This is a genomic window from Halorubrum sp. SD690R (genome assembly GCF_005435035.1).
Taxonomy (GTDB): domain Archaea; phylum Halobacteriota; class Halobacteria; order Halobacteriales; family Haloferacaceae; genus Halorubrum; species Halorubrum ezzemoulense.
Window position 1 is genome coordinate 57,672 of sequence record NZ_SGTV01000007.1, and the last position, 98,894, is coordinate 156,565.

General features: G+C 57.0%; 77 protein-coding genes and 4 pseudogenes (1 of these 81 only partly in view). 46 read left to right on the plus strand and 35 right to left on the minus strand.

What is annotated here, in order from left to right; genetic code table 11:
* A protein-coding gene (locus EXE41_RS06140) for a restriction endonuclease (protein ID WP_137690597.1) crosses the window boundary here: on the minus strand, positions 1-729 show its 5' portion. 636 nt of this gene lie to the left of the window's left edge; only the first 729 of its 1,365 coding nucleotides appear in the window; its start codon is at positions 727-729; the stop codon falls past the left edge of the window.
* 116 nt (positions 730-845) lie between these two features.
* Here EXE41_RS06140 and EXE41_RS19875 point away from each other — a divergent pair, with 116 nt between their 5' ends.
* Both EXE41_RS19875 and EXE41_RS06145 read left to right on the plus strand, forming a co-directional pair.
* Positions 846-971, plus strand: coding sequence for a hypothetical protein (locus EXE41_RS19875; protein WP_255509803.1), 126 nt, complete (start codon positions 846-848; stop codon positions 969-971).
* Between the two features lie 172 nt (positions 972-1,143).
* Positions 1,144-1,572, plus strand: a complete 429-nt coding sequence (locus EXE41_RS06145; RefSeq protein ID WP_137690535.1) for a desampylase — start codon at positions 1,144-1,146, stop codon at positions 1,570-1,572.
* Positions 1,573-1,716: 144 nt separating this feature from the next.
* On the opposite strand, the gene EXE41_RS06150 is transcribed toward EXE41_RS06145, so the two are convergent.
* The 3 genes and pseudogenes from EXE41_RS06150 to EXE41_RS06160 form a co-directional block, all read right to left on the minus strand.
* The gene (locus EXE41_RS06150; RefSeq protein WP_241987197.1) at positions 1,717-1,938 is read right to left on the minus strand and encodes a hypothetical protein; all 222 of its coding nucleotides are present in this window, start codon (positions 1,936-1,938) and stop codon (positions 1,717-1,719) included.
* Positions 1,939-1,957: 19 nt separating this feature from the next.
* Positions 1,958-2,499: pseudogene (locus tag EXE41_RS06155) on the minus strand (zinc ribbon domain-containing protein); the annotation flags it as partial.
* Positions 2,445-3,422 carry an IS1595 family transposase gene (locus EXE41_RS06160; RefSeq protein ID WP_137690536.1) on the minus strand — a complete coding sequence of 326 codons (978 nt, stop codon included), beginning with the start codon at positions 3,420-3,422 and terminating at the stop codon, positions 2,445-2,447. The gene EXE41_RS06160 and the pseudogene EXE41_RS06155, both read right to left, overlap by 55 nt.
* A 569-nt stretch (positions 3,423-3,991) precedes the next feature.
* Here EXE41_RS06160 and EXE41_RS06165 point away from each other — a divergent pair.
* Genes EXE41_RS06165 through EXE41_RS06185 form a run of 5 tightly spaced genes read left to right on the plus strand, consistent with a single transcriptional unit; the run spans position 3,992 to position 9,751 of the window.
* Positions 3,992-5,695: an ABC transporter substrate-binding protein gene (locus EXE41_RS06165; protein WP_137690537.1), complete on the plus strand. Its 1,704-nt coding sequence runs from the start codon at positions 3,992-3,994 to the stop codon at positions 5,693-5,695.
* Positions 5,696-5,718: 23 nt separating this feature from the next.
* The gene (locus tag EXE41_RS06170) at positions 5,719-6,705 is read left to right on the plus strand and encodes an ABC transporter permease (protein ID WP_094495144.1); all 987 of its coding nucleotides are present in this window, start codon (positions 5,719-5,721) and stop codon (positions 6,703-6,705) included.
* A gap of 34 nt (positions 6,706-6,739) precedes the next feature.
* Entirely contained in the window at positions 6,740-7,648 is a 909-nt protein-coding gene (locus tag EXE41_RS06175) for an ABC transporter permease (RefSeq protein ID WP_094495143.1), read from the plus strand.
* A gap of 46 nt (positions 7,649-7,694) precedes the next feature.
* Positions 7,695-8,708: an ABC transporter ATP-binding protein gene (locus tag EXE41_RS06180; RefSeq protein WP_094495142.1), complete on the plus strand. Its 1,014-nt coding sequence runs from the start codon at positions 7,695-7,697 to the stop codon at positions 8,706-8,708.
* Positions 8,705-9,751 carry an ABC transporter ATP-binding protein gene (locus EXE41_RS06185; protein ID WP_094553235.1) on the plus strand — a complete coding sequence of 349 codons (1,047 nt, stop codon included), beginning with the start codon at positions 8,705-8,707 and terminating at the stop codon, positions 9,749-9,751. Before EXE41_RS06180 ends, EXE41_RS06185 begins: the two co-directional genes overlap by 4 nt.
* Before the next feature lie 54 nt (positions 9,752-9,805).
* Here the strand turns inward: EXE41_RS06185 and EXE41_RS06190 are convergent, their stop codons facing one another.
* The 6 genes from EXE41_RS06190 to EXE41_RS06215 form a co-directional block, all read right to left on the minus strand.
* Positions 9,806-11,749, minus strand: a complete 1,944-nt coding sequence (locus tag EXE41_RS06190; protein WP_137690538.1) for a CocE/NonD family hydrolase — start codon at positions 11,747-11,749, stop codon at positions 9,806-9,808.
* Positions 11,746-12,531 carry a creatininase family protein gene (locus tag EXE41_RS06195; protein WP_094495139.1) on the minus strand — a complete coding sequence of 262 codons (786 nt, stop codon included), beginning with the start codon at positions 12,529-12,531 and terminating at the stop codon, positions 11,746-11,748. The genes EXE41_RS06190 and EXE41_RS06195 overlap by 4 nt, the downstream gene beginning before the upstream one ends.
* Positions 12,528-14,162, minus strand: a complete 1,635-nt coding sequence (locus EXE41_RS06200) for a hydantoinase B/oxoprolinase family protein (protein WP_094553233.1) — start codon at positions 14,160-14,162, stop codon at positions 12,528-12,530. Before EXE41_RS06200 ends, EXE41_RS06195 begins: the two co-directional genes overlap by 4 nt.
* The gene (locus tag EXE41_RS06205; protein ID WP_137690539.1) at positions 14,159-16,150 is read right to left on the minus strand and encodes a hydantoinase/oxoprolinase family protein; all 1,992 of its coding nucleotides are present in this window, start codon (positions 16,148-16,150) and stop codon (positions 14,159-14,161) included. The genes EXE41_RS06200 and EXE41_RS06205 overlap by 4 nt, the downstream gene beginning before the upstream one ends.
* A 157-nt stretch (positions 16,151-16,307) precedes the next feature.
* The gene (locus EXE41_RS06210) at positions 16,308-16,850 is read right to left on the minus strand and encodes a ribbon-helix-helix protein, CopG family (protein ID WP_094495136.1); all 543 of its coding nucleotides are present in this window, start codon (positions 16,848-16,850) and stop codon (positions 16,308-16,310) included.
* A gap of 436 nt (positions 16,851-17,286) precedes the next feature.
* Positions 17,287-18,729 carry a carotenoid oxygenase family protein gene (locus EXE41_RS06215; protein ID WP_137690540.1) on the minus strand — a complete coding sequence of 481 codons (1,443 nt, stop codon included), beginning with the start codon at positions 18,727-18,729 and terminating at the stop codon, positions 17,287-17,289.
* Positions 18,730-19,464: 735 nt separating this feature from the next.
* On the opposite strand from EXE41_RS06215, the gene EXE41_RS06220 reads away from it, so the two are divergent.
* Together EXE41_RS06220 and EXE41_RS06225 are read left to right on the plus strand one after the other, a co-directional pair.
* Positions 19,465-19,887, plus strand: a complete 423-nt coding sequence (locus tag EXE41_RS06220; protein ID WP_094583224.1) for an NUDIX domain-containing protein — start codon at positions 19,465-19,467, stop codon at positions 19,885-19,887.
* A 96-nt stretch (positions 19,888-19,983) separates the two neighbouring features.
* Positions 19,984-20,916, plus strand: a complete 933-nt coding sequence (locus EXE41_RS06225) for an NAD-dependent epimerase/dehydratase family protein (RefSeq protein WP_137690541.1) — start codon at positions 19,984-19,986, stop codon at positions 20,914-20,916.
* Between the two features lie 345 nt (positions 20,917-21,261).
* Here the strand turns inward: EXE41_RS06225 and EXE41_RS06230 are convergent, their stop codons facing one another.
* The 3 genes from EXE41_RS06230 to EXE41_RS06240 all read right to left on the minus strand — a co-directional run bounded on the left by EXE41_RS06230 (position 21,262) and on the right by EXE41_RS06240 (position 25,027).
* Positions 21,262-22,029, minus strand: a complete 768-nt coding sequence (locus EXE41_RS06230) for a hypothetical protein (RefSeq protein WP_137690542.1) — start codon at positions 22,027-22,029, stop codon at positions 21,262-21,264.
* Between the two features lie 452 nt (positions 22,030-22,481).
* The gene (locus tag EXE41_RS06235; protein WP_094583222.1) at positions 22,482-23,828 is read right to left on the minus strand and encodes an alkaline phosphatase family protein; all 1,347 of its coding nucleotides are present in this window, start codon (positions 23,826-23,828) and stop codon (positions 22,482-22,484) included.
* A gap of 77 nt (positions 23,829-23,905) precedes the next feature.
* Positions 23,906-25,027: an inorganic phosphate transporter gene (locus EXE41_RS06240; RefSeq protein ID WP_137690543.1), complete on the minus strand. Its 1,122-nt coding sequence runs from the start codon at positions 25,025-25,027 to the stop codon at positions 23,906-23,908.
* A 98-nt stretch (positions 25,028-25,125) separates the two neighbouring features.
* On the opposite strand from EXE41_RS06240, the gene EXE41_RS06245 reads away from it, so the two are divergent.
* The 3 genes from EXE41_RS06245 to EXE41_RS06255 all read left to right on the plus strand — a co-directional run bounded on the left by EXE41_RS06245 (position 25,126) and on the right by EXE41_RS06255 (position 29,293).
* Complete coding sequence (locus tag EXE41_RS06245) at positions 25,126-26,097, plus strand: phosphoadenosine phosphosulfate reductase family protein (protein ID WP_137690544.1); 972 nt, start codon at positions 25,126-25,128, stop codon at positions 26,095-26,097.
* A 579-nt stretch (positions 26,098-26,676) separates the two neighbouring features.
* Entirely contained in the window at positions 26,677-27,600 is a 924-nt protein-coding gene (locus EXE41_RS06250; protein ID WP_137690545.1) for an NAD-dependent epimerase/dehydratase family protein, read from the plus strand.
* 466 nt (positions 27,601-28,066) lie between these two features.
* On the plus strand, positions 28,067-29,293 hold the full coding sequence (locus EXE41_RS06255; RefSeq protein ID WP_275938158.1) for a glycosyltransferase family 2 protein: 1,227 nt from the start codon (positions 28,067-28,069) through the stop codon (positions 29,291-29,293).
* An 86-nt stretch (positions 29,294-29,379) separates the two neighbouring features.
* Here the strand turns inward: EXE41_RS06255 and EXE41_RS06260 are convergent, their stop codons facing one another.
* Positions 29,380-30,405 (minus strand): HAMP domain-containing sensor histidine kinase, encoded by a 1,026-nt coding sequence (locus EXE41_RS06260; RefSeq protein WP_137690546.1) that lies wholly within the window; start codon positions 30,403-30,405, stop codon positions 29,380-29,382.
* Between the two features lie 94 nt (positions 30,406-30,499).
* Positions 30,500-32,278: an ABC transporter ATP-binding protein gene (locus tag EXE41_RS06265; RefSeq protein WP_137690547.1), complete on the minus strand. Its 1,779-nt coding sequence runs from the start codon at positions 32,276-32,278 to the stop codon at positions 30,500-30,502.
* Between the two features lie 249 nt (positions 32,279-32,527).
* Here EXE41_RS06265 and EXE41_RS06270 point away from each other — a divergent pair, with 249 nt between their 5' ends.
* The 4 genes from EXE41_RS06270 (at position 32,528) to asnB (ending at position 36,496) form a co-directional block, all read left to right on the plus strand.
* A complete protein-coding gene (locus tag EXE41_RS06270) occupies positions 32,528-33,694 on the plus strand; it encodes a nucleotidyltransferase family protein (RefSeq protein ID WP_158294394.1) in 1,167 nt (388 codons plus the stop codon).
* A 174-nt stretch (positions 33,695-33,868) separates the two neighbouring features.
* A complete protein-coding gene (locus EXE41_RS06275) occupies positions 33,869-34,162 on the plus strand; it encodes a PqqD family protein (RefSeq protein ID WP_137690549.1) in 294 nt (97 codons plus the stop codon).
* Positions 34,163-34,169: 7 nt separating this feature from the next.
* Positions 34,170-34,625, plus strand: coding sequence for a lasso peptide biosynthesis B2 protein (locus tag EXE41_RS06280; RefSeq protein WP_137690550.1), 456 nt, complete (start codon positions 34,170-34,172; stop codon positions 34,623-34,625).
* Positions 34,622-36,496 (plus strand): asparagine synthase (glutamine-hydrolyzing), encoded by a 1,875-nt coding sequence (gene asnB, locus EXE41_RS06285; RefSeq protein ID WP_137690551.1) that lies wholly within the window; start codon positions 34,622-34,624, stop codon positions 36,494-36,496. The genes EXE41_RS06280 and asnB overlap by 4 nt, the downstream gene beginning before the upstream one ends.
* A 512-nt stretch (positions 36,497-37,008) precedes the next feature.
* On the opposite strand, the gene EXE41_RS06290 is transcribed toward asnB, so the two are convergent.
* Entirely contained in the window at positions 37,009-37,920 is a 912-nt protein-coding gene (locus EXE41_RS06290; protein WP_137690552.1) for a hypothetical protein, read from the minus strand.
* Between the two features lie 380 nt (positions 37,921-38,300).
* Between EXE41_RS06290 and EXE41_RS06295 the strand changes: the two genes are divergently transcribed.
* The 3 genes from EXE41_RS06295 to EXE41_RS06305 all read left to right on the plus strand — a co-directional run bounded on the left by EXE41_RS06295 (position 38,301) and on the right by EXE41_RS06305 (position 41,184).
* The gene (locus EXE41_RS06295; protein ID WP_137690553.1) at positions 38,301-38,879 is read left to right on the plus strand and encodes a DUF192 domain-containing protein; all 579 of its coding nucleotides are present in this window, start codon (positions 38,301-38,303) and stop codon (positions 38,877-38,879) included.
* 98 nt (positions 38,880-38,977) lie between these two features.
* On the plus strand, positions 38,978-39,316 hold the full coding sequence (locus EXE41_RS06300; RefSeq protein WP_137690554.1) for a hypothetical protein: 339 nt from the start codon (positions 38,978-38,980) through the stop codon (positions 39,314-39,316).
* A 227-nt stretch (positions 39,317-39,543) separates the two neighbouring features.
* Positions 39,544-41,184 (plus strand): MinD/ParA family protein, encoded by a 1,641-nt coding sequence (locus tag EXE41_RS06305; RefSeq protein ID WP_137690555.1) that lies wholly within the window; start codon positions 39,544-39,546, stop codon positions 41,182-41,184.
* 216 nt (positions 41,185-41,400) lie between these two features.
* Here EXE41_RS06305 and aglM read toward each other — a convergent pair whose 3' ends face one another.
* Positions 41,401-42,705: a UDP-glucose 6-dehydrogenase AglM gene (gene aglM, locus EXE41_RS06310; RefSeq protein ID WP_137690556.1), complete on the minus strand. Its 1,305-nt coding sequence runs from the start codon at positions 42,703-42,705 to the stop codon at positions 41,401-41,403.
* An 88-nt stretch (positions 42,706-42,793) separates the two neighbouring features.
* Here aglM and EXE41_RS06315 point away from each other — a divergent pair.
* A pseudogene (locus EXE41_RS06315) lies at positions 42,794-42,910 on the plus strand (sugar phosphate nucleotidyltransferase); the annotation flags it as partial.
* A gap of 412 nt (positions 42,911-43,322) precedes the next feature.
* Positions 43,323-44,516, plus strand: coding sequence for a Cdc6/Cdc18 family protein (locus EXE41_RS06320; RefSeq protein ID WP_137690557.1), 1,194 nt, complete (start codon positions 43,323-43,325; stop codon positions 44,514-44,516).
* 166 nt (positions 44,517-44,682) lie between these two features.
* Here the strand turns inward: EXE41_RS06320 and EXE41_RS06325 are convergent.
* Positions 44,683-45,449, minus strand: a pseudogene (locus EXE41_RS06325) (UDP binding domain-containing protein).
* A gap of 88 nt (positions 45,450-45,537) precedes the next feature.
* Between EXE41_RS06325 and aglF the strand changes: the two are divergent.
* Complete coding sequence (aglF, locus tag EXE41_RS06330; protein ID WP_137690558.1) at positions 45,538-46,272, plus strand: UTP--glucose-1-phosphate uridylyltransferase AglF; 735 nt, start codon at positions 45,538-45,540, stop codon at positions 46,270-46,272.
* Between the two features lie 82 nt (positions 46,273-46,354).
* Positions 46,355-47,851, plus strand: a complete 1,497-nt coding sequence (locus EXE41_RS06335) for a lipopolysaccharide biosynthesis protein (RefSeq protein WP_137690559.1) — start codon at positions 46,355-46,357, stop codon at positions 47,849-47,851.
* An 8-nt stretch (positions 47,852-47,859) separates the two neighbouring features.
* Here EXE41_RS06335 and EXE41_RS06340 read toward each other — a convergent pair whose 3' ends face one another.
* The gene (locus tag EXE41_RS06340; RefSeq protein WP_137690560.1) at positions 47,860-48,765 is read right to left on the minus strand and encodes a glycosyltransferase family 2 protein; all 906 of its coding nucleotides are present in this window, start codon (positions 48,763-48,765) and stop codon (positions 47,860-47,862) included.
* 116 nt (positions 48,766-48,881) lie between these two features.
* On the opposite strand from EXE41_RS06340, the gene EXE41_RS06345 reads away from it, so the two are divergent.
* On the plus strand, positions 48,882-50,408 hold the full coding sequence (locus EXE41_RS06345) for a hypothetical protein (protein ID WP_137690561.1): 1,527 nt from the start codon (positions 48,882-48,884) through the stop codon (positions 50,406-50,408).
* A gap of 389 nt (positions 50,409-50,797) precedes the next feature.
* Here EXE41_RS06345 and EXE41_RS06350 read toward each other — a convergent pair whose 3' ends face one another.
* Positions 50,798-51,964, minus strand: a complete 1,167-nt coding sequence (locus EXE41_RS06350; RefSeq protein ID WP_137690562.1) for an ISH3-like element ISH3B family transposase — start codon at positions 51,962-51,964, stop codon at positions 50,798-50,800.
* A gap of 314 nt (positions 51,965-52,278) precedes the next feature.
* Between EXE41_RS06350 and EXE41_RS06355 the strand changes: the two genes are divergently transcribed.
* Entirely contained in the window at positions 52,279-53,316 is a 1,038-nt protein-coding gene (locus tag EXE41_RS06355) for a glycosyltransferase family 4 protein (protein WP_137690563.1), read from the plus strand.
* Positions 53,317-53,378: 62 nt separating this feature from the next.
* On the opposite strand, the gene EXE41_RS06360 is transcribed toward EXE41_RS06355, so the two are convergent.
* Both EXE41_RS06360 and EXE41_RS06370 read right to left on the minus strand, forming a co-directional pair.
* Complete coding sequence (locus EXE41_RS06360) at positions 53,379-54,506, minus strand: glycosyltransferase (RefSeq protein WP_158294395.1); 1,128 nt, start codon at positions 54,504-54,506, stop codon at positions 53,379-53,381.
* 256 nt (positions 54,507-54,762) lie between these two features.
* A complete protein-coding gene (locus EXE41_RS06370) occupies positions 54,763-55,908 on the minus strand; it encodes an ISH3 family transposase (protein ID WP_137690565.1) in 1,146 nt (381 codons plus the stop codon).
* 160 nt (positions 55,909-56,068) lie between these two features.
* Here EXE41_RS06370 and EXE41_RS06375 point away from each other — a divergent pair, with 160 nt between their 5' ends.
* Together EXE41_RS06375 and EXE41_RS06380 are read left to right on the plus strand one after the other, a co-directional pair.
* Entirely contained in the window at positions 56,069-57,205 is a 1,137-nt protein-coding gene (locus EXE41_RS06375; protein ID WP_137690566.1) for a glycosyltransferase family 4 protein, read from the plus strand.
* A 98-nt stretch (positions 57,206-57,303) separates the two neighbouring features.
* Positions 57,304-59,469, plus strand: a complete 2,166-nt coding sequence (locus tag EXE41_RS06380) for a DUF2206 domain-containing protein (RefSeq protein ID WP_158294396.1) — start codon at positions 57,304-57,306, stop codon at positions 59,467-59,469.
* Between the two features lie 21 nt (positions 59,470-59,490).
* Here the strand turns inward: EXE41_RS06380 and EXE41_RS06385 are convergent, their stop codons facing one another.
* The 4 genes from EXE41_RS06385 to EXE41_RS06400 all read right to left on the minus strand — a co-directional run bounded on the left by EXE41_RS06385 (position 59,491) and on the right by EXE41_RS06400 (position 63,535).
* On the minus strand, positions 59,491-60,657 hold the full coding sequence (locus tag EXE41_RS06385; RefSeq protein WP_241987198.1) for a glycosyltransferase family 4 protein: 1,167 nt from the start codon (positions 60,655-60,657) through the stop codon (positions 59,491-59,493).
* The gene (locus EXE41_RS06390; protein WP_241987199.1) at positions 60,654-61,955 is read right to left on the minus strand and encodes a sulfatase-like hydrolase/transferase; all 1,302 of its coding nucleotides are present in this window, start codon (positions 61,953-61,955) and stop codon (positions 60,654-60,656) included. Before EXE41_RS06390 ends, EXE41_RS06385 begins: the two co-directional genes overlap by 4 nt.
* A 2-nt stretch (positions 61,956-61,957) precedes the next feature.
* Positions 61,958-62,170, minus strand: coding sequence for a hypothetical protein (locus EXE41_RS06395; RefSeq protein ID WP_137690569.1), 213 nt, complete (start codon positions 62,168-62,170; stop codon positions 61,958-61,960).
* Positions 62,171-62,248: 78 nt separating this feature from the next.
* Positions 62,249-63,535 carry a sulfatase gene (locus EXE41_RS06400; RefSeq protein ID WP_137690570.1) on the minus strand — a complete coding sequence of 429 codons (1,287 nt, stop codon included), beginning with the start codon at positions 63,533-63,535 and terminating at the stop codon, positions 62,249-62,251.
* Positions 63,536-64,014: 479 nt separating this feature from the next.
* Here EXE41_RS06400 and EXE41_RS06405 point away from each other — a divergent pair, with 479 nt between their 5' ends.
* Positions 64,015-65,193 carry a glycosyltransferase family 4 protein gene (locus tag EXE41_RS06405; RefSeq protein WP_137690571.1) on the plus strand — a complete coding sequence of 393 codons (1,179 nt, stop codon included), beginning with the start codon at positions 64,015-64,017 and terminating at the stop codon, positions 65,191-65,193.
* Positions 65,194-65,212: 19 nt separating this feature from the next.
* On the opposite strand, the gene EXE41_RS06410 is transcribed toward EXE41_RS06405, so the two are convergent.
* Positions 65,213-66,169 (minus strand): hypothetical protein, encoded by a 957-nt coding sequence (locus EXE41_RS06410; protein ID WP_137690572.1) that lies wholly within the window; start codon positions 66,167-66,169, stop codon positions 65,213-65,215.
* A 186-nt stretch (positions 66,170-66,355) separates the two neighbouring features.
* Here EXE41_RS06410 and EXE41_RS06415 point away from each other — a divergent pair, with 186 nt between their 5' ends.
* From EXE41_RS06415 to EXE41_RS06435, 5 genes are all read left to right on the plus strand, one after another.
* A complete protein-coding gene (locus EXE41_RS06415; protein ID WP_137690573.1) occupies positions 66,356-68,671 on the plus strand; it encodes a PGF-pre-PGF domain-containing protein in 2,316 nt (771 codons plus the stop codon).
* A gap of 61 nt (positions 68,672-68,732) precedes the next feature.
* Positions 68,733-69,467, plus strand: a complete 735-nt coding sequence (locus tag EXE41_RS06420) for an ABC transporter ATP-binding protein (protein ID WP_137690574.1) — start codon at positions 68,733-68,735, stop codon at positions 69,465-69,467.
* Positions 69,460-70,695: an ABC transporter permease gene (locus tag EXE41_RS06425; protein WP_137690575.1), complete on the plus strand. Its 1,236-nt coding sequence runs from the start codon at positions 69,460-69,462 to the stop codon at positions 70,693-70,695. Before EXE41_RS06420 ends, EXE41_RS06425 begins: the two co-directional genes overlap by 8 nt.
* Before the next feature lie 22 nt (positions 70,696-70,717).
* Entirely contained in the window at positions 70,718-71,920 is a 1,203-nt protein-coding gene (locus tag EXE41_RS06430; RefSeq protein WP_158294397.1) for an ABC transporter permease, read from the plus strand.
* A gap of 278 nt (positions 71,921-72,198) precedes the next feature.
* Positions 72,199-73,353, plus strand: coding sequence for a winged helix-turn-helix transcriptional regulator (locus EXE41_RS06435; RefSeq protein ID WP_199240858.1), 1,155 nt, complete (start codon positions 72,199-72,201; stop codon positions 73,351-73,353).
* Between the two features lie 54 nt (positions 73,354-73,407).
* Here the strand turns inward: EXE41_RS06435 and EXE41_RS06440 are convergent, their stop codons facing one another.
* On the minus strand, positions 73,408-74,355 hold the full coding sequence (locus EXE41_RS06440; protein ID WP_137690577.1) for a MerC domain-containing protein: 948 nt from the start codon (positions 74,353-74,355) through the stop codon (positions 73,408-73,410).
* 659 nt (positions 74,356-75,014) lie between these two features.
* Between EXE41_RS06440 and EXE41_RS06445 the strand changes: the two genes are divergently transcribed.
* Both EXE41_RS06445 and EXE41_RS06450 read left to right on the plus strand, forming a co-directional pair.
* The gene (locus EXE41_RS06445) at positions 75,015-76,619 is read left to right on the plus strand and encodes an Ig-like domain-containing protein (protein WP_137690578.1); all 1,605 of its coding nucleotides are present in this window, start codon (positions 75,015-75,017) and stop codon (positions 76,617-76,619) included.
* The gene (locus EXE41_RS06450; protein WP_137690579.1) at positions 76,612-77,709 is read left to right on the plus strand and encodes a DUF1616 domain-containing protein; all 1,098 of its coding nucleotides are present in this window, start codon (positions 76,612-76,614) and stop codon (positions 77,707-77,709) included. The genes EXE41_RS06445 and EXE41_RS06450 overlap by 8 nt, the downstream gene beginning before the upstream one ends.
* A 24-nt stretch (positions 77,710-77,733) precedes the next feature.
* Here the strand turns inward: EXE41_RS06450 and EXE41_RS06455 are convergent, their stop codons facing one another.
* Together EXE41_RS06455 and EXE41_RS06465 are read right to left on the minus strand one after the other, a co-directional pair.
* Positions 77,734-78,789, minus strand: coding sequence for a DUF4350 domain-containing protein (locus tag EXE41_RS06455; protein ID WP_137690580.1), 1,056 nt, complete (start codon positions 78,787-78,789; stop codon positions 77,734-77,736).
* A 445-nt stretch (positions 78,790-79,234) separates the two neighbouring features.
* Complete coding sequence (locus EXE41_RS06465) at positions 79,235-79,747, minus strand: metal-dependent hydrolase (RefSeq protein ID WP_137690582.1); 513 nt, start codon at positions 79,745-79,747, stop codon at positions 79,235-79,237.
* Positions 79,748-79,947: 200 nt separating this feature from the next.
* Here EXE41_RS06465 and EXE41_RS06470 point away from each other — a divergent pair, with 200 nt between their 5' ends.
* From EXE41_RS06470 to EXE41_RS06485, 4 genes are all read left to right on the plus strand, one after another.
* A complete protein-coding gene (locus tag EXE41_RS06470; RefSeq protein WP_137690583.1) occupies positions 79,948-80,925 on the plus strand; it encodes a DUF368 domain-containing protein in 978 nt (325 codons plus the stop codon).
* Between the two features lie 289 nt (positions 80,926-81,214).
* A complete protein-coding gene (locus tag EXE41_RS06475; RefSeq protein ID WP_137690584.1) occupies positions 81,215-83,155 on the plus strand; it encodes an archaea-specific SMC-related protein in 1,941 nt (646 codons plus the stop codon).
* Between the two features lie 96 nt (positions 83,156-83,251).
* Positions 83,252-83,860 (plus strand): rod-determining factor RdfA, encoded by a 609-nt coding sequence (rdfA, locus tag EXE41_RS06480; protein ID WP_137690585.1) that lies wholly within the window; start codon positions 83,252-83,254, stop codon positions 83,858-83,860.
* A 305-nt stretch (positions 83,861-84,165) separates the two neighbouring features.
* A complete protein-coding gene (locus EXE41_RS06485) occupies positions 84,166-84,543 on the plus strand; it encodes a cyclic nucleotide-binding/CBS domain-containing protein (RefSeq protein WP_241987201.1) in 378 nt (125 codons plus the stop codon).
* A 204-nt stretch (positions 84,544-84,747) separates the two neighbouring features.
* Here EXE41_RS06485 and EXE41_RS06490 read toward each other — a convergent pair whose 3' ends face one another.
* The 3 genes from EXE41_RS06490 to EXE41_RS19460 all read right to left on the minus strand — a co-directional run bounded on the left by EXE41_RS06490 (position 84,748) and on the right by EXE41_RS19460 (position 89,040).
* The gene (locus EXE41_RS06490; RefSeq protein WP_137690587.1) at positions 84,748-86,430 is read right to left on the minus strand and encodes an NAD+ synthase; all 1,683 of its coding nucleotides are present in this window, start codon (positions 86,428-86,430) and stop codon (positions 84,748-84,750) included.
* 708 nt (positions 86,431-87,138) lie between these two features.
* Complete coding sequence (gene sufB, locus EXE41_RS06500) at positions 87,139-88,569, minus strand: Fe-S cluster assembly protein SufB (RefSeq protein WP_137690589.1); 1,431 nt, start codon at positions 88,567-88,569, stop codon at positions 87,139-87,141.
* 174 nt (positions 88,570-88,743) lie between these two features.
* Entirely contained in the window at positions 88,744-89,040 is a 297-nt protein-coding gene (locus EXE41_RS19460; RefSeq protein WP_080508740.1) for a hypothetical protein, read from the minus strand.
* A 307-nt stretch (positions 89,041-89,347) separates the two neighbouring features.
* Here EXE41_RS19460 and nrdR point away from each other — a divergent pair, with 307 nt between their 5' ends.
* The 3 genes from nrdR (at position 89,348) to EXE41_RS06520 (ending at position 92,677) form a co-directional block, all read left to right on the plus strand.
* On the plus strand, positions 89,348-89,836 hold the full coding sequence (gene nrdR / locus EXE41_RS06510) for a transcriptional regulator NrdR (RefSeq protein WP_137690590.1): 489 nt from the start codon (positions 89,348-89,350) through the stop codon (positions 89,834-89,836).
* 133 nt (positions 89,837-89,969) lie between these two features.
* The gene (locus tag EXE41_RS06515; protein WP_137690591.1) at positions 89,970-90,980 is read left to right on the plus strand and encodes a ribonucleotide-diphosphate reductase subunit beta; all 1,011 of its coding nucleotides are present in this window, start codon (positions 89,970-89,972) and stop codon (positions 90,978-90,980) included.
* Positions 90,981-90,982: 2 nt separating this feature from the next.
* The gene (locus EXE41_RS06520) at positions 90,983-92,677 is read left to right on the plus strand and encodes a ribonucleoside-diphosphate reductase subunit alpha (protein WP_137690592.1); all 1,695 of its coding nucleotides are present in this window, start codon (positions 90,983-90,985) and stop codon (positions 92,675-92,677) included.
* Positions 92,678-92,809: 132 nt separating this feature from the next.
* Here EXE41_RS06520 and EXE41_RS06525 read toward each other — a convergent pair whose 3' ends face one another.
* Positions 92,810-93,820, minus strand: a complete 1,011-nt coding sequence (locus EXE41_RS06525) for a PQQ-binding-like beta-propeller repeat protein (RefSeq protein WP_158294398.1) — start codon at positions 93,818-93,820, stop codon at positions 92,810-92,812.
* A gap of 961 nt (positions 93,821-94,781) precedes the next feature.
* On the opposite strand from EXE41_RS06525, the gene EXE41_RS06535 reads away from it, so the two are divergent.
* Positions 94,782-95,582 carry a sulfite exporter TauE/SafE family protein gene (locus tag EXE41_RS06535; protein WP_049933407.1) on the plus strand — a complete coding sequence of 267 codons (801 nt, stop codon included), beginning with the start codon at positions 94,782-94,784 and terminating at the stop codon, positions 95,580-95,582.
* A gap of 120 nt (positions 95,583-95,702) precedes the next feature.
* Here EXE41_RS06535 and EXE41_RS06540 read toward each other — a convergent pair.
* A pseudogene (locus EXE41_RS06540) lies at positions 95,703-96,765 on the minus strand (RNA-guided endonuclease TnpB family protein); the annotation flags it as partial.
* Positions 96,766-97,210: 445 nt separating this feature from the next.
* Between EXE41_RS06540 and EXE41_RS06545 the strand changes: the two are divergent.
* The 3 genes from EXE41_RS06545 to EXE41_RS06555 all read left to right on the plus strand — a co-directional run bounded on the left by EXE41_RS06545 (position 97,211) and on the right by EXE41_RS06555 (position 98,656).
* Entirely contained in the window at positions 97,211-97,579 is a 369-nt protein-coding gene (locus EXE41_RS06545) for a helix-turn-helix domain-containing protein (protein ID WP_049933409.1), read from the plus strand.
* Entirely contained in the window at positions 97,579-97,929 is a 351-nt protein-coding gene (locus tag EXE41_RS06550; RefSeq protein WP_099289180.1) for a type II toxin-antitoxin system PemK/MazF family toxin, read from the plus strand. The genes EXE41_RS06545 and EXE41_RS06550 overlap by 1 nt, the downstream gene beginning before the upstream one ends.
* Before the next feature lie 232 nt (positions 97,930-98,161).
* Positions 98,162-98,656 (plus strand): hypothetical protein, encoded by a 495-nt coding sequence (locus EXE41_RS06555; RefSeq protein ID WP_137690595.1) that lies wholly within the window; start codon positions 98,162-98,164, stop codon positions 98,654-98,656.
* Positions 98,657-98,894 lie beyond the last annotated feature (238 nt).

Genomic DNA, 98,894 nt, shown 5'->3' on the forward strand with positions numbered 1-98,894 from the left:
GGGGACCGCCGCGTGGAAGTTCTCGATGACTAGCGTCGCGACATCGTCGTCGGCCACCTTCGGATGTCCACGGTCAGCGTGGACGACGAACTGTGTGCGATCGTTGATCCGGTGGATGACGCCTACCGATGTCTCGAAGACAGCGTTCGTGTCCGCGGTGACCGCAACCACCGGGCGGAACGTCACCGTCGAATGTGGCTCCGGAGGGTCGGCGGCCTCGATGTTCTCGATGTCACGGAACCTCTCCTTGACGGGGGCGTCGACATCTGTTGCCGGATCGTAGGGACGTAGCGTCTCGTCACAGAGAATCTCAATGCGACCGTTATAGAGATCAAGCCCGATCTCGTCGGCGATCTCCCGGAGAGCCTCGCCGTCGAGCAACTCGATTGGGTGGGGGTCGTCGTTCTGTTGGAGTCGGTTTGTGTACTCCTGCGCAGGGTCCGTGAACCGGCCAGTCGTGACGACCATTCCGCGTTTGGGGCCGTCAAAGTCGAACGTCGCGATCGCCGAGTGGAGCTTCTGGACGACTGGCCGCCCGACCGTCCCCGTGTGCTTACACTCGACGACGATTGCTCTCCGTGTTCCGTCGATGACTTCCTCCATCAGGACATCTCGGCCCTCGTCAGCTGTCTTCTCAGCTTGGCGGACGTTCTCGTAGCCGAGGTTGCGGAAGACATCTTCTATCAGGTCCTCGAACTCGAACCCCGAGAGGTCGTCCAGTATAGCCATCCGACTGTGATTAGACAGTATCTTGTTATAACGCCTCTGTACGCGCACAGTCAGCAGAATCTCACCGTGATCCAAGCCGCACTCGCCTACGACGAGGCCAGCCACCAGCTCGCGGTATGAACAGGGACGACGGTGCCGGCGAGTTCGATCCGATCTGTCTCCCGGCGCTTCAGTGTATTCGTGACTGCTGGCTCGAACCCGAATCGCTCGTCGGCGACGACTACGAGATTATCACGTTCTAAACGGTTCGGCGCGCTCACCCGACACAACGCTGACTCGGAGACGACGTCAACTCCGCGAACAGCACCCCTATTTTTGCGTACGTCACGTCCTCAATGACCGCCGGTTCTCCTGACTCGCCTCCCCTCTTGCCGGTCGGAACGGACTTATCCGGACATCAGGCTATCTCAGGGTATGATCGAACTCACGCGGGCAGCGTACGATGACATCGTGTATCGGGCGTACAAAGGCAGCGAGGCAGAGATCTGTGGCGTGCTCGCTGGTGAACACGGCACTGACGGTGACAAGAGCGTCGTCACAGGGACGTACGCCGCTGAGAACGTCGCGGAAACACCAGAGATCCGCTACCTGATCGACCCCGAAGAGCAGCTTGAGCTGATTGAGACCGTTGAGGAGGCGGGTCTTGACGTGGTCGGGTTCTACCACTCGCACCCGACCGGACCGGCGCACCCGAGCGAGACGGACGCCGCACAGGCCACGTGGCCGGACCACTCGTATGTCATTTGCGCACTTGACGGCTACCCCTTCGTCGGCTCGTGGCGGTGGCGCGACAACGAAGAGGCGTTCGAACAGGAGACCGTCTCGATCCGAACCGAGCGCTGAACGAACCCCGCAGACGGCGAGTATTCTCACAGCACTCGGCACGCGGTCGCTCAACGGGAAACGGCGAGACCGGCGCTACGAACCATCCGCGTCTCGGAAACTCCCCGGTTCGCGTCGCCCCAAACCGGGTCGGAGGGAAGCCTCTTACTCGATCGCTTCGATCTCCGGTTCGGCGTCGCCACCAGCGTCGATCGCGCAGGATGCCGTGTACTCCACGTCGCGGACGGACTCGATGGCCGGGTCATCGCCGCAGACCGGGCAGTCGTCCTGCTTGGGGATCTCGACCTTGTCGAACTCCATGTCGAGGGCGTCGGAGAACAGCATCGACCCGTCGAGGGTCTCGCCTTTGCCGATAAGGTGTGTCAACTACCCCACCCTACTTCGCTCACTCTGAGGGGTTCGCTCGTGGAGAGTGGGGCTTGTCCATGAACTCGGCCTCGAACCCATCCGGGTAGGCGGTGAATCCGCCACTCGGCGTCACTGTTCCAGACTTTAGGGCATGCTGACTATTGCCCGTCCAGCGAGACGACTGTTGGCCCCGACGGACATACCACATCCAGGTGTTCTTCGCCGCGTTGTAGTCCGCGTTCGCTTCCGACTCGCACTTCACGCACCGGAAATCGGTGCGGGTCGCGCGATTCTCCTCAGCTGTGAAGCCACACTCGGCGCACCGCTGTGACGTGTACGGTGGCCCGACTTGCTTCACTGAGATACCTTTCGCTTCGGATTTATACGCCACTTTCTCGTACAGCGCTCGGAACGCCCGCTTGTGACCCCACACGCACCTGTGCGATCGCGGATGTGGGTTAGGTTCTCGAAGGCTATCACGTCGGACTCATATCGGAGGGCTTCGTCCACGATAGCGTTCGCTCTTATGTAGAACTTCGGAAAGCCCCCATAACAAGGCAGTCGATAGTGATATCGACGGATGCGCCTGTGAGATTCAGCGATCTAATGATCCCGAATGTATGAGCGGCCTGTTCCAAGCCTTGCTTGGACAGGCCGCGGAACTTCCGCAGCCACGGTTGAACAAGCGAAAACAGACATTCTGCCTGATTAACATGGACTCCGTCAGGCGATACGTACCTCTCTTTGTGGACGACCGTTCGGTGATCCCGATCCATCTCGCGGTACGCTTGGAGTCCATCTGTCCAGACCTCTCCCAGCGGCTGGGAGAGGTCTTCAGCTTCCTGAATCACTGGCTCAAGATCGCCTTCGTAGTCGATCCCACGCTGTCCGCGAATCACACGAAGCGAGTCGCGGCACGCCGCGACGAGCGTCAGTTGGTCACCGTGACGCCCTCGCCAGCGTGATCGGCCAGTGCGCGACGAGCCGCCGCGAGAACGGCTGTTTCGCGGCGGCTCTTGACCTTTGTAGCCAGAACAGACTTTGCCAGATTCGTCGACCTGTGTCGGTCCATCGATGGTCTGGTTAAACAGTTCCCAGGTGAGGGGGAAGCCGCGCTGAACCGCGGCTTCCGCCTCCCGAATCGCCGTGTGAACGGTTTTGTAAGCGCGACCGAGCAGCGGCGCAATTTGGTTGATACTCAGCAGCGTATCTGCGTAGAGAGTGAAAGCGAGAAGCACCTCACCACAGGAGAGGTGCTTCTCGTGAAATGGCGTTCCATGGGTGTATACTGGCTTAAATTCGCAATTACGACACCGAACTCGGTCGTGATTCTCCCACGTCATAATGCTCTGGTGACCGCAGCGAGGACAGGATGTATTCTCCCAGAACTGCTTGAGCCGCCGCTCGATGCGCGCATCGAGCGGCTCGGTGTTGATCTCGATAACTCCGAGCTCGATTAGCTGCCGAAACATCCCGCCGAACGCTGACTCAGTGGAAGACATATCGCCAGATTAGAACTGTCTGAGTGTAATTATACGGGCTTTCCGTGTTTCTACATAAGAGCGAATTTCTCCACTACTTGCGAATGCCGGCAACTCCGGTACCCGTGTCTCCGCGAGTGCTTGCCGAATTTGCGACCGATCCTAGCCAAGCGGTGCTAGCACATTTTCGACAGCGCGGACAAGTTGCGTCTCCTAATCGACGGCGCGGCGCTCTCAGACTTCCGGAAAAGACTGTGCTCGTAGCCCACTCGAACTCAGTCACCAGATAGGTAGTAGTGGTCAGCTGGTTCCAAGGCCGCTTCCAGAGTGGGTATGACATTTCGTTATCAAATAAATCAAGAATCTGTTGTTTTTCCTTGTCTGCTGGTCCAACCTGATCTCACCAGTATGGATCTATCGATGTGAACTCTTCATACGACAGCAGGCACAGTACTCAGAGGTATTCAGCATTCACAACTACCTTTAACAGGTATGCTATACATCGCTCTATTGAGTGACAGTGTGTAACAACCAGGCCAAATTCACTCAAAACACGACCAACGTTACCACTCCAAAACACAACTAATACTATGAAAAATGACATAAACGAAAAGATAAGTCTTGATCGCCGTCGCTTCTTGCAAGCGACGAGTGCGAGTACCGTCACGGCGATGCTGGCCGGCTGTTCCGGTAGCCCAAGCGGCGATGGTACAGGGACAAACAACGGCACGACTGAGAGCGACGGGAGTGACGGAAGTGATGGGAGCAGCACCACCGATGACGAGCTTTCTGTCATCTGGCCTGGCGGAGTAAACAACATCAACCCACTCGGATGGCTCACCATTCCGGACTACGACGCCGCTCGGATGATGTACGAGCCGTTAACAAGTGTTGATGGCGAGGGACAGGCCATTGGTCATGTCGCAAAAAGCTGGGAAACATCTGAAGATGGTGCCAGTTACACGTGGACAATTCAGGAAGGGATTACATGGCACGATGGTGAGCCTCTGACCGCAGAGGATGTCGCCTTCACTTTCCGCTCGATCAAAGAGTACGACTGGCCCTACCTCGGCTCTCTGTCGAGTGTGATAGCAGATCCCGATCAAATCACCGTTGAAGACGAATACACGGTTACAACCCCATTGACCCAGCCGTATGCGGCGTTACCACTGGTGCTCGCCGATCTGGGGCTGGTTATTCCGAAGCACATTTGGTCGGAGTTCGACAATCCCACCGAGGCTTCGAATACAGAAGATCCAATCGGAAGCGGGCCATTCGTCTTTGAAAACCGCGAGCAGGATCAGTTCATCAACTTCTCAGTTGACGACGAGTACTGGGGCGAGGTGCCTGACTACGATAGCGTCAGAATAGAGATTATTGCCTCGACAGACTCGCAGGTGCTGACGATGAAGGAGGGGAGTGGTGACATGTTGCGCCTCCAGCCTGGACAGTATGTCGAGGAAATAGAGAGCGCGAACAATCTGGAGGTAGTCGAAGGCGGATCAACGTACGTCACGTACCTCGGAATCAACACCAACCGTGAGCCACTCTCGGACGAAGCGCTCCGAAAGGCAATGGCATACGCGGTTGACCGCGACACTGTCGCTGAGCTCGTCAACGCGGGCTATGCTACGCCGGGTTACTCGCCGGTCCCACCGGGACTGGAGTTTTACCACAACTCGGAGACAAGCAGCTACGCCCACAATCAAGAACAGGCCCGCAGTATCCTGTCGGAGAACGGGTACGAGCAACAGGGTAACAGCCGAGTGATGCCGAGCGGTGACCCGCTGGAACTTGTCCTCTCAATCCAGAACACGGGGAACTGGCCTCGGATCGCAGAAGTGCTCTCCCGTCAACTTGGTGAGGTTGGCATCTCTGTTGAGGTTAATTCAATGGAGTCCAACTCCCACACCCAGAAGGTCTCGGTCGAACAGGACTACGATCTCACGCTCAACACTTGGCGTGTCTGGTTCGACCCCGACCCGTTCCTCTCGCCGGTGTTCGAGGAGGAAGGGACGCTCAATACTAGTCAGTACCACAATGAACAGTTCGACGAACTGATGAGACAGCAACGCCGGGCAACTGACCCTGAGAAGCGTCAAGAGTACCTTTATGATGCACAGGAGATCCTCGTCGACGAACTCCCGTGGGTCGTACTCTACTATCCACAACTGCTCCACGGTATTCGATCCAGTGCTTGGGAGAGTACTAATCCGATTCCCCGCTACGGAATGCAGAGCCCCTACGGGCATGAACCCGGGAGCGGCCCGATGGTCCAGCTCGATCCCAAGTAGCTCATAATCTCCTTTTTCAACGAATGGCAAACACATCTTCGAAGAAAGCGTACATCGCCACACGGGTCCGTAATTATCTCGCGGCGTTCGCCGCTATCCTTACAGTGAATTTCGCGATCCCACGAGTGATGCCTGGCGACCCGACGACACGGTTTGTCGGTCCCGGGTTCACTGAGGCGGCACGTCAACAACTGTTACAGGAGTTCGGGCTGAACAAGCCTGTCTGGGAGCAGTTTCTGCTCTACTTGTCAAACACCTTCACCGGCGACTTCGGCGTCTCGTTCGCCCGTTACCCGACTCCCGTCATAGATCTCATTATTGAGCGATTGCCACGGACGCTGTACCTGATGGGTGCGAGTGTTACTATCAGCGTCGTTGTGGGGATTCCGCTCGGTGCGTTCGCAGCTTGGAACTTTGGCGAGCGCGAAGATCTATTTGTCACCCAGTCTTCGCTATTCTTCCGGTCGATTCCGACGTTCTGGCTCGCAATTCTCCTTGTATTCGTCTTCGGGTACGTTATCCCGTGGTTCCCAATTTCGGGTGCGACAAGTAGCGCCACTCACCCCTCGTTTTTCGCGTATTTCGTTGACCTATCATACCACACAGTGCTCCCCGTGGTGACCATGTCTGCGTACTTCCTCGCAGGATACACCTTCCTGATGCGCGGGAGTTTACTCGATATCCTCCCGGAGAACTACATCAAGATTGCCGAGAGCAAGGGTCTCTCTGAGCGACAGGTGCTGTTCGGCCATGCTGTCCCGCCAGCATTCCCTCCAGTATTAACTCAACTCGGTTTTCAGATCGGTCGGCTTGCCGGAGGTGCGGTGCTAGTCGAAACTGTGTTCAGCTACCCCGGCATGGGGCAGCTAATGTTTGAGGCGGTGTTAGCCCGCGACTACCCAGTTATCCAAGCAACGTTCTTTTTCCTTGCCGTCATGGTACTCGGGTCGATGTTCCTCGCGGAGATTTTGTACACGATCATCGACCCTCGGATCGGAGGTGGCGAATGAACCAACAACACAGCTTCCACATTGAGGTGTACAGATGAGTACGGCTGAGGAGACTGCCGGCGGAAACCAAAACAGACGTGTGGACCGGTTCCGGCAGTTCACACGTGCGTTCCTGACGAACCGGAAGGGCCTCCTCGGAACGGTGTTGCTGGGAACCATCGTGTTCATCAGCATCACGGCTCCCCTGATCGCGCCGTACGATCCGGAGGCCTACGGGGTCGGACCGGCGCTAGCAGCCCCATCAGTCGAACACTTGTTCGGCACCGACGACTTAGGACGGGATGTTCTTTCCCGCTTCCTCTACGGTGGCCGAATATCATTGCTGGTGGGCGTCACTAGTGGTGTTGTCGCAACGCTTGTCGCGACGCTGATTGGTGTCCCAGCCGGCTATTACCGCGGTCGCATCGGTCGCTGGATCACGACGGCCATCGACATGAGCCTCGTGTTTCCACCATTCGTGCTGGTCGTCGTCTTCGCCGCGTACGCAGGTAGCAGCGTTTGGAACATCATCCTGATCCTATCGTTGCTCTCGTGGCCGATCCCAGCCCGGACAATCAAAGCAAAGACGCTCAGTGTCCGTGAGAACGACTTCGTTGAGTCGACTGAGGCGCTTGGTGCGTCTGATCTCCGCATTATGCGGCAGGAGGTCCTTCCGAACATATTACCGGTTGTGTTCGCGAACGGTATTCTTCAGATGGTGTACACTATTCTGATGGAGGCTGCGATTGGTTTCCTCGGACTGGGTGACACCGCTCGTATCTCTTGGGGTACGATGCTCTACTTCGCACAGAAACAGGCCGCTCTGAGCAGTGGTGCTTGGTGGTGGATGATTCTCCCCGGGTTTGGTATCGTGCTGGCAGCGTTTAGCTTCATCCTCGTCGGGAGCGCACTCGATGAGGTACTCAATCCGCGTCTCCAGCGGCGGACCTGGGGTGACGATTGATGGCCCGAGATGAACTGCTAACAAACGAATCACACACCCGATACTTATGAGCAAACAGAGACAGGAGCGATCAACTGGGACTGACAACACACTACTGTCGGTTCGGAACCTCTCGACGTACTACAGTGAAGACGAGGCCGACACCCCCGTACGGGCCGTCGACGGTGTCGACTTTGAGATCGCTCGCGGGGAGACGTATGGACTAGTGGGTGAATCCGGGTGCGGAAAGTCGACGCTGGGATTGAGTCTTGTTCGGGCGCTTCCGCCGCAGGGAGACATCGTTGATGGAGAAATTCTGTTTGAGGGCCGAGAGATCGGACAACTACCCAAATCAGAAGTAAAGGACATTCAATGGGCCGATATCTCAATGATTTATCAGGGCGCCCAGAATGCGTTCAACCCTGTCAAAACTGTTGGTGACCAGATTAGAGAGCCACTTCGCGTCCACGATATCGTTCCGAAAACTGAGCGAGAGAGCCGTGTCCGCGAATTGTTGGAGAAAGTCAATCTCCAAGCTGATGTGGCAGAGCAGTATCCCTACGAACTCTCTGGTGGAATGAAACAACGGGCCGCCATCGCGATGGCGATCGCCTGTGAACCGGACCTACTGATCGCTGACGAGCCGACGACGGCACTTGACGTGATTGTACAGGCAGAGGTACTCAATATGCTCCAGCGGCTACAAGAGGAGTTGAACTTCGGGATGCTCGTCATCTCGCATAACCTTGCGGCCATTATGAAGCTCTCGGACCGGATTGGGGTGATGTACGGGGGCAAGATCGTTGAGAACGCACCTGCCGAAGCGCTGTACGACGCGCCGAAGCATCCTTACACCGCGCTGTTGCTACAGAGTCTCATCGACCCTCGACGGCCGCCGGATCAAGTTGAGACAATCGATGGCACCCCACCTGACCTCCGGGACCCACCAAGTGGCTGCCGGTTTGCTGAACGGTGTGAACTGGCCACCCGACAATGTGAGACTGACGAGCCGCCGATGGAACCGGTGGGAGATGGACATAAGGCAGCTTGCTTCCACCATGAAGAGGTGTCTGATTTATGAGCTCTGAGTTCACTACAGCGCAGAAGGACACGAGTGAAGATCCGGTACTCGAAGTGCGGAACCTGGAAAAACACTACGTCAAAAGCGCAGGTTGGATCGAGTCGCTGTTCACAGACGACGAGCGGGTCCGCGCCGTGGATGGTGTGAGTATCTCGATCGACAAGGGAGAGATCTTCTCTGTCGTCGGTGAGTCCGGATGTGGAAAAACCACTCTCGGCAAAACCTTACTTCGTGTGATCGAACCGACTGCCGGCGAAATTCGGTTTAACGGGACAGACCTCGCCTCGCTGTCAGACAGTGAGATGCAGACTATGCGTCAGCATCTTCAGATCGTGTATCAAGACCCGTTCGAGGCGCTCAATCCTAAGCGGACTGTCTGGGGACTGTTGTGTCAACCCATGGAGATCCACGGGATTACCGACTATCAAGAGCAGCGCGACCGGATCCACCGGGCACTTACCGACGTAAATCTCCTTCCTGTCACCGACTTCCTTGATCGCTACCCGGAGGAGCTCAGTGGCGGGCAACTCCAGCGTGTGCTGTTTGCGCGAGCGCTGGTGCTTGATCCTGAGTTCATTGTTGCTGATGAGCCTTCGAGCATGCTCGACGCAAGTGTTCGTGCACGTGTGCTGGATCTTATTGATGAACTTCGCGACGAGCGGAACATCTCGTTTTTTATCATCACTCACGACATCGGCGCAGCTAGGTACCTGAGCGATCGTATTGGCGTGATGTACCTCGGTCGGATTGTCGAGATGGGTGATGCCAATGCGATTGTTGATGATCCGAAACACCCCTACTCGAAGGCGCTCGTTGAGAGTATTCCTTCGCCGGACCCGCGGGAGCCGTTAGAGAGTTCGAAAATTGGCTCCGAGGTACCTGAGCCGATCGATCTTCCCAGTGGCTGCCGCTTTCATCCACGCTGTCCGATCGCAACTGAACACTGCCGCCAAGTCGATCCTGAGTGGCGTGAAGTGCCTACAGAGGAAGACGACGAACGCATGACCGAGTGTCACGAGGTCGAACCAAAACAGACCCGATGAACGACCACAAGTCCGACGACCTGTGACGTCCGGTTTCTTCCACTGTGTGCCGGATCAGCGGTTGACAGCAGTCCGCTTTCGTTCACGATAGAATACTGTTCCGTCGCGCTCAGCGGTGTACTGTACCGTCGCGAACGATCGACTTACTGAGCTATCCACCCGTGAGGTAATGGTTTCAGTTGGGAATGAAAGCGTCGTCGTTGTCTGACGGTCGATTGTCTCTGTGCTCAGCGTCTCGCGCTCAACGCTTGCTGTCGTCTCAGTCTTGTAGTCCAATGTGGCCTCTGAGAGTTGCTGTGAGTAGGCCCGCGACAGTGACACGGTAACGGTGTCGTCTGTATGCGAAACGGCCGTCTGCCAACTTGGTGACTCCGGCTCACTGTAGATGTCTTGTGGTGGGTCAAACGAGTATCTATCCTCAAACGTCGGACTCTCACTATGGAACCGACCAGGAAGCCGACATTCGCAGCCCGCAGTCCGAAGGGAAAACCCGGCACTACCGTCTGGAGGTGACACGTAAGGAAAGAAGGCGCCGCTGACGGCAACCCGGAGTGTGTGACCTGGCTCAAACACGTGGGACGTCGGCCGTAGCGACACGCCAACATCATGTGGTTCCCCGGGAGTCAACGGTTCCGTCGCTGCACCCGGCGTTCCTAACGGGTCGATTTTGCCGGCGAGTTCACAGCGACGCACACCGTGAGTGACGAGCTGACCGGTGCCATCCGGACCTACATCAACGATCCGAACCGCGACGAGCTGTGCGGGCCCGTCTGGGATGAGCTCAAGATGTACTTCTCCGCTGCCCGTTAGTTCGAACGCACCGTCAAGCGGCCCCGTTTCGTAGGTCAGCGACCGGTCATCGTCGGGGGTCGTGTCTAGATCCGTCCCACCGGGAATTTCGAATCCGATCGAGGCGGTTCCAACACTGTAGTCGACATGCCAACGATCTGTTGTACTGTCTGGCGTGGACACGTCGGTAGAGAGTCCGTCCGGCCCAAAATCAAAATCTACAGTGTGATCCTCGGCAACCGGCCACGACTCGAGAGTCCGCCACTCACCAGAGTGATAGTTCTCCTCATCAGGGCGTTCAGTCCAGTAGCGGATTTCTGGGTTGGGCTCTCGCTCGTCACCCTCGCGGAGGTGATGATCAAACCATGACTCAACCTCCCCGAGGAAATCGATGCGAGCGGCCTCTCCCTGCTCGGGCATCGTGTGGCGCCACGGGCCCAATATCACTTCTGTGGGAGCATCGATACGGTCCGAGTAGTCAACTGTCCCCCCACCGAACGCGTCGCGGTAGCCACCGACACCAAGTGTTGGGACTGAAATCTTCTCTACGGCTACGTCTTTCTCAGCCCAGTACTCGTCTTTTTCAAGATGAGCAAGATATTGGAAGAGGAACGGCTCACGATATTTAAGTGAATCAAGACGGTCGGCCCATCGTTCTGCCCACCCTGATACGTCGCGATTGACTGGCGGCTGGAGGGGGAGGTATTCGAAGTTTGGTGCCCACTGACCACACGTTCGGAGCGAGGCCAGTGCGCCGCCATCGAAGTAGGCGTCATAGATGGCTGCGGGTGCGTGAATAGGCACGATCGCCGCTAGCCCATCTGGATTCTGAGCTGCAATCTCGAGGGCCGTGGTTCCAGGATAGGATTTCCCAATCACGCCGACGCGGCCGTTTGACCACGGCCGATTAGCAAGCCACTCGACGACAGCACTCCCGTGAAGTCCTTCGGCTTCGGTAAATGGCTGTTCCACAAGGCCGTCAGATGCCCCGGTCCCTACGGCGTCTGCGATAACCACCTCGAAGCCCGCACGGACGAGGTAGCTAACCATCGGGTCTGACCGTGTATCTGATAGATCATCTTTGTGATACGGGGTGTAGATCAGTACGACTGGTTGAGGACTCTCGTCCGTGGGCTCGTGCCGTGTCGCACGGACGGCACCATTTTTGACCGGTATCTCGATGTCATCGTGTACGGTATGGTCGTTCATTGCCTTCCTCCGTGTATAGCTTCCACAAACTCAGCGGCGTTCGCCACGAGTTCTGCCCAGAGCTCTTCTCCCTTCGTCGCAGTAGCTAACGTCGGGTCACCGACGTGACCAGGGTCGCCGTCTGTAGGCGAATGTGCTGTGCTCGGGGTAATCACTCGATCGTCGTTCCCGATGAGATTTAGCGTTGAATGTGGGCCGGGATCGGCACTTGCCTTCTCGAATGCCGACGTATCAACGAGCTCCGGATAGCGAGCTAGCATAAACGATGTTTCAAACTCCCCACCATGCATCCCGTCTTCGGGGTCACCCTCTCGGAGTTGCTCATGGATAGATACTCCAAACCGAAGTGGGTCGATCGCCGCAAATGACGTATCTGAACATTGTGCGGCGGCTTGCTGCATCGCCGTCCTGATTGCTGGGAGATTTGCGATCCGATGGCCATTAACCGTAATGATGTTCTCAAACCCATGGCCTGCGAGACTTGCGTACACGTCGGTGAGCACCGACACAACCGTCTCTGTAGACAGCGAGATCGTCCCCGGGAAGCCAAGATGATGGTTCGCATCACCGTACGGGATAAGTGGTGCGGTCAACACATCGGCTGCTACGGCGATCTCAGTGGCTAACTCTCTCGCCTGGTATGCGTCGACGGCCAACGGCAGGTGTGGACCATGTTGTTCCGTCGAGCCGATGGGAACGATCACCGTTGGCGATTCGCGGTCGGTGATGTATTGCTCGACCGCGGGCCAGGACAGTTCCTCGAGTTTGTGTGTGTCAGTCATTGATCCTCGTGGTCGTCGCTCACTTTCTTGTCGAGGCGGTCCGCTTTGCGGTCGTCGGCTGTCCGTTTGCTAGGATTACCGTATCCGCCGCCGCCAGGAGTCCGGACTGTGATGGTTGTACCTGCCTCTACCTCTTGAGTAGTTTTGGCGGGTAACGGCTCACCATTAGCGAGGTTCTCACCCGCTGCCCCGGGCTCGCCGCCCGCAGCGCCCTGTGGACGACGACGCCGGCGCTCAGTCAGCAATGAGACTACTGCCTCGGTCTCGATGGTTACTGACCGAACCAGTCCCAAGCCACCGCGGTACTGCCCGTCGCCGCCACTACCCTCACGGAACCCATATTGTTCGACTGTGAAGGGATACTCAGCTTCTAGTACCTCAATTGGTGTGTTTAGCGTGTTAGTCATCCCAACTTGGACGCCGTCCATCCCGTCTTTGTCGGGTCGTGCGCCGAATCCACCGCCGATAGTCTCGTAGTATGTGAACCCTCCACGATCGCGGTTCCCAATAATAACGTTGTTCATGGTCCCCTGCGATGCTGCTGGCACACGTTCAGGGGCAGCCTCGGCGAACGCCGCGAACACCACGTCGGTGAGTCGTTGGCTGGTTTCAACATTGCCCCCAACGACCGACGCCGGTGGTGTCGGATTCACGACCGTTCCCTGTGGAGCGGTAACAGTGATGTCGGCGTAACTCCCATAATTCGGGGGAATCTCGGGGTCAGTGATACACCGAACTACAAAGTACACCGCGCTCTTCGCCACCGACAGCGGTGCGTTCATGTTGCCGGCACACTGGTCGGCGGTCCCTGTGAAGTCAACTTCGACTGTGGCCCCATCGACGGTGATGGACACCCTAATCGGTATCTCTGCGTCGCTCACGCCGTCGCCCTCAAGCACATCATGGGCCTCGTAAGTTCCATCGGGAAAAGCAGTCAACTCATCTGTCATCCGGGCCTGAGAGTAGTTGATAACCGCGCCGAATGCTTGGTTGACTTGGTCGCGTCCGTGCTCGTCGATAAGCGAGCGCAATCGGTCTTCAGCACGATCGTGGGCCGCAAGCTGTGCGCGAAGGTCTGCTCGCCGTTCGGTCCTGTTACGTACGTTCGCTAAAATCATCGCCAGCAGATCCTCGTTCAGCTCGCCTCCGGAGCGGAGCTTGACCGCGGGGAGGCGTAACCCCTCTTGGTAAATATCAGTAGCGCCGGCGGGCATGCTCCCGGGAGTCATCCCACCCATGTCCGCGTGATGCGCCCGTGTTACGGCGTAGCCGATGACATCTGATTCTGTTGCGATTGGTGAAACAATCGTCACGTCCGGGAGATGGGTCCCTCCCTCGAACGGGTCGTTCAGGATGTACGCATCACCCGGCTCGGGATCCTTTGCGGTCACGGCGGCAACGGCGTCCGGCATCGCGCCGAGATGAACCGGAATGTGCTCTGCTTGTGCGACCATCCGGCCGTCAGCATCGAACAGCGCAGTAGAGCAATCTTGCCGTTCCTTGATGTTCGGCGAGTAGGCACTTCGTATAAGTACCTTCCCCATCTCCTCAGCAATGCTCTCAAGTTTATTTCGAAACACCTCAAGAGTCACTGAGTCGATACTTTCGGCTGTCGAGTCGTCAACCGTCATCGTTGTACCTCCGTGAGTGCGAGCGAGCCGTTCTTTTGTACAGTTGCCTCCCACTCGGGAGGAACAACAGTCGTGCTTTCGTCTTGTTCGAGCACGGCTGGGCCGTCGATTGTGGTCCCGCTCGTCGTTGGTCGACGGTAGACAGGAGTTGTGTACTCCGTACCGTTGAACACGGCAGTATGCTCTGCCACTTTCTCGAAGGTTTCTTCTGTGAGCTCAGTCGCAGAAGCGCTCCGTGGGATCGTCGCGGTGACTCGGAGATTTACCACTTCAACTGGTTCCTCGGCCGTATAGCCGTACACTCTCTTGTGGGCCGTCTCAAATGCGGTCCGAAGTACGTCAGTCTCGATAGGCTGCTCCACGTCAACCTCAAGTTCGAAGCTTTGCCCCCGGTAGCGGAGGTCAGCTGAACACTGAAGCGATATGTCACCTGCGCTGCGGTCGGACGGTAGTTCGGCCGTAAGTTGCTCGTACACCGTCTTAAGTTCTGTTCCCGTTGTTTCCGACAGAGGCGTTTGATACGTTCGGACAGCGTCGTACGTCTCGTCGGCGTCGAGCAGACCGTACGCCGATAGCACGCCGCAAACGTGAGGAACAACGACGGTTCCGATGTCAAGATCATTCGCGAGCGCCGCGGCGTGTACAGGACCTGCACCGCCGAATGCGGCGAGACCGAACTCGCGGGGATCGTGTCCTCGTTCTACAGTGACTGAGCGGATCGCTCGAGTCATATTGGTGTTCGCAACGCGGAACACGCCTTCTGCGGCCTCTCGTGCGGAGTCGAGATCAGCTTCGTCCGCCAGCCGTTCAAGCGAATCAATAGCGGCATCCACGTCGAGCTTGAGTTCCCCGCCTAGTTGCGTCTCCTCGCTGAGATAGCCCAGCACGAGGTTTGCGTCCGTCACCGTTGGCTCTTTGCCCCCATGACCGTAGCAGGCGGGCCCTGGCTTCGAGCCTGCTGACCGAGGTCCTACACGGAGTGCGCCACCAGCGTCGACCCACGCGATGCTCCCACCGCCAGCTCCAACAGTCGTCACATCAACCATCGGAACGCGGATTGGGTGGCCATCGACCTCACTTTCTGTGGTCCGCTCCACGCTGCCATCTCGAATGAGGCTCACGTCGCTCGACGTACCGCCCATATCGAATGTAACGAATCCCTCAAATTCGGCTTCTCCTACCGTTGTCCCATTTGCTCCAACGACGCCCGCCGCGGGACCAGATAGTACAGTTTGAACGGCGTGGGTACGAATCTCACTTGCCTCGGCGATTCCACCGTTGGACTGCATGATTCGGGGCTGAGGCAGCCCCAGATCGCTAGCACGCTCCGCTAACTGTCCGATGTAGGAGTCGATCACCGGCGTAACGTACGCGTCAACGGCTGCTGTTGATGTCCGCTCGTACTCGCGGAACTCGTTGAGAACCTCATGAGAGGCCGACACCGAGACATCGAGTGCCTCCCGAAGCCGCTTGGCTACGAGCTGTTCGTTGCTCGGATCAACGTATGCGTGAAGGAAAGAGACAACGATGCTCTCGACATTCCGCTCGCGTATTTGCTCTATAAGATCATCGATCACGTCCGCGTCGGGAACCGTTCGATCGCCCTCTATCGTTGTCCGCTCTGGAAGCTCGAACCGGTTCCGACGCTGTATCAGTGGTGTCGGCTTCTCAGCGTCAAGATCGTAGAGATCTGGACGCGTCTGCCGACCCACTTCCAGTACGTCACGGAAACCGTCCGTGGTCACGAGTGCCGTTTCGGCGCCGTCAGCTTCGAGCAGGGCATTGGTCGATACCGTCATCGCATGTGAGAACTCGGTGATCTCGGACGGGTCAATTCCTGCGTCCTTACAGGCCTGCTGGATCCCACGGATGACACCCTCGCTCTGGTCTGTCGTCGAGGGAACCTTTGTCGTTGTGAGCGTGCCCTCTGCGATGAGTACCACGTCGGTAAACGTACCGCCGACATCAACGCCGACGGCCGTCGTCATTGTTCCTCGCTCGACCGAGCACCGCCCCATCGATTTATGCCAACCATTGAGCGTCTGTCGGCTCGTGTGCCGTGCTTCATTGATATGTTGTACCAAGGATCTCTCCTAGAAAAGAGTAATTAAGATGGGAGCATACTCTGTATGACTCTGAATGAAACTAAACCTCTGTTATAAGGACCTTTGAGATACCTTCTGAGACTTCTACCTCGAAGTCCAACTTCTCAGTACTGCGCTTAATGAAACGAGTCATGAACCACTTAATCTTCTCTGTTGGGAAGACAACATGGTACGTGTCGTTATTCGCTCTTCTTGCGGTCAAGAAACCACAGAATGACAGCCAATCGAGAATGTCTGCGAGGCAGGTAAACCGCGTGCCATACTCATCGGCGTGGAACTCAGCAACTTGGTCGATTACCTGCTGAAATTCAGGTTTGGGTTCACCGCTGTCAAGTTCAACACTGTCGAGTAAGCCATGTAAGAAGTCGATGTCGAGCAGGACGTGCTCACCACCTGACAGCATCCTGTGGTACTGCTCTAAGTCGACGTTTGTCTTCGAATTCGCTACTTGGAAGTTTGCCGCGTAGAAGACAATAGCTCGCCGCACGGTCTCGCTTTGTCCTTCTCCAGTCTGCTCAACAAGTTCATCGAGATCTTCTCTCGACTGTTCGTCCAGAGAAATGGTGAGTCTATCTCCAGCCATACCCGATGTCTTACGTCCGCAGTCAAATATGCGCCGGTGGGGTCCAAAGTGGCATACTGCTGAAAATAAGAGTGAATTGCCGAACACAGAGGCTACAGTCAGACAGGTCGTGATTCACTCATCCTATCTGTGGTTCAACCGAACTGCCGTGTGTACTCACCCGGAGACGGACCGGTATCCAGTAGTGGATAGTTTTGCTCGCCAGTTCACGTAGTGATTCTCGCCCCACTCGTCGTGTGGTCGTCGGAACAGTGATGTGGCGATGGCTGGTTTCTCCTACGTCACATCCGAGGCAGGGAGCAATTGTAGGTCTCGTTTCGGCACTCGTGATACTTCTCATTGTCCTGCTGCTGTTCAGCCTCCTTCACCTCGCTTGGGATTTCATCGGTGCTGGGTGGTGGGCTCCCGAGAGCTATCTCATTTTTGATCCGACACCTCACGCCATACTCCGTCCGGGAGCCACGGGGCCGTAGAATTGCCCGTGGAATCCGAACGGGAGACGATGCGGGAGCTCGGCTCGGCCGAGTTCCTCGAGCGTCTCGGCGTTGAGACAGACCAACCGGGAGCGGTCTGCCTCGGGATCTAATACGACCGAGAGCAGCACCCCGTCGTCCTCGTTTTCTGCCTCAGGCGCGGGGACGAACAGCGGTTCGCCTGGATGAGTACCTGACTCGCGCCAGCGGTGGGCCGTGCCGGTGTCGACGTCCACCTTCGTGATATCTGTCGGTAGACTTGACGCTCCGTCAGTTTCGGCGAGGTAGACGTATCGGTGGGATGTACCGTTAACCGCTCGGTAGTTGATCACTGGGAATTCAACTGGACCACGGTGGAGTGGCTCTCGAGTTGCCTCACCGCCGGACAACGGTACCGTGTACCGACACAGGTCGCCTCGTGGAAGGTCCGGATCGTCGCTCCGGAGGTTTGACAATGCGAGTCCGGTCACTGCTCGATCATCGTCGAACGCAACTACATCGACGACGAGCTCGCCATCATGCTCGAACGCGTTCGCGTGGTGATAGATGAACGCCGGTGACGCCGACGCGGTTGCCACGTGTTCACCGGTCGAGCGATCGAGGATGACGAAGCGGAGGGGCGTCGACAGTGGGTAAAACGCGTCAAGGAACGTCTCCTTCGTTACGGTACCTTTGAGGAGCTGCGTGGTATCCAGCCCGTACGCGTTTACCGTCACGACGACGTGCTGGTCGGTCACAGCGAAGGAATGAATGTACGGTGCCTCGTCGAACTGAAGCCGACTCAGCGGGGTCGGCGTCCCACCGTCTCTCGGCCGCTTGAACACCGTATACACCGTGTTGCGACCATACGACACCCCCAGATTGATGAACTCTTCCGCGACAGGGTCGTAGTGAACATGAGCGAGAGTCAAATCGCAGTCCAATCCAGCCGTGAGATCGATTCGTCCCGTCGTTTCGAGCGTGTCAGGGTCGAACGTCAGTGCTGTCGGTGACTCAGTAACCGCCGCGAATTCGTCGCCGAACCGCTGGATACCGATGACTGGGTTGTCCGGAAATGTCCCATCGAGAACTTGACGCAGTCGTGTCCAGACCGATCGATCGGGAGGTGTTCCTGGGAACGGGGTTCGGACGCCGCCATGATCCTGTGCGAATGCGTAATCCCGGCTCTGGACAAATTTGTTCGCGTACCTAACCTCACCGTTGTCAATCCGAAAGCGCCGGAGCATGGCGAACGGGTCGAACCAGTGTCGCAGCCCTGTGTCGCCGGCCTCGAACTGTCCCGGCCCGTTCCCGATGAGATCCCCAGAGAGCCAGTCTGGAAACTCCCCAGTAGTGGGTAACTGTTTGTCCTCGATCTCTTCACGCTGCGTGCGGAAACCGGCGCGATAATCTCTGTGTTCGCTCACACGACCCATTGGAACTGATGTGGCCTATTATCATCGGTAGTTGTGTAGCTCAACCGTGGCGCTGCGAGCAGCATCTCATATCTAATGCGAACCTAATAACTGCCTAAATTTAAACGAACCCTCATAACAAACAGAACCACGATATGCTAGCTTCGGGTTGGTTGAAATCAAGCTAGATATCTCTCACTTATGCCAATAGATAGCCAACGTATACTTGACAGTCTACATACTATATGTCGTTTGTTCGCATGTAGGCCTCAGGAGTCAACACTGTACACACAACACATAAGATATACTATCAATCTTTATTAGTATAATTATATTATATGTATTCGGGCAACTAGGCCGACAATATATGGCCTGTTAAATAAGAATTTCCAATAAAAATAATTTTATTTGTAGAATTTACAATACAGAACTAAAATAAGTATTTGAACTACAAGTATATCTAAGTAGCACAGCGCGCTGTTAAGAAAATGATGCTCAAGGGGTTCTAACAAATATTTGCTCGGTTATTGGCCTGTGACGATAGGCTATAGCGCACAACTAAGATAAAAATAATATATTAAGAATTTACACTACTCACTAATACAGTCCCGATTACAGTTCTGATCTTCGGCTTGATCTAATATATAAATAATAGTATATTACTTGGTAGTATCAGAACTCATTGTCAACACGCAGTTACTCATACAAAACAAATTTTTATTATTGCTCATCTCTCATAGAAACTCTATGACTGAACAGCTTCTCAGGCCTAGTGTGAGTGTCCGTAGTGTGATTTTTGATCCTTCTGGTAGTATACTCATACTACAACGCGACTCAGATCATGATTGGGAACTTCCTGGCGGTCGACTAAGTTCCTACGAAGGGGTTTCAGAAGGTCTCCGTCGAGAGATTCGCGAAGAAACCTCTCTTTCAATTAACATCAAAGATATCTTACTCGCTAACTCATGGATCAACGACCAGAATAACGACCGACTCGGGGTATATTATGTCTCCAATGCTGAACGGAAACGAGTCCGACTGAGTCAAGAGCATACTGACTTTATGTGGGTAACCCCAACTGAAGCTACGCACAAACTTTCCGCAGCACAAGCTAAAGCCATTCAATTATCCTGTGACAAACATGTGAGTAAGCCTGTTCTAGATATCTGACCCATTCTACTCCTAGTAGCTGTCATTCATCAATACGTTCCTCCACTCCTCCAGTATATACCAAATTTATTTACCATTATGTGCTCATTCGGTCGTATGGAATTAGCAGACGCTAATGTCCTCGTAACAGGTGGTGCGGGACTTATCGGGAGTCACCTATCAGCCAAACTTGCTGAGAACGGGGCGTCAGTACGGGTCGTTGACGATCTCTCGAAGGGAACTCAAGCGAGGGTGCCCAACGACGCAGAGTTCATCCACGCGGATCTCACGGATCCGCAAGGCGTCGCAGAGGTTCTTACTGAAGAAATTGACATCGTGTTTCACCTCGCAGCATTCACGGACACGAATTATGACAACGACCGGAAGTTGTTCGAAGAGAACACCGCGATGACATACAATATCCTTGAACGTATGGAAAACGTCGGTGTTTCTAACATCGCGTTTACCTCTTCTTCAACGGTTTACGGTGAGGCCCCACGCCCAACGCCTGAGGACTTTGCGCCGATGGAGCCAATCTCTATCTACGGGTCATCAAAACTGGCCGACGAAGCACTCCTCTCGACGTACGCCCATTCGTATGATTTCACGGTCTGGGTCTTCCGGTTCGCGAACATCGTTGGCCCTCACCAGCGGGGGACGGTGATTCCGGACTTCATTCAGAAGCTCGCCGACGATCCGTCCGAACTCACCATTTTGGGCAACGGTCGGCAAGAGAAATCCTATCTTCACGTCACTGAGTGTGTTGACGCGATTCAACACGTTATCGAAACCACAGCCGACGATCTCAACACGTACAACCTCGGCACCCGCACGACCACTTCGGTAACAGAGATTGCAGATATTGTGAGCGACGAGCTAGAACTTGACCCAACGTACTCATTCACTGGTGGCGACCGCGGGTGGACAGGCGATGTTCCGAAAATGCGACTCTCAATCGAGAAACTCTCAGCGCTTGGCTGGGAACCAACACTTTCGAGTCATGAAGCAGTTCGACGTGCTACCCAAGAGCTCGCTTCTGAAATGATCTAATACGCCGCTTAGGGCATTTTCGGAACACGGCATCCTGTTTGCCACTGCCGAGCGCTCGTTCACCGATAGACGGTTATAATGAGACACAAACTAATCGTCACATCTGTTTGTGTGTTGATTACCCCTATCGCGATAGCTGTAAGAGTTATACTGATCAGTAGTAGAAATATCGGTCTGAACAGTTTACTGGGCATGTGCTATACTGTACTCTGTACTACTAGAACGCTCTGTTTTTAATGGCACAAACAATCATTTTTTGATAAATTACCCTTTGATTGTGGTATTCTTTTCATCGCAGAACGTGCCGCACATGCCCCGTGAGTAGCGATGCGGTTTCAACTCGCCTCACGATGATTCGTCGTCTGCGCTCGCAGAACTATCCACCTGTCTTGGTCGGCGACCTTCTTCACTATTCATAAGCTCAAGTTCAGCTGCGCGGATTGTTTCGAGTAACCGATCGGGCCGTGGCTCTGGCTCATGAATCCCGTGCTTAATCATATACTTACGAACCGTTTGCGCTGTCACCTCAACATCAAGCGCTTGCCGCATCTCTTCGAACGTTGTGTCTTCATCATACACTGCTGCTAGTTGCTCTGGATCTTGGTACTTCGGAATCTCTCCTTGAGATTCTGTACTACTCGATGTCTGATCATCCGACTCGGTAGTCGGTTCAGAGGTTGCGTCCCCAACTGGCGCTGTTTCAGTCTCGCCGCTCTGCTTCTCTTCGCTACGGCTCTCTGTTCTCTGTGCTGGTTGCTGTAATTGAGGGTCCGACTGATCTCTAATTTCTTCACTGTTGTCACGAGTGTCTTCTGGTTGACTTTGTTTCGGCGTAGACTGTGCTGTCTCAACACTAGGTCGATCACGACTGCTAATCTCCATCACCAGCTCGAGCCGTAACTCGTTGTCAACAAACTCGGCACGATCTGATTTCATCCGAGCTCGGTCCAGTCCGTTCACACGGTTGAGCGGAATTGCGACTTGTACCCGTGCTTCGTACAACTCACTACCAGATTGAATCTCAACACTTCTAATCTTCGTCGATGTGGCCTCGATGGCTGCGGTAATTGAAGCTAGGTTGCCGAGCCGCCTTTCACCGGCACTGTCTCTCATCTGATTATACACTCTCGCGACAACATAAGTACAGTTTGCTTCTTGAGCTTTTGATCGGGCCGATGCGGCCTTTCTCTACTCAATAAGAGTGGTGGTTCGGTTGGGCGAGACTCTTGATCTGAGGCTACTGGTGATTGGGGAGCGAATTTATTGGCTTCAGCCGACGAGTGAGGCATTCGTTACTATGTCGCCTTCTTTTTTGAGCGGCATTCGGCACAGAGACTCCGTGCTGAGATCCCCCGGCCTAGTATTTTGCCGCACTTACAGCGCGGGGCGTCTGTTTTTTCGGCCATGTTCTTCATATCTCCCATGCTGCTGTATAATATTTTTGCTTGGGTTAACTCCTCTAACGGCATTTTTGTGACGAGTGGCCGATCGCACGTCATCTCTACGTGGATTATATTCTGTGTTTTTCAGGTGTGGCTGAGCAATGTGGGCCGCTGCTCAGGGCGTCACGCGACCAACGATGTTCCGTCTAATCGTTCGCCGTCGACATCGACATTCATCAACTCAAGAATTGTCGGGACGATATCGAGCAAATCAACGTCCGTTAACGCTAGGTCTGGGTCCGTCGAAAACAGACACGCGTTCTCAAATTTGTGCATCCCGTTTCTTGGTCCCGTCCCAAACACTTCGTCCTTATCCGTGAATCCGGCTTTCAGATCGTATCCGTCGGCCGGAATGATGACCAGATCCGGCGCAATCTCTGTGTCGCCGCCACTGAACGCATCCTCTCCGCGAACAATCCGGCGACAGACGTTCCGTCCATCTGGCCCAGTTAATTCTTCGAGGTCCGCAATTAGATCATCACGAACAGACTCATACTCGGCGTCTGGGACTGCTCCATCTGGTTCTCGACCAGCTAGGTTGAGGAACACACGACCAGGAATCAACGAATACGCCCGCGTCGTGCTGTTAATATCTCCCAACTCGTCGTGATCCTCGGTCGCGTACTCAAGCCATCCCTCCTCTTCGAGCCATTTGTTGAGATACACCTCATGCGTTAGGTGAGTAAACCCGTGGTCGGACGCGACGATCAGCGTTGTCTCCGAATCGATTAACTGTCGAACCTCTCCGATATACGCATCAAGTGTTTGGTAGAAATCGAGGAACTCGTCAGCATACTCTCCGTCGGTTGCGTAATCACCAAACAGGAAATGATTCACCCGGTCGGTCGTCATGTAGACCCCGAAAAAGAGGTCCCAATCATCTTTCTGAAGATAATGTCGGAACGTTTTGTGGCGTGCTGAAATCGTCTTTTCGGCATCACGGATGAACTCAGATTTATCATTGTCATGGCCTAATTTTGCGTTCACATCGATTTGGTACCCGAACCCCTCCACAACTTGCTGAACATCTCCATCGCCGGTAGCCTTCTCGATTGAGGGAGACAAGAAACCCGACACGTGTCGTTGGATCCGTGTCGACGGCGGAAACGTCACGGGGACGTTGAACACAGACGCGTCCCGGCCCTCATCTGTCACCATGTCCCATACACGTGGGGCGCTCACGTGACTTCCCATCGGCACATACGTCTCATAGCTCCCTGGGTCACGGTCTTGAAACCCGTATACGCCAGTTTTTCCGGGGTTTGTTCCCGTAGTTAACGCTGGCCAGCAGGCGCTTGACTCGGGCGGGACAATGCTGGACATCTGCCCACCGCTCCCAGACTCAGCAATCTCAGTGAGGTTTGGGAAGACCTCAGGATGTTCGTCAATAAGCTCATACGGCACTCCATCAATCCCGAGGAAGACGACACGACCGCTCGAGTCGCCCCCGAGTTTATCGAAAAGTCCCATACCGGAAGCCACAGACGCAGTAATAAATAGCCTTGTATACGTGTAATTTGAGCTAGTTGTTTACCATATCGACGCTTTCACAACAGTGAGATTGTCACAGCAAGCGCAGCCCCTCCAGCAGCGAGTGGAGCAATCATCCAGACAGCGAGTACTCGGGCAACCATCGACCCTTGGAAAAGCGTCACTGCCGAGGGGTGAACAGCGTAGGACGGTGTTTTTTCACACCGAACCGTCTCTTCACGAGTCGCCGGTGGCGAGGGCGCAACGCGAGACTTGCCCCGCTGTGCTCGGCCCCATCCCAATCCGATGATTGCTGTGACAGTCGAGAGCGCGAGACTGGCCGGAATTCCAAGGTATGATAGTCCAGTCGTGATTGTTGCGCCGATCGTCGCCACGACGACAGCCGCTGTCATTGGTAACGCTGTTAGATCGCTTCCGACTGTCGCCATGGTTCGACGGGCAATTGTGAAGGCACCGAACGATATCGCGCCAACTGCGACGAGGATAGCGGCATCAAGCGAGACCATTCCGCTCCCAACGAGCGGTGCCACAGCGTTTGCGACGTTGCTGGCTCCCGCAGAGAACCCCATATAACACGCAATCACCAGGAGCAGCACGGTTGACCAGATATCAGAACTCGATGCGTCCTCAGCGATCTCCAGCTCCGGCCGTCCCGCTGTCCAACGCAGTGTCACTGGACTCGTCGTTGGCTCCGAAATCCCTCCGAAGGCCGCAATTTCGTCGTACTTCCACCGGCCTATCGCCGCGGCAATCCCGAACGCGAGCAATGGTGCGACGACCCACCACCGTGCGATTCTGACAAGCACTCCCCACTCAACACCCGCGTTGCCAATTCCCATTCCAACCATGGCACCAACCGCGACCATCGATGTTGACGTGGGAATGCCCAGAACGTTTGCCACGAGCAACGTCAGGCCGATACACGCTAAGACGATGAAGCCCGCTGAGAGGCTAAAAACAGGGGTTGCGACGATATCGTTCCCGACTGTCGTTACCACGTTGCGACCGATGGTCCACCCACCGATAATCGCACTGATACTCATCAACACGCCGGCACCAACCTGTGTGATTGCGTTTGCTCCGATCGCCGGCCCGAACGCGACACCGGTCGACGACCCGCCAATGTTTATGCCAACAAATGCGGCGAGAAACACTCCAGCAATCAGCAAATCTTCCATTTAGTCTCATATATTTTCCGAGACTGTGTAAAAACTGGGGTATTAGCGACTGTCCAAACACGGAAAGACTCTTTTTATTCGGTGAAAGCACTAGTCGTATGGCAGCCGACACCTCAGTCGATGTCGATGTATCGTATACCGACGGCGAAGGCGAGGGCCCGGCCGATTACCCGTCGCTCCAGCACAAAATCGAGAAGGCGATCGACGTCACCAAAACCGGGCTCGAGGAGTACGACAACCCCGCGGTGATGTGGACCGGGGGGAAAGACTCCACGCTGACGCTGTACTTCATCAACCAGGTCGCAGAAAAGTACGGCTACGAGAAGCCCACCGCCGTCTTCATCGACCACTACCAGCACTTCGACGAGATCATCGACTTCGTTGAACACTGGGCCGACGAGTGGGGCGTCGAAATCGTGTTCGCGCGCAACGAGGACGTGGGCGCCTACGCCGAAGCGCAGGGGCTCACGCCCGGCGACGAGATCCCCGTCTCGGCGCTTTCGGACCACAACAAACACCACGTTCGGGACATCCTCGAGTACGAGGAGGACACCTTCCCGTTCCTGCTCGACACCTACGTCGGCAACCACCTGCTGAAGACCGTCGCGTTGAACGACGCCTTAGAAGAGTACGACATCGACGGGGTTATCTCGGGGATCCGGTGGGACGAACAGGACGCCCGCGCCGACGAGACGTTCTTCTCTCCGCGCCACGACCCGGAGATCTACCCGCCGCACGACCGGATCCAGCCGATCCTCCAGTTCGACGAAGCCGACGTCTGGGACGTGTTCTGGAGCTACGTCGTCCCCGACACGGTGACGGCGTTCCCGGACGACGGCTACGTCCCTGACACCGACGACGACCTCCCCGACGGCGTCAGTCAGGACGAGATTCCCATCTCGCCTAAATACTTCGCCGGGTTCCGTTCGCTCGGCAGCGAAGTCAGTACGGAAAAGACGGAGAGCGTCCCGGCGTGGAAACAGGACCTCCAGAACACGACCGAACGGGCCGGTCGCGCGCAGGACAAGGAGGACCTGATGGAGCGGTTGCGTGACCTCGGCTACATGTAGCGCGGTCCGTGCCGGTGTTTTCTGTTTTCCCCGACTCTGCTCCTCGGGAACCCCAGTCTCGCTCTGCCGCCGGTGCGGACGCCCGGTCCAACTGCCGCACCGGACCCGTGAACTGACACCGATCTCGCGCACACTCTCTCGACACCCACGTCCACGGTTCACTCCGACGTTTGATTCGGTATCCGCAGTCGTTCGTCCTCATCCCCGACCGAATCGAACGTCGTTTCGAACACCGCGGTAGTTTACGAACCCACATTTACACCCGTATGACCGTAATGGTTATACGTCAGTTGGACAGCAGACACTTGTTACCGCTTCTCAATAGTTTACGCCCATACGTCTGTAATGGTTGTTTATCTTGTATGTGCGGATGTTTCTAATATCTGGTGTATTTATCGGTGAAAGGAGAGTACGACCGAGACGGGCCGCTCGCGTGTTTTCCACGAGGGCCGCGGGACGTGCCACACGTATGAGTGGGGCGGCCGCTCTCCTGTCGAACCGCCACAATCCCCAACACCGCGGCTCAGTGCCGTTGCTCACACTAGATTTTTATGCCCGCTAGGTGACTGCGTTACGTGTATGAAAGACAGACGCATTCTCGTCACCGGCGGAGCAGGATTCATCGGTTCGAACCTCGCGAACACCCTCGCGTTGGACAACGACGTCGTCGCCCTCGATAACGGCTACCTCGGCACGCCCGACAATCTCGACGACGGCGTCGAGTACGTCGAGGCGGACGTGCTCGACGAGGAACTCCCAACGGACGTCGACGTCGTCTTTCATCTCGCCGCGCTCTCGTCCCGGCAGATGCTCGAGGAGAACCCCCGCGAGGGCGCCCGCGTAAACATCGAGGGGTTCGTGAACGTCGTCGAACAGGCGTACGCGGACGGCTGTGACACGATCGTGTACGCCTCGACCTCGTCGGCGTACGGCAGTCGAACCGAACCCAGCCCCGAGGACATGGACCTCGACGCGGCGACCGGCTACGACGCGTCGATGCTCGGCCGAGAGCGATACGCCGAGTACTACAACAACTTCTACGACGGGCTCTCGCTCGCTGGCATGCGATTTTTCTCGGTGTACCAAGGCTACAGCGGCAACGAAGCGCACAAAGGCGAGTACGCGAACACGGTCTCGCAGTTCGCGGACAAAATCGCGGCCGGTGAATCCCCGGTATTGTGGGGTGACGGCTCGCAAACCCGTGATTTCACTCACGTGGACGATATCGTTCGCGGACTCGAGACGGCGGCCGATCACGACCTCGCGGGCGTGTACAACCTCGGCACCGGCGACCCGTACTCGTTCAACGAGATGGTCGAGCTGATCAACGACGTGCTCGGCACCGCCGTCGAGCCAGAGTACGAACCGATCCCCTTGAACAACTACGTCCACGACACGTGTGCCGACATCTCTCGGATCCGCGAGGCGACGGGGTGGGAGCCGCGGATTCCGTTCGAAGAGGGCGTCCACCGCGTCTGTGAACCGTATCTCGTCACCCAGTAGCCGTCGCGGTTCTCCCACGGCTCGTTTTGCCGTTTCCGACCGCAGCCGAGTCACAACCCGTCCGTATCGGTGCTCTCACTCACCGTACCCGTTCTCCCCGTACCCGCCACCGGCACCGTATCCGTCGGTGGACGCGACTTCGACTCTCGTGGCTCCCATCGAGACCACGACAACCCCAGCCAACAGTTGTCGTCGTCGCATCACAGCGTTCCGAGTCCATATTTGTCCAAATAACGGCCCAGTAGATCAGACGTTCGGCACACACCGACAGATTAGGTGGTTTATTACAAATATTTTTATACGAGTCTCGGGAGTTACTCTAGTGATAGACTCGCATGGACTGTGACCCGTTCGCCTGAGACCGGAGCGCCCAAGAGCCGTTCCGATCGGCGACGGCACGATCTCGATACCGGCGCGTGACGCCGTCTCCATGTGTCCCGAACGCAGAAGCCACCAAATCAACCTAATGACGTCGACAGACGCACGAGGCACGCAGTCAGTAACCCCAGTACAGCAGCCCGACGAGCCGGAGTCGCTTCTCGTCGGGCCGGAGGCCGACGTGGACCCGACGGTCAGCGTCGTCATGCCGACGATGAACGAAGAGGAGGGCGTCGCTGAGTGTATCGACCTCGTCAAGGCCGCGGTGCGACGGTCCGGCTACCGGACTGAGGTCGTCATCAGCGACGATTCGACCGACCGTACCCCCGACATCGCGCGCGAAGAGGGCGCGGTCGTCGTCGAGCCGGACGAGCCCGGCTACGGGTACGCCTACCGGTACGCCTTCGCGCGCTGTCGCGGGGAGTACATCATCATCGGCGACGCCGACACCACGTACGACTTCGAACAGTTCCCGCGACTGTTGAAACAGGTCGTTGAGGGCGACGCCGACATGGTCATGGGGAGTCGCCTGGAGGGCGACATCAAGGACGGCGCCATGCCGGCGCTCCACGAACACGTGGGTAACCCGCTGTTGACGAAGTTCTTGAACGTGTTCTACGGAGCGGGTGTCAGCGATGCGCACTCCGGGTTCCGAGCGTTTCACGCCGACGTCCTCGACGAACTCGACCTCGAGACGACGGGCATGGAGTTCGCCTCCGAAATGATCATGGACGCGGGCGCGCGCGACCTCACGATCAAGGAAATCCCCATCACGTACCACGAGCGGGAAGGCGAGGCCACGCTGGAGAGCTTCCGCGACGGCTGGCGCCACGTTCGGTTCATGCTCCTGAACGCGCCGAACTACCTGTTCTCGCTCCCCGGTGCCGTTCTCGGGATCGCCGGGCTCTCGCTGTTGCTGTCCGGCACCACCGGGGTCACGCTCGGCGGCGTCTCGCTCGGGACCACGGCAGCGATCACCGGCTCGCTGCTCGTGCTCGTCGGCTATCAGGCCGCGAACATGGGCGTCTTCGCCACGCTGGCGAGCGATCCGATCCAGCGCCCGAACGACGTCGTCACCGAGACCGTCATTCAACGGATGAACCTCGAACGGCTCTCGACGGTCGGCTTGGTCGCGTTCACGGCCGGCGCGCTGTATCTCACCTGGGGTGCGATTGGGTGGGCCACAGGGAACGTCGCCCTCGTCGCTGCGACCCCGGGACACGTCATCGCGCTCACGGTGATGATTCTCGGCGTCCAGACCGTGTTCAACGCGTTCTTCATGAGCGCGGTCGACGACCGGGTCTCGGCGGCCTGACGAGGCGATCGACGGCGCTCGATACGCGTCGCTGGTATCGTTCGTCCCTCACTCGCCTCCCCGGTTCGGGTGCGCCGCCGCTCGCGTTATCGGCGTTCGACGCCGGCGATCTCGAACCTCGCGCCGCCGCCCTGACTCACCGTCACCTCGACCTCCCAGCCGTGGGCGTCAGCGATTTCGCTCACGATCGCGAGGCCGAATCCGGTCCCGTCGGAAAGCGTCGAGAATCCGTTCTGGAACACCCGGTCTTTCATCTCGTCCGGAATGCCCGCACCGTCGTCGGCGACGTAAAAGCCGTCGTCCGTCTCGCCGATCGTCACCGTCACGTCTTCGCCGCCGTGTTCGACGGCGTTCCGAACGAGGTTTTCGACGATCTGCTGGAGCCGCGACGCGTCGGCCCGGACCTCGCCGTCGAACTCGACCACGAGCTCCGCGTTCGCGGTCGACACGTTCTGCCAACACCGTTGACACAGTGAGTCGAACGCTATCCACTCTGCGGCGTCGACCTCTCCCCCGCTTCGGGCGAGCGTCAAGAGGTTCTCGATGAGCGCTTCCATCCGATCGTGGGCGTACATCACCTTCCTGAGCCGCTGACGGTAGTCTTCGTTCTGTTCTGCTACGTCTTCGTACAGTAACTCCACGTGCCCCGAGGCCACGTTGAGCGGGTTTCGGAGGTCGTGGCTCACCACTTTCGTGAACTCGTCGAACTCCTCTCTCGCCTCGGCGTCCCTATCGGTCACCGCTTGACCTGTGACGTCCCTCGTCGTTATCAGGTACAATCCCTCGTCGGTGGGCTGCGGCGATCCGACGGATTCGACCCGCTCGTACGTTCCGTCTCCCTTTTCGTATCGATACTCGACTGACCTGTCCGCTTGCTCTTTCTCTCCGGTCAGTGCTTGCACCATCTCGGAGACCCGCGGGCGGTCGTCGGGATGTGCGCGTTCGGTGACGTGTTCGCCTACCAACTCGTCTTGATCGTGTTCGAGGACGCGTTCCGCCGAGGCACTACTGTACCTGATTACGCCGTCCCCGTCGACGAGCGTGAGAACGCTCTCCGACCGGAGCGGAAGCGCCTCCAGTGGGATGGTCTGGTCTGTGCCAATGCCGCACATGCCTCTCACTCTGCGTATAGTCGGATGAGTGTACCGGATAAATGGATTTTTTATCAAACACGTATCAGACTTTCGCCTCCAGCGGGTTTCCTCGTCACGTCTGGGTGGCGTACAGCTCCGCGTACGTTCCGTCGTCCGACAGGAGCTGCTCGTGGGTCCCGTTCTCCGTGACGCTCCCGTCGACAAGCGTGTATATCCGGTCGGCGTCGTCGATGGTTGACAGGTCGTGTGCGATACTGATCGTCGCGTACTCGCTTTCTCGATCCCTGATCCCTTTGTACACGTCGCGTTCGATGTTCGAATCGAGCTCGCTCGTCGCCTCGTCGAGGACGAGGACGTCGGCGTCCTTGAGCAGGGCTCGCGCGATGGCGACCCGCTGTTTCTGCCCCCCGGAGAGCCGAGTCCCGTCCTCGCCGAGTTCCGTGTCGTAGCCGTCCGGGAGTTCCGGGAGGAACTCCGTCACTTGCGCGATTTCGCATGCTCGCTCGACTTCCCTGCGCGTCGCGTCCTGATTACCGATTTTCACGTTTTCTACGAGGGTGTCGTCGAACAGGAACGGCGCTTGGCGCACGACCGCGAGTCGCTCGCGCCACTGCTCGACGTCGAGCTCGTCGATGGGGGTGTCGTCCGCGAGGATCCGGCCCTCGTCCGGGGTCTGGAGCCGCCCGAGCAGCGAGACGATCGTCGACTTCCCGGCGCCCGACGGACCGACGAGCGCGACCTTCTCTCCCACTCCGACGCCGAACGCGACCCCGTCGAGCACGCGCTCGTCCTCGTAGGCGAACGAGACGTCGTCGACCCGGACCTCGCGGACGGTATCGACCGGCGTGTCGCCGTCGGCGTCGGGGACCTCCGTCTCGCCGAGTTCCGCTATCCGAGACCGCACGCGTATGAAATGCGGCAGTTGGCCGTCCAGCTGGTAGGTCATCGTGTTGACCTGGTTCACGACCGGTGACAGCCGAAATACGGCGAACAGGAACACACCGAGTTCTCCCAACGAGAGCGCCGTGTACTGAAACCCGACGTAGACGAGTCCGAAGACGACTACCGCGTTCGTGAACTGATTGAGGTTCTGTAACGCGGCCTGATTCCGCTGTAGCCTGACGCTGTCGCGGACGAACGCGTCGAGGACAGTGCGCATTCGCTCCATCAGAGACGGCCGCATATTAAACAGGCGAACGTCCCGCATTCCCTGCGTGCTGGTCTGTGCGATCGTTTGGAACCGCTCGTTCGCCTCCGCGACATCATCGCCCGCAGTGTACGCAGGCTCGAGTCCGTATCTGACCGCGAACGTGCTGATCCCGAGGCTGACGGCCGCGATCATCGTCAGCGTCGGAGCGAGGACTGCGGCGACAGCGAAATAAATTATACCGCGTAGCAGGACCTCGACGATGTTGAACGCCGCCATAGCGATGCCCGCGGACCGGTTCGTCTCGGTAACCAGACTGTTTAGTAAGTCGTCTGATCCGTGCCGGTCGAGGTACTCGATCGGTCCGTACATCAACGCCTCGAACAGATCCCGTCGAAGGTGCCGCTGATACCCCCGGCCGAGAATCGCCCGGAGCCACGCCGTGAAAAAGCTCAACCCGAACCGAACGCCCATGACGGCACCGACGCCGAGGATTAGATACTCGAGCGTGAACGGAAGCCCAACGAGCGAGTAGATCTGGACGAACGTTCCGAGCAGCCCCTCCGCGTTGGCCGGGTCCGTCGGTGACTGCGTGATCTCGATGATCGGGAGGAGAAACCCGAGGCCGATCCCTTCGAGCAGCGCGGTGACGAGACTCAAGACGACGATCGCGGCCCCGAGTCGGGGGCGGAACTTCGCGGCGCTGTAAATCGCGGACAGCTTCTCGCGAGTGGAAGCCTCCATACATTTTCTTCTCACCGCGGGGACATAGAAGTACTCCCGAGGTCACATCCGCCCGCGCCATCGGTGACCGCGGAGAACGTTTATTATGTAGCAAAACAGTTCATGTGTGACATCATGTTCGTGTTAACCGGATCCCCGTTTCCGGCTTGTGTTCGCGGGATCCGACTCGGGTGGAAAACGAACGTCTCGCCCGTGTGCGGGTGCGTACTCGACTGACTGATGGGACTATCACGTTCGACTACCGAGTCAGTGACGCCGGAAACGGAGTTCGTGCTCGGTCTCCTCCGGCGTATCGGGAACGCCGATGAGGTCGACGCTCGACTCTGCGAGATCGCTGCGGCCGGCCCGGACTGGGACGTGATACTCGATCTTGTCGCTCGACACCGCCTCTGTTCGGTCCTCAAACACGCGTTCAACGAGGCGGCGATTACGGCTCCAGACGAGGTCGTCGCCGCGCTTTCGGCCCGCAAACGCGAGACCGCCGTCGCGAACCTCGGCCACAGCAGACAGCTCTACGACATCGTCGAGCTGTTCGGCGAGAATGATATCGCGGCGCTCCCGTATAAAGGACCGGTCCTCGCAGCGGAGGCGTACGGCTCCGTCGGCGATCGGTCGTTCGGCGATCTCGACCTCCTCGTCGCTGCGGACGAGGTGGCGGCGGCCTGTGACCTGCTCGAGCAACGCGGCTACCGGCGGATCAACTTCGCGGACGTGCCGGTCGATCGGCTTGTCGACGGGACCGTGTTCCGGTGGGGGAAAGAGTTTCGATTCGTCGACCCTGACGGGGGCCTCCCGGTCGAGCTTCGATTCGGATTTATCGGCGGCAGCCGGTCCGATACCGAGATATTCTCGGACTTCTGGGAGCGCCGGACGCCGACCAGCCTCACCGGACGGAGTCTGTCGGTGCTTTCGCCGGAGGACCGCGCGCTCCTGCTACTCGTTCACGGGACCAAACACGGCTGGCGACGGCTCTCGTGGGTGTACGACGTCGCGCTGGTCTGTAGACAGGATGTCGACTGGGACGCGGTGCTGGCGCGAGCGGAACGGTACAGCTGGCTGCGCGCCGTGCTGTACGGAATCGGCGTTCTCACCGAACTAACAGGGCTCTCGGCTCCGACGGCGGTACGACCCCGCCTCGAGTCGTCGCGGCTGTGTTCCTGGGGAGCGAAGCAGACCGCTGCGCGTCTCCGACGAGACCTGACCGCAGACCTGACGAATCTCGAACCTATTACGACCGCGATATTTTTAAACGACGGCATGTCCGGCGTGGTCGCCGACGGTATTGACGAGGTCCTCGCGCCCCGGAAGGCGGATCACGAGTGGGTGACGCTCTCTCCTCGCCTGTACCCGCTTTATTACCTCGTTCGGCCGTTCCACCTCCTCTTCAGCACGATCAAACGAGTCGTGGGCCGGTAGCCGTTCCGTCGTCCACGCTCCATTCCTCGTTTCACAGGAGCCGGCGCCGAACCCGGGTCACATACTATATATTATCTGCCATGTGTGAACGTTAATTATACTCACCGTAGACATCGCCTGACTACCGGCATCGGGATTTATGAGCGGCTGTGAGTTAGATCCGGTAACTCACAGATGAAATCCAGCGCACTGACTACAGAGACGACGGTCGTCGCCGTCGACGACGCCCTCTCCACGACGATCGACGGGGAAACCGTGATCCTCCACCCGGATGTCGGGAAGTACTACGGGCTCAACGAGGTCGGTACGTTCGTGTGGGAGCTCCTCCAAGAGCCGCGATCGGTCGATGAGCTCTGTCGAGAGGTCGTCGACGCGTACGAGGTCGACCGCGACCGGTGTCGATCAGATGTCGAGGACCTGCTCGTAGAGCTCGTCGAAAAGGACCTCGTCCGGCTCACCGACGCGTAGCGAACACATGGCAGCGCCAAGCACCTTTCGCGCGTTCCTCTCGTCGCGGCCCGGCGACCAGGCCCGAATGGCGCTCGGAGCCGCGCTCCTCGTGTCGGTCTCAGTCGGATTTGCTCTCGGGTCGTTCTCGGGGATCAGGCGATACCTCCTCCGGCTCTGTGACCTCGCCGCGGCGGTCATTCCCGGGACGCCGTCCCCGGAGCGGATCGTCTCGGCGGTCGACGCGGCGGACCGTCACGTCCCCGGCCATCGGACCTGTCTCATGCGGTCGCTGACCGCCGAGGCCCTGCTTCGGCTGTACGGATTCGTGCCCGACCACCGGATCGGCGTCACGAGGGAGCGAGACACAGAAATGAAAGCACACAGTTGGCTTGAAATCCACGACGACGTGTTGATCGGCGACCTCGACGACCTGTCTCGCTACGAACCCCTTCCGTCGTTACAAATGTGGGAGCAGTTATGAGCGGGCTCGTCGCCGTCTTCACCCGTGACGAGGCGGGAATCGCTCGAGAGGACTTCCGAGCGACGCTGACGCGTATCGACCACCGCGGGCCAGACGGGAGCGGGGAGTGGTACGACGACCGCGTCGCGGTCGGCCACCAACAGCTCGCATCGACTCCCGAGTCGCAGTTCGATGACCAGCCGCACCGGGACGATGGCCTCGTCGTCACCGGCGATGTCCGGCTTGACAACCGAGACGAGCTTTTCGAGATGCTCGATGTCGACGGCGAACGCGGACGCGTTCCCGACAGTCACCTGTTGCTGGCGGCGTACCGCCGATGGGGTGAACGCTGCCCGGAGCGACTGATCGGGTCGTTCGCGTTCGTCATCTGGGACGCGGACGAAGAGGCCCTCTTCTGTGCTCGGGATCGATTCGGAGCTAAGCCGCTCTACGTCTACGACGGTGGTGACGCGTTCGCCGTCGCCTCCGAGATGAAGGCCCTCCTCGCACTCCCGTTCGTCCCCGCCGCCGTTGACGAGGTGAAGATCGGGGACTTCCTCGAGGGGACGTTCCACGACAAAGAACGGACGTTTTACCGGTCGCTGCGCCGGCTCCCGCCCGCCCACGCGACGCTGGTCCGAAGAAATGACGTTGACGAGTGGCAGTACTGGGACCTCGATCCGACACGGACCGTCACGCTCGAATCCGATGCCGCCTACGAGCGCCGTTTTCGTGAGCTGTTCGAGCAGGCCGTTGACTGCCGACTTCGTTCGAGCGGCACCGTCGGGACCGCACTCAGCGGCGGGCTCGACTCCTCGTCGATTACCGTGACGGCCCGAGAGTTGCTTCCCGACCAGCAGCCGCTGCACACGTTCTCGAATGTGTATGACGACGTGCCTTCCGCAGACGAACGGGAGTTTATTGAGTCCGTCACGAGTCGGGATAGGATCGACTCACACTACGTGTTTCTGGACGATGTCGGGCTATTTGAGGATCAGGAAAAGATGTTCGAACACTACGACCTCCCACCGCACGACGCGATGCACCACTCGATCTGGGCGCGGTTGGAACACGCTGACGAAGCGAACGTTGACGTCCTTCTCGAAGGAGCGCTCGGGGACAGCGCGACAGGCTACGGTCTCGGGTTGTTCGCGGAGTTGCTCCGGACGGGCCGGTGGCGGCATCTCCGACGCGAGTCGCGTGCGATGGCTGATATGCTCGATGTTTCCCCGCATAGCGTCCTATTCCACCACGCTGTAAAGCCACTTGTTCCTGACCCGGTACGGCAGACGTACTCGAACTTCAAGGGATGGGGTGGGATTTACGAACCTGACAACCCGACACTCGACCCGGCATTCGTCGATCGAATCGGCCTGCAGGACCGACTGCAGGACGCGAGTACTGATAGATTGGTACTCAGGGAAACCGCACGGCGACGACAACGTCGGTCGTTGCTGTACGGTATGATTACTGCGAGCTTGGAAACAACCGATCTCGAGTTCGCTGCGTTCGGGGTCGAACCACGGTATCCGTTTACCGACAAACGCTTGGTCGAGTTTTCCCTCGCGATGCCGCCGTCCCAGCAGTTGCTGAATGGACAGACACGGTCGATTATGCGTCGCTCGCTCTCGGATCTCCTCCCAGAGAAGATCAGCACCCGGCAGTGGAAGACCGATATGAGCGAAGCCGTTGTAAACTCGTTATCACTTGAACAGGACGGTCTCAAGCAAGTGTTTAAGAATCCGACTCGGCTTGAACCGTACCTCGATATGACCGAACTCCGTACAGCCTTCGAGCGATTCCCCGACGAGGGGGATACTCACGAGGTTAGAGCGCTTTTTAGAGCACTCTCAGTCACAAACTGGATAAAATCTTCTAGTTGGGTTGAATAGTATTGATACATTGTCCAGTTTATATTCTATTGTAACTAGTATAAGTATTATTTTATTATGTATTTAGTATCTGATTTAGAAAGATTATTTATACTCATTACGTTTATTTGTCTATTTATTATATTTACTACTTAATTATACTTCTCTATACATATGATCATCAGCGATTAATATATAATCGACAAAACCATTCTGGGTTATCGGAGCGCAGCACCGGTTTAAACAGTATATTTAATAAGTGTCACACTCGTCTGTGATATGCGATGTCGAACAAAAAATACGACTCGCCGAAAGTTACCGAATTCGGATCGGTTGAAGAACTGACCCACCAATTAAACAAAACTGGATCGAATAAAGATCAGTTCACTGATGACATCGATGATGCTATTGGCGAAACTATAGTCGGATCAACCGGTCCTGCACCCTGAAGCGGCGTCTCCCTAGTACTTTATTTTGTAATTGAGTTTATAGACGGTTCTATATCATCTCTACAAGACTGGTTACGCCGTATTTTACTCAGGTTCTTTTATATTTCCAATCACTAAATCCACGACCGAGGACAACTGTTGGTGAACCCGTGGCCGTTTCAATTTCTGGACCGGAATTGCCCTACTCAGACGGGAGCACTGATTAAAATTGGCTGCTGACTGTTTCGTATCTGATAGCAACCCGCGTGCGTACGTCCGTGAAATGAGGTTCAGTATCTGTTCACCCCCTGCCATCGGTTCGAGCGCACACTGCTCTCCGTCCGTCAATAAATAGCAACCACCCAACTGGGCGGGATCAGGAACTTCTTCGATCCGGAGCATCCGTTTCTCGTACCACGGCTCTTCCGATGGTGTCGTGGTCTTTTCGAGATTGAGCGCTGCGGCAGCATCCGACTTAAGCCGGAGTTGCGGAACGCCGGGCACGACAGTGGGAACGCCATCGTCGAAACATATCGCAACGACGTCGTCTTCAAGAACAGCGTACCCCTCCTTATCGAACGCCGCAGCGGTCGTCGACTTCCCAGCACCTCTCGGTCCGAGAAATATTGCCGCTTTACCCTCTATCGAGACTGCACTCGCGTGGAGTACAAGATGATCGCGCTGGTACAAAATTAGCCCGAGCAGCTCGTTCTCTATCAGCCGACAAAAGAATTCGCGTTTCGACGCCGGTTCATCCGACGGATCACACGTGATCTGCTTTCCATCTTCGACTAAGAACGATCCTACCGAGTCGTACGTCAGCCGGACAGAATCGGGAGTCGCCGCGATGCGCCTGCCGTCCGTGCCTTCCACAGACTCAGGGACTGGATCGACCGTGCCATGCCGGATCTCGACGTCTGGAGAGCCGCTGCTTCCTTCGACCGTCGGAAGCTCTGATAGTTTGAACTCCGATCGGAGCAGTAGGTCATACGCAGAGTACGTGTGCGTACGTACCACGGGTTACTCAAATTGTCGCGCTCTTCGGATTTAATACTGAGTGTGTTTGCTCCCCGTTCGACCGAACGATGACCAACGAACGCGCCGGGTATCTTGGGCCGGCATGAGGTGGCGAGTCGGTTCACAAACCGAAAACGCGTGCCGTCTCACAAGGTTTTATATAAAATACTAATTCATATTATGAACGTATGAAATCGTACGAAAAGCCCGAACTCAGCGAACTTATCGCGTGGATCGAATGCTCGTTTGTGGAGCGAGATCGCACGCCGCGATGAGCGATTGAAGTAAGAATCCACTGTCACTTGTGAAGGAGTTCTTCCAATCGATGTCTCAGTCGTACAAACAAAACGCATTTTAATTTAAAAATCGCCTACAACGCTATGAGTTCCGACGCCAACGCGAGCCGCTTCTCTCGAGCGTCTCTGAAGACAGTCGATCGACGTCAGTTCTTGACCAGTGTGACCGTCGGAATCAGTGGGATTGCGGGTTGCTCGACGAGAGACGTCATGAGCGGGCGGTCTGAGGAGACGCCAGAGGGTTTCGGCTCTCCGGACGCGACAATTCACTCGGGGTACGCCAGCACTGATATCGTCGTCCGGTCGCCCGACGATGACAAACGCGGGGAGGTCACGGCTGCTATCGCCGACACGACCGAACTCCGATACCTCGGACTGAGCGACACCGAAATGCTTCCCGCAGACCGAGGCATGCTGTTCGTCTTCGAATCGGAGCGGGACTTGTCTTTCGTGATGCGTGAGATGTCGTTCGGTATCGATATCCTCTATCTCGACGCCGACCGCACGATTACGGAGATACACCACGCGTCCGAGCCAGGCCCGAACGAGGACGGAAGCGAGCAGTCGTACCCGGGATGGGGTCAGTACGTCCTGGAAGTGAACTACGACTGGACGACGGACCGCGCGGTGGCGGCCGGAGACGTTGTCACGTTTGATTTATAACATTGCCCGGCAGTATGTGAACTGTTGGTAATGTACCTTTTTCACCGATGTCGACCTGTTGAGTCCTCTCGCTCGCATGGCTGCTTATCGGGTAGTCCATGACCGGAGCAGACGGCGCGTCCGACCTCCTCGCTCACTACGACCGGGAGCTCTGGTTCCTGACCGTCACGTTCTTTCTGTTTAGTGACCTAATCACGACGGGTCTCGGGGTTGCTTCCGGACGGGTCGCCGAGGCCGGACCTCTCGGCGCACCGATCGTTGCCCGACACGGTATGTACGGCATGGTCGCGTTGAAACTCGGCGTGTTGGGGCTATCGTACGCGGGGTGGCGACTCGTCCCAGTACCGGAGCGGATCGGTATCCCACTCGGATTGTCCGTTATCGGCGTTTTAGTCACGGTTTGGAACTCGTTCGTACTGTTGACCGTCCACGGATAACGACCGTCCTAGCACGGATAACATATTTGAAGCCTGAAATGACCTCGTGGGTAGTGTCAATGTAACGGTGATATTGAACGGCTGTTTTCCGTGGAGATAGGTACTCGGTATCATGGTACCGGGCTACAGTCCCTCGATATCTATTCTTTTCAACAAGATATATTCAAATTTGATAACCCCGCCCATGAACATATACCCCTTCGTTCAGGAGTGTCAGTCAGACAGCAATGAACCAAACGGTGGCAGTCACGAGCGGGACACGCGGCACGGCGAAGAGCACCTCGAGCGTCGCGCTCGGGCGCCTGCTCGCGAACGCCGGTCACGACGTCCTCCTCGTCGACTGCGATTTCGACGACCCGTCTCTCGCAGACCGATTGGATATTGAGGATTCGGCGGTGACGATCCAAGACGTGTTCGTGGGTGATGCGGCCATCAGCGACGCCATTCACGAGACAAGCGATGGGGTATCGGTCGTGCCTGCCTCGGCGTCAGAGGTCCCTGACCCGGCGTTGATCGCTACGTACATTCGAGCTCTCGACGACTTCGACGTCGTCATCTGTGACACGGGCCACCCGTTCAGCGACGCGACCACCGGTGCACTCGATGCGGCGGACGGCGTTCTCGTCGTCTCGACGCCGGACGCTGCGGCGCGACGAAACACCGCTATCCTCCACGAGGCGCTTCGGGATCGCGGCGGTCCGCCGATGGTCGGCACGGTGCTCACGCGGGTGTGCGAGGAGTCACCGCCCGCCGACTGGGACTGTGACCTACTCACCTCGATCCCGGACTCCGACGCGCTCCTCACCGGCACGCGGGCCCTCTGCGGGTCGAGGGATCCGGCGTCGGTCGCGTACCGCGAGCTCGCGGCCGAGGTCCACCGGTGGCTCGAATCCGACGCCGGAGATGACCCCGGCCCAATTGACCGGAACATCTGGCTGCCCCCGCCCGCGGACTCGTTCGTAACGCCCGGAGCAAGCCCCTCCGCGGGCGGAGACCGGGAGTCGAACGTCTCGGCCGTGAGCGACGGGGGTGACCGGTCCTCGACTGCGGCGTCCAGCGAGACGACCGCAACCGACGACGCGACGCCGTCGGCTCCCGACACTGAGAGTTCCGACAGCACGACGGACCACGAAGATGACGACGAAGGCCTCGTTATCACGCGACGAGGCGCGCTGACGGCGGCTGCTGCGGCGGCGGTTGGCGGTGTTTCAGCCGGGATACTGAGCGGACGCGAAGCACCTGACTTCGACTCGTTCGGATACGGTGGCGTCCCCGTCTCTTCGAACGAGTCGTCGACGGCAGCAACGAACGACACGACAACCGCAGGTAGTCCTCCAGCAACGGGATTCGATCGGTCAGACCTGACCACGGAGACCGAAGGAACAGGTGACACAGGCGAACGCTCCGAGAATCAAACCGATACGAACACTGGAAACGGCACCGAGACCGGTGAGGACCTGAACCGTGACGCGGGTTCCGAAACCGGAGAGCAGACAGATCCCGACGCGGACTCGGGCGGAGATACGACGACCGATACGGGCGGCGGTAGTGAGACCGGGACTGGCGGAACCGGAAGCGGTGGCTCGGACGGTGGTACGGGCGACAGCAGTGGGGGCGATGGAAGTGAGAACACAGGCGGCGGGAGTGAGAGCGGTGATGGGACGGACGACGGAAGTGAGAGCGGTGATGGGACGGACGACGGAAGTGAGAGCGGTGATGGGACGGACGACGGAAGTGAGAGCGGTGATGGGACGGACGACGGAAGTGAGAGCGGTGATGGGTCGGGCGGCGGGACGGCACCACCCGGGGAAGACGAGCCGTACGGAACCGTCGGTTACGGGCAGGGAGGGTACGGAGGGGTGGTATAGCCCGCTACACGCGCGGCTAGTCGGATCCTTGCTTGCGGATTTGAGGGTCCCTCCCGGCTCGGATAGTTCAGCGGCGCAACTATCTACTACCAAAAGAACGCACTGAGGATTTCGAGCGCGCCGTGTTTCTGCTGCAGTTACGAAGAATCGCCGAAGAAAGCCTCGCGTTTCAGTGCGGGGGGAGGTCAGAGCGTGAACCCCCTCCGGCGCCACTTTTCACCACGTCAGTCCCTCGTACGTGATCCCGTCGCGACGCTCGATCACCCGTCGTCCGTCGACGACGACCCGGTCGGCCATCCTATCGAACGCCTCGTCGAGCGTTTTGAACTCGTCCCAGTCCGTCACGATGACAGCGGCGTCTGCGTCGGTCAGGGCCGCCGCTGCTGAGTCGGCGTAGTCCACACCGTCGAGGTACCCCTTCGCGTTCTCGATCGCGACCGGATCGTATGCGGTCACGGTCGCGCCGCGCTCCTGGAGACTGTTGACGACGGGTATCGCACGCGAGTTCCGCATGTCGTCGGTGCCGGGTTTGAACGCGAGTCCCAGGACGGCGACCCGGGCGCCGTCGAGCGTACAGTGCGCCGTGAGGAGGTCGACCAACCGTTCGGGTTGGCGGTCGTTGACCTCGACGGCCGCGTTGAGCACCGGTGGTTCGTAGCCCGCCTCGGTCGCGGCCGCGATGATCGCAGCGACGTCCTTCGGGAAACAGGAACCGCCCCACCCGACCCCGCTGCGGAGGAACCGGTCGCTGATCCGATCGTCGAGCCCGACCGCGTCCGCGACCTCGTAGGCGTCGACGCCCATCTCCTTACAGACGTTCCCGAGGTCGTTGATGAGGCTCACCTTCGCCGCGAGGAAGCTGTTGTTCGCGTACTTGATCATCTCCGCCGTCCGCGTGTCCGTTTCCACTAGCGGAGCGTCCGACTTCAGAACGAGCGGGTCGAACACGTCCCGCACCTCGGCGAGCGCGCGTTCGTCGTCCGCACCGAGGACGACCTTGTCGGGATTCGAGAAGTCGTGGACTGCGGTTCCCTCGCGGAGGAATTCCGGGTTCATTCCGACGCCGAACTCCTCGCCCGCGGTTTTGCCGCTTTCCGCCTCCAAAATCGGCGTGATGGTGTCCTCGGTGGAGCCGGGAACGACCGTGCTCTTGACGACGACGGTGTGCCAGTCCGGCTTTCTCCCGAGTGTGGAACCGAGTTGGCTCGCGCCCGCCTCCATGATAGACAGGTCGATGCTGCCGTCGTCGTTCTGTGGCGTCGGCAGACAGAGGAAGGTCACGTCCGTGTCGAGGACCGCGTCGTAGTCCGTGGTCGCCCGCAGGCGTCCGGTCCCCTCGGGGCCCGCGTGTCTGGTGACGAGTTCCGGGAGCCCTTCCTCGTGGATCGGGGCGTTTCCGTCGTTTATTATCTCGACGACGTCTTCGTCAACGTCGACGTTCACCACCTCGTGACCGAGGTCCGCGAAACACGCAGCGACCGTGGTTCCCACGTAGCCGCTCCCGATGATACTCAGTCGCATTGTTTGGGTACTTGACGACTACATACTCAAGCTTTGGTTGTAAACATGAAAACATATATCAAAGAATCTACCCATCGTTTGGATGATTATGAAAGCCGTCGTGTTAGCGGCCGGCGAGGGGACGCGTCTGCGGCCACTAGCGGAGGACAAGCCGAAAGGGATGGTCGAAGTCGACGACGCACCCATCCTCACGCACTGCTTCGACTAACTGGCCAACCTCAGCGCCGACGAGTTCCCGGATTGCGTCTCTGGGCTCACCAATCGGATCGAAGTATACCGCGACAAATACGGGGCTGACTCGCTTGCTGACACCAATATCCTCAATCTACTCTGCCGGGGGACCCCCCTGCGTCCGCATAATTACTCTGAAGAGATCCTCTTACTCTATTTGCTGTCCGATCAAATTGGTTCGAAGATTCTCTAGGTGAGACAAGCAAAAACTTCTGAAGATCCTATAATTCACGCAGTAATAGACCAGATTGCGTTGTGAAGAGCTTCTTAGATCGTATGAATCCGATACTATCATGCGAATAAAGTGGGGTGATCGTTCCTTATCTCTATAATGGAGACGCTCAGGACACGATGGTTTTATATTATCTGTGTACAATAGGATTCGTATGGCCCGGTCGTTCACAGATCAGACGGACATCTTCTCTGACGAGACAGTTCTTTACGACTCTTGGACACCAGAGAAACTCCCGGAGCGTGAAACCGAACTCGATGATCTCCACGATGCCCTTGCGCCCGTGGCGAGGGGCGCTTCTCCACACAACACGTTCGTCTATGGAAAAACCGGTCAGGGAAAAACCGTCGGTGTCACGTACAAATTAGAGGATTTGCGCGCCTTCGCCGACGACAACGATATCGACCTCTCCGTTGTTCGATATTCGTGTGCCAAGGACAATACGAGCTATCAGGTCGCCTCAAACTTGGTCGCAGAGCTGTCGGGTGAGAAACCGCGAGGGTATGATAAGAAGACGGTATTCGACCGTCTCTACGATAATCTCCAAGCGCTTGGTGAAACCGTGATCATCGTCCTCGACGAGATCGACTCGATTGGCACGGATGATGATATTCTGTACGAGTTACCGCGGGCCCGCGCTAACGGTCATCTCGAGGACATGTGGGTGTCCGTCATCGGAATCTCGAACGACTTCGAGTTCCGGGACAATCTGAGCCCGAAGGTCAAGGACACTCTCTGTGACGAGGAGATCCACTTTGCTCCCTACGATGCGAGGGAACTCCGATCGATACTGTCCCGGCGTGTAGAGAAAGCGTTCAAGAACGATGTCCTATCGGAAGACGTCATTCCTCTCTGTGCGGCGATGGCAGCCCAAGACAAGGGTTCAGCGCGACAGGCGATTCGATACCTGTACAAGGCGGGTGAACTCGCGTCGAACAGTGGCGAGGAACTCGTGACAGAAGATCACGTTCGAGAGGCTGAAGCAGTCATCGAGCGCAAGAGCATCGAGCGAGGCATTCGGGATCTTACTACACAGGACCACCTCGCGTTGACTGCGATCGTTTCTCTGGAAGTGGATGGAGAGACCCCGGCACGCACGAAACAAGTATACGCGAAGTACACGGAAATCACTACCCATGTCGGTGCCGAATCGATCGCGATGCGGCGCGTCCGTGACCATCTTCAAGACCTCAATCTGGCAGGCGTCGTGAACGCGATGGAACGAAACGAGGGCATACAGGGCGGACAGCATTATCTCTTCGAGCTCGGTGCCGATCTCAGGACGACTATCGACGTCCTCCAGGAGAACGAGCGCTTGGGTGACGTGATGGACCGAATTACTGCGTAGGCGATTATCCGGACGTGGTGGGGTGTCCCTACATCTGTACTTGGATGTTCTTCGATCCGCGAATTATGCGGACACGGTGGGGTCACCCCGGTTGAGAACGATATTCCACAGGCGAAGTCCGATCGATTCGAGCAGTTCGTGAGCGAGACAGCACTCTAGATGGGACTCACCACGTCAGTCCCTCGTAGGTAATCCTGTCGCGACGCTCGGTCACCCGTCGCCCGTCGACCACGACCGGGTCGGCCATCGCATCGAACGCCTCGTCAAGCGCGGCGAACTTGTCCCAGTTAGTGACGACGACCGCGCCGTCGGCGCCGTCAAGCGCTATATCGGCGGAGTCAGCGTAGTGCCGCTTCAACGCTTAATTGCTAGATATAATCGATAGACAGTCTGTCGCTGGAATCTAGCAGATCAGGACTGAAGGCCTAGTAGTCGACATCGTCAAGGTACGCCTCCGCGTTCTCCGTCGCGACCGGATCGTACGCGGTCACGGTCGCGCCGCGCTCTTAGATCTCCTCGATGACAGGTATCGCGCGAGAGTTCCGCATGTCATCAGTACCAGTCTTGAACGCGAGGCCGAGGACAGCAATCTGTGCGCCGTCGGGGGCGACGTGATCGGTGAGGAGGTCGACTAGGCGCTCGGGCTGTCGGTCGTTGAGTTCGACAGCCGCCCCAGCCGACCCCGCTGCGGAGGAATCGGTCGCCGATCCGGTCGTCTAAGCCGATCCCATCAGCGACTTCGTAGGAGTCGACGCCCGCGTGTTCCGCGAGGAGCTCCGGGAGTCCCTCCTCGTGGATCGGGAGTTCGCCGGCGTTGATCGCCTCCACGATTGCCCCATCGATGTCGACGTTGACGACGTCGTGGCCCAGATCAGTGAAACACGCCGCGACCGTCGTTCCCACGTAGCCGCTCCCGATGATACTCAGTCGCATCGGTCGGGCATTCGGCGACCGGATACTCAACCTTTTGCCGTAAACATAGAAACATATATCAAACAATCTGCCCATCATGTGAATGATTATGAAAGCCGTCGTGTTAGCCGCCGGCGAAGGGACGCGTCTCCGCCCACTGACGGAGGACAAGCCGAAAGGGATGGTCGAAGTCGACGACGCACCCATCCTCACGCACTGCTTCGACCAGCTCATCGAGTTGGGCGCGGACGAACTCGTCGTCGTCGTGGGCTACCTGAAAGAGGTGATCATCGACCACTACGGTGATGAGTACGAGGGCGTTCCCATCACCTACACGCACCAGCGTGAACAGAACGGGCTGGCACACGCACTCCTGACCGTCGAGGAGTACGTCGACGACGACTTCATGCTCATCCTCGGCGACAACGTCTTCGACGCGAACTTGGCCGACGTGGTGCGACGCCAGCGCGAGGACCGCGCGGACGCGGCGTTCCTCGTCGAGGAGGTCGACTGGGAGGACGCGAGTCGGTACGGGGTGTGTGACACGAACAAGTACGGCGAGATAACCGACGTCGTCGAGAAGCCCGACGATCCGCCGAGCAATCTGGTGATGACCGGCTTCTACACGTTCACACCTGCGATCTTCCATGCGTGTCACCTGGTTCAGCCGTCGAACCGCGGTGAGTACGAGATTAGCGAGGCGATCGACCTGCTGATTCAAAGCGGGCGGACGATCGACGCGATCGGACTTGACGGGTGGCGGATCGACGTCGGGTATCCCGAGGACCGAGACGAGGCGGAAGAGTTGTTACAGGATTCGGACCTGGAACCCGTTGAGCAGTGAATCCGGTCGTGTAACTTGTAGACCCCATGAACGTATCGTCAATTGAATCTGGAATGAGCCGGTCGTTACACAGAATCTATCCGTGCTTGAACGCCTTCGAAAGATATACCAGCGTTTGACTGCTGGCGGATCGACCGAGGAGCAAGCGGTCCAGAGCGGTATCTGGGTAACTGGAATCAACGTCGGGGACAGAGTTTTACAGCTCGTGAAGGTCGTTATCCTCGCTCGGCTCCTTTCCCCTGAAGCGTTCGGACTATTGGGTATTGCACTTCTGGTTGTCGCGGCACTCAGACAGCTTTCCGTCCTCGGATTCGACGCAGCACTCGTTCAACATCAAAACGAAAACGTCGACGAGTATCTCAATACCGTGTGGATCATGAAAATGGTCCGCTGGCTGGTAATCGCCGCCATCGCAGTTGTGTCCGCACCGTTTATTGCGCAGTTTTTTGATGAGCCGCAAGCCGCACCGCTCATCATGGTGATCGCGATCGCCAATCTCCTGTTAGCAATACAGAACCCGGCGATCGTCTACTTCCGGAAAGATCTCAATTTCCACAAGGAGTTCATGTATACGATGAGTGGCCGGGTTGCGAACCTTAGCACTGCGGTGGCAATTGCGGTGCTGTATCGAAGCGTTTGGGCACTCGTTCTCGGTATCGTCGCAATGAATCTGGTGAAAGTTGCCCTTTCGTATCTCATTCACGACTATCGCCCGTCGGTTGAGTTCAACATGGAGTACGCGAAAGAGATGTTCGATTTCGGGAAGTGGCTCCTCATCTCAGGTATATTCGCATTCGGACTCACACAGGGAGATGACGCGTTTGTCGGCTGGTTCTTTGCGGCTGCTGCCCTCGGCTACTATCAGCTCGGGTATCGGTATTCCAACGCGCCAGCGACCGAAGTCACTCAGGTGATCAATCGCGTCGCCTTCCCAGCCCTTTCAAAAGTACAAGATAGTACGCAAAAACTCCGACGCGGGGTTTTTCGAGTTCTTCGCCTATCTATGGTTATTTCACTCCCGATGGCGCTGGGAATCGTCGCTGTCGCGCCTCAGTTCGTGATCGTCGCTTTCGGAGAGGAGTGGCGGTCGATGATACCACTCATGCAAGTGCTGGCTGTTTGGGGGGCCTTCCGTGCTGTCACTAAGATTCCAGCTAGCGTATTCAAGGCTGTCGGACGACCCGAGTACGACGCATACACGCTGATACTCAAAGTCGCGTTCATCGCTCTTACTATATACCCTGCAGCCGAGCGGTTCGGTGTCGTCGGGGTCGCATACGTGATTGTTGCGCAAGGAATTCTCGTCGAACCGATTCGGTTGTACCTCATGTTAAATTTGATCGAAGCGCGTGCTTCCGAACTCATACAACCAATACTGTATCCGGTCGCTGGAAGTCTCGTGATGTTTAGTGTCACTGCCGGTGCTGACCGATATATATTCACCAGAACCGGCATCCTCAAACTTTGTGGTCTAATAGCACTCGGCGCTGTGGTGTATGGCATAGTAATGATCCTCATAGAGAGAACAACTACATTCAAATTTATTGGGTTGTACCGGAGGATCCGACAAGGTATATAATATCAGTATTATTGAATAAAAGTTCGTCTCAGTTTCTGTGCTGGGAGGTATGACCAACGACCAAATAGCAATGCTAATAACCGGATTACTGTTGTTCGAGAGGGAGAGTGAACCAGTGAACGGAAATAGTGGCGCCGGGCAGCTTGCCAGTGTCCGCTTCGGACGGCCGTTGCCCCGAGCGAAAACTGTAGGATTGATCTGAATTCTCGATCAACCCCATACCGGGCAGCAAGGTCGAGATGTTTCTCAAGCATTCTCGGGACGGTTACGTCTCGCTTTCCTATATAGTCATCGCTGATCTGTGAACCATGATGATGGCGAGTAACGAGTGGTTCCGGAATCGCTGCGAAGTTGGTGACCGTCGACGTTCGGATGTAGAACTCCCAGTCCTGATTTATCGGAAGTTCTTCGTCGAACGTTCCGGCTTGGTCGAACACGTCTGCGCGGAACAAGACCGTTGACGTCGAGTTGAGTGGTGTTCCTGTGAGTAGGTCTTTCGTAATATCCCCGTTAAGATCTGGTGTTTGTGTGGCGAATATTTCGCCATCTAATTCTTGTTTGATACCAGTATATACCGCTCCAGCACCGGTTCTTTTCGCAGTGTCTACTTGTCTCTCAATTTTTTCTGGCTCCCACTCATCATCATCGTCGAGAAACGCGATGTACTTTCCGCTGGCAAAATCAATACCTGTGTTTCTAGCGGCATTCGCACCTTGATTCGTGTCGTGCCTATGAACAATGATATCAGATCGGTCTGTCGACAAAACATCCGACACTGGCCTCGGTGAGCAGTCGTCGACGATGATATGCTCTATATTGCTGTACGTCTGGCTTTTGACTGTTTTAACAGCAGATAAAATAAACTCTGGTCGGTCGTAACTTGGTGTCACCACCGATACGGTAGGGTCATGCATATAATAGTAATATTTGAGGGAGATATTAAATGTCCTCCGCTGCGCTATACTAGCAATTATTTATTTTTTCTTATAGACAAAATTATATACACATATGATTAATGACTCGGTAGAGTATGACAAACACTCCTAACCACGAATACAACACACCTTCTGAGGGTGTAGAAAATTGGCATATCCCACTGAACAAAAACTTTGAGAAGCTTGATATTGATGTAGAGGTCCGTGGAAAAGAAACAAATAAAGGAGATTTTGAGCCCGAAATCGGGACGAAATACGAAGCGACTGATTCTGGCGCGGTATACTTTGGTAATGGAGACGCATGGGTGCTCGCTGATCGACGCGTTGGTCAGTTACAGACAGATACTGTATCGACGAAACAAATTCAGAACAACGGCCCCCGAATTGTATCTCCCTCAATTGATGCTGGGTACGATTCATTACAGGTTGCTATTGATGATGCCGCCAAAGGTAAATCGTCCACCATTTGGGTAGCAGAGAATATTAAAGAAAATGTAGTCATCCCACGAGATGATGAGGCTGACTGGTATAATCGAGGATTAACAATAAAGGGTGTCAGTGATCAACAGACAATAATTGAAGATAAGGCAAAAGATGGACAAACACCCGTAATTACTGGGAGCGATGCTGATGCCCAGTTACATCGGCTTACATTAGAGAACCTATATATCACTGGGAACGAAAATAGTGGTCCAGCCGTTAACCTGCCTAAATCTTGCCCATTTTTCACCATGGTTGAATGTAGTACTGATATGTTGTGTGAATTGGGCAAGCCGTTTTTCGGTTATTTTGAACGGTGTTATTTTAATTCAATAACTTCTATTGAAACAGATCCGGATATAGGTCTTACAAATAATACGGTAATGACTGATTCTCCATTAATTCTGTCTGGAGGTAACTTGGTAAGAGTAGACAGATGTACTTTTAGGTCTGGCAGTGGGGAAACTAACTATACGCTCTTATGGTTATGTCAGATAAATAATGTAGATATGAACCAGCCAGAGTTCAAACTAAACAATTCCGAATATAATGAGAATGCTCCCAGAAGCGTTGCTATGTGTCTTATTGACGGATCCTGTGGTGATATTAATATGAATAGCCCTTATTGTGAAGGAATAGCTGATACCCAATACCGTACCGCACGAACATCTTTAACAGAGACAGGAAGTCCACGCGCTATATATATGAGAAATGTCCGTGGAGAGCATCTGACAATAGATCAAGGTGTCGCGGGTATATATATTGAATCAGACGGATCCGGTAGTTGGGAGGTTGAAGTAAATGCACATACCTCTCCTGATTCATATTTAAAAGTACCTATTAATACCTCGGTAACAGTCTCAGGAAGCCGATCAGAGGTTGCTCCACGAATTATAGAACCAAGTATATATCCTAACGCTGCTGATACTCCTGCTCTGCCTTCAAATACAGGGGAATCAATAAAGAATCCTAATTATACCGATTGCCTTGTTTATCATAATGGCTCCGGAGCTTCTGTCCACAACATATATAACGATCAGAACAATACAATATTATATGGAAGCCCAGTTAAAGTACCTCTGAGGGGTAAGATATATTTCGATAGCTCTGTCCCAACTGACTGGACGTGGGTGAAGTGCTGATCCTCAAGCAAGGCTAAGAGTATCTAAGCGTGTTATAAAACTTTTACTCGCTATATTCAATTTTATTATTATGTTTACCTGTTCAATTAGATACTTTATTTTATGAATAAATTTGTATATCACATTATTAGTAGAAAGTTGTTTCGCGATTTTAAGATCAGTATGATGGAGTGAGAACCTGCGTCGATGTTTTGATAGCAATCTCAGTACCTCACAAAACATCCTCGGCTAGCTGTTTCTGAAGCCTGAGTTCTGTGGCGGAGCGGTTGTGCTGGGTGGTCTTGACGAGAAGATCGTTGACGAACCGACGGAGAGCTGTCGCTGTCGGCGGCGGCTGCCGCCGACGCGACAGCGTCGCCACTCCTGGCGAAGGCTAACTCGGTCGGAGATTAGCGGGTAAACCGGTCGTCTGGTGGTCGGTTTGCGGGGACGGCCCGACGCGTCGCGAGGGCCGTCCACGCTGCCCGTTGAATCATATTGATGAACTCCTTGAACGACCACTTCCAGAGGCGACGCCCCCCACGGCGGGGCGTCGCCACGTACTCCCAGTGTAAATACCACCAGACGTTCTGTAACAACAAGCTCACCACGACGTACAGAAGCCGTACGACCGGATTTTGTGTTGAAGTCGTCGCAATACTTTGCTCGGAGAGTCGGTAGCTGGCCTCGATACCGAAGCGTTTCGCGTAGTGGTATCGAGCGTCTCGTGGTGAGTCGATGAACGGCGCGTCAGCGGCGTAGCCGTGACGCGCCACCCCATGTTCGTCGTACCGTCCGTTCTGGTACGTACAGTCGATGTAGACGGGAAACTCGACGGTCCAGCTGTGACCGTCGAGTTTCACCGTCATGTCGTGTTGAATCACGCGACTCCAGCCTTCCGAGAGTTCTTGCTTGATCGTCTGTCCCCAGCGGACGATCGGCATGACGTAGGCGTAGTTGTGTGCCTGAAGCAGCGTCAAACACTTACTGTCGTAGAATTCGCGGTCAAGAAAGACGGCCTTGACTTCGAGGTCAAGGCCGTCGAGGATGCCGAGAAACTCTGCGAGGACACTGCTGGCGGTGTCGCCGTCTTCGAGACGGCGCACCGCCAGCGTGTAGCGTTTGTTCTTCACACGCGCGTAGAGTGTCGCGTAGGCATGGAACGCAGTTGTTCCACGCTTCGCTTGTGAGTGATACAGGCCGTCTGTCCCATCTTCATCGCCGTAGTAGGGCCGCAGGTGGAGGTCCGAAACGACTTCCACCTGTTGGGGAAGGACGTCGAGAACGTCCTTCTGAAGGAGCGCGTTTCCGACTTGTTCGAGCGTCTCAAGATCGAACTTGGTGCGGAGATGGTAGAGAACCGAATTTTCGTGGGGAGCATCTTCACTTTTCTCACAGAGCGTTGAGACCGAGGTCCCGTCGGCGCACGCGCCGACGAGGACCTCGTAGATGTCTTCAGCATCGATCTCGGCGTTTTCAGCGAGTGTGAGGGCGACTTCCTCGTCAAGAGCGTTGACGAGGAAGTTAAGAAGCTGGTCCTCGTGGATTTCACCGTCTGCTTGCTGGGTTGTAGACACACCTTCAGCAAGCAGACGTCTCAACTAAGCGGCTTTGTGATGTACTGAATCTAATTAGCGATGTCGCCGGTAGTGTTCAGATAAGCTAGTTCCATACGAACCTGAACGACCTAAGCCAGTCGTCGGTAGTTTCTACTTCGGTGTTGCTTCTCCCGCATAAATTAGGATGATCTCGTCTAAATAGCTGCTGAGGTGGTGGTTTCGGGTACAGACCACTTTGAAAAGGGCCAACCTCATTTTTTTAATTCTCGTGTGACACTACCAACTAATAAGACATCAGTTTCATATAGGCTTATACCAGATTAGTAGGCATCATGGACGTAGCAATCCTCCATTTAGGAGATAATATTCATCCAGCTCACAAGGGTTTTGCAGACTCGATAAATGCAGACCTTGTCAGCTGTTCAACAACTGGTGTGTCTCCTCACTCACTCGAATCGTTCATTAGTGAATTTCGAAAAGGTAGCCAAATAGATGGATATGATGTCCTCATAGCAGAGGGAGCACGTCCTCTCTATGCAGGACTGATTGGTAAAGCTCGGTCCGGAGCCTCACTTATATACTTATGTGCAGAACACCGACTTTACCAATTAATTGAAAGTCAGGTGAATATTCACTCGTTTTATACTCGAATAAAATCTATTATCGGAAACTATGGGCTACCTGCGATTAGTCGTATTTTGAGGTACAGTGTTGATGGGATAATATCTGTGTCAAACTTTATGAAAGATTACCTTAATCGTATATTAAAAGGAAGTATCCCTATTCGCGTTGCGCATCCGTATATCCAGCAACCGCTATTTGATGACTTGGGAGAGCTAGCACCAACTCCTGATTCCAAAATTGTAACTACTGTTGGCCGTTCTGCGGATTATAAGGGAGTGGATCTGCTTGTTGAAGCTTGGAAAGAGGTTCATACCCAGTATCCGGGAGCCGAACTACGTATTATTGGTGATGGACATCCAACAGAATATCAATCGGTAAGTGGCGTAGAAGTGCTGGGGTATGTCAGTGACTTGGCTGCTGAGTACAAAAAAAGTGGTCTCTATGTTCGTCCGTCCCGGGTAGATGCTTTTCCTGTAACTGTGCTTGAGTCACTTAGGTCCGCTACCCCGGCTATCGTCACTGAAACAACTGGGACAAAGTCAGAGGTGGAAAAAATATCGAAAGAGTTTGTCACCAAACCGGACCCAGATTACATAGCTGACAAAATTTGCTGGTGGTTCAACCAGGATCTAGAAAAGAAGAGCTCTTTTTCGAAACAAGCTAAAGAAATTGGTTCAGCATTTGATCCTGATTCACGAAAAGACAGATTCGCCAAAGAATTTAATAATCTTATCAATGAAATATAGCTTGCCGGGATCTCCCATATTTTATTCTCTACAGATAGCAGAATTAAATTTAGTATAATCAATTATTCATCGAGCAACTTGAGATATTGTCTTGATGACGTGACATCTGTGAAATCCTGTGCTCGATCTCGAAGAACATCTGAATCGTAAGGATCATCCAGAGCCTTCTCCAATCCTTCTGTAACTGCTTCAGTGTCTCCTTCTTTGACTAGATAGCCAATCTCGCCACTGTGTAAGATCTCGCTAGGCCCGCTGGGACAATCTGTCGAAACGACTTGCGTTCCGCATGCCATGGCTTCGATCAGAATATTTGAAAGTCCCTCCCACTTGCTTGTTAACGCAAAAACATCGGCATGATACAGATACGGGTAGATTTCATCAACTAGACCTACAATATCGACATTATCTTGTATACCCAGATTTTCTGCCTTGTGTTCCAGTTCAGTGGTTTGACTACCTTGACCTACGATTATGACCCGAAGGTCATAGTCTGATAACGCAACTGCTTCAAGCAGTAATGTAAGATTTTTTTGTGGCTGTGGTTTTGCTCCAAGCACTACCGGTACCTCAGTTTCCGCAGTAAGCCACGGATGCTCTGGTGGATCAAACCTCGAGTTAATCAATTTGTCAGTCACGACTGGATTATAAATTGTAGTCACTGACTCTGGTGGAATACCTGTTTGATCTACAATACTTTTTGAAACTCCTTTAGATACACCAACCCAGTGTTCACTATCTTCACGTAACAAAGATACGCCTCTAAAAATAGCACCTGACCGGTATCTTCTAAATCTATCTCGTTCTTGAGTTAGCCTGTTCGCGTCGTTATGGAATGTAAGGATTAACGGAATGTCCTTGGAGACTCTTCTCAGTGCTATTTGAACGGCAAGATTGGCGTGTCTTAAACCAGATATAATTGCGTCGGGTTCGTTCAAATTAAAATATTGTATGAGGCTTGGAATCGTCGCCAGAACTCCTAATCCTCTTCTCATCGGTAAAGAGAGCTCTTCGACTAGGATGTCTGGAGAGAGATCACTCGTCAGTGGTCCACTTGCCTCGTCCTCTGGAGTGAGAACTACGACATCTACATATTCAGATAGCGTATTTGCAAGGTTCACGGTGTTTCGCTCTATACCTCCTGCTGCGTTGAGAGTCGGGGTGAAAAGAATAATCTCGCGTGAGGAACTCATCATTCTATAGTGTGAGCTAACTTGTTATTTATATCTGGGGAATATCCAGCGACAGTCAGAGGAATCCAATCTCAGTCGATCACATCGACAGCCGCGTAATCTCGTCTGATGGCGATGAATCAGATGGAACTGGTCGTGGAGCGTCTTTGAAGCGCTAGTGAGTGTGATCTTCAGGATGGACCGTCGCTGTCGGCGGCGCACTGCCGCCGACGCGACAGTGCCGCCACTCACGACCGCTATCTAAATCGGTGGACAGCTACCGGAAGAACCGGTTGTCGAGTGGCTGGTTCGCTGGAATGGACCTACGTACACCAAGCGCTGTCCAAGCGGCCCGCAGCACCATCTCACAGAACTCCGTGAACGACCACTGCCAGAGGCGGCGCCCCCCGCGGCGGGGCGCCGCCACGTACCGCCAGTGTAGATACCGCCAGCTATTCTGGAGCAGTAGGCTCACCACAAACATCACCAGCCGTAGCCCAGCGTCCTGAGAACTGGTGAATGCGAGGCTCTGCTTGGCTAATCGGTAGCTCGACTCGATGCCGAAGCGCTTGCTGTAGTGCTCTCGGGCATCCCGTGGCGTGTCGATAAACGGCGCGTCAGCGGCGTAGCCGTGACGCGCCACCCCGTGTTCGTCGTATCGTCCCTGTTGGTAGACGCAGTCGATGAACACAGGGAACGTTACCTTGCCGGCGAGATCGTGTTCGATCTCGCGGCTCCAGCCTCTGCTGAGTTCGTCTTGGATCGTTTCACCCCACTTGACGATCGGCATCACGTAGGCGTAGTTGTGCGTGGACAACAGCCCAAGACAGGTGCTGTTGTAGAATCCGCGATCGAGATAGACGGCCTTGACGCCGAGGTCAAGGCCGTCGAGGAGCTCGAGAAACTCACCAAGGACGTCGCTGGTGGTGTCGCCAGCGACCAGCTGGCGAACCGCCAGCGTATACCGCTTGTTGCGTACCTGCGCGTACAGCGTCGCGTACGCGTGAAACGTCGTGGTTCCCCGTTTCGCCTGTGAGAAGTACAGCGCTTCCGTTTCGTCTTCATCGCCGTAGTAGGGGTCGAGGTGGAGGTCTGCACAGACCTCCACCGGTCGATCTGGAAGCGTCTCAAGCGTATCTCGTTGAAGTAGCGTGTCCCCAACCGCCTCTACGGAATCAAGTTCGAACTGCTCGGTGAGATGTCCTCGGACGGTGTTGGCGTGTGGCGAGTCCTCGGTCGTTTCGCAGACGTGATTGATCGAGGTCCCGCCGGCGCTGGCGCCGGCGAGGACCTCGTACAACGTCTCTGTCGTGACTTTGACGTTCTCGTCGAGATCTATCCCAAGTTCTTCGTTGAGGCTGTTGACGACAAAATTAAGCAGGTGCTCTTCTTCTATCTCGCTGTCTGCTTCGGTAGTTTTCACACCCTTCCCAAGCAGACACTTTCACTCAAACCCGATGTGATCGACTGAATCTATAGGTATTATTATTTTAATTGATGGAATACAAATGAGGAAACTGATGTTCTCTTATGAGAAATTATTTAATATTCGGGGTCGCTGAATTCCAATACCTATCCCAACAATGAAAGAACAGTACGATTCTGTTACTGACTTTGTCGAGGATCTCCCGAGAGACATCAATTCTGTTGCGATCTGTGGGACGTCCTACACAGACACCGGTGGCGTTGCACGAGTGATCGAACAGCAGGCGACCGAACTCGCAGGAAACGGATTCGACGTGGAGATCAATACACTGATCGGAGACAAAGATCCCCCTGAAAATGTTACACTCCACACGATCGGTCGTTTTGAGACGACGCCATACAAGGAAGTAGACAAATTACTCGTACCGCTGACGCCGAGTGGATGGCGATTTGTATCTCGGATGAATGATGTCGATCTCATCATCTCTCATCGCTTTCCGTTCTCCGTACTGAGTTTTTTTTCGGCACGGACGCAAGACGAAACGACATATGTGTTCTGGTCACACCCGTCACAATCCTCAGAAGACCTCTTCGATGGCGTCGCGAAGATCTGGGCGAAGCTACAACACCACCTGGAAACCGCTCACTTCACTGTCAGCAAAGCGGACTACCTCTGTGCAGTCAGCGAGGCGTCACAGTCGTACATTGCGTCGAAGACCGGTCGAGACCCGATATACGTCCCGAACAGTATCCCCGAATCTCGGTTCTCAGAGGTCGCATCTCGGGAGACGATCGAGACCCGATACGATATCTCTCCGGACGATACTGTTGTGTTACACGTCGGACGAATTACTCCGCGAAAAAGTATCGATAAGCTCGTTGAGTCCTTCGAGAGGATTAAGAACGGCTGTGATGGCTACAAGCTCGTGTTAGTCGGAAAAGAGAATATGGACGAATACGGTGACACTGTTCGTGAGAAGGCGAGCGAAGACGTTATTCTTACCGGCTTCGTCGAAGACGAGATCCTCGCTGGCTTCTATGAGCGAAGCAACGTATATGCGACGTGCTCGCTCTCCGAGGGATGGGGACTTCCCCTCTCGGAGGCGAATCGCTTCGGAACGACAATTGTCGCGTACGACTCTATCCCGGCGGTCCGCTCGATCGAAAACACGATGCTGGCAACTGATGGTGATCAAACCGATTTTGAAGCAAAGCTGAAGGACGCGATCAAAGAGAGCAAGACAAATAATGCGGATCGAGAACAGACAAAACCGCACGATATCGACGTAAGTTAATTATACCCACAAGTCGTGCGTCTACGAGATAGCAGTACGTCATTATGAGTACTCGCCAGATATCCGATATACCGACTGCGTGGATCAGTCCATCGACGATGCCCGGGGCAGTTAGAGTCTCGTTGTTCATTCTTAGTATACATCTCCTGACTCTCCTCCCAGTGGAAATACCGGGATTCTCGGTTGTTCAGGCTATTTCTGGGTTCTTGATTCTCTCGTTCATTCCTGGGTTCCTCTTGTTGAGCCATGCGTTTGACGAGTTCACGCTCACAGGCTTCTTATATGCGATAGGATTCAGCGTAGCATTCTCGATGCTTGTTGGCTCCGTGGCTAACGCGGCTTACCTCGGTTTCTCTATAAATATAGTTCCGTTTTCTCAGCCAACGATGTCGTTACTATACGTTGGAGCCTCTACCATTTTAACGGGTTTCGTGTGGTCAGCCTCGGAACCAAATAAGTCTCACTCGCTTCTCGACCAGTTTTCGGAATACGATGCTCGAATCCTGTTGGTTTTGGCACTCGTTCCAGTGTTTGCTGTCATCGGTGCGATGTTGATTAACCGGTACGCGTTCAACGAATTTGCCCTACTGACAATCGTCCTCGTCGCTTTCGTTCCGGTGTTCGTGTATCACTTCGACAAGTGCGGTACGTATTATTCGGCGGCCATCGCGTCCATCTCCCTTGCGCTTCTTCTCCAGAACACGGTAACCACGACGTATCTTGGGCTTGGAGACGGGCTGGCAGAGTACGAGATCGCGAATGCGGTTCTCCGCAATGGGTACTGGGTACCCGGCGCGGCTAAGGACGCTATGCCTCGTATCGGTGTGCTACAACCCGCTTACTCGTTGTTAATGGACACTAGTCTGTTGTGGACGTTCAAACTCGCACATCCGATACTGTTTGCCGCAGTTCCGATTGTGACCTACGTCCTCGCTTCACGCTACTTTTCGAAAGATGTCGCCTTCCTAAGTGCGACAGTATATATCTTTCTCCCTCGGACTTACCAGATTATCAGTCGGAACACCCGCACTGGTGCTGCAATCTTCTTCACCGCGTTCTTGCTCTTAGCCATCCTCGATACAAATATTCCCCAGCGACTCCGTCGGCTACTTATTATAAGCTTCTTTTGGGGCGTTATCACCTCTCACTACGGAATCGGTCCTTTAGTTGTGTTCGCGCTTGGTGTGGCGTACCTACTGAACGTCATGGCGTCAGTCACACTTGAAAGTAAACGTCCATCACAGCTTTGGCTCTCGAGAGTTGCCTTGTTTAGTACACTTATTATTGTCTGGTATGCGTTTCTAACAAATGGAACCTTCAATTTCATTGCAAACTCATTATATTCGCAAATATCTGGTTCGCTATTTTTCACACAATCGAGTACTGCGGTTCGCTCGATAGAACTCGCAACAGCGTCAACTGGAGGCGCATTCGGAATGCCTTCAGGTTCCTACGAGGTTATGTTTATTGGGCACCTCTTACTTGGTGTATTCACCTCTATTGGAATCAGCCTCGTTTATCTCCGATATTTCGGTCACGGGATCCCATTCCTGTTCGATATTCAGCACTGGATAGACCAAAACGTATTCCCCGGATTATCAAAGGATCTTTTGAAGGATTCAAACTACATTCACCTTGCGTTCGGAATGTTCCTCTTTTTCCCGCTCTCATTCGGCCCGCAAGTACTGAGCGCTGGCCGCACTTTTGCGCTTGTGATGGTCATCGTTGCACCGTTTCCGGTCTTGGTTCTTCGATCGATGCGACTCAAACGGGTTGGATCGAAGCCTGCGATCGCACTTATGATCGCGTTCTTCCTAGTGACGTCCGGGTTCGCCTCTGCGACGGTGAAACACGACGTTTCACCCCAGCCGACTATTGATGGGGAGCGAATCGTCGACAGCGGCTCAATCTTAGAACAGTTCGCCTACTACGCCGGGTCATCGTCGCGAAACAGTATCGTCGCGTCGAATTTTATGCTGGGACACCTTTCGGATAGAGCAACCGTTCAGACGACGCGACTTGGTAAGTTCATTCCGCAATTCTATGAGGGAGACCGCATCGCGAACATTCGGTTCACACGAATGAGTAGTACCGCAGAATCCTCCGGAGAATACGTTTATCTCTCCGAGCCGGAAACTGTCACAGGGATGAACACAAGAAGGCTCATCGGGTTCATCTTTTATGATTACGAACCATTACCGTCATACACTGAATCGAATACCGTCTACACGACGGGCCAAGACAAAATACACTATAACAGCTAAAACGACGATACAATTCTCTACCTACCGACTTCCGGCGTATACTCGACTCACCCGCTCTGCGATCGCCGTCCAGTCGTGGTCGACGGCCCACGTCCGCGACTCCTGTGCCATCCGCTCGTACTCGCCCGGCTCCCCGAGCAGTTCGTCCATCCGCGAAGCCAACTCCCGAATCCCGTCTTTCGGCACCAGATAGCCGGTCTCGCCGTCGTCGACCGCGGTCGGAACCCCTCCGACGTCGGTCCCGATCACGGGCGTTTCACACGCCATCGCCTCCATGAACACGATGCCGAACCCCTCGTACTCCGAGGGCAACACGAACAGGTCGACGGACGAGTACAGCGACGGTAACTCCTCGTCCTCGACGAACCCGAGAAACCGCACGTCGTCGCTCACCCCGAGCTCCGCCGCCAACTCCCGCAGCGAATCTTCTAGTCGTCCAGTGCCCGCGATCAACAGTTCGGCGTCCTCTCGCTCAAGCCGCGCGAACGCCCGGATCGCCTTGTCGATTCCCTTCCGCGGATCCAACCGACTCAACACCAAGATCGATTCGCGATCGGTGTCGACCGCGGGATGGACCTCGTCGGTCGGCCGAAACCGGTCGGCGTCGATACCGGGGGGCACGGTCGTCAGGTCGTCCGCGTCGAACCGATACAGGTCGCGCAGCTGCTCGCGCGTGTGGTCGCTGACACCGATGATGTGGTCGGCGAACCGCCCGGCCACCGCGTCCATGGCGACGTTGATCGGGTGGAACACGTACTTGAACAGGTAGTCGGGCGGGCTCTGCGGGTCGACCGAGCGCGCCTCGTCGTAGGACGTGCCGTGGCTCGTCAACACCAGCGGCGCGTCCACCGCGTCGAGCAGCCACGGCCCGAGCGCGATCGTCGACGCGGGCATCAACGTCCCGTGGATCACGTCGTACTCCTCGAAATCGATCCGTCGGCGGCACGCAATCGAAAAGTACAGCGTCGAGAACACGACCAGCGGCCGCGCCTTCGTGATCCGCGTGACGGTCACGTTCGGGTGGGTGGCCACGTCGTCGTCCTCGCCGGGGACCGACTGCGTGTACACGTCCACCTCGTGGCCGAGTTCGCCGAGCGCGTTCGCGAGTTCGTACGCGTACGTCGCGCCCCCACCGGTCCGCGGTGGGTACATCTTCGTGACGAAACACACCCGCAGCGCCTCGCTCATAGGTCGGCCTCGCCCGAGACCACCTCGGCCGTCGCGTCGCCGATGTGCGCCTTCTCCGTCTGGGTCGCGTCGTGGCCCGCGAGCACGTCGGCGAGCGACGCGGCCACCTCGGGATACGACTCCGTGACGTCCGTCGTCTCGTCGGGGTCGCCCTGGAGGTCGAACAGCCGCGCCGTCTCGCCGTCGCTGACGAGCTTCCACCGCGAGGTACGGACCGACCGCGTCGCGTTGTTCTCCGTGTGTGAGACGACGAACTGCCGGGTGTGAGCCGCCGGATCGAACGACGTCGTCTCGGTGAGGTCACACAGCAGTTCCGGCAGCGACCGCAAGGGGAGCTGTTCGTCGATCGTTCCGGAACCCCCGGCGTTGTGGACGAACAGCGGTACGCGGAGGTTCTCCTCGTACAGCGTCTGTTCGTGGCCGAAGTTCCCGTGTTCGCCGAGCGCCTCACCGTGGTCCGAGAAGAACACCGTGACGGGGTCGGACGGTTCGACCGCGCCAGTTAACGCGTCCACGAAGCCGTCCACGGACCGGACCGCGTCGCGGTAGGCCTGCCCGATCAGCTCGCCCGCCCGGTCCGGGAGCGCCGCGTCGTTCGTCTCGCCGTACCAGTACCGCAGGATCGAGTAGTACATCTCCCACGCGGCGGACTCCTCGCGGTACGCCCGCGGCGTGATGTACGGCTGATGCGAGTCGAGGATGAACACCCAGAGGAAGAACGGCTCCGACAGCGACTCGATTCGGTCTTCGATCAGGTCGAAGTACCCCGTCCACTGCGAGAACCACTCCTTCTTCGAACTCCATCCCCCTGGGTCGCCGGGCAGCGATTTCAGCCCGCCGTCGGCGATCGTGAACAGCGTGGAGTCGGAGAGGTGTTTGGAGTCGACATCGGGGCTGTCCGCGCTGATCTCGTTGAAGTCGTCGAACCCGTGGTGGAAGCTGCTCTCGCGCGTCGTCCACGGGTTCGTGGTGAACGTCGCCGTCTCGTACCCGCGTCGCTGGAGGCGTTCGCTCACGTGCGTGAACCGCTCCATGTGGCGGCCGATGCGCGACTGTCGGCCCTGCCAGTCGGCCATCGACCACTCGTCGTCGTCGGTCATGAACTCGCCCGTGAACAACACCGGAACCGAGGACGGCGTCCGCGGCCCGGGCGCGATCGCCTCCGAGTACGACACGCCCTCCTCGGCGAGCCGGTCGATGGTCGGCGTGAGCGACGATTCCGAATCCACGAAGCCGCAGTGGTCGGCGCGCAGGCTGTCGGCCGTCACCATCACGATGTTCCGCTGGTCGTCGGCCACGGTCACTCCTCCAGGTAGCCGAGCGACTGGAGCCGGTCTTCGACGCCCTCACGGGACGTCTCCGCGGACTCGTCGCTGCCGCCGTCTCGTTCGACGCGCGTCACCACCTCCGAGAGCACGAACTCGGCGTACTCCGCCGGGCTCTCGAAGTCGGTCTGGTCGACGCGCGCGTCAATCCTGTCCGCGAGCTCGTCCGAAATGGTGATATCTGTCATCGGTGAGTGGGTCGTGTTCAGTAATCCAATCCGGTCGGTCGATTATAAACCTCGGTGCGCTGGCGTTGCCCATCGCGGCTATTTGTACCCCAGCGCGTCGAGCCGCTGTTCGATCTCCTCGCCCACCTCGTCGCCGTCGGCGTCCTCGTCTTCGCCGACACCCGTGCCCTCGTCCGCGTCGGTCCCGTTCTCGACGCGTACCCGTTCCTCGACGTGCGCCTCCAGCGCCGAGCGCAGCGACGGATCCGTCGACTCGGTGAACTCGATCGCGCCGGTCTCCGTGTCCCGCTCGCAGAAACACGTCTCCTCGCGTGTCCGAAGGGCGTAGCGCCGGAGGTGACTGTGTTCGTCTTCGCCGCGCGCCTGCGAGAACACCTGACGGTCCTCGTCTGGCGGCTGTAGCAGCGAGAACGCCGGCTCGTCGCCGAGCATCCCCTCGATCGTCGCGACGATGTCGAGCGTGCTCGCGGGCGTCTCGACGGTCTCGCTCGACCCGTCCGGCAGCCGCACGAACAGCGGCACGCGGGTGGTCTCGTCGTGGAGGTAGCGCGGGTGTTCGTAGTAGCCGTGTTCGCCGAACGCGTCCCCGTGGTCGGCCGACACGATCACGACGGAGTCCTCGAGGAGGTCCCGGTCACGTAGCGCGTCGAGGAACGCCCCGATGTGCTTGTCGTTGTACCGGATCTCGGCGTCGTACAGATCGATCAACAGCTCGCGCTCGTCGTCCGTGATCGACTCGGGGTCGTCGATCGCGCGCTGGTACAGCGACTGGGCCTCGCGTCCGCTCAGCTCGCGGTCCGCGTACAGGGTCGCGTACTCGCCGGGGGGTTCGTACGGTCCGTGGGTGTCCATGTAGTGGTTCCACAGGAACACCGGCTCGTCGTCGGACTGTCCGTCGAGCCACGCCAACGACCGCTCGTTGATCTCGTCGGCCCGCGCGTAATGGCGGTTTCGCAGCTTGTCGATGGCGCGCTGTGCGAGCGCGATGAGCTTGTGCTGGCCGAGATGGAGGTCGTCGTCGAACGTGTCGAACCCCTGGTCGAAGCCGTACGCCCGCGAGACGAACGGGTTCGAGTGAAACCCCGCGGTCGCGTACCCCGCTTGGGAGAGCTTCGAGGCGACTGTCTCGGTCGCGAGTCGGTAGTCAGACCCGATGGCGACGTCCGGGTACTCCCCGGTCAAAAGCGCCGGCACCGCTTCGCGGGTGTGCGAGCTCGCGCTGTACGCGTTCATGAACTGGAGGCTCTCGTCCGCAAACTCGTCGAGCACCGGCGAGGTGTCGCGGCCGTAGCCGTAACACCCGAGGTGGTCCGCGCGGAGCGCGTCGGCAGTCAGTAACACGACGTTCGGGCGATCCTTGCGCATCGGTTTCGAGAAGCATACGCGGGAGTATATTTGTTACGTGCCCGACGGGACGCTCGTTCCCGTTCACATTGGTATAATATCTGACTACTGCCAACGATCCTCACGGTTGTACATTACATCTATACCGGTGTAAAGGGGTGTGAATCGGATAAGGTAGTCAATTTAACTATTACGCTTCTACAGATGTAAATGATCAAGTTATAATTTATGAGCGCCCCGTGTCCATTCGTGAAAAATAAACATCGACACACAGAAGGAAAATAGGATATTCTAACCCATTCGTTTCGAATAGAGACGGCTATTCGTCGAGTCTGTCTGCGTTTACTCTCAAAGCGAAATGTTTGTTGCCTTCGGATCAGTCGTTCGGTTCGACGTTCGTGTGGCCCGCGTCGTTCGCCGGTGGTCCCCCTGACTCGGAGCCAGCGGGCTCGCCGCGGCGGACGGAAAGGTCATAACGGCCGAGCCACACCTCGGAACCGATGCGTGTCGCCTTCGTCTCGAACGTCGTGTACCCGTACGTCACCGGCGGCGCCGAGAAGCGAATCCATGAGATCGGGTCTCGGCTGGCGGACCGGGGCCACGACGTGACGGTCTACGGACGCCACTTCTGGGACGGCCCGTCGGAGATCACCGACAGCGGCATGACGCTCCGTGCGGTCGCCCCCGAAGCGGACCTGTACAGCGACGACCGGCGGTCGATCACGGAGGCCCTCGACTTCGCCGCGCGGGCGCTTCCCCCGCTCCGGAGGCGACTTCGAGACGACGAGCACGACGTGGTCGTCGCCAGCGTCTTCCCGTATTTCCCCGTCCTCTCGACGAAACTCGCGGCCCTCGGCACGGACACCCCGCTCGTCACGACGTGGCACGAGGTGTGGGGCGACTACTGGGAGGAGTACCTCGGCTCGCTGGCCGTCTTCGGCAAGGTGAGCGAGCGCGTGACGGCGCGGACGCCGCAGCACCCGGTCGCCATCTCGGGGATCACGGCGGACCGGCTCGCCGCGATCGGGCCCGGCCGCGACGACGTCGCGGTCGTCCCGAACGGCATCGACACCGAGCAGATACGGACGGCGCCGCGCCCCGCCGAGGGGTACGACGTGCTCTTCGCGGGGCGGCTCATCGAACATAAGAACGTCGACCTCCTCTTGGAGGCGTTCGATCAGGTGTGCGAGGGGCGCGACCTGACGCTCGGAGTCATCGGCGACGGCCCGGAGACAGAGCGGCTCGAATCCCAGTGCGAGTCGCTGGCGAACGCGGATGCGGTGGAGTTCCTCGGCTTCCTCGACGAGTACGAGGACGTGTTGGGCCACATGCGCGCGGCCGACGTGTTCGCCTCGCCGAGCACGCGCGAGGGGTTCGGCCTCACGTTCGCGGAGGCGATGGCCGCCGACTGTTCGGTCGTCGCCGCCGACCACCCCGACTCCGCGGCCGACGAAGTGATCGGCGACGCCGGCTTCCTGACCGCGCCGACCGCGGAGGCGCTCGCCGCGACGCTGGAGACCGCGCTCGACGGCGACGGCCCCCCGGTCGACCCCGTCCAGCGCGCGCGGCGGTTCGACTGGGACGCGGTCGCGGAACGGGCGGAGGCGATCTACCAACGGGTGATCGACGGCGAGTCCGGGACGGCGGAGACCGAGCCGGACCCGACGACACCGACGTGAGTGCCCGTCGCGCCGCCGCTCACTCCCTCTCGTCGGGTCCTCGAACCGCGAGGAAGCCGATGATCGCCGCCAGCGAGAGGAGCGCCAACGGCGTTCCGCCCGCCTCGTCGTCGGTCACCGTCTCTCCGGCCGTCTTGTTCGCCGACAGGTCCGGGCTGATAACCGTCGGCTCCGATTCGTCGGTCGGCGTCGCGTTCGTCGACGGCGTGGCGTTCTCCGTCCGGGTTTCGTCGTCGATTCCGCTTGACTCGCCCTCCTCCGTTCCGGACGAGCCCCGCTCCACGTCGAACTGGGAACTGTCCGAGATTCCGATCACCTCGTCCGTCGGCCCCGGCGCGTCGTTCCCGTTCGTGACCACCGCGTACACCGAGTACGTCCCGGCCGCGAGCCCCGTCTCGTTGAGCCCGACGACGTACTCTCCGTCGACCCGTGACGCGGGGTACCGCCACGTCGCCGTCGCGTTCGAGACGACGAGCGTCACCCCTCGGACGGCGTGTCCGGGCTCTCGCTCGGCGAGTTCGACCGAGACGGTGTCGGTATCGTCGCCGTCGAGACCGGGCGCGGGAGTGTCGACGCTGACGTCGTACGCGGGGACCACGACCGGGAGGGGGTCGGCGTAGGTCCCGTCGTGGTACAGCGACAGCACGTAGCTGCCGGCCTCGTACGTCGACGTGTCGAAGACGACCGTTCCGTCGCCCGAGGGCGCGACGTACCCCTGATCGACGACGGTGCCGCGGGCGTCGTGGAGGTACACCCGGTACCCGGTCTCATCGACGCCGCTCGTCCGGGCCCGCAACGATTCGCCGCGCGGCACGCGTGCGAGCGACGACACCTGGTACGACTCGCCCCCGACGGTCACCGTTCGCCCGGGGATCTCCATCGCGTCGTCGACCGTCACGGCGCGGTCCGCTGCGCTCACCGCCCCGCCGGCGACGAGACAGCCTATCAGCAGGCCGATCAGTAGCGTGCGGTTCATGATTGGCAGTGATCCCCTCCGGGTCGCCACCGCGTCGTCCCGGGACCCCGTTTGTCGGAGTGATTGGGGCCCCGTCTGCCGAACCGATGGCAACGGGTCACGCGAGTCGACTCGGTACCGCTCACGGTCGGTGTTCGGGAAGTTCAGGCATAAAACATATGACAGTGACAAGCGACAGGTGACGTAATGAGCGCGACCACACCCCGACGCGGACAGCTGTCCGTCCTCGTCGCGCTGCTGTGCCTGTCGATGGCCGCCGGCTCGGCCGGTGCCGTCGGGACCGCCGCCGTCGACGCCGACCTCGACCCGCCGTCCGCGACCGAATCGGGTGTAGACGCGGCCGTGTCCACGGTCAATCTCACCGAGAACGTCACGGTCTGGGACCGGGCGTCGCTCCCGTTCCGGATCGACGACGCCGACGCCGCGACGACGCTCCCGACCGGGGCGGTGACCGTCGAGTACGCGCCGGAGAACACCGGCCAGATCGACGCCCGCCGCACGGCGACCGCGGTGTATCGACCGGGAACCGCGAACGCGTCGTTCGAGAGCGTCACCGGTGCCGGAACGAGCGAGTTCGCCGGCGAGAACGCGCAGCTCGTGGTCGCACGGGTGAACAGCTCCGCGAGCGACTCGCTGCGCCCGACGCTCGGCTCGCCCGACGCGCTCGGGTCGCTCGTCGATCCGGAGACAGATCGATTCGACGCGACCTACGCCGTCGCCGACGCGGGGACCGTCGATTCGGAGGGGCGCCTCGACACGGCCATCTCGTTCGAACGCCCCGGACACTACGTCGCGTTTCTCGCGACCGGCGGGAACTTCTCCGCGGTCGACGGCGACCTCTCTGTCGGCGGCTCCGGCACGGTCGTGGGCGTCGACACCGCGGTCGTCGAGCGCGAGCGGGCGGCCGTCACCGACCCGCCCACCGGGGCCGAACCCGGGGCGAACGCGAGCGTGACCGTGACCCCAGAGACTAACGGGACGAACGTCTCCGTCCTCTTGTACCACGAGTCGACGTGGGTGAACTCTCTGACGAGCGTGACGGTCGCCGATCGGGTCTCCTCCCCGTCGGACTCGCCGAACCTGACGATCGGCCACTCTATCGCCGAGGTCAACGGACGCACGGCCGTTGCGGGGCCGGTGCGGGTCGCGGGCACCGCGTACGGCGACGGTCGGCTCTCGCAGGTGACGCCGACCGAGCTGGTCGACCTCCTCGCGACCCGCACCGGCGCCGCCTCCGGCGGGCCGGACACGGCGGTCATCGGTGACGGCACCCGACTCGACGCGTCGGTCGTCGCCGAGCGAAACGTCTCCGGAGCGACGACCGTCGAGGTCCCGACGCGCGGCAACTGGACCGAGGGCTCGTACAGGTGGGTCGTCACGACCGGCGGCGACCGGACGGCGGCGCTCAGAACGGCGACGGGAACGCTCCGGGTCGCGGCCGACTCGGGCGGCGGCTTCGACGCCCGCGACCGTCCCGAGCTCGAAAACGCGACGTTCGGGTCGAGCGTCTCGCTGACTCCGAGTTCGGTCGCTGTGACGCTCGCGGGCACGACGCCCGGCCGACCGGTTCGGCTGACCGTCCCGGTCGGCGACTCGGAGCTGGCGGACGAGGGATTCGCCGTCACCGGACTGACGGCGAACTTCACCCGCGACGTCGCGGGCGACCTGTCGGTGTCGACGCTCGACGAGGCGGCCGTTCCGCCCGTCTCCCAGGACCCGCCGCTCGGCTTCGTCGTGATCAATCACTCGATGCCGAACGAGCGCGTCTCGAACGCGAGCTACTCGTTCGTCGTGAGCGAGCGCCGACTCGGCGAGGCCGGAATCGATCCCGACGCGGTCGCGCTCTTCCGGTTCGAGGCAGACGGCTGGAACGAGCTCCCGACCCGGCTCGTCGACGAGACCGTTCGGGGATTCCACTTCGTGAGCGATTCGCCCGGGCTGTCGGTGTACGTCGCCGCCGAGAGCGGGTCCGCGCGGCCGCGGTTCGAGCTCGACGCGACGTCGCTCAACCGGAGTGCGGTCCTCGCGAACGAATCGGTCGCGGTGAACGCGACGGTCGTGAATCGCGGAACCGGTCCGGGCGTGTTCAACGCGAGTCTCCGCCTCGACAACCGGTCGGTCGAAACCCGAACGGTCGGCGTCCCCGCCGGCGAGCGACGGCCGCTCCGGTTCGCGCACCGGTTCGGCGCCACGGCCGGGGAGTACGACGTGCGTCTCGGGAACGCGACCGTTGGGACCGTGACGGTGAGCGTCCCCGATCCCGAGCCGGAGCCGACGGAATCGACGGCCGAGGCGAACGACACGCCTCCCCCGGCGGACGGCGAAGCCGAGGACACCGCCGCCGCGGACGCGACCGACGATCCCCTCGTGACCGACGACCCGCCCGCCACCGAGGAGCCCGCGGCTACCGGGCTCGGCACCGGTGAGGTCGCCGTCTTCGTCGCCCTCGGACTCGTCGGGGGTGCCGGCGTCGTTGTCTACCGCCGCTACGGGGGCGCATGACTGCCCGTCTCCGCGTCCGGCGGCGCTGGGCCGGCGTTGACGGTCGACCCGCTCGGTAACCATGTCACGGACGACGAACTCCCAGCCGGTCGTTCGGTGTCGAGAAGTCACGAGAACGTATCGCGGCGCGGGCGGCGGGCGGCTGTTCGACCGCTTCCGCGACGCCGACGAGCGGCCGACGACGACGGCGCTTGAGGACGTGTCGTTGTCCGTCACGCGCGGCGAGGTCGTCGGTGTCGAGGGACCGAGCGGCAGTGGCAAATCGACCCTCTTACATCTCCTCGCGGCACTGGACGTTCCGACGCGCGGCACCGTGTCGGTGTGCGGGGCGGACACCGCCGCCCTCTCCGGTCGGGAGCGCACGCGACTCCGCCTCGAAGATGTCGGCATTGTCTTCCAGCGCTTCCACCTGTTCCCGTCGTTGTCCGCGCGGGCGAACGTCGCGCTTCCTCTCGTCGAACGGGGCGTCTCGAAGCGGGAGCGGCGCGAACAGGCTGAACGGCTGCTCGATCGCGTCGGCCTCGGGGACCGTGTGACGCACACCCCGCGCCGGCTCAGTGGCGGCGAGCAACAGCGCGTCGCTGTCGCAAGAGCGCTGATCACCGAGCCGTCGCTGCTCGTCGCTGACGAACCGACCGGTGAACTCGACACTGCGACGGGCGATCGAGTTCTCTCGCTGTTCACCGAGGCGGCCGCCGAGGAGACGGCAGTCGTCCTCGCGTCGCACGACCGCGACGCGCTCGACGTCGCGGACAGGGTGATCACGCTTCGGGACGGAGGCAGAGTCGATGGGTGAGCGGCTCACTCGCTTCCGTGGGAGCATCGAACTCGGGGCGGCGCTGGTGGTTCGGCGACTCCGCCACACCGCGCCGCGCCGCATCGTGTACTCCGTGCTCGGTGTCGCGCTCGCGGTCGGGTTGTTCGTCCTCGTGGCGAGCGTCGGGATCGGTCTCGCGACGGAGAGCGCGGCAGTCGGATCGAACGCCGACTACTGGATCGTCCCCGAATCCGAATCCAGCGCCACCCTGCCAGTGTCCGTTGGCGGACCACAGTTAGGGGGTGTCCATGACGTAGCGGCCCAACTCGGCGCGAGGGATGACGTTCGGTACGCGTCGCCCGTCGCGGTCACGCTCGCGGAGCTGTCCCGTGGGAACACCACCGAGTACGTTCTCGTGTTCGGCGTCGTTGCGCACCCAGAGTTGACGGCCGGCGGGCTCAGCGCCGCGCCGTTGACTCCCGGTGACCCCCACTACGCGAACGGGACGTACGGCGGCCCGAAAACGAACGAGATGGTCATCTCGTCTGGGACCGCCCAGCTGCTCGAGACGAGCGCCGACGAGACGGTGCTGTTCGGGGCTCCCGACGGACCCGGGCGGGAACCGAGGCGAATGACCGTAATTAACGTCAGCGCTGGCAGTACGCCGGGGTTCGACAGCGTCCCGGTCGCACTGGTCCACCTCTCCGAGCTTCAGGCGATCACGGGCGACACGGACCGAGATCCCGCGGATCAGATGGTCGTCGCTGCGGATTCCACTGCCGTCCGAGACGACCTCGAAACCATCTACGAGCGGACCGAAGTCGTCACGCGGTCGTCCACGGCCGGTGTCGGCTCCGACGCTGACCTCGCGCTCGCCGTCGGCGGCGCCGGTCTAGTCGTCTCGCTCGTCGTGGGCTCACTGTTCGTCGCGACGACGATCGGGTTAGAGATCCGCCGCGACCGCCGACTCTGGGTGACGCTCTCGGCCCTCGGATTCAGCGCCCACAGCAGAGTACTCGTTATCATTTCCCAGACCGGGGTCATCACTCTCGCCGGCGGTGTGATCGGCATCGGAATCGGTCGCGTCGCTATCGCCGTCACGAACGCGGGTATCGGCCGGTACATCGACGAAGCGACCGTGGCCGTCTTCCGTTTGGACGTGGCGCTTGCCGCACTCGCCGTGTCGGCCGGAATCGCCGCCCTGACTGGCCCGTACTTGCTGTGGCTGACGAGCAGGGGCACAGCAAAAGCGGATCTGACTGCCTAGGATGTTCGAACGCTTTCGCGCAGTGATCGGCCTCGCTGCGGTTCGGGTCCGGCGCGACCGATCGCGGACCGTCCTCGCTGTCTGCGCCGTGGCACTCGCTGTGCTGGCGGTAACGATGCTTGGGAGCCTCGGCCTCGGCGTCGTTGACACCGGCCAACAGAAGTTCGAGTCGGCGGACCGCGACTTGTGGGTCTCGGGGGGGCCGCTGCGAATCGCCCCGGGAACTGTCGGCGGGTTCCAAGGTGGGATTGTCGATGCGCACGCCACGAGTCGGCGGCTCTCGTCGTCGTCGCGGGTCGACACCGCGTCGCCGTTGCTGTTCCAGACCATATACGTTGGCCGCTCTCCGGACTCGCTTCGAACGGTCGTCGGCGTCGGCGCGACCTCCAGCGCGGGGTTTCAGGTTCGCGGCGGCGACGGGTTCGGTCGAGACGCGGGTTTCTACAACGCCGGCGGCTACAACGGGACCGCGTCGCGAAAGGTCGTCCTCGGCGACGGGGTTCGGTCCGACCTCGGGGTCGATGTCGGTGAGACCGTTTACCTTGGCGGCACGACCAGCGATGCGAGGCGGACGCAGTACACTGTTGTCGGGACGTCCCCGACGTTTTCACGCTTTCTGGGTGCTGACACCGCGGCGTTACCGCTTGCCGAGCTACAGGCGATGACTGGGAACGCGCACACGGACCGCGCGTCGATAGTAACCCTCGACGTTGCCGCGGACAGCGATGTCACGGGTGTCAAGCGAGCGATTCAGGCAGACTACCCAGAGTACACAGTGCGGACGAACGCCGAACAGCTCGAGAGTATCATCGGCAACCGGATTCTGCTTGTCGCTGCGGGCCTCGTCCTCACGGTAGTCTCGGTAGTCGCGGGCGCCGCTCTCTCCGTCAATCTGCTCTCCCTGCTCGTCGCCCAAGAGCAAACGACAATTGCCTCTCTCCGTGCCCTCGGCCTCTCTCGACACGTCGTTGCTGGTGTAATCGCTACACAGGGCCTCTACTACGGACTGCTTGGGGCAGTTGGTGGCCTTGTGATGACTGTGCCGTTCGCGAGATTGTTGAACCGAGTCGTCGCATCGTTGTTTGGGTTCGATACGCTCGTTCAGGTCTCGCCCTGGATCGTTGCGGCGGGAGCGATGACCGCTTTTTTGGCTGGCGGGCTTACCGCTATCCTCGCAGGATGGCGAGCTTCTGGGGTGGAACCACTGGCAGTTCTGGAACGATAGGTTACGCGCTAGATTCTGTAATGACCTCAAAATGTAGTTTAGTGTGAGTTATATAAATCACATTATTTCAAACAGTCTATGGTTTGTGTTCTAAAACACATACAGTAATATATTTGTCTAGTGGACGAATTTTATTCTTTGACGGCTATACGAATAATTGTCTGGTATTTTTGCTCTAATACCTTATATTATGTATACTGTCTATAGTGTTCAGCAAAAAGAATTAAACAGGTGGTATGAAATTCTTGATTGTGAGCTGAAACAAGGCAGAGAACATTATGAGCAAATCAGAGTCCACCTCGATCCAACCCAAATCGATCCGGCAGAAGCGCATATTGGAGACAGCGGCCGACAACCCTGAGGCAACGCTCGCGGAAATCGCGGAGGAAATCCCGAGCGCTTCGGCTGACCATGTCGACCGCGTCCTCAATCAGTACGGTGACCCTGCTTCGTCCGGCGACTCCGAAGAAGGAGAGTCACCACCGGATTCTCCGAAGCCCAGCGCGACGAGCGGTGAGAGTCTCGATCAGCGAGACTCTCCGGAGGATCAATCCCCCACCAAGCAAACTGACACGAATACTGACACGCCATCACAGACCGCTGATGGGCCCGACGAGCCGTCAATGACCAACACGCCAGACAATAGTTCCACAATGGATTCGGACAGCAAAGATGCTCCGACCGACTCCGTAGCCGAGCCAGAGTTTGAACCATCCGATGACCCAGTTGAGGCGACCGAACCGAATCCCGATACGGCCTCTTCAAATGATGAATCAACTCCCGACCCCGGAGATCTCACGCAGAAAGAGCGCGAAACGCTCCGGGCAATCTTCTACGAGCCTACCGCGACACAGGACCAAATCGCGGATATGCTTGGTATCTCTCGCGCTACGGTATCGAACCGTGTCAACGCGATTCCAGAATTTGACTGGGCAGACCGTGAGGCGTTCGTTGAGGAGGTGTTTGACGAAGACCTAACAGTTGGCACGTCTGTGACCCCAGCTAACAGTGACAGTGCCGCGGCCGCGCAGAACGCCGGTAAAGAAGCCGTCACCGATGGTGCTCCCGGGGCCACCTCAGACCCTGCCGCCAACGAATCCCCTCTTGAGAGTCCCCACAGTACCTCCTCTGACGGTGTCGTTGACGACTCGACGCTAACATCTTCGGAACCTGATGCCCCCGACAAAGACTCCATCACTGGAAGCGCAACCAACGCTCAGGAAGACAACCTCGAATCGATCTCACACCAGTTAGAAGAGTTCACACAGCAACTGGCGGCAATGGAGCAAGAGCTACACCGATCGGACACGTCCACCGAAGAGGCCCAATTCAGCGATGCCGATCTGCTTCATAAGGTCGTTCATGCCTGTATGAACTCTAACCAGATTACCGAAGAGGAAGAGCTGGAGATACTCGAAACTCTGATGAAGTGATCTGATGCTGTATCTCTTCCAATCGAAAACCAGTCGTCTCGTCCCGTTCTCACCTTATTCTTCTGCTGCCTCTGAAGCTACTGACAGAGTCACGGTCGTGTCATCGACTGAGTCAATAACGACCGGTGCGTTGACGCTTTGAGCAGCAGCGCACGCAAGTGCGGAGACGATTGGGTGATCGAGTCGTGTTACTGGCCCAAAGGCAGGATCAGTAATTGTAATTTTGACTTCTCGAACCACTGTGCTTTTTTCCACTACTATGTCATCAGCCACCTCAAAGTGTTCAACGAGTGAATTAGCTATTTGTTCAACCGCGCCGAGTGTCGTGCTCGGGTCATGAGTTGTCCGGATTTCGTCAACTTCTCGCGTTAGCTCCTGACCAGACGGGGTGAAAGTAAGCCCCTCTGATCCGCTCGTGTCGCCCGGAAACACGTGTGAGATGTTCTCTGGAATCTCAAAATCGTGTTCTCTCGGGATAAACGCACGAGTTTGGGTCCCATGAGGGACGTACACAGTAATAGGCTGTAATCCCAACTCATCCCTGAGATTAGTTAGCGTCATCATCGCGCCATCGTATACACTCTCGCCCACGCTGACCGGAACAACGCGCCCGGGTGTGAGGTACCACGTCATTACCCCGCTGAACAGCCCAATCGCGCCAATGACAAACAGCACGGCACGGACATCTGGTAGAATCACCCCTCCGAGAATAGCTATTACACCGAGCACAGCCAGTGCCAACGCGGTTTTTTTGTAAGAAATCACTCGAGCACGTGCGTAATCCGTCCGTAACCGCTCGTTTTCTGTTTGTAGCACGTCAGTGACCGTCTCTAGTTCTGTGATCCGCTCGTACGGATCGAACGAATCCGTCCGGCGTCCAGATCCATTCGATATATGTTGATTTTCCTGCGACTCCGCTGTGTTTGTCGACTGTAGTGTCGACGTCGGAGGTTCGTTGTCCTGATTCAGACGTTCTACGGCGTCTGTTTCGTCCTTGTTCATATTGGGTGTACTCATTGTGTTTGACGGTGTCTCTGCTGGCACAATCTGTTTCACGTCTCACCATGACGATTCAACGCAGTGACCGGCCGTTGTTCAATTAGCTCTCCGTAGCCTGTTAGGCATTCTCGGGAGTCAGTTGGGATACTGGGTGACTGAACTGACGACCGGATCGAAATCACGGGGTAACTATCGTTGTAGGCGCGCTGCCGTTCACGCAACTGTATTGTATCCATTCACGCACGAACTGGTCTGTCACTAATTGAAGCTACTGGTAGAGATGGTGAAATATTTTATTTTTCAATTTGACATCAAAAATATCTCGCGTCACTTACTTTCTCAACCGATATCTCTCAGAAACACGACCTAAAAGTTCACTAAACACGACACCAAACAGGACAAAATATAAGAATAGTCACGGATATCGATGCCATGTGTCACGCTCTCTTGTCCGCCGTCTTCTTGTGATCGGTTGTACGGTGACTGTTGTGACAGTTGTCGGGGTCACAGCTGGGGCAGCGGACACGGGGGCACCGTTCGGTCAGATGTGGACGCAAACCGACGACTCCCAGTCGAACGGGACCGAGATCAGGCATGAACGCCCAGACGCAGTGACGCGCTCTGCTAACGCATCGGTACTTGAGCATCGCCTGTCCGCTTCGTTGACCGATCGGCTCTCAGAGAGCGCTCGCCGCATCGAGGCTGGAGAGTATGATACCGCACAGCGATTGTTAACGGCCGGGTACGACCGGCAACTGGCGCTGTACATGGAGGTATATCGGACGGCAGTCACAACCGATCTTGAGCGTGTCGAACAACGCGAGACGCTCTTCGCTGAAACGGCGGCGCTACAGAGGCGGTACGCTGAGCGGCTCTCGACGTACCAACGGATCGCCGCCGCCTACGAGCGCGCACGTCAGGACGATGATCATGGGCGTGCGCAGCGACGCGCACGCGAGTTACGGAACATTACGAGCGATCTCCGCGATATTGAGCAGTCGCTCACTCTCCGGTACCAGGCCATCGGAGAGACAACCGACGGGGCGACTGTGTCGGCGAGCAGTATCGTCACTGAAACGACTACCGATAGGGAACGACGAACGGCGGTGCGTGTTCGAGAAGTATACACGGTGACAGCAGTGGCCGCTGAGGCGAGCCCGAACGGGTCATTCACAGAGCCGATTCGTCTTACCGGCCGACTAACCGCCGAGGGAACCGACCCACCGAGCGGAAATGTCTCGTTCCGTGTGAACGGCCAGGCCCTCACGACGACTGTTGAACCCGATGGCACGTTCGCACTGCCGTACCGACCTGTCACGGCGACGCGGGGACCGGCTCGGATTTCGCTGACCTACACGCCTGACGACGCGGCGCTGTATCTCCCGTCACAGACCGACGTCTCGACCGTGATTACGCAGTCGACCCCGTCGCTCTCGATAGATACTTCTTCTGCCCAGGCGAGCGCTGGGTCGTCGGTCACCACTGCTGGCGTTGTCACGGCTGATGGCACTCCCGTTCCAAATGCTTCCGTTACCCTCCGTATCGGTGAGAAAGTGCTCGACGAGACACGGACTAACGGAACGGGGGCCTACCAGTTCGACACCCGATTCCCAGCGAACATTTCGGCTGGACGCCAAACGATGTCCGTCTCTACCGGGCGTACCGGCACCGCGTTGGCTCCGGTGAGCGAAGACGCCGACCTGACCGTCGAAGAGACGCCGACGCGGCTAACGCTGTCCGCGGTCCGAAGTGAGGGCGCCGTGAACGTCGCCGGCCGACTGGTAACCGAAAGCGAGAGCGGTATCGGTGGAGAGGCTGTCGTCGTGTCGATTGACGGCGAACAACGAGCGACGGTCCAGACGACCGCCGACGGGAGCTATCAGACGAGCGTCGAACTGTCGAACGCAAGCAACGCGTCGAACGCGGTCTCAGTGCGAGCCGCGTTCGACGGTGGTGGCGGGAGCCTCGAGTCTGCGTCCGTCAGCGCTGCGCTCGCCCCGCTTGGGGAAGGACCCTTCCCGGTCGACATGCGAACACTGACGATCGCTCTGGTCACCGGCGTCATCGCGCTCGGAACTGGTGGATTCGGTATATACCGATATCGGCGTGACGACAAGCCGTCGGCCGGCCTGCCGAGCGACGCGATCCAACCAGATTCGGTCGACCCCGCAGTCGCTGGCGTCCCAAGCGTCGGTGATGGCGACGGGGGCGGGACAGACGCGGACCCGTCATCGGGCCCCGTACGACAGGAGGATACTCATGACTGATACAGACGATAGCGACGAGGGCGACGACTCCCATACCGACTCAGACGAAGCTAGCGCGGCCGAGAGCGACAGTGTCGATGCCGGTCCGGGTTCAGCAGTCCCAATCCCGGCCGACCTGACCGCCGTCGTTCTGCTCACGCTGCTCACGTGCGCCGCCGTCACCGTTCCCGGGGTACGCGCGACACCGCTCCGATCTGTGCTCGTCGTTCCGTTCGTGTTACTCATTCCCGGCTATGCGCTCGTCGCGGCGCTGTTTCCGGAAGCAGGCGTGAGAGACGCCGAATCCGGCGAGGAGACAGGCGAGTCGAAACGAGCCGTTGGTTCTGGACTGACGTATGTCGAGCGTGCTGCGCTGTCGTTCGGCGTGAGCATCGCAGTGGTCCCGCTCATCGGGCTCGTACTAAACGTCACTCCGGTCGGGATTCAGCTGTTGCCAGTCATGCTTTCAGTCGCAGGGGTAACTCTCGCGGCGTCTGCCCTCGCAACGCATCGTCGCCTCCAGCTCCCGGAGAGTGATCGGTTCTCGGTGCCGTACCGTCAGTGGGGTCAGTCGGTAGTCGATGTCTTCTCCGGCCACGAGTCACATCTCGACCGCACTTTGACTATTCTTACTGTTGCGGCGTTGCTCTTGGCCGTTACGAGTGCTGGATACGCGGTCGCTGTGCCAAAACAGGCGGACGCGTTCACTGAAATGTATCTTGTCACGGAGCAAGATGACGGCCAACTGGTCGCTGATGATTACCCAACAGAATTTGTGAGTGGTGAGTCGCAGTCGCTTGTTGTCGGCGTTGGAAACTATGAACACCAAACGGTGGAGTATTCGCTTGTTGTCGAATTACAAGATGCGACAGTCGTGAACAACTCGACACAGGTACACGGTCGTAACGAGGTGTCCCGTCAAACACTCACGCTAGCTGACGAGGCAACGTGGGAAAACGAACTGAACGTAACCCCGATGATGACCGGTGATCGGTTGCGCCTCTCGTTCATGCTATTTAAAGGCGACCCGCCGTCTGACCCAACGGCAGACCAAGCCTACCGAGAAACTCATCTGTGGATCTCCGTCTCCGACGGATCCCAGCAGTCGTAGCGTCCGTGTGAATGTCCTTCACTGCTAGCTGTTCGTTTGGGCCTCGTCAGTGGTCGCTTCCTCCGTAACCCGTTTGACTCGCTCGTCGTCCCAATCCGGTTGGCGCTCGACGATTTCCCTTTCGATAATATCAGAGTACTGATTAGAACTCACAGGGGTGGGTTCTTCATCTCTGTTGGTTGTAACTCTCCACCATCTGATACCGATAACAGAGACGGTCGACGCAGCGAGTAGCAGTAATCGCAGCGGCGAATTGGCAGTTGTCAAGACGAACGCGACGGACTCAGGGATCTCTGGCCTACGTTGGTGGTCGATGAGGAGCGTGTCTGAACGACCGAGTACGTTTGCTGCGAACTGCCGATTATCTGTCCGGTCGAGCATCTCGTTAATGAATACACTCCCGTCACTGACAAGGATCACGCTGCCGTTTCCGACCTCCTCGCGGACGACTATTGGATGTTCCTGGATCGGTTCAGCCGGATCGAGTTCATCATTGGCGTTTGCGTCGACGTACGAGAACGCTGAGCTGTTCATAAGTACAGTCCCATCCTCTGACGTACTCACAGTAGTTCCGTGGTTAATCGCTAATTGCGAGACGTTGCTCGTTACTGAGTCTTCACGGACGGGGGTTCCAATCGGCAACGCGGGACTTCCGTAGTGGCGTTGTTCATCTCGGAGTGGCCGCCCATCAAACTGTGAACTGACACCGAGCGTCGTGAGGAGTTGATTTGCCTCGCTGCTGCCTTCGGCGGCGATTACAACTGTCCCGCCGCGATCGAGGAATGACGCAACCGTGTCAGACTCTGATCCCGAGTACGAATCTGTCGGTTCCAGAATGAGCGCCGTCGCGTTTTGAGCACTGGCTTGTCGATACCCCGCCTCGGAGCGAACAATTTCGACGTCGCTCCCGGCGTCTGCGGCAACCGACCGGATATCGCTCGTTCCGTCCCAATCATAGTTGTACGACCCGTATGCTGCCGATGAGGTTCCAACCCCGACTGCCATCGTCGTCAGCGTGGTGATGAGGACCGCGACGAACACTACTCGCGGATACGTCAGTTCATATCCACGGATACGCATCGATTACACCACCTCCGGTGGCAACACCGCGACCGTCCGCCTCGCAAGGACGACAAGAAACCCTGCGATACCGATGAGGATTATCCATCGAACGCGTTTCCGCCACCGAGGTCGGACGGAGACTGGCGACGTGAATTCCACGACAATGAGCACACCAATGAGTGAAATAACAAAGAACAGTTCGTACGTAAGCCACCCCGTTGCGACGAGTATGAAAAGGCTGGCAAGCGACCAAGCAAGCACCGCCGAAACGAAATTATACTGTCGTGCGACACTCATTATCGTGGCACACAGTATGCGCGACTATGTAACTTCGGTTTGCGTAGAAATGAACATCGACGTTTGAGCCATATGGAATGAAAACACGTGTTGAACGTCGTCACGGTGTTTAATTGTACCAGATTTATTATACTTTGGCACCAACATAGGAGACCGAACTTTTGGCTCAGGAACCGGCCTGTACGTGGTGAGCAATATCTAAGAAAAAATAGTACGCTGTAATTGAAAGTAGCCCGATAGAAAACAGTGTGAACAAGTGTATATTAATCGATTGTGGACCGGCCCAGTACGGGATTGTTGGCCTAGGAACTGGTTGCGAGAACGGCCAAAAGAGGTCACTCGGGATCCGACCCACCGCTAGTGCGGCGTAATTGTCCGCCACGAGATGTGAAGCGTACGCGATGGTAAACGCAACTCCTGCTCGGACCCTGTTTGTCTGCCAGCCGTACAGGACAGCGAGCGTCCAAATCGGAATGGCAATCGGCAGCGAGTGCATGCCGACGCGGCCTGTTGGCAATAGACCCAGCTCCAACGCGAGCGGCTTATCGATGATATCTGGAAACTGACTTCCCACGAACGCAACGGCGGCAAGTTCTAGAGATGGAAGCCGGTGTGTTGTGAGGCCCACGTAACCGCCGACAAAACAAAACGCAACAATCAGGTGTTCGATCGGTCGCATCGTTTCTACGTTCATTTCAAGAATAAAAACGCCACCGTTGATCCGGCTTGTGCTCTTTCAGTGACTCCGACCAGCCACGCTGTACATAGCGTGTGATACCAATTCATTAATTTGATTGTCGACGTTCACACTGCCGCTCCGTTGGATTCGTCGTATACAACCCCAATAGCTATGTTCGATTCCACCGTGGTTTTGCGACGATGACGACTACGCGTCGGATACTCGGAATCTACTTCCGGGGATTCTGTATGGGGGCCGCCGACGCCGTTCCCGGCGTCTCTGGTGGCACAATCGCACTTCTCACCGGGATTTATGAACGACTCATCACCGCAATCACAGCGCTCACCGTGAGTAGGGTTCGCCGACTCGTTCACGACGCCCGCGACAGAGATCGTCAGGCCGTCGTTCGAACTCTCACTGAGCTAGACATGGGGTTCCTCATCGTCCTCGGAACCGGAATCGTTACCGCGGTCGTGAGCGTCTTGCGGCTCATCAGTTGGTTACTGACCATCGCTCCAGTGGCGGTATACGGGTTCTTTTTCGGCTTGATCGGCGCTTCCGCGATTATTCTCTCCCGTGACGTTTCGCTGGAGACGTGGGGAAAACGGGCTACCGTTATCATCGGGTTCCTCCTCGCTTTCGTCGGCTCCGGGTATGCGGTGACGGGGATCAGCACTTCGCTCCCAGTGTTGTTCCTTGCTGGCATCGTCGCGGTCAGCGCAATGGTTCTCCCGGGAATGTCCGGATCGCTGTTACTCCTTGTCCTTGGACAGTACGAGTACATGTCGACGGCTCTGAGCCGATTTATCGATGCGCTTCTTGCCGGAGTACAGGGCGGTGGCGTAGACGCTGTTTATGAGAGCGCCCTCCCCGTCGTGACCTTCCTCCTCGGTGCGGTTGTCGGCCTGCTATCTGTTGCCCACGCAGTTCGGGCAGCGTTCAAGCGGAATCGTGAGCTAACAGTGGCTTTTCTCGTCAGCCTGATCTTTGGCGCCCTCCGAGCTCCCGTTGAGCAGGCGTCCGTTGAACTATCTGCGATGGGGATGAATTGGACGTGGTATTGGATTCAGTCGTTCATTCTGTTCGCAATCGTGGGCGTCGGTGTTGTCGCGAGCCTCGAATGGGTTTCAACACGAGATATACACATTGAGTCGACTACGGATCATCAAGCCGAGTGATACAGCTGCTTAGAAATACCTAGACTCCTGTCTTCGACGACTGTGTCATCGCTGTCTTGCGTGTGATACGCATACTGGCTACTGAGGTCCCGTGCTGTAACCGGGGCTACTATTCTATCGCATCCTGCCAATTTATATCGGAAATATAATATAAAAAGGGTACTATTTCTTATACGATAGATAGTAGAATATTTTCTACATATAAATTTTTGAATTCTATGTCCTATGAGTCACCTAACTACAAGAATATAAACACATTCAATTACGAGAAGGATTTAATGGTGTGTATATGGCCACAAACCAAGTCGCCGAATCCGCCGTTCGCGTCGAAGTGAAAAATATTGGTGGGATCACCGAGGCAAGTAGTACCCTTCCTCCGGGTGTCTCGGTACTCACCGGTGAGAACGCGACGAATCGGACTTCATTCCTCACTGCCCTCATGGCCGGTCTCGGCAGCGAACGGGCATCGCTGAAGGGCGACGCCGAGCGCGGTTCGGTCACGCTCGAAATCGACGGCACAACGTATACTCGAACGCTAGAGCGCCAGGGAGAGACGGTTGCGTTCGGTGGCGATCCGTTCCTGGACGATCCCGAACTCGCTGATCTCTTCGCGTTTCTCCTTGAGAACAATGAGGCGCGACGGACCATCGCAAGGGGAGATGATCTCCGCGAACTCATCATGCGTCCTGTCGATACAGACCGGATAGACGCCGAAATAGACTCGTGTAAACGCGAGCGTGATGAGATTGATGAGGAACTAGACCGGCTAGATCGGCTTGAAAATGAGCTTCCTGAACTCGAGGAAGAACGGCAAAATACGAAAGAAGAACTCAACTCGACGCGAGAAGATCTTGATTCGGTTCAGGATGAGATCGAAGCGTTCGATAAGGACATCGAACAGAGCCGCTCGCAGAAACAAGAGCTCGAAACGGCGTTTCAGCGTGTCCGGGATGCGAAATCTGAGCTTGAAGATCTCGAGTTTGACTTGGAAACTGATCGAACAACGCTCGAAGAACTCGAATCTGAACGCTCAGAACTCCAAGAGAAGCTGTCCACCGTCGACGAACCAGAAGAGAGCCCCGACCGCCTGAGCGGTCGTATTCAAGAACTGCGAGATCGGAAGCGCAAGATCGACGATACAATTAGCGAACTCGGTAGCGTTATCAGTTTTAATGAGGAGATGCTCGAAGACGAGGGCGTTAGTGTAGAGCTAGCTGATGCGGACTCCAGTGGGGCCCCAACCGACGAGCTACTCGCTGCCGATGAAATGACCTGTTGGACCTGTGGTTCTTCGGCCTCTGCTGACGAAATCTCTGCTACGCTCGACCGGTTGCGCAGCCTTCGGGCCGACAAACTCGACGAACGCCGAGAGGTCGAATCAAATATCGATGAGCTCTCCGAGAAGCGGTCTAATCTTCGCGAACAGCGTAACGCGCTGGAGCAGGCCGAAGATCGACTAGAGACAGTCGAGTCCGATATTGAGGCCACTCAGGAACGGATTGGCGATCTTGAGTCGCGTATCGAATCCAAGGAGGAGGAGGTATCAGATCTTGAAGCGGAAGCCGAGTCGATCGAGGTCGGTGATCATGAAGACCTCCTCGAACTCCACCGCGAGTCGAACGAACTCGAACTCAGGGTCGAAAATCTCGAGTCAGAGCTTGCGTCGCTCGATGAGAAGATTGCTGAACGGGAGGAGGCAATCCAGAAGCGCGACGCGCTAGAAGCTGATCGCGAAGATGTTTCGCAGCGGCTCACTGACCTCCGAACACGTATCGAGGATCTCGAAGCGGAAGCGGTCGAAGCGTTCAACACACACATGGAGACTCTTCTCGATATCCTTGCGTACGAGAACCTCGATCGAATCTGGATCGAACGACGTCAAGAGCGGGTCAGAGAAGGCCGTCGGAAAGTGGAAAAAACGCGATTCGATCTCCACATTGTACGGTCGGCTACGGACGGAACAGCGTATGAAGACACTATCGAGCACCTCTCAGAAAGCGAACGTGAGGTGACGGGTCTGGTGTTCGCCTTGGCCGGGTATCTGGTTCACGATGTCCACGAGCAGCTGCCGTTCATTCTGCTTGACTCGCTGGAGGCGATTGATTCGAGCCGGATTTCGCGTCTCGTCGAATACTTCCGAACTCATGCGCCGTACATCACAGTAGCGCTTCTCCCTGAGGACGCCGCCGCGCTTTCAGACGACTACACCTACATCACTAGCGTCGACTGATAGCGCGACGGCCCAGCGGCTTTGTGCGCTCGGTACTGCCGTTACTCCGACAAATTACATCGGTAAACTTGTAACACTCGACACGGTATATTGGCCATGAGCAATGAGTCACACAAGCGTGGGACGAAAGTCGCCCGGCTCATCGAAAAGTACGACCTATCGGGGAGGGGAGCAGAGCTAGAGGCTGCGTGGATCGGTGACGACGGTGAGCGCACGAGCCTCCGAGATCTTGCTGACGAATTCAACGAGACGATCCTTCGGTCGGTGCTCAAAGAAAATGGTATCTCGCTTTCTAATTTTGAGGTTACTGGGACGTATGAGGCGCTCCGACATGGGTCTGGGCCTGACGAAACCCGCGCTCGTCGACGGCTTGAACGGGAGGGCGTCAACGTTGTGGAGCTCACCAGCGACTTCGTAACTCACCAATCCGTCCACACGTATCTCACGGACGAGCGTAACGCGTCACTTCCAGATCAGAGCGAAGACGCGGTTGAGCGGCGTACGGAGACAATCGAGAAGCTGGAGGGCCGCACTGTAGTGGTGACCGAGGCATCGATCGAGTCGACACTCCCGGATGAAGAGCTGGACCGGGTTGACTACGATGTGATCGTGGACGTCCAAGTCGTCTGTTCGGCGTGTGGTTCGACGTACGACGCTGGCGAACTCCTCCGTCAAGGTGGGTGTGACTGCGGGAACCCGGAATAGAACTACCGCTAATATCATATCTGTATAATTTAATCTATTCTGATTGTTTCTACATAAGGAATATATCACTATCTGAATCTGTGCTGGATTGCCAACTCACTCTGTTTCCGTTGCGCTGGAATCAGAATTTGTGTTACTCGCACTCGCTCTTCGCTATATGTATGATCATGATGAATTATACTGTATATTATGGAGATAATAGGTCCTCACACCCCGATATACGAAACAAACCACCGCAATTAGTATACATTAGAAGTGCGTGTAGTGTTATCATGGGTGTAGATAACACTCCGGTTAAAAAATTAATGAGCACCGACCTTCTGACCGTTACACCCGATACAGATATCTCCGAAGCTGCGGCTATCCTGCTGGACGAGGGTGTCGGATCGCTAATCGTGTTGGACACTGAAGAGAATCTCGCGGGGGTACTGACCAGTACCGACTTCGTCGCAGTCGTCTCGGGTGACCACTCTTCATACAGCGGTACTGTTAGAGACCACATGACACAAAATGTTCTCACAGTACCCTCTACGGCTACCCTCCATGATGTCGCGGTCAAAATGATTCGAGAAGACGTTCAACATCTTCCTGTAGCTAGCAATAAAAATGAAATCGTCGGAATGGTCTCTGCGACAGATCTCACAGCGCAGCTAACATACATGGGTAGCAGTGGAACTGACTGATTGGATGAACTTGCTGTCGTTCACCGTCTGACTACTAGCTCCGTGTATCTAAGACTATTATCTAAGATACAAAACTAAGACCTCTATCTGAGGCTTGTGCCCACGCTTCCTACTGGAATTCTAACTCAACGACTGCTGCGACGCTCTCCAGCAACGTCATCCGAAACTTGGCCCGGTTATCTGAAGCGGCCAGCTCACGAAGTCTCAATGGTCATCGAGTAGACAATCGTACGCTGCGGCAATTGGATAGTTCCATCCACGCCCGAGTGCCTTCTGTGTGATACGAAGTGGCGGTGGAGTTTGCCGTCGTTTGAATTCGGCGTGTGTAGTCCGTCTAAGTGCTTCGTCAACAACGTGGTCGGGATATTCCTCTCGTATCGAACTGATGATTTCGCCTTCCTCGATATACTGTTCAAGAATAGGATCCAGTACCTCATACGCTGGGATTTCCTCTTCGTCGGCCTGCCCGGAACGAAGCTCTGCGCTCGGCTCTTTCTCAATTACAGACGTTGGAATCACAGGCGATGATCCTGCTGAGGAAAGTGTCTCGTTGAACACACCAGCTAACTCGTAGACCAGCTGTTTGTAACAATCACCGAGTGGAGCAAGCGCGCCTACGGCGTCGCCGTACAGCGTACAGTAGCCGACTGCGGCTTCGCTCTTATTATCTGGGGTGAGCACGAGCGCATTACGCTGGTTCGCTATTCCCATGAGGATAGACCCACGGATTCGCGCTTGGATGTTCTCAGCAGCAACACCAGTGAGCGATGCGTTGTTCGCATCAAGCGTCTGGGAGATGTCCTCCACTGCCGATCCGATAGGGATCACATCGAACTCGATGCCTAAGTTTGCCGCTACCGTCTGAGCGTCGGCGATGCTCTGTTGGCTTGTGACCTCACTTGGGAGAGACACGGCATAGACGTTCTCTGCGTCGAGTGCCGCTACTGCGAGCGCGGCCGCGACTGCGGAATCAATCCCACCTGATAACCCAACTACGGCTTCCTCAAACCCGGTTTTTTCGAAGTAATCCCGTACGCCGAGCGTGAGTGCTTTGCGGGCCTGCGTAGCGCGGGTTTCTGTATTACCTGTCGGAACTGTTGCGTCTCCGCCGACCGAAACGTCCACGACAGTAGTGCTAGACTCGAATCCTGTCAACTGCTCGTGGACCCCTCCATCAACAGCGACCAATGAGTGTCCGTCGAAGATCAACTCGTCATTCCCACCGACTTGATTAACAAACACAACCGGACAGTCTGTCTCAGCAGCATGCGTTGCGAACCGGTGTTCACGTCGAGACGGTTTCTCGAGACTGAATGGGCTCGCAGAAAGCGTAATAATAAGATCCGCTCCGCTCGCAGCTGTGTCCTGTAGCGGACTCTCGTCGTGGCGGCGTGTCCCGGTTACGACGGCATCCTGCCACGCGTCTTCACAGATCGTGAGTCCAATGGCGGTGTCCGCAATATCTACGACTACTGGGTCAGTCCCGGGCTGGAAGTACCGATGCTCATCGAAGACATCGTATGTCGGCAGTAACCGCTTGTGGTACGTTTCACTCTTCTTTCCATCGCGGAGCACGATTGCGGCATTGTGGATCGGCGCACCGCTGTCACGCTCGGTCCTGACCGCAGCGCCGACGATTAACGGTGGCCCGTCAGCGGTTTCTAAAGCCAGATCATTGAGAGCTGCTTCTTGAGCATCAAGTATCTCTGCTCGGTGGAGTAAATCACGCGGTGGATACCCAACTATGGAGAGTTCAGGTGTGACAACGAGATCAGGCTCAGTATCCGCCAGCTGCCTGTACTCCTTGGTTATCTTACCGAGGTTCCCGTCTATATCACCGATTACAGGGTTGTGTTGTATGACTCCTACTTTGAGCTGCTCTTTCATCTCTCTAACAATATGTTGGGCGCGCGGTAATAAAAACAGATCTAATATGAGTAACCGATCACTTCTGTTTGATCAACGAACGGGGGTCTGTCGGAGCAGTTTCAGATTCGAGTTCACCAAGCGACATCACCTCTCGCGACCGAGACAGGACAGACATGACCGACCGTGTGTCCGGCCTGTACCGTTCCTCATATGCTTTGAGCTGGCGTGGAATCACTGAGCCTGATCCCGTGCGCGGTAACTCTCGTAGCGACGGCAGCCGGGACTGACCACACTGTATCGGTGGGCACCGCCATCCCATCGATCGCAAGACAGACCAGTTCTCCCCGGCCGCGACGCGCCGCAACGACAAACTCAAATCGACGAGAGCGGTCGTCGACCGCCGTCACGTGGATTGTCGAGAGACTATTGGCACTCTCCCACGTTGTCGTGTCGACGACGCTGAGTTCGCCTGCTGGTGTTACGACTGACGAGCCACAGGCCGGACAGGATCCCTCATGCGGTGTCGTTCCAAGATACCCGTAGTCAGTGTCACATGCGAAGCAGTGTTCCATCGTTCGTTATGAGCGACGGGATAACACTGTCTCTGCGATGTTTGCCTTATTGGAACACGCCGGGCAGGCAACTACGTCACCGCCGTCCAACCCGAACACAGTCACAAACTGTTGTGAGACGTGTGCTCCGCAGTGTGCGCACTCCGGCATTAGATCACCCGAGCGAGCCCTCCATCTCGAGTTCGACGAGGCGGTTCAGCTCGACGGCGTACTCGATCGGCAGTTCCTCCGTGATCGGCTCGATGAACCCGGAGACGATCATCTGTTTGGCGTCGTCGTCGTCGAGCCCGCGCGACTGGAGGTAGAAGATGTCCTCGTCGCCGATCTTCCCGACGGTCGCCTCGTGGGCGACGTCGACTTTCGACTCGTTGATCTCCATGTACGGCATGGTGTCTGACGTCGACTCGTTGTCGAACATCAGCGCGTCGCACTCGACGGCCGTCGAGGAGTTTTCGGCGCCGTCCGCGATGTGGACGAGCCCGCGGTAGTTGGTGCGGCCGCCGTCCTTCGCGATCGACTTCGACTCGACCGTGGACTTGGTCTCGGGCGCGTTGTGGTACACCTTCGCGCCGGTATCGATGTCCTGGCCCTCGCCCGCGAAGGCGATGGTGATGTGGTTGTCGGAGGCACCGCGGCCCTTCAGGATCGTCGATGGGTACAGCATCGTCGCCTTCGACCCCATCGAGCCGGAGATCCACTCCATGCGCCCGCCCTTCTCGGCGATGGCGCGCTTCGTGTTGAGGTTGTACGTGTTCTTCGACCAGTTCTGGACGGTCGAGTACTGGACGTGGGCGTCCTCGTCGACGAAGACTTCGACACCGCCACAGTGGAGATTGAACTTCGAGTACTTCGGGGCCGAACAGCCCTCGATGTAGTGGACCTCGGCACCCTCCTCAGCGATGATGAGCGTATGCTCGAACTGGCCCATCCCCTCGCTATTCATCCGGAAGTACGCCTGGACCGGCATGTCTACCGTGGTATTTTCGGGGATGTAGACGAACGAGCCGCCCGACCAGATGGCGCCGTGAAGCGCCGCGAACTTGTTGTCGCTCGGCGGGACGCACTTGGTCATAAAGTGCTCGCGGACGAGCTCCTCGTGCTCTTGGACGGCCTCGTCCATGTTACAGAAGATGACGCCCTTCTCCTCCCAGCGCTCCTGCATGTTTTGATAGACGACCTCCGACTCGTACTGGGCGCCGACGCCGGAGAGTGCGTTCTTCTCGGCTTCGGGGATGCCCAGCTTGTCGAAGGTGTCTTTGATGTCGTCCGGTAGTTCCGTCCAGTCGTCAACGCCCGCCCGCACGTCCACGTCCGGCCGAATGTAGGGGACGATCTCGTCGACGTCAACTTCGCTCAGGTCCGGCTGACCGGGCCAGTCGGTCGGCATCGGCATCTCTTGGAACTGTTCGAGGGCCCGCAGGCGGCGCTCCAGCATCCACTCCGGCTCGTCTTTGTCCTCCGAGATGACGCGCACCGTCTCCTCGGTAAGGCCCTTTTCGCTTTTGAAAGCGGACTTCTCCTCTTTCTTGAATTCGAAGCGGGCCTCAGTGTTCGTCTCTTTGAGATCGTCTTGTTTTGAACTCATCAAAGTAATCTTTAGACACCACGAACATAAGCGTGGTGCGCTTGGACACTCTTTTGTAACTTAAAATAGTTTCTTTAACGAAAGAGAACAACCTTGCGAGATTTAATTTGGTTTCTCTATCTGGCAGAATTTATCATGTGGCGAGAGAGATATCCTGTACAGTCTCAACCACGGTCACTCGTTAGCGAGAACGACTTGGCAGCACTGAATAGCCGCCTCAATGTGGCGATCGGCAACCACATCATCTGTTTCGTCAGCCGACTCAAGCAGTGTGGCAACCTGACGAACCCGCTTTTGCCTGGTTTGCGTGTCAAGACCGTCACTGGCAGCGTCGCGGGCGACGGCTTCAGCTTCCCCGAGCCATCGGTTCGTTGCTGGCGGCACTGGGCGGTCTGCGGTCGCAGTTAGGTGTGTCGCCAGTGCGTCGACCGCGGCCCGTGGCTCGGTCGGGATTTCTATTTCGTCAGTCATCGTTAGCGTATTGGCACCCACAGTCAAGAATTGTGGCCATAACTACCCTCCAAATGTTTGAGCACGACCGTTGCTAGCCCACAGCGGGGTACAATTGTCTTCGAAAAAATCGCTGTAGCGCAGTTGAACCTGGTGTGCTCAATGCATCTGAGCCCAATCACCCACGCCCGGCAATCAAACTGAATTGTACTATTCCAATTCTATTGGGTAAGGTTTATGTGACAGCCCTCACCACCAGATGTTGCGGTCAAAATCGAGAGGCACCACATATGGGGTTAAGACCATGGAGGATTAAGCAGTGACAACTATGAACTGCCCGGACTGCGGGAACGAGCGAACACGCGTCATCGATACAGGGGCCAGTACCGACGGAACCTCCGTCCGACGACGCCGCGAGTGTCAACGCTGTTCGTTCCGCTTTACGACCTACGAACGTCCGGAGTGGGAATCCCTCCAAGTGAAAAAACGCGACGGAACCATCGAACCGTTTGACCGACAGAAACTCCGCGCAGGGATCGAGCGAGCCGTTGAGAAGCGAGATGTGACGGAGACAACAGTGACTACTCTCGTTGACGATATCGAGAGCGAACTACAAGATCGAGAGGCACGGATCGTCTCTTCGAGTCTCATCGGCGAACTCGTCTCCGAGAACCTCCGCACGCTCGATAAGATAGCTTACATTCGGTTTGTCTCCGTTTACAAAGCATTCTCTGAGCCGCAGGAATTCTTGAGAGAACTTGATGCGGTCCTGGATGCAGAACTTGATGACTTCGACGCCTCGGACGGTTCACTATGATACAACCATACGCAGATCAAACGAATGCTCGGTCAATCCCTGACCGGACGAGCATGGCCCAGGTCCAGACGCACAGAGAACGACGGCAACAGAAACCACCCAACAGAGAACGATTCCTCCAGAGTACGTACCAATGACTGAAAGCAAAACCACAGGCGGAGAGTCAGAGACTGACATCTTCTCCGAACGAACGCAGCTCAAACCGTACGAATACCCCGACGTTCTTGAGTACAAAGACGCGATACGGAACAGCTACTGGGTTCACACGGAGTTCAATTTCTCAGGAGACGTCCAAGACTTCAAAGTCAACACGACTTCTGCCGAGAAGGCCGTTATCAAGCGGACAATGCTGGCCATCGCGCAGATTGAGGTCCAGGTCAAGACATTCTGGGCAGACATCTACGACGAGATGCCCAAAGCAGAGGTCGGGAACGTCGGCATGACCTTCGCGGAGAGTGAAGTCAGACACATGGACGCGTACAGTCACCTCCTCGACATCCTGGGGATTGCGGAAGACTTCGAGGAGGTGACCGACGTCCCCGCAATCGAAGAGCGGATTGACTACCTCGACGAGTATCTTGAGAAGAGCGAGAGCGACGACACACAGGAGTACGTGATGAGTCTCCTCCTGTTCTCCACATTCGTTGAACACGTCTCGCTGTTCTCGCAGTTCCTCATCATGACGAGCTTCGACAAACACGAAAAGAAGTTCAAGGGGATCGCAAACGCCGTCGAGGCGACCAGCAAGGAAGAGCAGATTCACGGGCTATTCGGTGTCGAACTCGTGGAGACGATTCGCGAGGAGAATCCGGACCTCTTCGACGAAGACTTCGAAGAAGATGTCCAAGCCGCCTGTCAGCAGGCGTTCGAGGCTGAGATGAAGATACTAGACTGGATCTTCGGTGAGGGTGAACTGGAGTTCCTTCCCCGGGCGCACGTCGACGCATTCCTCCGGGATCGGTTCAATCAGAGCCTCGAGAACGTCGGTGTCGAGCCGATATTCGACCCGGACGATGACCTGCTCGAGGAGACCCGGTGGTTCGATGAGGACATCATGATGACGAAAGATAACGACTTCTTCAGCAAGCGGTCGACCACGTACAACAAGCACTCGCAGAGCGTTACCGCAGAGGACATGTTCTAACGATGGCACAAACAGAACCAGCACTCGACGAGGTACAACAGCAGCACGAGGAACCGTTCTATTGGCTGAACGAGGATAGCAGGGCATTCCTCAACGAGGGGTACCTGATTGAGGGCGTCACAGCCGAGGAAAGGGTCAGAGAGATCGGAGAGCGGGCTGAAGAAATCTTGGATGATGACGGCTTTGCGGACAAGTTCTATGACTACATGAGTCGGGGTTTCTACAGCCTCGCGAGTCCAGTGTGGTCGAACTTCGGTCTGGACCGAGGCCTGCCCATCAGTTGCTTCGGTAGCTACATGGCGGACAGCATGGAGAGCATCCTCTACACACAGGCCGAAGTGGGCGAGATGACCAAGTTGGGCGGCGGGACCAGCGGGTACTTCGGCGAGATCCGGCCCCGAGGCAGCCCGATCACGAACAACGGCAAGAGCAACGGGAGCTATAGCTTTACCGAGCTGTTCGACACGATCATCAACGTTGTCAGCCAGGGAGAGACGCGGCGCGGACAGTTCGCGGGGTACATCGACATCGAACACGACGACTTGGATGAGTGGCTCAACATCAAGACCGAGGGCGACCCTGTACAGGACATCTACTACGGCGTCATCATTGGTGACGACTGGTTCCAGGCGATGGTCGACGGCGACGAGGAGAAGCGAGAGACGTGGGCAGAGATCATCGAGACGCGGATCAACATCGGTGTCCCGTACATCATCTTCCGGGACAACATGAACGACGGGAAGCCACAGGTATACAAGGACAAGGGCTACGAGATCAACGCTTCTAACCTCTGTACCGAGATCGCGCTGCCCGCCACGCCGAACGAGAGTTTCGTCTGTTGTCTCTCGTCAATGAACGCGCTCCATTACGACGAGTGGAAAGACACCGACGCAGTAGAGACGCTGACGCGGTTCCTCGACGCCGTCATGGAGGAGTTCATCCAAGAGGCGGAGGGGACGCAGTTCATGGAACGGCCAGTGCGGTTTGCGAAACGGCACAGGGCGATCGGCATCGGCGTCCTCGGCTGGCACAGCTACCTCCAGAGCGAGATGATTCCGTTCGACAGCATGGAGGCGATGGAAAAAAATGAGGAAATCTTCCGCACCATCAAGGAGCGAAGTTACGAGGAGAGTCGTCGGCTCGCCGACGAGTTCGGTGAGCCGGAGGTGCTCGACGGCTACGGTCGCCGGAACGCAACGACGATGAGCGTGGCCCCGACGAAATCCAGCAGCGTCATCCTGGGGCAGGTCAGTCCGAGCATTGAACCACTAAAATCGAACTACTTCGTCCGTGACGGTGCGAAGCTCAAATCGACGCAGAAGAACCGATTCCTCGAGGGGATACTGAAACAGCGAGGCAGAGATGAGCGTGAAGTCTGGGACAGCATCGCACAGAACGACGGGAGCGTCCAACACCTCGACTGCCTAACCGACGAGGAGAAGGAGGTGTTCAAGACCTTCGCCGAGATTCCACAGATGGCGATCATTAACCAGGCAGCGCAGCGGCAGAAACACATCGACCAGGCACAGAGCCTGAACGTCTCAATCGATCCGAGCGAAGTGAGCGTCAAGGAGATCAACCAGCTCTACATCGAGGCTTGGAAAAAAGGGGTGAAGAGTCTCTACTACCAACACAGTGTCAACGCCGCACAGAAGTTCAGCCGAGATATCCTCGAATGTAAGGCCTGTGAGAGCTGATACCCCGGCAGTCAGTATGATTTAGCCGAAACCACGCATCACAGCCCTGCGATATCCGCTGTGACATCCTCCTCGCCGTAAACGGCGGGATTCTCGCCCTGAAAAATGGGATTTCAACAGAGCCACAGAGAGTCAATCCTGCTGGGAAAGATCTCCAAGAGCAGTCACAGTATGCGGGCTGGTATCGATAAACACTGCTCCGTCGGCGAGGACTGGTTGAGACCAGATCGTTCCACACGCAAAGTCGTCACCGAGAGTATAGTGCCAACGCCGTGTTCCATCGATCCGCTCAAACGCAACGACTGCTGGACAACCAAGCGATTCCATGAACACTGGTGCGACGACGCTTTCGCGCCCAACTGCGAGTGGGCCGCGGACAAAATGTCGGGTCGGATTTCTCGACAGAGACCACTGCCTGCCGCCGTCTGGCACCGATACCGCTGCGAGACCGGATTCGGAAAGCACGAAAGCGGTACCATCGTCAACGGCGATACTGCGAACCCGTCCGTGCGGAAACTCTACAGATGCTCTCTGCTTTCCGTCGCTATGATCATAGACAGTAATATCGGCTCCCTCACCGATTAGGACACCACTCGTCACACAGACATGCGTCGAATAGCGGTCAGTATCTGCGATTCCTTGCTGCCAGATCAACTCCCCGGTGTCTATTTCAAGACAGCGTAGAACTTCTTCACCTTTCTTAGATGTTCCAGTAACATATACGTGATCGTCAAATACTGCTAGTCCACGTCCGCCGCCTCGCAGTACAGAATCTCGCCATTTGGTCTCGCCTGACTCGGCCGTAACGGCGATAATGTAGTACTTCTGACCGTGCGTAAAATCAATCAGCCCGATCTGTCGATCTGGGACGACCGTCGTCGATATCGAAGATACATGCCCCGGAAGCTTTCGTTGCCACCGCTCATTGCCGTCGGCAGTACTGAACGAATAGAGTCTCCCCCGGGTCGCAACTAACAACTGATCATTGATGATGCCTCCTGAGACACCAACCGGTTCCGTATCGTCAAGGTCGTGATCGAGGGCTGTTTGCCACCTGTGCTCGCCGGTTTGGGCATTGAGTGCGGTAAGGCCATCGTCATCGTCAACAGTATACACGGTCTGATCAGCCACTACCGACAGCATCTGGCCACTGCCACCGCCCCACGCTAGATCTCCGCGTTCAGGGACTGTGACATCGGATGTAGCCGTTTTCTGGGCATCACATCGTGACTGGTTCCATCCACTGGTCGGTGCTGTCGGCAGTGATCGGTCAGGGGAGGCAAGGCATCCGGAGGCCCCACATACACCAGCCATGGACGCGAGCACTCTACGACGGGTCCAGCTCATATCCTGACCTAACTGGGCTCGAAATTAATTGTTCCAACGTACTTCTGTGGCCGAAACAGTCCCCGATTTGTCTTGCCAACACGTTTCCCACAGTTTCGGAGGATAGGCCAGTTTCAGGTCGAATTAGCATCAATTCGTGGTGATTCTCAGCGTTCCAAGATCAATTTTGAATCATTACTCTCGAACTGCCAGACGAGCGTACGAAATTGTGTGGATTTTGGCGCTGCTGGATACGGTTGTCACTCTTGAGCGGCGGACCCAGCGAGATCTCAGCGGGTTAGTCGTGTGGCTCTGTTGAAATACTCAACGGTTGATAGTTTCACAACCCTGATCGCTCAGTACCGGATCTCTATGGATCGATGTGGTGTACCGCTTCAGGAGACAGGAGTCGGTCAGTGGGCAACGCAACCCACCCGTTTGGGAGAACATGAACCTTGCCTTGGTGAAGCACCTTCTCTTGTTCCAAATCCCCATACACGGTCGCGTTTTCGTAATCAACTAAGAGTTGATCCGGGAGCTCATCAGGTACGAAGACCATGTTTGACGGACCGTTCCTGCGAGCATAGTTCCTGTCACAAGCCGAGATACGGTCGCTTTGGGGCTCTCATCAATCGACTATTTCATGCGAAAAAAATGTTTGAAGAATAGGATTTCAACAAAGCCATCTTGATGCGTTCTTTTCACTCGACATCATCCATACAGTCTTATTCGAGAGGTACACCAGACGATACAAATCCGCACGCAACCGAGAACGACTATGATCGAGTCGCTCCTCCGGATTGACGTCGTCCTCTTCGTCCTCATCGGCGTGCTCGGCGGCGCACACTGTATCGGGATGTGTGGTCCACTTGTGACGATGTACTCGAAACAAATGACGCCGCAGCCCGATGGCGGAACGGTGACAGCCAACGACGGGCGTGCCGGTCATCTCACGACCTACGAGGTTCGCCAGCATTTCCTGTTCAACGTCGGCCGGGCGACGACGTACGCGATTCTCGGGGCCGTCTTCGGCGCGCTCGGGAGCGTCGTATTCGTTACCGCTGACCAGCTGACACCGATCGCCGATCTCCTGCGAGGTGTTGTCGGTCTTGCGGTCGGAGGGTTCATTGTGGCGACGGGCGTTCGGTACGTCATCGGTGGAAGCGGAGGCGATATTCGCATCCCTGGCGTCCAGCGCGTTACGTCGTGGCTCGCAGCGAGAGTTCACCGACACGTGAACAGCCCGAGTATTGTCGGGCTGGGAGCCGTCCACGCGTTTCTCCCCTGCCCGATGCTGTATCCCGCGTATCTGTTCGCCTTCGCGAGCGGCTCCCCGACCACAGGGGGAATCGCTCTCGGTGCCCTTGGCATCGGGACGATTCCGGCAGTTTTCCTCTATGGGACGATTATCCAATCGATCGACGTCGCCCACCGGCGACGCGTTCATCGGCTACTCGGTGTGGTGTTCGTCGTGCTGGGGTACGTGCTGCTTGCGCACGGATTGATGGCACTCGGTGTTCACCTCCCACATCCGATGTTCCCGCATTACCAGCCCCTCGGTGGCGCGATGGGGCACTGACCGAGCACTGGATCCTTTTCGCTGGCTCGATACAGGCGACGCGCTCCATTGACCTTCTCCCCCGCCTGAAGACGCGGGAATCCCACCACGGGATTTCAGGCCGAGAGCGGCCCTGCGGTTTCAAGACGCATTCGTTCTACGCGTCCCTTGCTGGGTTTCAGCATCGGCTTGGGTGTCTTGTGGGGCGGTCAAACGCCCCCCATCCTCAGTCGAGTCATCGTCATCTCTGTGTTCTCTCGAATGGCTCCCTCCGCTGAGGTAGCGGTCTGCGATGTTTGTCGCGCCGTTCACGTCCGCATGGTACTCGCCCATCCAGCAAGCGTCGTTCGTACACTTGAACGTCGACTGTCGCGGGCAGTATCCCACTTCACCGCACCCGTAGCACTCCTTCGACGTGTTACGCGGATTCACCGTGTCAACGGGGATCCCCTTCTCGACGGCCTTGTAGCGTATCTGCGCGTGGAGTTTGGCGAACCCCCATCCGTGGAGACGCCGGTTCATGAACTCACCGTAGTCCATCGACTCCCGAATGTACGTCAGATCTTCCAGAACGAGAACAGGATTCTTGACGGATTCGGCGTACTCCACGACTTCGCGGGTGACGCGGTGGAACACGTCGTCGATCTGTTTCCATAGGTCGCCACCGAACGACTCCACGATACGCTCGCTTCCGCGCGTCTGGAGTCGGCGCTTGGCGGTGAAGTAGCTCTTAGGGAGCTGACGAACCGTCTTCCCTTCGTCGGCCCACAGTTCAGGTGCGGTCGGAGAACCGTGATCGTCGCGGTGACACACCGTGACGAGTGATGCTTCCCCGATGTCCACTCCGATGGGCGTCCGTTCTTCGGCGGACACCTCAGAAGTTTCCTCAACGTCGCGAGTAGCGGTGGCGTGGAGGAACCACGTCCCCTCTCGCTCGAACAGCCGACCCCCGCCCATTTCCGCATCACCAGCGTTCAACGCTTCCAACCAGTCCCGCTGTTCGGGGTTCGGTTGGGCTGGCATCCAGAGGTAATAGTCCTCGTGGTGCGGAATCTTGACATACCACTCAATAGTGTTCTCGGGCTTGTGGTCGAGTCGTAGCCCCTCATTGGTGAACCGAACAGGGTGGTCGTCGTGGAGGTCGCCCGCGTTGTACGTCGTCGTGAGTTGCGGGACTTTTGAGTGCGTTCTTTGCGTATCCGCTCCGACCGAGAACATCGGGAAAGAAACCGCCGTGGCCGTCGACAAGGAGAGCGTCGGGCAATCGAAACCCGTCATGTCAGCGTTGATTCCGCACGACTAACCGGCTGAGACCTCGCTGAGTCTGCCGTTCGAGAGTGACAACCCTATTCAGCAGCGCCAAAATTCACGCAATTTCATACGCTCGTCTGGTAGTTCGAGAGTAATGATTCAAAATTGATCCCAGAACGCTCCAAATCACCACGAATTGATGCTAATTCGACTTGGAACTAGCTTATCCTCCGAAACTGCAAAACTTCTCGACCTATACAGTAGTTAAGACTGGCCGTCTCAATGTCTACGATTCTCGAACTGCTTCGACGAGTCTACGGACGAAGTATCTCCTTCAGCGTTTTCACCACTTTCACACCTAACTCTCATTACGGTTGACACCGTATTTCTGCTCAATAATGTCCATCGACCGGGATACCTTCGAGAAGACGAGCGAGGACGAACTCGAGGAACTCTCCGTCCCGGATCAGGTCCTCGGATTTCTCGCCGCCAACGATGATCGCGCGTTCAAGGCTCGCGAGATCGCCTCTCAGATCGGTCTCGATGAGGGCGCGGTCAGCACCGCGCTCTCGAGACTGAAGGGCCGCGATCTCGTTGAACACAAAGCGACGTACTGGGCGATAACCGACGACACGGAGCGACTCGACGGATACAGCGGGTACGAACGGGCGACCGCCCTGTTCAACCAGCGACTCGGTACAGAGGACAAGGAGTCCTGGCGCGAACACGCACCCGAGGAACCGCATCCGAGCGTCGAGGACGAATAGTGACCGACGGAGAGAGACCAATTTTCGAGCGTGGCGACGTCGTCTACGGGGATGATCCGTTCAAAGGCGAGGAAGCTGCTCGGCCCTGGCTCATTCTCCTGAATCATAAAGGCCGTCCGTTCCACGGGGAGCAGTATATTGCGCTCACGTTGACGTCGAAATCCTGGATGGACGGCCTGATCGACGTTCCTGGTGAGAGTTGGCTTCGTGGTGGGACCCCGGATGAGAGTCAGATTGTCCCGTGGGGAGTACAATCGATCGACCACGAGGATATCGACTTCTGGCAAGGTCGCCTTGACAGCGATCTCGTCGACGAGGCGGTTGCTGCGCTCGTCGAAGAACTACACTAATAGACCCAACTGAAGATGAGACCAACTATCTCAATGTTACGGTCACAGCTTCAGAAGGTGGAACCGATATGTTCCTTTCCTTCGACGTCAGTACGGGGTGAGTCACCCGTTCAGTATGTCTGCGTGCCGACCGCACGACTCTCCGGTATTGTTGTATGCTGTTCTGCGAGCGTAGCAGATACGGGGACCAATTTAGTATCTACCACTTGTAATTTTAGAATAGCAATACAAAATGAGCAAGGATAACGAAAACGGTCGTGAAAATTCGAGGCTTCGGGTGGTTGGGCAGAAACGAGATATGCTCTTGGAGAGGGTCTACGATACCACAAAATTCGCAGATCTCGACAAGAAAATACGCGAACGAGGATACGAGGAGACAGAATCTATCGTTCAGCGCGGTATACGTCCGGAAGATCCATTCGATTTCTACCAAGTTATCCGCCACTATACTAACGAGGACGACCGAGCAATAGCCACGTGGATTGGCCTAGACCCAGAAAAAGTTGACAGCGGTGAGGTATCGTATGATATGATAGAGGAGCTGGACGAGATTCAGGACATAGAAAGGGATGCACAGGAACTATACCCGCTCATTGTTGCCTTTCTGAATGATGAGAGAATCGGATTTCGAGCAACCAGTACTGGTATTGAAGAAAATGAGTTAGATAACAGTATTCTTCGAAATGCGCTCAAAGAATCGTTCCGGACATCCAGAGAGGAAGAATAGGCTTTGTTAAAATCCTCTTCTTCAGATACATTATCACCTGAAACAGCCGGTCGATGGGAACTGCGAACTGATCGGCCCGCGCAGTCCCAGAGGGATCTTTGAGCCGATGTATTATTCAGGTTGTACACTTGAAAACAGGCATGATCGGTACAGGAACCCTTATTATCGCAATTACGTTCACCGTTGTGATGATGCTGACTTTAGCTATGCTGCTACGATTGCTGAAGAATTCTCGTGG

Coding starts and splice junctions, on each gene's coding strand:
- EXE41_RS06240 (WP_137690543.1), bottom strand. CDS start 25,027: ATGGAAGATTTGCTGATTGCTGGAGTGTTTCTCGCCGCATTTGTTGGC.
- EXE41_RS06260 (WP_137690546.1), bottom strand. CDS start 30,405: ATGTGCGGCATTGGCACAGACCAGACCATCCCACTGGAGGCGCTTCCG.
- EXE41_RS06250 (WP_137690545.1), top strand. CDS start 26,677: ATGAAAGACAGACGCATTCTCGTCACCGGCGGAGCAGGATTCATCGGT.
- rdfA (WP_137690585.1), top strand. CDS start 83,252: ATGAGCAATGAGTCACACAAGCGTGGGACGAAAGTCGCCCGGCTCATC.
- EXE41_RS06485 (WP_241987201.1), top strand. CDS start 84,166: ATGAGCACCGACCTTCTGACCGTTACACCCGATACAGATATCTCCGAA.
- EXE41_RS06425 (WP_137690575.1), top strand. CDS start 69,460: ATGGGTGAGCGGCTCACTCGCTTCCGTGGGAGCATCGAACTCGGGGCG.
- EXE41_RS06235 (WP_094583222.1), bottom strand. CDS start 23,828: ATGGGACTTTTCGATAAACTCGGGGGCGACTCGAGCGGTCGTGTCGTC.
- EXE41_RS19460 (WP_080508740.1), bottom strand. CDS start 89,040: ATGACTGACGAAATAGAAATCCCGACCGAGCCACGGGCCGCGGTCGAC.
- EXE41_RS06275 (WP_137690549.1), top strand. CDS start 33,869: ATGAAATCCAGCGCACTGACTACAGAGACGACGGTCGTCGCCGTCGAC.
- EXE41_RS06220 (WP_094583224.1), top strand. CDS start 19,465: ATGACTGAACAGCTTCTCAGGCCTAGTGTGAGTGTCCGTAGTGTGATT.
- EXE41_RS06200 (WP_094553233.1), bottom strand. CDS start 14,162: ATGACGGTTGACGACTCGACAGCCGAAAGTATCGACTCAGTGACTCTT.
- EXE41_RS06520 (WP_137690592.1), top strand. CDS start 90,983: ATGGCACAAACAGAACCAGCACTCGACGAGGTACAACAGCAGCACGAG.
- EXE41_RS06440 (WP_137690577.1), bottom strand. CDS start 74,355: ATGAACAAGGACGAAACAGACGCCGTAGAACGTCTGAATCAGGACAAC.
- EXE41_RS06395 (WP_137690569.1), bottom strand. CDS start 62,170: ATGACAGATATCACCATTTCGGACGAGCTCGCGGACAGGATTGACGCG.
- EXE41_RS06435 (WP_199240858.1), top strand. CDS start 72,199: ATGAGCAAATCAGAGTCCACCTCGATCCAACCCAAATCGATCCGGCAG.
- aglF (WP_137690558.1), top strand. CDS start 45,538: ATGAAAGCCGTCGTGTTAGCCGCCGGCGAAGGGACGCGTCTCCGCCCA.
- EXE41_RS06490 (WP_137690587.1), bottom strand. CDS start 86,430: ATGAAAGAGCAGCTCAAAGTAGGAGTCATACAACACAACCCTGTAATC.
- EXE41_RS06515 (WP_137690591.1), top strand. CDS start 89,970: ATGACTGAAAGCAAAACCACAGGCGGAGAGTCAGAGACTGACATCTTC.
- EXE41_RS06280 (WP_137690550.1), top strand. CDS start 34,170: ATGGCAGCGCCAAGCACCTTTCGCGCGTTCCTCTCGTCGCGGCCCGGC.
- EXE41_RS06160 (WP_137690536.1), bottom strand. CDS start 3,422: ATGTCTTCCACTGAGTCAGCGTTCGGCGGGATGTTTCGGCAGCTAATC.
- EXE41_RS06300 (WP_137690554.1), top strand. CDS start 38,978: ATGACCGGAGCAGACGGCGCGTCCGACCTCCTCGCTCACTACGACCGG.
- EXE41_RS06525 (WP_158294398.1), bottom strand. CDS start 93,820: ATGCTGTCGGTAGTGGCTGATCAGACCGTGTATACTGTTGACGATGAC.
- EXE41_RS06225 (WP_137690541.1), top strand. CDS start 19,984: ATGGAATTAGCAGACGCTAATGTCCTCGTAACAGGTGGTGCGGGACTT.
- EXE41_RS06450 (WP_137690579.1), top strand. CDS start 76,612: ATGACTGATACAGACGATAGCGACGAGGGCGACGACTCCCATACCGAC.
- EXE41_RS19875 (WP_255509803.1), top strand. CDS start 846: ATGAACAGGGACGACGGTGCCGGCGAGTTCGATCCGATCTGTCTCCCG.
- EXE41_RS06305 (WP_137690555.1), top strand. CDS start 39,544: ATGAACCAAACGGTGGCAGTCACGAGCGGGACACGCGGCACGGCGAAG.
- EXE41_RS06415 (WP_137690573.1), top strand. CDS start 66,356: ATGAGCGCGACCACACCCCGACGCGGACAGCTGTCCGTCCTCGTCGCG.
- EXE41_RS06195 (WP_094495139.1), bottom strand. CDS start 12,531: ATGACTGACACACACAAACTCGAGGAACTGTCCTGGCCCGCGGTCGAG.
- EXE41_RS06400 (WP_137690570.1), bottom strand. CDS start 63,535: ATGCGCAAGGATCGCCCGAACGTCGTGTTACTGACTGCCGACGCGCTC.
- EXE41_RS06255 (WP_275938158.1), top strand. CDS start 28,067: ATGACGTCGACAGACGCACGAGGCACGCAGTCAGTAACCCCAGTACAG.
- EXE41_RS06410 (WP_137690572.1), bottom strand. CDS start 66,169: ATGAACCGCACGCTACTGATCGGCCTGCTGATAGGCTGTCTCGTCGCC.
- EXE41_RS06320 (WP_137690557.1), top strand. CDS start 43,323: ATGGCCCGGTCGTTCACAGATCAGACGGACATCTTCTCTGACGAGACA.
- EXE41_RS06355 (WP_137690563.1), top strand. CDS start 52,279: ATGGACGTAGCAATCCTCCATTTAGGAGATAATATTCATCCAGCTCAC.
- EXE41_RS06180 (WP_094495142.1), top strand. CDS start 7,695: ATGAGCAAACAGAGACAGGAGCGATCAACTGGGACTGACAACACACTA.
- EXE41_RS06340 (WP_137690560.1), bottom strand. CDS start 48,765: ATGCATGACCCTACCGTATCGGTGGTGACACCAAGTTACGACCGACCA.
- sufB (WP_137690589.1), bottom strand. CDS start 88,569: ATGAGTTCAAAACAAGACGATCTCAAAGAGACGAACACTGAGGCCCGC.
- EXE41_RS06265 (WP_137690547.1), bottom strand. CDS start 32,278: ATGGAGGCTTCCACTCGCGAGAAGCTGTCCGCGATTTACAGCGCCGCG.
- EXE41_RS06145 (WP_137690535.1), top strand. CDS start 1,144: ATGATCGAACTCACGCGGGCAGCGTACGATGACATCGTGTATCGGGCG.
- EXE41_RS06465 (WP_137690582.1), bottom strand. CDS start 79,747: ATGCGACCGATCGAACACCTGATTGTTGCGTTTTGTTTTGTCGGCGGT.
- EXE41_RS06420 (WP_137690574.1), top strand. CDS start 68,733: ATGTCACGGACGACGAACTCCCAGCCGGTCGTTCGGTGTCGAGAAGTC.
- EXE41_RS06470 (WP_137690583.1), top strand. CDS start 79,948: ATGACGACTACGCGTCGGATACTCGGAATCTACTTCCGGGGATTCTGT.
- EXE41_RS06375 (WP_137690566.1), top strand. CDS start 56,069: ATGAAAGAACAGTACGATTCTGTTACTGACTTTGTCGAGGATCTCCCG.
- EXE41_RS06165 (WP_137690537.1), top strand. CDS start 3,992: ATGAAAAATGACATAAACGAAAAGATAAGTCTTGATCGCCGTCGCTTC.
- EXE41_RS06405 (WP_137690571.1), top strand. CDS start 64,015: ATGCGTGTCGCCTTCGTCTCGAACGTCGTGTACCCGTACGTCACCGGC.
- EXE41_RS06385 (WP_241987198.1), bottom strand. CDS start 60,657: ATGAGCGAGGCGCTGCGGGTGTGTTTCGTCACGAAGATGTACCCACCG.
- EXE41_RS06175 (WP_094495143.1), top strand. CDS start 6,740: ATGAGTACGGCTGAGGAGACTGCCGGCGGAAACCAAAACAGACGTGTG.
- EXE41_RS06170 (WP_094495144.1), top strand. CDS start 5,719: ATGGCAAACACATCTTCGAAGAAAGCGTACATCGCCACACGGGTCCGT.
- EXE41_RS06345 (WP_137690561.1), top strand. CDS start 48,882: ATGACAAACACTCCTAACCACGAATACAACACACCTTCTGAGGGTGTA.
- EXE41_RS06295 (WP_137690553.1), top strand. CDS start 38,301: ATGAGTTCCGACGCCAACGCGAGCCGCTTCTCTCGAGCGTCTCTGAAG.
- EXE41_RS06230 (WP_137690542.1), bottom strand. CDS start 22,029: ATGAGAGACAGTGCCGGTGAAAGGCGGCTCGGCAACCTAGCTTCAATT.
- EXE41_RS06475 (WP_137690584.1), top strand. CDS start 81,215: ATGGCCACAAACCAAGTCGCCGAATCCGCCGTTCGCGTCGAAGTGAAA.
- EXE41_RS06205 (WP_137690539.1), bottom strand. CDS start 16,150: ATGACGACGGCCGTCGGCGTTGATGTCGGCGGTACGTTTACCGACGTG.
- EXE41_RS06535 (WP_049933407.1), top strand. CDS start 94,782: ATGATCGAGTCGCTCCTCCGGATTGACGTCGTCCTCTTCGTCCTCATC.
- EXE41_RS06455 (WP_137690580.1), bottom strand. CDS start 78,789: ATGCGTATCCGTGGATATGAACTGACGTATCCGCGAGTAGTGTTCGTC.
- EXE41_RS06360 (WP_158294395.1), bottom strand. CDS start 54,506: ATGAGTTCCTCACGCGAGATTATTCTTTTCACCCCGACTCTCAACGCA.
- asnB (WP_137690551.1), top strand. CDS start 34,622: ATGAGCGGGCTCGTCGCCGTCTTCACCCGTGACGAGGCGGGAATCGCT.
- aglM (WP_137690556.1), bottom strand. CDS start 42,705: ATGCGACTGAGTATCATCGGGAGCGGCTACGTGGGAACCACGGTCGCT.
- EXE41_RS06380 (WP_158294396.1), top strand. CDS start 57,304: ATGCCCGGGGCAGTTAGAGTCTCGTTGTTCATTCTTAGTATACATCTC.
- EXE41_RS06190 (WP_137690538.1), bottom strand. CDS start 11,749: ATGAACGACCATACCGTACACGATGACATCGAGATACCGGTCAAAAAT.
- EXE41_RS06545 (WP_049933409.1), top strand. CDS start 97,211: ATGTCCATCGACCGGGATACCTTCGAGAAGACGAGCGAGGACGAACTC.
- EXE41_RS06555 (WP_137690595.1), top strand. CDS start 98,162: ATGAGCAAGGATAACGAAAACGGTCGTGAAAATTCGAGGCTTCGGGTG.
- nrdR (WP_137690590.1), top strand. CDS start 89,348: ATGAACTGCCCGGACTGCGGGAACGAGCGAACACGCGTCATCGATACA.
- EXE41_RS06185 (WP_094553235.1), top strand. CDS start 8,705: ATGAGCTCTGAGTTCACTACAGCGCAGAAGGACACGAGTGAAGATCCG.
- EXE41_RS06210 (WP_094495136.1), bottom strand. CDS start 16,850: ATGGCTGGAGATAGACTCACCATTTCTCTGGACGAACAGTCGAGAGAA.
- EXE41_RS06245 (WP_137690544.1), top strand. CDS start 25,126: ATGGCAGCCGACACCTCAGTCGATGTCGATGTATCGTATACCGACGGC.